The 105,768-nt window shown below is 32.8% G+C and carries 113 protein-coding genes; 48 read left to right on the top strand and 65 right to left on the bottom strand.

The window, feature by feature from the left end:
* Together ACJBCC_RS12325 and ACJBCC_RS12320 are read right to left on the bottom strand one after the other, a co-directional pair.
* Window positions 1–1,922 (bottom strand): PKD domain-containing protein (locus ACJBCC_RS12325; protein ID WP_407557321.1); only part of this gene is annotated, 1,922 nt, incomplete at its 3' end.
* Window positions 1,923–1,937: 15 nt separating this feature from the next.
* On the bottom strand, window positions 1,938–2,399 hold the full coding sequence (locus tag ACJBCC_RS12320) for a hypothetical protein (protein WP_299102563.1): 462 nt from the start codon (window positions 2,397–2,399) through the stop codon (window positions 1,938–1,940).
* Window positions 2,400–2,596: 197 nt separating this feature from the next.
* Between ACJBCC_RS12320 and folE the strand changes: the two genes are divergently transcribed.
* The 6 genes from folE to ACJBCC_RS12290 all read left to right on the top strand — a co-directional run bounded on the left by folE (window position 2,597) and on the right by ACJBCC_RS12290 (window position 7,278).
* Window positions 2,597–3,274 (top strand): GTP cyclohydrolase I FolE, encoded by a 678-nt coding sequence (gene folE, locus ACJBCC_RS12315; RefSeq protein ID WP_407557320.1) that lies wholly within the window; start codon window positions 2,597–2,599, stop codon window positions 3,272–3,274.
* 34 nt (window positions 3,275–3,308) lie between these two features.
* The gene (gene cysS, locus ACJBCC_RS12310) at window positions 3,309–4,790 is read left to right on the top strand and encodes a cysteine--tRNA ligase (protein WP_407557319.1); all 1,482 of its coding nucleotides are present in this window, start codon (window positions 3,309–3,311) and stop codon (window positions 4,788–4,790) included.
* Between the two features lie 2 nt (window positions 4,791–4,792).
* Window positions 4,793–5,026, top strand: a complete 234-nt coding sequence (gene yidD, locus ACJBCC_RS12305) for a membrane protein insertion efficiency factor YidD (protein ID WP_299102566.1) — start codon at window positions 4,793–4,795, stop codon at window positions 5,024–5,026.
* A 65-nt stretch (window positions 5,027–5,091) separates the two neighbouring features.
* Entirely contained in the window at window positions 5,092–5,916 is an 825-nt protein-coding gene (gene lgt / locus ACJBCC_RS12300; protein ID WP_299102567.1) for a prolipoprotein diacylglyceryl transferase, read from the top strand.
* On the top strand, window positions 5,916–6,422 hold the full coding sequence (locus ACJBCC_RS12295) for a DUF192 domain-containing protein (RefSeq protein ID WP_299102569.1): 507 nt from the start codon (window positions 5,916–5,918) through the stop codon (window positions 6,420–6,422). The genes lgt and ACJBCC_RS12295 overlap by 1 nt, the downstream gene beginning before the upstream one ends.
* The gene (locus tag ACJBCC_RS12290) at window positions 6,415–7,278 is read left to right on the top strand and encodes an alpha/beta fold hydrolase (RefSeq protein ID WP_407557318.1); all 864 of its coding nucleotides are present in this window, start codon (window positions 6,415–6,417) and stop codon (window positions 7,276–7,278) included. Before ACJBCC_RS12295 ends, ACJBCC_RS12290 begins: the two co-directional genes overlap by 8 nt.
* A gap of 56 nt (window positions 7,279–7,334) precedes the next feature.
* Here ACJBCC_RS12290 and secDF read toward each other — a convergent pair whose 3' ends face one another.
* From secDF to asnB, 7 genes are all read right to left on the bottom strand, one after another.
* Entirely contained in the window at window positions 7,335–10,391 is a 3,057-nt protein-coding gene (gene secDF, locus ACJBCC_RS12285) for a protein translocase subunit SecDF (protein WP_299102572.1), read from the bottom strand.
* Between the two features lie 174 nt (window positions 10,392–10,565).
* Window positions 10,566–11,177, bottom strand: a complete 612-nt coding sequence (locus ACJBCC_RS12280) for a hypothetical protein (RefSeq protein WP_299102573.1) — start codon at window positions 11,175–11,177, stop codon at window positions 10,566–10,568.
* Window positions 11,178–11,216: 39 nt separating this feature from the next.
* Entirely contained in the window at window positions 11,217–12,122 is a 906-nt protein-coding gene (locus ACJBCC_RS12275; RefSeq protein WP_299102574.1) for a SecDF P1 head subdomain-containing protein, read from the bottom strand.
* Between the two features lie 74 nt (window positions 12,123–12,196).
* On the bottom strand, window positions 12,197–13,123 hold the full coding sequence (mdh, locus tag ACJBCC_RS12270; protein WP_299102575.1) for a malate dehydrogenase: 927 nt from the start codon (window positions 13,121–13,123) through the stop codon (window positions 12,197–12,199).
* A 129-nt stretch (window positions 13,124–13,252) separates the two neighbouring features.
* Window positions 13,253–14,299 carry a DUF6588 family protein gene (locus ACJBCC_RS12265; RefSeq protein ID WP_299102577.1) on the bottom strand — a complete coding sequence of 349 codons (1,047 nt, stop codon included), beginning with the start codon at window positions 14,297–14,299 and terminating at the stop codon, window positions 13,253–13,255.
* Between the two features lie 190 nt (window positions 14,300–14,489).
* Window positions 14,490–16,439 (bottom strand): DNA topoisomerase (ATP-hydrolyzing) subunit B, encoded by a 1,950-nt coding sequence (gene gyrB, locus ACJBCC_RS12260; RefSeq protein WP_407557317.1) that lies wholly within the window; start codon window positions 16,437–16,439, stop codon window positions 14,490–14,492.
* Window positions 16,440–16,749: 310 nt separating this feature from the next.
* Window positions 16,750–18,414 carry an asparagine synthase B gene (gene asnB / locus ACJBCC_RS12255; protein ID WP_407557316.1) on the bottom strand — a complete coding sequence of 555 codons (1,665 nt, stop codon included), beginning with the start codon at window positions 18,412–18,414 and terminating at the stop codon, window positions 16,750–16,752.
* A gap of 172 nt (window positions 18,415–18,586) precedes the next feature.
* Between asnB and ACJBCC_RS12250 the strand changes: the two genes are divergently transcribed.
* Together ACJBCC_RS12250 and ACJBCC_RS12245 are read left to right on the top strand one after the other, a co-directional pair.
* Window positions 18,587–19,864: a YCF48-related protein gene (locus ACJBCC_RS12250; protein ID WP_407557315.1), complete on the top strand. Its 1,278-nt coding sequence runs from the start codon at window positions 18,587–18,589 to the stop codon at window positions 19,862–19,864.
* Between the two features lie 77 nt (window positions 19,865–19,941).
* On the top strand, window positions 19,942–20,487 hold the full coding sequence (locus tag ACJBCC_RS12245) for a DUF2911 domain-containing protein (protein ID WP_407557314.1): 546 nt from the start codon (window positions 19,942–19,944) through the stop codon (window positions 20,485–20,487).
* Between the two features lie 174 nt (window positions 20,488–20,661).
* On the opposite strand, the gene ACJBCC_RS12240 is transcribed toward ACJBCC_RS12245, so the two are convergent.
* Both ACJBCC_RS12240 and ACJBCC_RS12235 read right to left on the bottom strand, forming a co-directional pair.
* The gene (locus ACJBCC_RS12240; protein ID WP_299102587.1) at window positions 20,662–21,207 is read right to left on the bottom strand and encodes an HNH endonuclease; all 546 of its coding nucleotides are present in this window, start codon (window positions 21,205–21,207) and stop codon (window positions 20,662–20,664) included.
* Between the two features lie 55 nt (window positions 21,208–21,262).
* Entirely contained in the window at window positions 21,263–21,895 is a 633-nt protein-coding gene (locus ACJBCC_RS12235; RefSeq protein ID WP_299102589.1) for a 7-carboxy-7-deazaguanine synthase QueE, read from the bottom strand.
* A gap of 180 nt (window positions 21,896–22,075) precedes the next feature.
* On the opposite strand from ACJBCC_RS12235, the gene ACJBCC_RS12230 reads away from it, so the two are divergent.
* From ACJBCC_RS12230 to ACJBCC_RS12205, 6 genes are read left to right on the top strand one after another with little or no spacing between them, the layout of a single operon-like run.
* Entirely contained in the window at window positions 22,076–23,614 is a 1,539-nt protein-coding gene (locus ACJBCC_RS12230) for a helicase HerA-like domain-containing protein (RefSeq protein ID WP_407557313.1), read from the top strand.
* A gap of 14 nt (window positions 23,615–23,628) precedes the next feature.
* Complete coding sequence (locus ACJBCC_RS12225) at window positions 23,629–24,186, top strand: hypothetical protein (RefSeq protein WP_299102594.1); 558 nt, start codon at window positions 23,629–23,631, stop codon at window positions 24,184–24,186.
* A 34-nt stretch (window positions 24,187–24,220) separates the two neighbouring features.
* Window positions 24,221–24,586, top strand: coding sequence for a cupin domain-containing protein (locus ACJBCC_RS12220; protein WP_299102595.1), 366 nt, complete (start codon window positions 24,221–24,223; stop codon window positions 24,584–24,586).
* Window positions 24,587–24,590: 4 nt separating this feature from the next.
* Window positions 24,591–25,418, top strand: a complete 828-nt coding sequence (locus ACJBCC_RS12215; RefSeq protein ID WP_299102597.1) for an alpha/beta fold hydrolase — start codon at window positions 24,591–24,593, stop codon at window positions 25,416–25,418.
* A 21-nt stretch (window positions 25,419–25,439) separates the two neighbouring features.
* Window positions 25,440–26,207 carry a 23S rRNA pseudouridine(2604) synthase RluF gene (gene rluF / locus ACJBCC_RS12210; RefSeq protein WP_407557312.1) on the top strand — a complete coding sequence of 256 codons (768 nt, stop codon included), beginning with the start codon at window positions 25,440–25,442 and terminating at the stop codon, window positions 26,205–26,207.
* Window positions 26,207–26,629 carry a VOC family protein gene (locus ACJBCC_RS12205; protein ID WP_299102838.1) on the top strand — a complete coding sequence of 141 codons (423 nt, stop codon included), beginning with the start codon at window positions 26,207–26,209 and terminating at the stop codon, window positions 26,627–26,629. Before rluF ends, ACJBCC_RS12205 begins: the two co-directional genes overlap by 1 nt.
* Here the strand turns inward: ACJBCC_RS12205 and ACJBCC_RS12200 are convergent.
* The 5 genes from ACJBCC_RS12200 to ACJBCC_RS12180 form a co-directional block, all read right to left on the bottom strand.
* A complete protein-coding gene (locus ACJBCC_RS12200) occupies window positions 26,611–27,342 on the bottom strand; it encodes a TIGR02206 family membrane protein (RefSeq protein ID WP_299102601.1) in 732 nt (243 codons plus the stop codon). The genes ACJBCC_RS12205 and ACJBCC_RS12200 overlap by 19 nt on opposite strands.
* An 8-nt stretch (window positions 27,343–27,350) precedes the next feature.
* A complete protein-coding gene (locus tag ACJBCC_RS12195) occupies window positions 27,351–28,235 on the bottom strand; it encodes a bifunctional 5,10-methylenetetrahydrofolate dehydrogenase/5,10-methenyltetrahydrofolate cyclohydrolase (RefSeq protein WP_299102603.1) in 885 nt (294 codons plus the stop codon).
* Between the two features lie 114 nt (window positions 28,236–28,349).
* Window positions 28,350–28,721, bottom strand: coding sequence for a four helix bundle protein (locus ACJBCC_RS12190; protein WP_407557311.1), 372 nt, complete (start codon window positions 28,719–28,721; stop codon window positions 28,350–28,352).
* Window positions 28,722–28,794: 73 nt separating this feature from the next.
* Complete coding sequence (gene ffh, locus ACJBCC_RS12185) at window positions 28,795–30,126, bottom strand: signal recognition particle protein (protein ID WP_299102607.1); 1,332 nt, start codon at window positions 30,124–30,126, stop codon at window positions 28,795–28,797.
* A 257-nt stretch (window positions 30,127–30,383) separates the two neighbouring features.
* Window positions 30,384–33,005, bottom strand: a complete 2,622-nt coding sequence (locus tag ACJBCC_RS12180) for a hypothetical protein (protein ID WP_407557310.1) — start codon at window positions 33,003–33,005, stop codon at window positions 30,384–30,386.
* Between the two features lie 104 nt (window positions 33,006–33,109).
* Here ACJBCC_RS12180 and ACJBCC_RS12175 point away from each other — a divergent pair, with 104 nt between their 5' ends.
* From ACJBCC_RS12175 to ACJBCC_RS12155, 5 genes are all read left to right on the top strand, one after another.
* Window positions 33,110–33,625, top strand: a complete 516-nt coding sequence (locus ACJBCC_RS12175) for an RNA polymerase sigma factor (RefSeq protein ID WP_299102610.1) — start codon at window positions 33,110–33,112, stop codon at window positions 33,623–33,625.
* A gap of 124 nt (window positions 33,626–33,749) precedes the next feature.
* Window positions 33,750–34,646, top strand: a complete 897-nt coding sequence (locus ACJBCC_RS12170) for a FecR family protein (RefSeq protein ID WP_299102612.1) — start codon at window positions 33,750–33,752, stop codon at window positions 34,644–34,646.
* Entirely contained in the window at window positions 34,639–36,945 is a 2,307-nt protein-coding gene (locus ACJBCC_RS12165) for a TonB-dependent receptor domain-containing protein (RefSeq protein WP_299102614.1), read from the top strand. The genes ACJBCC_RS12170 and ACJBCC_RS12165 overlap by 8 nt, the downstream gene beginning before the upstream one ends.
* Window positions 36,946–36,979: 34 nt before the next feature.
* Entirely contained in the window at window positions 36,980–38,254 is a 1,275-nt protein-coding gene (locus tag ACJBCC_RS12160) for an acyloxyacyl hydrolase (protein ID WP_299102616.1), read from the top strand.
* A 3-nt stretch (window positions 38,255–38,257) separates the two neighbouring features.
* Window positions 38,258–38,800: a YfiT family bacillithiol transferase gene (locus ACJBCC_RS12155; RefSeq protein WP_299102617.1), complete on the top strand. Its 543-nt coding sequence runs from the start codon at window positions 38,258–38,260 to the stop codon at window positions 38,798–38,800.
* A 55-nt stretch (window positions 38,801–38,855) separates the two neighbouring features.
* Here the strand turns inward: ACJBCC_RS12155 and ACJBCC_RS12150 are convergent, their stop codons facing one another.
* The 3 genes from ACJBCC_RS12150 to argS all read right to left on the bottom strand — a co-directional run bounded on the left by ACJBCC_RS12150 (window position 38,856) and on the right by argS (window position 43,170).
* Entirely contained in the window at window positions 38,856–40,151 is a 1,296-nt protein-coding gene (locus ACJBCC_RS12150; protein WP_299102619.1) for a carboxypeptidase-like regulatory domain-containing protein, read from the bottom strand.
* Between the two features lie 94 nt (window positions 40,152–40,245).
* On the bottom strand, window positions 40,246–41,304 hold the full coding sequence (locus ACJBCC_RS12145) for a helix-turn-helix domain-containing protein (RefSeq protein WP_299102621.1): 1,059 nt from the start codon (window positions 41,302–41,304) through the stop codon (window positions 40,246–40,248).
* Window positions 41,305–41,394: 90 nt separating this feature from the next.
* Window positions 41,395–43,170 carry an arginine--tRNA ligase gene (gene argS, locus ACJBCC_RS12140; protein ID WP_407557309.1) on the bottom strand — a complete coding sequence of 592 codons (1,776 nt, stop codon included), beginning with the start codon at window positions 43,168–43,170 and terminating at the stop codon, window positions 41,395–41,397.
* Window positions 43,171–43,630: 460 nt separating this feature from the next.
* On the opposite strand from argS, the gene ACJBCC_RS12135 reads away from it, so the two are divergent.
* Both ACJBCC_RS12135 and ACJBCC_RS12130 read left to right on the top strand, forming a co-directional pair.
* The gene (locus ACJBCC_RS12135) at window positions 43,631–45,688 is read left to right on the top strand and encodes a tetratricopeptide repeat-containing sensor histidine kinase (protein ID WP_299102624.1); all 2,058 of its coding nucleotides are present in this window, start codon (window positions 43,631–43,633) and stop codon (window positions 45,686–45,688) included.
* Window positions 45,689–45,732: 44 nt separating this feature from the next.
* Window positions 45,733–46,359, top strand: a complete 627-nt coding sequence (locus tag ACJBCC_RS12130; RefSeq protein ID WP_299102626.1) for a chromophore lyase CpcT/CpeT — start codon at window positions 45,733–45,735, stop codon at window positions 46,357–46,359.
* 3 nt (window positions 46,360–46,362) lie between these two features.
* Here ACJBCC_RS12130 and ctlX read toward each other — a convergent pair whose 3' ends face one another.
* Together ctlX and ACJBCC_RS12120 are read right to left on the bottom strand one after the other, a co-directional pair.
* Window positions 46,363–47,295, bottom strand: a complete 933-nt coding sequence (gene ctlX, locus ACJBCC_RS12125; protein ID WP_407557308.1) for a citrulline utilization hydrolase CtlX — start codon at window positions 47,293–47,295, stop codon at window positions 46,363–46,365.
* Window positions 47,296–47,356: 61 nt separating this feature from the next.
* Window positions 47,357–47,725 carry a hypothetical protein gene (locus tag ACJBCC_RS12120; RefSeq protein WP_299102629.1) on the bottom strand — a complete coding sequence of 123 codons (369 nt, stop codon included), beginning with the start codon at window positions 47,723–47,725 and terminating at the stop codon, window positions 47,357–47,359.
* 39 nt (window positions 47,726–47,764) lie between these two features.
* Between ACJBCC_RS12120 and ACJBCC_RS12115 the strand changes: the two genes are divergently transcribed.
* Together ACJBCC_RS12115 and ACJBCC_RS12110 are read left to right on the top strand one after the other, a co-directional pair.
* Complete coding sequence (locus ACJBCC_RS12115; RefSeq protein WP_407557307.1) at window positions 47,765–49,522, top strand: M14 family metallopeptidase; 1,758 nt, start codon at window positions 47,765–47,767, stop codon at window positions 49,520–49,522.
* 24 nt (window positions 49,523–49,546) lie between these two features.
* Window positions 49,547–50,038, top strand: a complete 492-nt coding sequence (locus ACJBCC_RS12110) for a hypothetical protein (RefSeq protein ID WP_299102631.1) — start codon at window positions 49,547–49,549, stop codon at window positions 50,036–50,038.
* On the opposite strand, the gene ACJBCC_RS12105 is transcribed toward ACJBCC_RS12110, so the two are convergent.
* Complete coding sequence (locus ACJBCC_RS12105) at window positions 50,035–50,616, bottom strand: NUDIX hydrolase (RefSeq protein ID WP_407557322.1); 582 nt, start codon at window positions 50,614–50,616, stop codon at window positions 50,035–50,037. The two genes, ACJBCC_RS12110 and ACJBCC_RS12105, sit on opposite strands and share 4 nt — an antisense overlap.
* A 119-nt stretch (window positions 50,617–50,735) precedes the next feature.
* Here ACJBCC_RS12105 and pyrE point away from each other — a divergent pair, with 119 nt between their 5' ends.
* Window positions 50,736–51,380: an orotate phosphoribosyltransferase gene (pyrE, locus tag ACJBCC_RS12100; protein WP_407557306.1), complete on the top strand. Its 645-nt coding sequence runs from the start codon at window positions 50,736–50,738 to the stop codon at window positions 51,378–51,380.
* Between the two features lie 105 nt (window positions 51,381–51,485).
* Window positions 51,486–51,881, top strand: coding sequence for an SRPBCC family protein (locus tag ACJBCC_RS12095; RefSeq protein WP_299102634.1), 396 nt, complete (start codon window positions 51,486–51,488; stop codon window positions 51,879–51,881).
* On the opposite strand, the gene ACJBCC_RS12090 is transcribed toward ACJBCC_RS12095, so the two are convergent.
* Window positions 51,878–52,609 (bottom strand): biotin--[acetyl-CoA-carboxylase] ligase, encoded by a 732-nt coding sequence (locus ACJBCC_RS12090; RefSeq protein ID WP_407557305.1) that lies wholly within the window; start codon window positions 52,607–52,609, stop codon window positions 51,878–51,880. The genes ACJBCC_RS12095 and ACJBCC_RS12090 overlap by 4 nt on opposite strands.
* Window positions 52,610–52,703: 94 nt before the next feature.
* Between ACJBCC_RS12090 and rsfS the strand changes: the two genes are divergently transcribed.
* The 6 genes from rsfS to ACJBCC_RS12060 all read left to right on the top strand — a co-directional run bounded on the left by rsfS (window position 52,704) and on the right by ACJBCC_RS12060 (window position 57,489).
* Window positions 52,704–53,075, top strand: a complete 372-nt coding sequence (gene rsfS, locus ACJBCC_RS12085) for a ribosome silencing factor (protein WP_407557304.1) — start codon at window positions 52,704–52,706, stop codon at window positions 53,073–53,075.
* A gap of 17 nt (window positions 53,076–53,092) precedes the next feature.
* Window positions 53,093–55,030 (top strand): ATP-dependent zinc metalloprotease FtsH, encoded by a 1,938-nt coding sequence (gene ftsH / locus ACJBCC_RS12080; protein WP_407557303.1) that lies wholly within the window; start codon window positions 53,093–53,095, stop codon window positions 55,028–55,030.
* Between the two features lie 107 nt (window positions 55,031–55,137).
* Window positions 55,138–55,746 (top strand): LUD domain-containing protein, encoded by a 609-nt coding sequence (locus ACJBCC_RS12075; RefSeq protein WP_299102641.1) that lies wholly within the window; start codon window positions 55,138–55,140, stop codon window positions 55,744–55,746.
* The gene (locus ACJBCC_RS12070) at window positions 55,746–56,567 is read left to right on the top strand and encodes a phosphatidate cytidylyltransferase (RefSeq protein ID WP_299102643.1); all 822 of its coding nucleotides are present in this window, start codon (window positions 55,746–55,748) and stop codon (window positions 56,565–56,567) included. Before ACJBCC_RS12075 ends, ACJBCC_RS12070 begins: the two co-directional genes overlap by 1 nt.
* Window positions 56,557–57,210: a phosphatidylserine decarboxylase family protein gene (locus ACJBCC_RS12065; RefSeq protein ID WP_299102645.1), complete on the top strand. Its 654-nt coding sequence runs from the start codon at window positions 56,557–56,559 to the stop codon at window positions 57,208–57,210. Before ACJBCC_RS12070 ends, ACJBCC_RS12065 begins: the two co-directional genes overlap by 11 nt.
* Window positions 57,211–57,222: 12 nt before the next feature.
* Window positions 57,223–57,489, top strand: a complete 267-nt coding sequence (locus ACJBCC_RS12060; RefSeq protein ID WP_173281873.1) for an acyl-CoA-binding protein — start codon at window positions 57,223–57,225, stop codon at window positions 57,487–57,489.
* A 2-nt stretch (window positions 57,490–57,491) separates the two neighbouring features.
* Here the strand turns inward: ACJBCC_RS12060 and ACJBCC_RS12055 are convergent, their stop codons facing one another.
* The 36 genes from ACJBCC_RS12055 to rpsL all read right to left on the bottom strand — a co-directional run bounded on the left by ACJBCC_RS12055 (window position 57,492) and on the right by rpsL (window position 80,176).
* Window positions 57,492–58,403: a dimethylarginine dimethylaminohydrolase family protein gene (locus ACJBCC_RS12055; protein ID WP_299102647.1), complete on the bottom strand. Its 912-nt coding sequence runs from the start codon at window positions 58,401–58,403 to the stop codon at window positions 57,492–57,494.
* A gap of 62 nt (window positions 58,404–58,465) precedes the next feature.
* Complete coding sequence (locus tag ACJBCC_RS12050) at window positions 58,466–59,752, bottom strand: citrate synthase (RefSeq protein ID WP_299102648.1); 1,287 nt, start codon at window positions 59,750–59,752, stop codon at window positions 58,466–58,468.
* A 297-nt stretch (window positions 59,753–60,049) separates the two neighbouring features.
* The gene (gene eno, locus ACJBCC_RS12045) at window positions 60,050–61,342 is read right to left on the bottom strand and encodes a phosphopyruvate hydratase (RefSeq protein WP_299102649.1); all 1,293 of its coding nucleotides are present in this window, start codon (window positions 61,340–61,342) and stop codon (window positions 60,050–60,052) included.
* Window positions 61,343–61,495: 153 nt separating this feature from the next.
* On the bottom strand, window positions 61,496–62,599 hold the full coding sequence (carA, locus tag ACJBCC_RS12040; protein WP_299102650.1) for a glutamine-hydrolyzing carbamoyl-phosphate synthase small subunit: 1,104 nt from the start codon (window positions 62,597–62,599) through the stop codon (window positions 61,496–61,498).
* A gap of 264 nt (window positions 62,600–62,863) precedes the next feature.
* On the bottom strand, window positions 62,864–63,337 hold the full coding sequence (gene rplQ / locus ACJBCC_RS12035; RefSeq protein WP_299102651.1) for a 50S ribosomal protein L17: 474 nt from the start codon (window positions 63,335–63,337) through the stop codon (window positions 62,864–62,866).
* 70 nt (window positions 63,338–63,407) lie between these two features.
* Window positions 63,408–64,400 carry a DNA-directed RNA polymerase subunit alpha gene (locus ACJBCC_RS12030; protein WP_407557302.1) on the bottom strand — a complete coding sequence of 331 codons (993 nt, stop codon included), beginning with the start codon at window positions 64,398–64,400 and terminating at the stop codon, window positions 63,408–63,410.
* 94 nt (window positions 64,401–64,494) lie between these two features.
* Window positions 64,495–65,100, bottom strand: coding sequence for a 30S ribosomal protein S4 (gene rpsD / locus ACJBCC_RS12025; protein WP_299102653.1), 606 nt, complete (start codon window positions 65,098–65,100; stop codon window positions 64,495–64,497).
* Between the two features lie 217 nt (window positions 65,101–65,317).
* Complete coding sequence (rpsK, locus tag ACJBCC_RS12020) at window positions 65,318–65,701, bottom strand: 30S ribosomal protein S11 (protein WP_173281865.1); 384 nt, start codon at window positions 65,699–65,701, stop codon at window positions 65,318–65,320.
* 102 nt (window positions 65,702–65,803) lie between these two features.
* The gene (rpsM, locus tag ACJBCC_RS12015) at window positions 65,804–66,178 is read right to left on the bottom strand and encodes a 30S ribosomal protein S13 (RefSeq protein ID WP_173281864.1); all 375 of its coding nucleotides are present in this window, start codon (window positions 66,176–66,178) and stop codon (window positions 65,804–65,806) included.
* A 2-nt stretch (window positions 66,179–66,180) separates the two neighbouring features.
* On the bottom strand, window positions 66,181–66,297 hold the full coding sequence (ykgO, locus tag ACJBCC_RS12010; RefSeq protein ID WP_008269159.1) for a type B 50S ribosomal protein L36: 117 nt from the start codon (window positions 66,295–66,297) through the stop codon (window positions 66,181–66,183).
* Between the two features lie 4 nt (window positions 66,298–66,301).
* The gene (gene infA, locus ACJBCC_RS12005) at window positions 66,302–66,517 is read right to left on the bottom strand and encodes a translation initiation factor IF-1 (protein WP_007094967.1); all 216 of its coding nucleotides are present in this window, start codon (window positions 66,515–66,517) and stop codon (window positions 66,302–66,304) included.
* A gap of 11 nt (window positions 66,518–66,528) precedes the next feature.
* Complete coding sequence (gene secY, locus ACJBCC_RS12000) at window positions 66,529–67,893, bottom strand: preprotein translocase subunit SecY (protein WP_407557301.1); 1,365 nt, start codon at window positions 67,891–67,893, stop codon at window positions 66,529–66,531.
* A 9-nt stretch (window positions 67,894–67,902) separates the two neighbouring features.
* Window positions 67,903–68,355, bottom strand: a complete 453-nt coding sequence (gene rplO / locus ACJBCC_RS11995) for a 50S ribosomal protein L15 (RefSeq protein ID WP_299102655.1) — start codon at window positions 68,353–68,355, stop codon at window positions 67,903–67,905.
* Window positions 68,356–68,370: 15 nt separating this feature from the next.
* Entirely contained in the window at window positions 68,371–68,550 is a 180-nt protein-coding gene (gene rpmD / locus ACJBCC_RS11990) for a 50S ribosomal protein L30 (protein ID WP_008269164.1), read from the bottom strand.
* Between the two features lie 13 nt (window positions 68,551–68,563).
* Window positions 68,564–69,088 (bottom strand): 30S ribosomal protein S5, encoded by a 525-nt coding sequence (gene rpsE / locus ACJBCC_RS11985; RefSeq protein ID WP_173281861.1) that lies wholly within the window; start codon window positions 69,086–69,088, stop codon window positions 68,564–68,566.
* A gap of 6 nt (window positions 69,089–69,094) precedes the next feature.
* Entirely contained in the window at window positions 69,095–69,451 is a 357-nt protein-coding gene (gene rplR, locus ACJBCC_RS11980; RefSeq protein WP_299102656.1) for a 50S ribosomal protein L18, read from the bottom strand.
* Window positions 69,452–69,461: 10 nt separating this feature from the next.
* The gene (gene rplF, locus ACJBCC_RS11975; RefSeq protein ID WP_299102657.1) at window positions 69,462–70,004 is read right to left on the bottom strand and encodes a 50S ribosomal protein L6; all 543 of its coding nucleotides are present in this window, start codon (window positions 70,002–70,004) and stop codon (window positions 69,462–69,464) included.
* 12 nt (window positions 70,005–70,016) lie between these two features.
* Window positions 70,017–70,415, bottom strand: a complete 399-nt coding sequence (gene rpsH, locus ACJBCC_RS11970; protein ID WP_299102658.1) for a 30S ribosomal protein S8 — start codon at window positions 70,413–70,415, stop codon at window positions 70,017–70,019.
* Between the two features lie 62 nt (window positions 70,416–70,477).
* Complete coding sequence (gene rpsN, locus ACJBCC_RS11965; protein WP_115818545.1) at window positions 70,478–70,747, bottom strand: 30S ribosomal protein S14; 270 nt, start codon at window positions 70,745–70,747, stop codon at window positions 70,478–70,480.
* 2 nt (window positions 70,748–70,749) lie between these two features.
* Window positions 70,750–71,301 (bottom strand): 50S ribosomal protein L5, encoded by a 552-nt coding sequence (rplE, locus tag ACJBCC_RS11960; RefSeq protein WP_299102659.1) that lies wholly within the window; start codon window positions 71,299–71,301, stop codon window positions 70,750–70,752.
* A 2-nt stretch (window positions 71,302–71,303) separates the two neighbouring features.
* Window positions 71,304–71,615 (bottom strand): 50S ribosomal protein L24, encoded by a 312-nt coding sequence (gene rplX / locus ACJBCC_RS11955; protein WP_299102660.1) that lies wholly within the window; start codon window positions 71,613–71,615, stop codon window positions 71,304–71,306.
* Window positions 71,616–71,627: 12 nt separating this feature from the next.
* On the bottom strand, window positions 71,628–71,996 hold the full coding sequence (rplN, locus tag ACJBCC_RS11950; protein WP_185790319.1) for a 50S ribosomal protein L14: 369 nt from the start codon (window positions 71,994–71,996) through the stop codon (window positions 71,628–71,630).
* Between the two features lie 2 nt (window positions 71,997–71,998).
* Entirely contained in the window at window positions 71,999–72,256 is a 258-nt protein-coding gene (gene rpsQ, locus ACJBCC_RS11945; protein ID WP_092469501.1) for a 30S ribosomal protein S17, read from the bottom strand.
* A gap of 17 nt (window positions 72,257–72,273) precedes the next feature.
* Window positions 72,274–72,465, bottom strand: coding sequence for a 50S ribosomal protein L29 (gene rpmC / locus ACJBCC_RS11940; protein WP_173281853.1), 192 nt, complete (start codon window positions 72,463–72,465; stop codon window positions 72,274–72,276).
* 12 nt (window positions 72,466–72,477) lie between these two features.
* Window positions 72,478–72,897: a 50S ribosomal protein L16 gene (gene rplP / locus ACJBCC_RS11935; RefSeq protein ID WP_008269176.1), complete on the bottom strand. Its 420-nt coding sequence runs from the start codon at window positions 72,895–72,897 to the stop codon at window positions 72,478–72,480.
* Between the two features lie 20 nt (window positions 72,898–72,917).
* Entirely contained in the window at window positions 72,918–73,634 is a 717-nt protein-coding gene (gene rpsC / locus ACJBCC_RS11930; RefSeq protein ID WP_157364592.1) for a 30S ribosomal protein S3, read from the bottom strand.
* Between the two features lie 9 nt (window positions 73,635–73,643).
* A complete protein-coding gene (gene rplV / locus ACJBCC_RS11925) occupies window positions 73,644–74,051 on the bottom strand; it encodes a 50S ribosomal protein L22 (RefSeq protein WP_299102661.1) in 408 nt (135 codons plus the stop codon).
* A gap of 5 nt (window positions 74,052–74,056) precedes the next feature.
* On the bottom strand, window positions 74,057–74,335 hold the full coding sequence (gene rpsS, locus ACJBCC_RS11920; RefSeq protein ID WP_157364594.1) for a 30S ribosomal protein S19: 279 nt from the start codon (window positions 74,333–74,335) through the stop codon (window positions 74,057–74,059).
* Between the two features lie 10 nt (window positions 74,336–74,345).
* Window positions 74,346–75,173 (bottom strand): 50S ribosomal protein L2, encoded by an 828-nt coding sequence (gene rplB / locus ACJBCC_RS11915; protein WP_299102662.1) that lies wholly within the window; start codon window positions 75,171–75,173, stop codon window positions 74,346–74,348.
* Between the two features lie 12 nt (window positions 75,174–75,185).
* On the bottom strand, window positions 75,186–75,476 hold the full coding sequence (gene rplW / locus ACJBCC_RS11910) for a 50S ribosomal protein L23 (RefSeq protein ID WP_299102663.1): 291 nt from the start codon (window positions 75,474–75,476) through the stop codon (window positions 75,186–75,188).
* Window positions 75,477–75,481: 5 nt separating this feature from the next.
* Window positions 75,482–76,111 (bottom strand): 50S ribosomal protein L4, encoded by a 630-nt coding sequence (rplD, locus tag ACJBCC_RS11905; RefSeq protein ID WP_299102664.1) that lies wholly within the window; start codon window positions 76,109–76,111, stop codon window positions 75,482–75,484.
* The gene (gene rplC / locus ACJBCC_RS11900) at window positions 76,111–76,728 is read right to left on the bottom strand and encodes a 50S ribosomal protein L3 (protein ID WP_173281844.1); all 618 of its coding nucleotides are present in this window, start codon (window positions 76,726–76,728) and stop codon (window positions 76,111–76,113) included. Before rplC ends, rplD begins: the two co-directional genes overlap by 1 nt.
* 126 nt (window positions 76,729–76,854) lie before the next feature.
* On the bottom strand, window positions 76,855–77,160 hold the full coding sequence (gene rpsJ, locus ACJBCC_RS11895) for a 30S ribosomal protein S10 (RefSeq protein ID WP_007650482.1): 306 nt from the start codon (window positions 77,158–77,160) through the stop codon (window positions 76,855–76,857).
* A 12-nt stretch (window positions 77,161–77,172) separates the two neighbouring features.
* The gene (gene fusA / locus ACJBCC_RS11890) at window positions 77,173–79,299 is read right to left on the bottom strand and encodes an elongation factor G (RefSeq protein WP_299102665.1); all 2,127 of its coding nucleotides are present in this window, start codon (window positions 79,297–79,299) and stop codon (window positions 77,173–77,175) included.
* Window positions 79,300–79,302: 3 nt separating this feature from the next.
* Entirely contained in the window at window positions 79,303–79,779 is a 477-nt protein-coding gene (rpsG, locus tag ACJBCC_RS11885; protein WP_299102666.1) for a 30S ribosomal protein S7, read from the bottom strand.
* A gap of 22 nt (window positions 79,780–79,801) precedes the next feature.
* Window positions 79,802–80,176 carry a 30S ribosomal protein S12 gene (rpsL, locus tag ACJBCC_RS11880; protein WP_019386263.1) on the bottom strand — a complete coding sequence of 125 codons (375 nt, stop codon included), beginning with the start codon at window positions 80,174–80,176 and terminating at the stop codon, window positions 79,802–79,804.
* Window positions 80,177–80,425: 249 nt separating this feature from the next.
* Between rpsL and ACJBCC_RS11875 the strand changes: the two genes are divergently transcribed.
* From ACJBCC_RS11875 to ACJBCC_RS11860, 4 genes are all read left to right on the top strand, one after another.
* Complete coding sequence (locus ACJBCC_RS11875) at window positions 80,426–82,033, top strand: hypothetical protein (RefSeq protein WP_299102667.1); 1,608 nt, start codon at window positions 80,426–80,428, stop codon at window positions 82,031–82,033.
* Between the two features lie 57 nt (window positions 82,034–82,090).
* The gene (rlmB, locus tag ACJBCC_RS11870; RefSeq protein WP_407557300.1) at window positions 82,091–82,825 is read left to right on the top strand and encodes a 23S rRNA (guanosine(2251)-2'-O)-methyltransferase RlmB; all 735 of its coding nucleotides are present in this window, start codon (window positions 82,091–82,093) and stop codon (window positions 82,823–82,825) included.
* Window positions 82,826–83,020: 195 nt separating this feature from the next.
* Window positions 83,021–86,239, top strand: a complete 3,219-nt coding sequence (locus ACJBCC_RS11865; protein ID WP_407557299.1) for a SusC/RagA family TonB-linked outer membrane protein — start codon at window positions 83,021–83,023, stop codon at window positions 86,237–86,239.
* 5 nt (window positions 86,240–86,244) lie between these two features.
* Window positions 86,245–87,600: a SusD/RagB family nutrient-binding outer membrane lipoprotein gene (locus tag ACJBCC_RS11860; protein ID WP_407557298.1), complete on the top strand. Its 1,356-nt coding sequence runs from the start codon at window positions 86,245–86,247 to the stop codon at window positions 87,598–87,600.
* Window positions 87,601–87,709: 109 nt separating this feature from the next.
* Here the strand turns inward: ACJBCC_RS11860 and ACJBCC_RS11855 are convergent, their stop codons facing one another.
* Window positions 87,710–88,468 carry a rhomboid family intramembrane serine protease gene (locus tag ACJBCC_RS11855; protein ID WP_407557297.1) on the bottom strand — a complete coding sequence of 253 codons (759 nt, stop codon included), beginning with the start codon at window positions 88,466–88,468 and terminating at the stop codon, window positions 87,710–87,712.
* A 142-nt stretch (window positions 88,469–88,610) separates the two neighbouring features.
* Between ACJBCC_RS11855 and ACJBCC_RS11850 the strand changes: the two genes are divergently transcribed.
* On the top strand, window positions 88,611–89,888 hold the full coding sequence (locus ACJBCC_RS11850; protein WP_299102675.1) for a replication-associated recombination protein A: 1,278 nt from the start codon (window positions 88,611–88,613) through the stop codon (window positions 89,886–89,888).
* 3 nt (window positions 89,889–89,891) lie between these two features.
* On the opposite strand, the gene ACJBCC_RS11845 is transcribed toward ACJBCC_RS11850, so the two are convergent.
* The 4 genes from ACJBCC_RS11845 to radC form a co-directional block, all read right to left on the bottom strand.
* The gene (locus tag ACJBCC_RS11845; RefSeq protein WP_407557296.1) at window positions 89,892–90,710 is read right to left on the bottom strand and encodes a hypothetical protein; all 819 of its coding nucleotides are present in this window, start codon (window positions 90,708–90,710) and stop codon (window positions 89,892–89,894) included.
* Window positions 90,711–90,720: 10 nt separating this feature from the next.
* Complete coding sequence (locus tag ACJBCC_RS11840; protein WP_299102679.1) at window positions 90,721–91,407, bottom strand: YjjG family noncanonical pyrimidine nucleotidase; 687 nt, start codon at window positions 91,405–91,407, stop codon at window positions 90,721–90,723.
* Window positions 91,404–92,699 carry a polysaccharide deacetylase family protein gene (locus ACJBCC_RS11835; protein WP_407557295.1) on the bottom strand — a complete coding sequence of 432 codons (1,296 nt, stop codon included), beginning with the start codon at window positions 92,697–92,699 and terminating at the stop codon, window positions 91,404–91,406. Before ACJBCC_RS11835 ends, ACJBCC_RS11840 begins: the two co-directional genes overlap by 4 nt.
* Window positions 92,700–92,796: 97 nt before the next feature.
* Window positions 92,797–93,495: a DNA repair protein RadC gene (radC, locus tag ACJBCC_RS11830; RefSeq protein ID WP_299102682.1), complete on the bottom strand. Its 699-nt coding sequence runs from the start codon at window positions 93,493–93,495 to the stop codon at window positions 92,797–92,799.
* Between the two features lie 109 nt (window positions 93,496–93,604).
* Here radC and ACJBCC_RS11825 point away from each other — a divergent pair, with 109 nt between their 5' ends.
* From ACJBCC_RS11825 to ACJBCC_RS11810, 4 genes are read left to right on the top strand one after another with little or no spacing between them, the layout of a single operon-like run.
* Entirely contained in the window at window positions 93,605–94,198 is a 594-nt protein-coding gene (locus ACJBCC_RS11825) for an FMN-binding negative transcriptional regulator (RefSeq protein WP_407557294.1), read from the top strand.
* A complete protein-coding gene (locus ACJBCC_RS11820) occupies window positions 94,195–94,617 on the top strand; it encodes a hypothetical protein (RefSeq protein ID WP_407557293.1) in 423 nt (140 codons plus the stop codon). The genes ACJBCC_RS11825 and ACJBCC_RS11820 overlap by 4 nt, the downstream gene beginning before the upstream one ends.
* A gap of 45 nt (window positions 94,618–94,662) precedes the next feature.
* The gene (locus ACJBCC_RS11815) at window positions 94,663–95,550 is read left to right on the top strand and encodes a dienelactone hydrolase family protein (protein WP_407557292.1); all 888 of its coding nucleotides are present in this window, start codon (window positions 94,663–94,665) and stop codon (window positions 95,548–95,550) included.
* A 2-nt stretch (window positions 95,551–95,552) separates the two neighbouring features.
* Window positions 95,553–96,428 carry an alpha/beta hydrolase fold domain-containing protein gene (locus ACJBCC_RS11810; protein ID WP_407557291.1) on the top strand — a complete coding sequence of 292 codons (876 nt, stop codon included), beginning with the start codon at window positions 95,553–95,555 and terminating at the stop codon, window positions 96,426–96,428.
* Window positions 96,429–96,441: 13 nt separating this feature from the next.
* On the opposite strand, the gene ACJBCC_RS11805 is transcribed toward ACJBCC_RS11810, so the two are convergent.
* Window positions 96,442–97,080 carry a hypothetical protein gene (locus ACJBCC_RS11805; RefSeq protein ID WP_407557290.1) on the bottom strand — a complete coding sequence of 213 codons (639 nt, stop codon included), beginning with the start codon at window positions 97,078–97,080 and terminating at the stop codon, window positions 96,442–96,444.
* A 177-nt stretch (window positions 97,081–97,257) separates the two neighbouring features.
* Between ACJBCC_RS11805 and ACJBCC_RS11800 the strand changes: the two genes are divergently transcribed.
* The 8 genes from ACJBCC_RS11800 to ACJBCC_RS11765 all read left to right on the top strand — a co-directional run.
* Window positions 97,258–98,202, top strand: a complete 945-nt coding sequence (locus ACJBCC_RS11800; protein ID WP_407557289.1) for a tRNA dihydrouridine synthase — start codon at window positions 97,258–97,260, stop codon at window positions 98,200–98,202.
* Window positions 98,203–98,285: 83 nt separating this feature from the next.
* On the top strand, window positions 98,286–98,912 hold the full coding sequence (locus tag ACJBCC_RS11795) for a Crp/Fnr family transcriptional regulator (protein ID WP_407557288.1): 627 nt from the start codon (window positions 98,286–98,288) through the stop codon (window positions 98,910–98,912).
* A gap of 78 nt (window positions 98,913–98,990) precedes the next feature.
* Window positions 98,991–99,203, top strand: coding sequence for a DUF2892 domain-containing protein (locus tag ACJBCC_RS11790; protein ID WP_407557287.1), 213 nt, complete (start codon window positions 98,991–98,993; stop codon window positions 99,201–99,203).
* 148 nt (window positions 99,204–99,351) lie between these two features.
* Window positions 99,352–101,553 (top strand): B12-binding domain-containing radical SAM protein, encoded by a 2,202-nt coding sequence (locus ACJBCC_RS11785; protein WP_407557286.1) that lies wholly within the window; start codon window positions 99,352–99,354, stop codon window positions 101,551–101,553.
* A 90-nt stretch (window positions 101,554–101,643) separates the two neighbouring features.
* Window positions 101,644–103,485 (top strand): PLP-dependent transferase, encoded by a 1,842-nt coding sequence (locus ACJBCC_RS11780; protein WP_407557285.1) that lies wholly within the window; start codon window positions 101,644–101,646, stop codon window positions 103,483–103,485.
* A 31-nt stretch (window positions 103,486–103,516) separates the two neighbouring features.
* Window positions 103,517–103,810, top strand: a complete 294-nt coding sequence (locus ACJBCC_RS11775) for a YciI family protein (RefSeq protein ID WP_407557284.1) — start codon at window positions 103,517–103,519, stop codon at window positions 103,808–103,810.
* 23 nt (window positions 103,811–103,833) lie between these two features.
* A complete protein-coding gene (locus ACJBCC_RS11770; RefSeq protein WP_407557283.1) occupies window positions 103,834–104,133 on the top strand; it encodes an immunity 53 family protein in 300 nt (99 codons plus the stop codon).
* 114 nt (window positions 104,134–104,247) lie between these two features.
* A partial coding sequence (locus tag ACJBCC_RS11765; RefSeq protein WP_407557282.1) for a caspase family protein occupies window positions 104,248–105,768 on the top strand: 1,521 nt, incomplete at its 3' end.

Raw genomic sequence — 105,768 nt, 5'->3', positions numbered from 1 at the left:
AAATCAAATTCTTCAAAGCCATTATTACTCGAATCATCACATAACTCTAAGTCTGAAACTGGATTGATTGTGGGTTGTCCCGCAACATTTAAAGTAAAAGATAAAATTTCATAACAATCCGTATCTAAATATTCTACTCTTACAAGTATCGTTTCTAAATCTACACCTGAATAACTACTCGTATTAGTTATTGCAGAGGCATCTGCTTCCGCATCTGCGAATGAATTATGATATGTTACCACATAATCCGTTGAATTATCAGTATTTGCGAGAATCACAGAAGTATTCGACTCTAAATCAAATATGTAAGGAGGAATTCCTGTATCACACAAATATAAATTACTTGGTGCTTCAGTAACAATTTCTGGATAAACATCAAAACATACAACTTCCGTATACTCGCAACCAAAATCATCCATAACTCTGTAAGTATAACAATGTTGACCAGCTGTATCTGGCAGCACAGTTATATCATTACCTGATGTACTAGTAATTGTTGGGTCTGCATCCCAAGCTTCTGAAGTAATAACAGGTGTAAAAGAAAGTTCTGGTGGCTGCAAATTTGGATCGAAATTAATAACCCATGAAAAGATAGTACCATCATCTACGGTTAAATTATCAACTACTCTAATAGTCCAATCACCATTTAAGGGACTTCCTAATAAGCTTGAGAAATTATCAACAGGTAAATACGTACCAGGAGTCCATGATGCAGAAGGAGGATTCGATCCTGCTGTAATAGTAGGTCCTTGATTTAATAGAACTGATCCTGAAAGAGAAAAACAGTAATCTGCACCAATTCCTGGCACCTGATTATCTAAATTATTTGCTCCACCAAAATAGGTTCCACCTCCACCTCTATCATATAATTGGGCAACCTGACCTGATGGACTTATAATATCGATCTCTAAATCGTTAGACCATGAATGCTCCATGTTTATACAAATCTCAACAATCTGATTCACATCTGTTAAGGTTTGATTGGAATCATAACAATCTACAGTTATCGATGTTTCATAAGTAGCTCCTGATTGATCTGGTAAAACAGTAGTTCCACTGGCAGGAGGTGTACAATCATTTATAAATTCTACTGCATTAACCACACCCGAAATGGTAGTACTTTCTCCAAAACACAAACTTGGTGCATCAAACACAGTTCCTGCCGCTTCAGTGCCTGTAAAATCTGGTTCTGTAGCGACTTGTATAACTTGATTTATCAAATTCGTATTTGAACAACCTTCAGGAATTACAGTTGTATTAGTATCATTTATATTCAAATTAACAATATACACGCCTGGCGTGTCATAAGAAAATGTAGCTGTTTGACCGTCAACAGTATTTCCATCTCCTAGATCCCATTGGTACGAGGCACCTGTTCCATCTAACGAAAAATTTCCACTACCTGTTAATGTAATTTCTTCATTAGGACATACTCTAATATAACCATCACCATTTGGTGTTGGCGAATACGTATCAATTTGAGATGTAATAGTCTGACAAGGTGTTAAACATGAAATATTAGCTACCCATCCTGTGGTATTACCATTATCATTTGAAACAAATTCTATGGTAAGACAACCACTCGCATTTCCTGCTGTTGCAGTTACCAGTCCTGGACTATCAACTCCAGAAAACGAACCAAAAGCGGTTGCTGCATCAACTACATCACCATTATAAATGGTCATAACGTCTGCATTTAACTGCGTGCTAAATTCCGTAAAGTCTATCTGTACTTTCTGTTCTGCATTTTCAGGACAAATCGTTAAAACAAAACTTTCATCATTTCCATAAGGTCCAAATTCTCCACCTGAGTCGTAAAAAACGCCTCCACATTGACTGACCGTTGCTGTTTGCATTAATACATCTTGCCCTATAACTAAAGAAGAACATAATAATGCTAAAATTGTAATTATATATTTCATATTATATAGCTTCTTTTATTGATATTGAGATTTAACTACTATATAATAATCAGTATTATCTACTTGATATATAGCGGCTGAACGAGAATGAAATTGAAAATTATACTTTAAAGGATTAAAGTTTGATGGATTAAAGTCTGAATCCCTTTCTAAATCTTTATTAAAGCTATTAAAAACGGTAACTTCAGATAGTTTTGTACAATCTTTCTTTTTTCCATTATTAGAGATTCTTTCTATAACAACTCTATTTCTGAGAATATTTTTTATACTCATTAAACGGAATGGATTATTATACACATACTTTTCTGCAAATTCTCCATAAACCTCATCAATTTGAGAACGTTCATTAGCTGTAAGCGGTAATTTTACGTTATCTCTAAATTCTATAACTTTTAAGGGTTGTTGCTTTGAAGATTGTTGACCTAATACTATTAAGGGTAGTAATGTTAAGGCCATTATAACAAATAGTTTTTTCATTATTCAAATGGATTTTTTAAAGTTTCGAAAATTAAGAAAATTTTGATTAAACCATTGTTAATTTGACAAGGATATTGACATTTTAACGGTTTTAACTATATAACAGTTATATAAATATTTTCCCTACCCAATTCATCCTATTTTTATTGTTTATCTTTGCAACTTGCTTTTAAAAACTGAAACACAATTATTTTAAAATGAAAATCGATAGTGATTTTAACGATATAGATGCTTTAGGAGATGACCACATTGGCACCTCTAGCGATACACCTTTAAGAACAGATGCTTTTAAGCTTTCGAGCAGTGAAAAAATTGATCTTATTAAAGATGATGTAAAACATATTTTAGAAACCTTAGGATTAGATCTAAACGATGACAGTTTAAAAGGTACTCCAAACCGTGTTGCAAAAATGTTTGTAAATGAAATTTTTGGAGGTTTAGATCCTGATAAAAAACCAAGTGCCTCTACTTTTGATAATAAATATAAGTATGGCGAAATGTTAGTGGAAAAAAACATTACTGTATATTCTACATGCGAGCATCACTTATTACCAATTGTTGGAAGAGCACACATTGCATACATATCTAATGGTACTGTTGTTGGTCTTTCTAAAATGAATAGAATTGTTGATTATTATTCTAAACGACCACAGGTACAAGAACGTTTAACTATTCAAATAGTTAAAGAACTTCAACGCGTATTAAATACCGATGATGTGGCTTGTGTAATTGACGCTAAACACCTGTGCGTAAACTCTAGAGGTATCAGAGATATTGAAAGTAGCACAGTAACTTCAGAATTTGGAGGAAAATTTAAAGAAAAAGAAACTCGAAGAGAACTACTAGATTATATTAAATTGGATACTAAGTTTTAATTCAATTTATTGATTCATTTTTCAAAATAGCATCATGTCATTATATAATACTCAAGAATTAAAAATATACAATACGCTCTCTAGCGAAAAAGATGTTTTTCAACCTATTACTGAAGGCTATGTTGGTATGTACGTTTGCGGACCTACGGTTTACAGTAATGTGCATTTGGGAAATGTTAGAACATTTATGTCTTTTGATATGATTTTTCGCTACCTCAAGCATTTAGGCTATAAAGTAAGATATGTACGTAATATTACTGATGCTGGTCATTTAGAAAATGATGCTGATGCTGGTGAAGATAAAATCACTAAAAAAGCACGCTTAGAGGCTATAGAACCTATGGAAATTGTACAACGATATACTGTTGATTTTCATAATGTACTTAATACCTTTAACTTTTTACCACCTAGTATAGAACCAACAGCGACAGGTCATATTATTGAGCAAATAGATTTAATTCAGTCCATAATAGATAATGGTTTTGCTTACATAGTTAATGGCTCTGTATATTTTGATGTCCATAAATATAACGAAACTAATGAGTATGGTATTTTAAGTAAACGAAAGCTAGAAGACTTAATTCATAATACTAGAGCTTTAGATGGGCAAAGCGACAAGAAAAACCCACAAGATTTTGCACTTTGGAAAAAAGCTGAACCTACTCACATTATGCGTTGGCCTTCGCCTTGGAGTGATGGTTTTCCTGGTTGGCACTTAGAATGTACAGCAATGAGCACCAAATATTTGGGTGAGTTTTTTGATATTCATGGTGGCGGAATGGATTTAAAATTCCCGCATCACGAATGTGAAATTGCACAAAATCAAGCTGCAAAAGGACAAGCGCCTGTAAAATATTGGATGCATGCTAATATGCTAGAACTCAATGGCGCTCGTATGAGTAAATCTACAGGTAATTATATTAATCCGGCAGAATTGCTTTCTGGTAAAAATGACATTATGTCTAAAGCTTATAATCCTAGTGTTATTCGCTTTTTTATGATGCAAGCTTCTTACAGAAGTGTTTTAGACTTAACAGATGCTGGTTTAGCAGCTGCAGAAAAAGGATTTCATAGATTAATGGATGCGTATGGCCTCATTGAGAGCTTAAAAACAGATACAACATCGTCATTTAATGTAACAGAATGGAAACAGAAATGTTACAACGCAATGAATGATGATTTTAATACTCCTATTTTAATTGCCACACTTTTTGAAGCTGTAAAATTCATTAACCTAGTTAAAGACGGAACTGCATCAGTAACTCCAGAGGATTTAGCAAGCCTGAAAGAAACCATTGATACTTTTGTTTTTGATGTTTTGGGCTTAGTAAACATCTCTAATGAAAATACAGGTAGTGACAGATTAACTAGTGCTGTTGAAATTTTAATAAACCTTAGAAAAGAAGCACGATTAAATAAGGACTTTGCGTTATCAGATAAAATTAGAGATGAATTAGCAGAAGCTGGTATTCAACTTAACGATAGTAGAGAAGGGACTACATTTACGACTAACTAAGCGTGAAAAAAATATTAACATACCCTTTTTTATTACTGATTAAATTCTACCAAACATTTATTTCTCCCATAACACCTGCTACTTGTAGATATCAACCAACGTGTTCTCATTATGCCAAGGAGGCTTTAGAAGTGCACGGTTTTTTTAAAGGTGGTTGGCTTGCGATTAAACGAATTTTTAGTTGTCATCCCTTTGGAGGAAAAGGATATGACCCAGTTCCGCCAAAAGACCATTAATATTAAGTTAATCTCATTTTCTATCATCATCAAAATAGTATCTTTACCACATAAATTGAATATATATGTTTTTATTACAGATTGAATGGGATCCTATAAAATTTATTGATTTAGGATTTTTTAAACTTCATTTTTACAGCCTAATGTGGATTACGGCCTTTATTCTTGGCTTTCAAATCACTAAGCGCATTTATAAAAATGAAGGTGAGTCTGAGGAATCTTTAGATTCATTGTTTATTTATTCTGTTTTAGGGATTATGCTTGGTGCAAGATTGGGCCATGTTATATTCTACCAGTCAGAGCTTATTACCGAAGACTTTTTTAGCATCTTTTTACCATTTAAATTTAAAGGTGGTTTTGAGTTTACAGGTTTTCAAGGATTAGCTAGCCATGGTGCAGCAATAGCAATGATTATTTCTATGTACTTATATAACAAAAAAGTACTCCATAAATCTGTCCTTTGGATTTTAGATCGTGTGGTAATACCTGTTGCATTAGGCGCTGTATTTGTAAGAATAGGAAACTTTATTAATTCTGAGATTATTGGAAAAGAAACGGGAAGTGATTTTGGTGTTATTTTTAAACAATTGGGAGAAACAGCCCCAAGACATCCTGCTCAATTATATGAAGCATTCTGCTACATATTTGTGTTCTTAATTTTATTTTACTTCTATTGGAAAACAAAAAAGTCTGAACAACAAGGTTTTTTATTTGGTCTATTCTTAGTATTACTTTGGTCAGTGAGATTCTTTGTGGAATTTGTAAAAGAAGCTCAGAACTTAGAACGTGCTTCTTGGGCACTCAATACAGGCCAATTACTAAGTATTCCGTTTATTATAATAGGACTCTATTTTATGTTTGTTTACAAACCCAAAACAAAACTAAGCTAATGCGACTCCTTCCTTATTTTAAAGTTACCATGATATCATTTTTTCTAATAATTGCGTCTTCTTGTAAAGAAGAAAAATCTACAAAAACGGAAGATAAAGTTATTGTTAGCTTTAAAAAAGAAGGTCTCCTTTCACTCAAAAAAGCGAATTCTGATTCTATAATTAAAACTATAGATATTGAAATTGCTGACACCGATTACGAAACCCAAACAGGTTTAATGTATAGAACTAAACTTGACACTAATCAAGGTATGCTCTTTATTTTTCCTAATGTACAGATGCGCAGTTTCTACATGAAAAACACAAAAATACCACTAGACATTATTTACATAGATGAAGACTTATCTATTGTCAGTTTTCAAAAAAACGCAAAACCTTTTGACGAAACTTCACTTCCTTCTGAGGCACCTGCTAAATATGTATTAGAAATTAATGGTGGATTATCTGATGAATGGCAACTAAGTGTTGGCGATAAGATTAGTTTCACTCAAACAACAAATGATTAAAGGTGCAGATGTAAATATCAACACACCCTTAGGACACCAAATAGGGCTAACCGTATTTAAACCTAAATCTTCAAACCAAAAAAGTATAATTATCTCATCTGCAACAGGAGTTCTTCAATATTACTATAGTAAATTTTCTGTTTATTTTTCTGAATTAGGTTACACTGTTTACACGTTTGATTATTCCGGAATTGGAAAATCTAATAAGAACACATCACAATTAAAGTCAAATATAGTCGATTTAAAAACTTGGGGTGAAAACGATCAAGCTTCAGTTATTGATTATGCTATACTTCAAAATACTGATCATAAAATAATATTAATTACACACAGCATTGGTGGTCAAATTTTGGCTTTCAATAAAAATGTTTCAAAAATAGATACTATTATAACTGTAGCTTCACAAAGTGGCTACTGGAAACATTGGAAAGGTTTTGAACGCCTTAAAATGATTACGTTTTGGTATGTTTTAATTCCTGTATTGACGCCTTTGTTTGGTTATTTTCCAGCGAAAAAAATTGGGCTTTTTGAAAATTTACCAAAGTTCATGGCCTATCAATGGCAGCGTTGGGGCAAACACAAAGACTACATATTGAGTGAATTTAAATCTGATGAACTTCAATTCAAAAATTTTGATAGAAGCATGTTAGCCCTGAGCTTCCCAAATGATGAATTTGCAAGCAAATCTTCAGTAGATTGGTTAGCAAATCAATTTGTAAATGCTAAAGTGGATAGACAACATATAGCACCTAATGATTTAAATATTGACAATGTTGGTCATTTTGGATTCTTTAGAAAAAAGTTTCAAGATTCATTGTGGAACATGATTAATGATTGGATAATAAATAAAGTGTAGACAAGAAAAAAGCCTTTCTATTAAGAAAGGCTTTTTGGTATTCTATTTAAATCAGCTTAAGCGTCTTCTTCAACTTCTTTCACTTTTTTCTTAAGCGCTTCAGTAGCATTTCCTTTCTTAGCTGTATCATACATTATAGGTGTTGCTATAAATACAGAAGAATATGTACCTACAATTACACCAACAATTAATGCGAATAATAAATCTTTTAATGAATCTGCACCAAAAACAAACATCGCTAATAATACTACTAAAGTAGTTAATGATGTATTTAATGTTCTTGAGATTGTACTGTTAATTGATTTGTTTATAGTGGTATCAAAATTCCAACCTAAGTTTTCATTAAAGTACTCTCTAATTCTATCAAATACAACAACGGTATCATTAAGTGAGTAACCTATTACAGTTAAGATTGCTGCAATAAATGTTTGATCTATTTCCATACTGAATGGCATAAAACGCCATGTTAATGAATAGATACCTAATACAATTAACACATCATGGAAAACTGCAGCTACAGCACCAAGTGAGAATTGCCATTTCTTAAATCTTAATAAGATATATAAGAATACCACAACTAAAGATCCTAAGATTGCCCAGATAGATGATTTCTTGATATCATCTGCAATTGTTGGACTTACCTTACTAGATAACATCTTTCCAATTTTCTTGTCGCCAGAACCATCCAAGAATTCAGCATATGTCATTCCCTCAGGAAGATATTTTTGAAGTGATGTAAACAACATAGATTGAACTTTCTCATCTGCTTCAGTAGAACTATCTTCAACCATATATTTAGTCGAAATTTTTAATTGATTAGCTCCACCAATTGTTTTTACCTCAGCACTTTCAAATACCGCGTTAAGGTCGCTTTTAACTTCCTCTACACTCATATCTTGAGCAAAACGTACTTGGTAAGTTCGTCCTCCAACAAAATCAATACCTTGATCTAATCCTGTTGTAAATAATGAGCCTAAACTTGCTAAAATAAATACACCAGAAATGATGTAGGCGATCTTACGTTTTCTTAAGAAATCGATATTGATGTTCTTAAATAAGTTTTTAGTTAAACCTGTTGAGAAATCTAATCTACCACCTCTATTTACATACCAATCAACTAACAAACGTGTAATGAATATTGCTGTAAATAATGATGTTAAAATACCTATGATTAACGTTGTAGCGAAACCTTTTATTGGTCCTGTACCAAATACAAATAAAATTAATGCTGTTAATCCTGTAGTAATGTTTGCATCTAAGATTGAAGATAAAGCATTAGAAAAACCATCCTTAATAGATTCCTTTTGAGATTTACCTTTTGCAAGCTCTTCTCTAATACGTTCAAAAATAAGTACGTTAGCATCTACCGAAATACCAATTGTTAATACAATACCTGCAATACCTGGTAATGTTAACACAGCTCCTAAACTTGCTAAAACACCAAAGATTAATAAGATGTTAAACAATAAGGCGATATCTGCAAATCCACCAGCTTTTCCGTAGTAAAAAATCATCCAGATTAAAACAAATGCTAATGCTATAATAAATGATTTCATTCCACTATCAATAGCCTCTTGTCCTAAAGAAGGACCAACTTCATCAGCTTGCACAATCTCTGCAGATGCAGGTAATTTACCAGCTCTTAATACGTTTGCTAAATCTACCGCTTCCGCTAAAGTAAATGATCCAGAAATCTGAGATCTACCTCCAGAAATTCCTCCAGATTGTGTTACTCCTGGCGCAGAATAAACGATGTTATCTAAAACTATTGCGATGTTACCATCTGTTAAATTCGCTTCTTTGGTCATTTCTTCCCAAATTTTTGCACCTGTAGGATCCATTTGCATACTTACTGCTGGTCTATTTACTTGATCGTAATCTTGACCTGCATCAGTAATAACGGCACCACTTAACTTTGGCTCGTTATCTCTATTACCTTTTATAGCGTATAATTCTGAATACTCAGAATCTTCTGCTTGAATTCCCCAAGCGAACTTTACGTAACGCATTTCTGCCGGTAACAATGCTCTATTTTTAGCTGCATTTAAATTTGCTAATACTGTCTCTTTATCTTTCTTTAAGAAAATTCCGATTACAGATCCTCCTCTTCCGAACTCCTGAATACCAATTGGGTATATATCAGCTAAACTTGTAGCACTTGTAGAATCAGATTCTATTTGACCAGTTAAATCATCAATAGCATCTGAAGTTGCATCTTGCTCATCTTCTACTTCTGCAACTTCCTCTACAGTTTCTTTGGCTTTATTTTCCTCAACCATTTTCTGGTTAACTTCCATGATATATGGTAATACATCTTGTGCTTTGTAAGTATCCCAAAACTGTAATTGCGCTGTTTTAGTTACTAAATCCTTAACACGCTCTATATCCTTAGCTCCTGGTAATTCTAAAAGGATACGACCAGAGTTTCCTAAACGTTGAATGTTTGGAGACGTTACACCAAATTTATCAATACGTTTACGTAATACCTCAAAAGCAGATACAATAGACTCATCTATTTTAGTTTCAATAATACCTTTAACCTCATTATCTGACATATCAGAAGAAATAACTCCTAAATTAGATCGGTTAGCAAAAATATCTGGAGACGCTAATTTAGTATCTCCTTTTATTGCATCAAATGCTGTGAAAAATGACTGTAAATAAGAATCTTGTGAATCTTTTTGTAATTCCTCAGCATCATCTAAAGCTTTATTAAATAAAGGATCTTTACTATTATCAGATATTCCTTTTAAGATATCTCTTACTGAAATTTGTAGAATAACATTTATACCACCTTTAAGGTCTAAACCTAAATTCATGGCATTGTTCTCTACTTCCGTGTAGTCATATTGTGCTATTCCTAAATTATAGACATCAATAGACTCAAACTCGTCTCCTACTTTTATTTTCTCAGTTTTTAAAGAGTCTAAGTAATGTACTTCTTCTATACCTCTCTTAGTTTGGTAGTCCTCTACCGTGTCTGCGTATTTAGCTACTGCTGCTTGTTTTGCTTCATCTTCAATTTGATTCGCTTTAAACGTAAATGATAATTGATAAATACTTACCAAACCAAATAAAAGCGCAAATAGCTTAATTATTCCTTTGTTTTGCATTGTTGTTGATTTTAATATCGAATTGTATATTAGTATAAACTAGTTATCTAAAACTAGCGCGCAAATATAGCCTTTACACTATAATTCGACAATATTTTTTATGAATTAGATGTTTAGCTTTTTGATTGACAAAAGCTTATGTTTTGAAGTAGAATTTTTTCAGATTAAAATTCTTTAAACCATTGGTCCTGCTCTTACTTCAGGGATTTTGTAAGATGACGTATTTTTTAAAATTGCAGCTTTTTTATAAGTTGCAATAATAGAATTTACAATACAATTATTTGGTTCAGGATAAACCTGATTACCTAAGTTCTGTACTTTTAATGTATGAGATTGATCTGTTTTATGATTAAACTCAGCCACTTGTGTTCCTTCTAAATCCCAGGCAATTGGTGTTTGGGCCTTAATTTCAGAAACATTAATCTTATAATCATTTGCTTTCTGATTATCTGGAAACTCAGTGGATGACTGATCTGTTTTATTATTAAATATTTCAAAACCCTCTGCATTATACAGCGCATCTTGAATTTGCATTACATCTGCGGTACTGTAATAAGTAATTCTTAATAGACCAGAATTACTTTGACCGATTGTAATATCAGAAACACCAATACTTTTAAGCTTTTCTTGAATAGACAGAATAGCGTTTTCACTTTCCTCAATTGAAGTAGTTTCATTTGAAAACTGAATAACAATTTGCTGATTTGGTGCTTCGCCTTGCTCAAAAAACGTTCCTAAAAACGCTAAGAGTACAGCTAGTATTCCAAAATGCAATTTGGTTTTCATGGGACAAATATAAAAAAAATAAAGAAGGGACGTTTTTTATTATTTTTCAAGTTCTGTAACTTGTAAAAATTTCAGTTTTGGAATACGTTTATGAGAACTCAATATATACGATAGGTTTTGAGCTTCTTCTAAACTAAAATCTCCAGAAATTTGGCTGCGACCTCCTTTTATCGCTCCATTGCTAACCGTTGGTGCTGAGCGCACCACATCGTTAAGGCATATTGCTATACAAGTGCCAGTTCTGTAAGCATCATTTGTAACTTTCTCCCAACTATAAGCACCGTAATCATTCATATTAATACTTACTCCTGGCCTATTTAATTGATCAAAGTCTTGTATTACTTCTGTGATATGACCTTCGTTGACCAATGCTCTTCCTTTATCGTTAGTCTTAACACCATAAATATTTATATAGCCATTTACTGGCTCGTCATACAAAAACTTTAAATGCTTAAAATCTTCTTTAAAAAGTGTTTTAATATTTTCTTGATTTATAAATGTATTAAACGCTACAGTATCTGTAATCTTTACTGTAATAAGGCCTTTATCACTATAGGATTGCACCAATGTTTCTAGTATGCTCGATTTTTCATCATCTTGATTTAACTTGTCTGCATCAGATAAGAAAGTGAACACATCATAATGGGAATAACATGGCCAAAAATCTAATTTTCCTTCATTTAGAATAATATTATTTATGCGTTCTATTTTAAAATCTGATTTGAGTTTAATTAAAATTTCATCTTTAGAGTCCATAGTAACATCGACTCCTCCAGAAAACTTACTTAAACGTTTTTTAATCACTTCTAATGTTATTCTTTTAGCTTCGTTAGAAATATTCTCGGCATTGTCAAAACTATAACTAATCTCGTAAGCATACTTAGGTGTAAAATTAACACAAGAGTAAGCGAGGCAGATTACTAAAAAATAAAGTAGTTTTCTCATTTTATGAATTTACATAAAAATAAAAAAGACTGTATTTCTACAGTCTTTTTTATTTAAACAAAATATATTGAATCTTATAATTCTAAAAGTCCATTAGTTTTCTTAACACCTTCTGCACTTTCTGCCATGTGTGCCTTTTCTGCATCACTTAAAGGTACGTCAACAATCTTTTCAATTCCATTTCTACCTAAAATTACTGGTACACCAATACAAAGGTCGCTTAATCCATATTCACCATCTAATAATGTTGAACAAGGGAAAATTTTCTTCTGATCACAAGCAATGGCTTGCACTAAACCACTTACTGCTGCACCTGGAGCATACCAAGCAGAAGTACCTAATAATTTAGTTAATGTTGCACCACCTACTTTAGTATCTGCAGCTACTTGCTCTAAACGTTCTTCTGATAAAAACTCAGAAACTTTAATACTATTTCTAGTAGCATGAGATGTTAACGGCACCATACCTTTATCGCTATGTCCACCAATTACCATTCCGTCTACATCACTAATAGGCGCTTCTAACGCTTCAGCTAATCTGTACTTAAAACGTGCAGAATCTAATGCGCCACCCATTCCTATAATTCTATGCTTAGGCAAACCTGTAACTTTATGAGCCAAATATGTCATAGTGTCCATTGGGTTACTAACCACAATAAGAATAGTATTTGGAGAATGCTCTACTAAACTAGTAGAAACCGTTTTTACAATACCTGCGTTTATTCCAATTAATTCTTCACGAGTCATTCCTGGTTTACGAGGAATACCTGAAGTTATTACACAAATATCACTACCTGCTGTTTTAGTATAATCGTTTGTACTACCTGTTATTTTGGTATCAAAACCATTCAACGATGCACATTGCATAAGGTCCATTGCTTTTCCTTCTGCATAGCCTTCTTTAATATCTAAAATTACAACTTCTGAAGCAAAGTTTTTTATTGCAATATATTCTGCACAACTTGCACCTACTGCACCTGCGCCAACTACGGTTACTTTCATAATTATTTATGTTTATTTAATGTGAAACTATGTGTTATAAACGAACACAAATTTACGAATAAAAATACTTTAAAAGAAGAAAGCACAAGAGTAAATCTTGTGCTTTCTTTAATATTTAAAAAACTAAAATTATCTTACACTAAAGGCAATACCAACGGTTGCTGTATTATATTCTTGAAATGTATAATCGGCAAATATTTTAAATATACTTAGGTTAATTCTTGCTCCTAAAGTTGCTCGCATTCCACTTGTTTCAAAATCTAGATTTATTGGATCTGTTACACTCACATCTTCTGGAAGTCCTGCAGTATTTCCGTTTTCGTCCTCAATATCGTAAGTTAAAATATAATCACCTTTCATTTTAGTTGTTGTTTTTCCGCTATTATATCCTGCACTGCCATATATTGTTAGTAGCTTAAAATCTAATGATGCTAGAGCCTGAACTGTCCATGTATTCATCTTAAATTCTGCTTCCCCATCCATTACTTGAACATTATCTGAAGCATCTTCATCTGACATGGCGTAAGTAACACTCATGTTAGTAAAAGCGCCTAATATTGAAACGCTTAAAGGCGATTTATCTACTATCCCTAAATACTGTGTTAAATCGTGTTGCAAACCAAATCCTAATAATTTAGCCTCCACATCATCGTAACTTTGAGTTGGCACAAAACGTGCTTTTATATCAGTTTTAAAGGGTAAACCAAAACCAACTTGAACAGTTGGAGCTGGCACAGCATTAACAGGTAAGTCTTCTGTAATACCTCCTGGCATGGTAAAACTTACCACTTTGAATGTACCATCTCCATTAGGAATTTCAACATCTACCATTACTTCTGTGTCATCCTCACTCATTATGGTTTGTATCTCTGACTCATTATTTGGTAACGATAAATAAGAATAATCGCTAGGAATAAAAGCAAATGCCTTTGCCTCTTCTGGTACTAAAGAAGCATTAACGCCTATAGTTAAATCAAAGCCAAACTTTTTATGAACTTTAGCCGTTGTTGCCCATCCACCGTTCATACTATACATTAATCCTTCCATTGCTGGATTTAAATAGTTTTGCGAAAGTAAACTAGCATCATCCGCAGCTAACAATATTGTTTCTAAGTCTTGAGCCTTAGCGAATTGAAAACATGAGATTAAAACTATTGTAGCGATTATTTTTTTCATCTGTCAAGGATTTAATTTGCCGTAAACATATGAAATTAATTTTAAAAACATCGCTTTATCGGATATTTAAACACTTTAAACGGATTAATCATTTAGGTAAATTCAGTCTAATCAAAAAAAAAAACACCCTTTTACGGGTGCTTTATATATCTGAGAATGTCAGATTTCATATTAAATTTTAAAATTCTAATTACGCATCAATATTTGCATAAATAGCATTCTTTTCAATAAACTCTCTACGTGGTGGCACTTCGTCTCCCATTAACATTGAGAATACACGATCTGCCTCTACACCATTCTCAATTTGAATTTGACGCAACGTTCTAAACTCAGGATTCATAGTAGTGTCCCAAAGTTGCTCAGCATTCATTTCACCAAGACCTTTATAACGTTGTATTTTTGCTCCATCACCATATTGCTCCATTATATCTGCACGCTCTTCATCATTCCAAGCATATTGCTTTTTAGCTCCTTTTTTAACTAAATATAAAGGAGGTGTTGCAATATAGATATGACCATTTTCAATTAACTCTTTCATATATCTAAAGAAGAAGGTTAATATTAATGTTTCAATATGCGAACCATCGATATCGGCATCACACATAATCACAATTTTATGGTATCTTAATTTTGAAAGATTAAGTGCTTTACTATCTTCTTCTGTTCCGATAGTAACACCTAAAGCTGTAAATATATTTTTGATTTCTTCGTTTTCAAAAACCTTGTGCGTCATGGCTTTCTCTACATTAAGAATCTTACCTCTTAATGGCAAAATAGCTTGAAACGCTCTATCACGTCCTTGCTTTGCAGTTCCACCTGCCGAATCTCCCTCAACAAGATAAACTTCACATTTTGCAGGATCTTGCTCAGAACAATCTGATAATTTACCAGGTAAACCACCAATACTCATCACAGTTTTACGCTGAACCATTTCACGAGCTTTCTGTGCTGCATGACGTGCTTGCGCTGCAAGAATTACTTTTTGTACAATAGTTTTAGCATCATCTGGATGCTCTTCTAAGTAATCTGTTAGCATTTCTGATACGGACTGACTTACAGCAGCAGAAACTTCACGGTTACCTAATTTTGTTTTTGTTTGTCCTTCAAATTGTGGCTCTTGCACTTTTACAGATACAATAGCGGTTAATCCTTCACGGAAATCGTCTCCAGAAATATCAAACTTCAATTTATCTAACATTCCAGATTCGTCTGCATACTTTTTAAGCGTATGCGTTAAACCTCTTCGGAAACCAGAAAGGTGTGTTCCACCTTCATGTGTATTAATATTGTTTACGTACGAGTGTAAATTCTCTGCATAAGATGTATTATACACCATGGCAACCTCAACTGGTACACCATTTTTCTCACCTTCAAAAGAGATAACATCTTTCATTAAAGGCTCACGCGTTGCATCTAAGAATCTAATGAACTCGCTTAATCCTTCTTCAGAGTGAAATGTTTCGCCTTCAAATTCACCATCTTCTTTTTTATGACGCTTATCTACTAAATGAACTGTAATACCTTTATTTAAGTATGCTAATTCTCGTAAACGACTTGCTAGAGTATCATAGTTATATTCTAAGGTTTGCTTAAATATTGTTGGATCTGGTTTAAAAGTTACTGTAGTTCCTCTTTTATCAGTATCACCTACTGTTTTTACAGGATACATCGCTTTACCACGCTCATATTCTTGCTCGTAAATTTTACCTTCTCTAAAAACAGTTGCTTTTAGACTTTCTGATAATGCGTTAACACAACTTACACCAACACCGTGTAAACCACCCGATACTTTATAAGAATCTTTATCGAATTTACCACCTGCACCAATTTTAGTCATTACAACCTCTAATGCAGAAACACCTTCTTTTTTATGAAGGCCTACAGGAATACCACGACCATCATCTTCTGTCGTAATAGAGTTATCCTCATTAATAGTTACTGTAATATTATCACAGTGACCAGCTAAGGCTTCATCAATAGAGTTATCTACAACCTCGTACACTAAATGGTGTAAACCTCTAACGCCAACATCACCAATATACATGGATGGACGCATACGCACATGTTCCATACCTTCTAAGGCCTGAATACTATCTGCTGAATAATTATCCTTATTAAATTCTTCTCTCTTTTCGCTCATTATATTGAAATAATTTTAGTTCAAATTAAGGCATAAAAAAATGACACAAATGCATCATTTTTGAATACTAACAAATATAAGAAATTAAAAGACGTTTTAAAAGCTTTTTATGCATTGAAGGCAATAATTATTAACATTTGTTAATTAATTTAAAAGTACCTTAAAACGCTTAAAAAATAGCTTAAACTTAATTTTGAAGATTTCAGTTACGCTACAAAACTAGAGTAAAACATAAAATCTCGCAGAAGCGAGATTTTATAAGTTAAGTTTGTAATGATTTGGTTTATAAAAACCGTTTTAACGTCATTTTCTAGTATGCCTTATCGTGCACATTAGCAATTGCTCTTCCAGAGGGATCATTCATATTCTTAAACGCTTCATCCCATTCTAAAGCTGTTGCAGTACTACAAGCTACACTTGCTTCTTGTGGTACACTTAATGCTGCTGCATCACTTGGGAAGTGTCCTTCAAAAATACTTCTATAATAATACTCTTCTTTATTTAAAGGTGTGTTAATTGGGAAACGGAATGCTGCATTCTCTATTTGCTCATCAGTAACTTCTTTATCAACGAGTTCCTTTAATGTATCAATCCAGCTGTAACCTACACCATCACTAAACTGCTCTTTTTGTCTCCATGCTACGCTTTCTGGAATCATATCTTCAAAGGCTTTACGAACTACCCATTTCTCCATACGTTCGCCATTAATCATTTTATCTTTTGGGTTAATGCGCATAGCTACATCCATAAATTCTTTATCTAAGAATGGTACACGTCCTTCAATTCCCCAAGCGGCTAAACTTTTATTAGCTCTTAAACAATCGTACATATGAAGCTTATCTAATTTACGAACTGTTTCATCATGAAATTCTTCTGCACTTGGTGCTTTATGAAAGTACAAGTAGCCTCCAAAAATTTCATCGGCTCCCTCACCAGATAACACCATTTTTATGCCCATAGATTTAATCACTCTCGCCATTAAATACATTGGTGTTGAAGAACGAATCGTCGTAATATCGTAAGTTTCAATGTTATAAATTACATCTTTAATAGCATCTAAACCTTCTTGAATTGTAAATTTAATTTCATGATGAACAGTACCAATATGGTCAGCAACTTTTTTGGCAGCTGCTAAATCTGGAGATCCTTCTAAACCAACAGAAAAGGAATGCAATTGTGGCCACCATGCTTCTGTAGTATCATCAGATTCTACACGTTTTTGCGCATATTTTTTAGCAATGGCAGATGTTACTGAGGAATCTAATCCACCAGATAATAAAACACCATAAGGCACATCACTCATTAATTGTCTGTGCACTGCAGCTTCTAAAGCTTCTTTTACTTCCGCAATACTTGTTTCGTTATCTTTTACAGCCTCATACTCTGTCCAATCACGCTTATACCATTTTACAAATTCTCCATCTTTGCTAGACATATAATGTCCTGGAGGAAATAATTCTATTTTTGTACAGATACCTTCTAGGGCTTTTAATTCTGAAGCCACATAAAAAGTTCCATTTTTATCCCAACCGATATATAGCGGAATAATTCCCATATGATCTCTTGCTATGAAATATTCATCCTTTTCAGCATCGTAAATTGCAAAGCCAAAAATTCCGTTTAAATCATCTACAAAGTCTACACCTTTTTCTTGGTATAAGGCTAGAATAACCTCACAATCACTTTCAGTTTGAAAATCATATTTTCCTTCAAACTGTTTTCTTATAGCTCTGTGGTTATAGATTTCTCCATTTGCAGCTAATACTAATTTACTATCTGGACTAAACAGAGGTTGTTTCCCAGAAGCTGGATCTACAATCGCCAAACGCTCATGCGCCATAATTACTTTATCATCACTATATATTCCGCTCCAGTCTGGTCCTCTATGACGAATTGCTTTGGCCATTTCTAAAACCTGTGGTCTTAAACTATCTACTTCTTGCTTTATATCAAACGCGCATACTATTCCGCACATAACTTTTAATTTTTATTATTATTTATGATACAAATATGAAATTAAAGTTTTGATTTAAAAACACAAAAGAACATTTAACTTACAATTTGAAACTAAAAAAGGTGTTTTTATAATCAAAAATAATTACAAAGGCTAAAACAGATTCTTAACTTTGTAATTTGAAAGTTAAAATATGAGAACTATAAAGTTGTTACTACTTTTATTCGGAATGACTATCACAGCGCAGTCTTCTTGGCAAAGTGCTCCTAACATTATTTCAAACCCAAATGGCCAACGCTTTGATGATGTCTTTTTTTTAAACAGTAATTTAGGTTGGGCAGCAAATGGCTATTACGCTGCTGTCTACAAAACTACTGATGGAGGACTCACTTGGACAGAGCAACTCAATGAAGACGACCTTTCTGATAGTTACTATTTTAGAAATATTGAATTCTTAAATGAAGATATTGGCTTTATTGGCACGTTAAATGGCACTATTTTTAAAACTGTAGATGGTGGTACAAACTGGGCAGCAATTGAAAACATATCGCCAAATCCAAATGCTATTTGTGGATTGAACACTGTTGGCACTTCTACTGTTTATGGATGTGGCGCTTATTTTTCGCCAGCGCATATTATTAAATCTACCGATAGTGGAGACACTTGGACTTTTATAGACATGTCTAGTTATGCTGATGCTTTAGTAGAGATATCATTTATAGATGAGCATATTGGTTTTGTTAGTGGTAAGGATTCAAATGGTGCCATTATTTTAAAAACTACAGATGGTGGATTAACTTGGACTGAATTATATAATTCAAATATACCTGGTGAATATGTATGGAAGATCCAAACTCTAGACAATAACAGTAATTTTGTTTTTGGAGCAATACAGTCGGTTTCTCCTTTTAACGGTAAACTTATTAAATCTATTGATGGAGGCACAAATTGGTTAGAATACGAAGTTGCAGAAACAGATATACAAGCGGTTGGCTTTTTAACAGAAACACATGGTTGGCTTGGTGGACATACCACTGGTTTTTACGAGACCTTAGATGGAGGCGACACTTGGATTAATCTTGAAACAGGAAATAATTTAAATAGAATTTTCGTCATTGATGAAACTACTGCATTTGCTGCTGGAACTACTGTTTACAAATACACTAATGAAAGTTTAAGTGTCTCCGATTTAGAATCGGAAACCATAACTAAACACATTAACATTAGCATCATAAAAAACCCTACTAAAGATTATATAGAACTTACTATTGACTATAAAAGTGATGACAATATTTTAATAGAACTCTATGATATTAATGGCAAGTTTATTAAACAATTAAAGCGCGATGTTATCTTACAACCTATTATAAAAGATTACAAGTTTAATATTTCAGAATTAGCATCAGGAACCTATTTTATCAACTTGCATAATAACTCAGGTAGATCTTCAATTAAAATTGTTAAATCTTAAGTAGTAATTGTAATCAAGCCAATATTTTCACGACAACATAAATTATAATCTTAAAAATTAATTCATTATCACAAATTATGAAAAATTCAACATTTATTACAAGTATTGCCATTGCCTTAACGGTATTTCTATCTTTTCAATTAAATGCTCAAGACTTTAAAGGTCTAGACAAAAGCCCTATGGATGCTGCATCTTATCCTAGTTCGTATAAAGAATCTAGTAAATTAGTAAAAATCACTTACAGTCGTCCTCAATTAAATGACCGTGAGGTATATGATTTAGCAAAAGAAAACCAAGTATGGAGGACTGGAGCTAACGAAGCCGCTGAAATTACATTTTACACGGACACAAAACTTGGCGAAACAAATATAAAAGCTGGCACATATTCATTTTTTGTAATTCCTGAAGCATCAGAATGGACTGCTATAATTAGTACAGACCTTAATGTTTGGGGAAGCTACACTTATAATGAAGATAATGATGTTGCTCGTTTAACAATACCTGTAACTGAAGCTGAAGAATCTTTAGAAGCTTTTTCTATTGCTTTTGACAAAGGCGATAACGGAATAGAAATGCATTTAGGTTGGGGAACTGTTAGAGTTGCCGTTCCTTTTTCTATGTAAGTTGTTTGACACAATGCTAAACCTATAAAGTTCCGACTATATTTAATATGGTCGGAACTTTTTTATTGGTCTTTAACTCGGTCTTATTAAAATCGTTAAATTAAGCTTAACAACATGGACAATACTAATTTTTGCCAATCTTGAACTAAAAGGTCATCATTATCTAAACTACATTTATAATGATGGCACGTGTCCCCAATTTTCGCCAGTTTTAATCCTTTGAAGCTGCATTGTACTTACACCAAACCGCTTTGCAATTATTTTAAGCCTAGTTCTTCTTTCTGGATTATTAAGCATCTTTTTTATGCGTCTAACATCGTTTTCTGTTAGCTTGGCTGTCGTTAGTTTTTCTGGCTTTTTATAGGTAGGATTAGTGAACTGATGGATTTCTTTTTCGCGTTTTGTAACCCATTTAAGATTGTCTATGTGATTATTTAATTTATCATAATCTAAATGAATAACATAGATACCATCATTCTGCTCTAAAAAGTGTTGCGCAAGTATTTTATGCAAGTAATAGGTTTTGAATTTTCCTTTTTCATTTTTTTTCACTTTAAAATACAAATAACCATGCATATTATAAGGTTCAAAAAGAACTTTTTCTCCATTTCTAATTCGGGCTAATCGACCATAATTAGATAATTCGTATTTTTCATCAGGATGTACAACATCATCAAAAACAACGGTTTTCCATTGTTCTTTCCATAAATCTCTTATCATTTTATAAAAATTAAGGGTTTCTAAAAAAATAATAAAAACTAGTCTATTTTAGTTTCTAAGGTATATTCAAATATTTATGCGTTTGTAGGGAAACTTTCCATTTAGGGTTAGCCATAACATAATCAACAATTAGTGGCATCATTTTATCACGTTTACTCCATTCTGGCTGTAGGTATAAGATACAATCTCCACCAACTTTTGCTGCTTGTTCTTCGGCAAACTTAAAATCATCATTATTATATACAATACATTTTAGTTCATGTGCATTGTCATAAACCTCTTGCGTTGGTAATTTCATTTTCTTTGGCGAAAGACAAATCCAATCCCATTCACCAGTTAATTTATAGGCACCTGAAGTTTCAATATGCGTTTGCACACCTTTTTCTTTAAGTTGTTTGGTTAATGGTCCCATATCCCAAGTTAAAGGCTCTCCTCCCGTAACTATAATAGTGTCACTATACTTTACGGCATTTGCTACAATTTTCTCTGTTTCCGTTGGCGGATGCAATTCTGCCAACCAGCTTTCTTTTACATCACACCAATGGCAACCGACATCACAACCACCAATTCTAACAAAATATGCTGCTGTTCCTTTATGAAACCCTTCACCTTGTATGGTATAAAACTCTTCCATTAATGGCAGTAGCAATCCTTTATCTATTAACTCTTGTCTTTCTCTTCTTGTCATAAGGCTGCAAAGATAGTTATTTAGTTGTCGGTTTTAAGGCTTAGATTTCATCAAACTCAAGATTTGCATGATCTAACATCAATTATAGCACTAATTTGTCCTTTAAATACTGTGATTGCAAGGGCAAACTATTTCATACTTGATTAAAATTACATTATTTTTATCCAAATTTTATGACTAATGAAGAATTCTGAGACTTTCGTAAAAGAGATCACCGACGGAAACACGTACAAAGGCGACTATATTACTCTAGGTTCTGCTATGCTCAATGGCGAAACTATGACAAACACTTTTGTAAATGTTCCTTTAAAAACCATGAACAGACATGGATTAATTGCAGGAGCAACTGGTACCGGAAAAACGAAAACATTACAAGTTTTAGCCGAAAATCTTTCTGAAAAAGGTATCCCTGTTTTATTAATGGATATTAAAGGAGATTTAAGTGGCTTAGCGAAACCAAGTCCTGGCCATGAAAAAATCGATGAACGTCATGAAAAAATTGGACTTCCTTTTGAAGCTAAAGGTTTCCCAGTCGAGGTAATGACCTTATCTGAACAAGATGGTGTAAGATTAAGAGCTACCATTAGTGAGTTTGGTCCTGTATTAATTTCAAGAATTCTTGATGTTACAGAAACTCAAGCTGGCATTATTTCTGTTATCTTTAAATATTGTGATGACAATAAATTACCGTTATTAGATCTTAAAGATTTCAAGAAAATATTGCAATATGCAACAAGTGAAGGTAAAAAAGAATTTGAAGAATCTTATGGTCGTATTTCTACAGCTTCAACAGGAGCAATTCTCAGAAAACTTATAGAAATAGAACAACAAGGTGGCGATTTATTCTTTGGAGAAACCTCATTTGATACTCAAGATTTATTACGTATTGATGAAAACGGAAAAGGATACATTAACATTATTCGTTTAACAGATATACAGGATAAGCCTAAATTATTTTCAACATTTATGTTGAGTTTATTGGCCGAAATTTATTCTACATTTCCAGAACAAGGTGATAGCGGAAGACCAGAGCTCATAATGTTCATTGATGAAGCTCACTTAATTTTTAATGAAGCATCTAGCGCTTTACTAAATCAGATTGAAAGTATCGTAAAACTAATACGCAGTAAAGGCGTTGGTTTGTATTTTGTCACACAAAACCCGACTGATGTTCCTGAAGCTATTTTAGGCCAATTAGGACTTAAAGTACAGCATGCCTTAAGAGCATTTACAGCTAAAGATAGAAAAGCTATTAAATTAACAGCTCAAAATTATCCTGACACTGAATATTACGATACAGCAGAAGTTTTAACCTCACTTGGTATTGGAGAAGCTTTGGTTTCTGCATTAGACGAAAAAGGAAAACCTACACCTTTGGCTGCAACGATGATGCGTGCTCCTATGAGTAGAATGGATATTTTAACAGAATCTGAACTTGGTGGACTATTAGCTCAATCTAAATTGGCAAAAAAATATAACAAAGAAGTTGACAGAGAAAGCGCTTATGAAATGCTCAATGAAAAAATTGAGAAAGCAGAAGCTGAAGAAGTAAAACAAAAAGCTAAAGAAGAAAAAGAAGCTTTAAAACGTGCCGAAAGCAAAAGAAAAACAAGTACCTCTAGAAGAAAAAGCACTAGAATGAATCCTATTGTTAAAGTTTTAACAAGCGCAACTGTAATTAGAGGTGTTCTTGGTATATTAAGTAAAATGATTAAATAATCTCAAATCAAAAAATGAAAAACACCTTAGTTGTTGCCCTTATTAGCATTGTATTATTAGCAAGTTGCGCCAAAGATAAAGCTCCAGACCCTTTTTTAATTAAAAAAAATCGTATTGGACTATTAACTGATTCTACACAAGTAAAAGATATAGACGCTATTTTTAGCTCAGATTCCGTTGTGCGATTCATTGCAGGCGACGAGTTTATAGGCTCAGTAAACACTATTGAAGTTTTTGAAAAAGGCGGTAAAAAGTTACTTGACATATCGCCAAGAGAAAGCTTAGACTCAACTTCAGTAATTGCTAGTGTTCGCATTTTAGATCAACGTTACAAAACGGACAAAAACATTACTGCCTTAAGCACATTTAAAGATATTAAAGATGCCTACAAAATCTCTAAAGTAGATAACCTTATAAATGTAATCGTAGTCTCTGTGAATGAAATTAATGCATCTTTTACAATAGATAAGAAAGAATTACCAGCTAGTATGCGTTTTGATATGGAAATGAATATAGATCCAATTCAAATTCCAGAAAAAGCAAAGATTAAATATTTCATGTTACACTGGTAATACTAGTTACTAATTACCCTTTTTAAATAAAAATATGCAGGAAAAATATAAAATCCAAAATTCTCCATTTGTTGTACCAACAGAAGATGGAAAAATAATTAAGGAGCATTTTGGCAATGCTACAGATGGCAACTCTAATATTAGCATTGCACATATGGTAGCGCCTGCTGGTTGGTCTGAACCTTTTCAAACACCAGAATTTGATGAGTACACCTTTATTATTAAAGGCAAAAAACAATTCATAATTGATGATGAAATAATTGTTTTAGAGGCTGGCCAATCCATTAAAGTAAATAAAAATACAAGATTACAATACTCTAACCCATTTACCGAACCTTGCGAATATTTAGCTATTTGCTTACCTGCATTTTCTATAGAATCCGTAAACCGAGAAGAATAAGCGTATGAGTAGTTTTGTTATGAAATCTATTGGCAATGCCCTTAACGCTACAAGTTTAGTGTCGTCAAAATTAGCGTCTAAAAAAGCATTATCGCTATTCGCTTCTCCAAGAAAAGGACGATATAATAATGATCAAAAACGCGTTATAGATTCAGCTTTCTTTGAAGAAATAAGCTATAATAATTTAGAAATCGCTACGTATCGTTGGGTTGGCAAAGGCAAAACTGTTCTTTTAGCACATGGTTGGGAAAGCAATGCATCACGTTGGGACTATATTTTAAAAGATTTAAAAGATCAAGATTATAACATTGTTGCTTTAGATGCACCTGCTCATGGAAGGTCTGGCGGCAAACAATTTAACGCTGTGTTATATTCGGAATTTATAAGCGTAGTTGCCAAAAAATTTAAACCAGAAGTTTTAATTGGTCATTCTGTTGGTGGCATGGCAAGCGTATTTAGCACGTATCTTAATGAACTTCCATTTATAGAAAAAATGGTTTTATTAGGCGCTCCTGCTCACTTCACAGGTGTATTCAGCAGATATAAATCTATGATGGGATTTAATAATAGAATATCTAATGGATTAGACAAAATAGTTCTTGAACGTTTTGGTCAACCTGTCTCCTATTTTTCTACAGCAGATTTTTTAAAGTCTACTACTGCAAAAGGCTTAATTATCCATGATAAAAAAGACAGAATCATTCCTTTTGAAGATGGACAACTTTTGGCCAATCGTTATGACAATTCTGAATTTATCATAACCACTGGATATGGACATGGTTTAAAAGACACTTCTTTAACACCTAAGATTATTGGGTTTATTAATGACTAATCTTTATTGTATTTTTGCTGCATGTCAGAAGATTTAAAACGCCTTAACAAATACCTCAGCGAAGCAGGTTATTGCTCGCGTAGAGCCGCAGATCGCTTAATAGAAGCTGGTAGAGTAACCATAAACGATGTTATCCCAGAAATGGGAACTAAAGTAGCACCAGACGACGTTGTTAAAGTAGATGGAGAAATCATAGGCGAACGCAAACAAGACTTTGTTTATCTAGCATTCAACAAACCGGTTGGTATTGTTTGTACTACAGACACACGTGTAGAAAAAGATAATATTATTGATTATATAAATTACCCAAAACGTATATTCCCAATTGGTAGATTAGATAAACCAAGTGAGGGATTAATTCTTCTTACCGACGATGGCGATATTGTAAACAAGATTTTAAGGGCAAGTAATAATCACGAAAAAGAATATATTGTAACTGTAGACATTCCTATTTCTCAAACTTTTATTGAGCGAATGTCGGGTGGCATTTATCTTGAAGATTTGGGTAAACGCACCAAAAAATGTATCGTTAAAAAAATAGACAAGTTTACATTCTGTATTATTTTAACACAAGGATTAAACAGACAAATCCGTAGAATGTGCGAATATCTTAATTACGAAGTGCAGACGCTAAAGCGTGTTAGAATTATGAATATAAAGCTTGATTTACCCTTAGGTCAATATCGAGAATTAACAAAAGAAGAGTTTAAAACACTAAACAATCTCATTGCTGATTCAGTAAAAACTTATGAGGACAACCAAGAATCATATAGAAAATCTAGACGCTAATTATGGCTTTATCACCTTTTCATTTGGCAATTCCTGTTTCAAATTTATCTGAATGCCGAGACTTCTATACCAATATTTTAAATTTTGAAGAAGGCCGTAGTAGTGAGCATTGGGTAGATTATAATTTCTTTGGACATCAATTAGTCATTCATTACAAATCAAAACCAGAAGACGACGCACACACTAATTTGGTTGACGGTAAAGATGTACCTGTTCCGCATTTTGGTGTTGTTCTTGAATGGGATAAATTTCAAGAATTCGCAGAATTATTAAAACTGAAAGACATTACATTTTTAATAGAACCTTATATTAGATTCAAAGGTCAAGTTGGTGAGCAAGCCACTATGTTTTTTAAAGATCCATCAGGAAACGCTTTAGAGTTCAAAGCTTTTAAGAATACGGATCAGCTATTTGCTAAGTAGTTATTTTTTTTACCTGAAAGATAGAACGGTAAATATATTATTAAAAATAACGGAATAACAATTAATTGAACCACCAAAATGTAATAAGGCCATTCTCCGAAATAGTCTAATATTGATGCTGATTTTGGCTTCTCATTTAAGTAAAAATAATTAGCATCTAATATATAATTGACACCTACCATTATAACAACATAAATTTGTAGTGCCGAAAATGACTTAAATACACTTCTTAAATTAGGCCTCATGTTAAAAACGGATATGAAATAAAAGATAACGGAAAACAAACCTAAGTGTACAACCCAATATCTAAAATAATCAAAGCTAGGAAAACCTGTAGTAATATCTGGCGTAATAATGCCTTGTAAAGTTCCTCCAATTACCCAAAACACTAAAATTTCGAACATCCAAAATTTACGATATTTCGTAAAAACTGGAATTAAAAGCCCCATTAAACTGCAGAGATATAACGGTAAATCGGTTTTAAAGTTATAATTACCTGAGGCTATTCGATATAAGTGAAAACCAATAACTGTAATGGAAATAAACCAACCTAGATAATGAATGGTTTTTCCTTGCTCAGTTTTCGTTAATCGTTTTCTAGAATAATTAATAAGAAACATAGTAAATATAACACCAAAAAGAATAGGAGTTATATGCTGAAAACTACCTATTGTAACTTTTGATGGTACAATAAGTAGTTCTAATAAATTCATATAAAATATTATCTGTTATGCTTTCTATGTTGCTCTCTTGCTAATAATGTGTTTTTTAATAACATCGCAATAGTCATTGGCCCAACACCTCCTGGAACTGGTGTGATAAAACTAGCTTTTTTACTTACAGCATCAAAATCTACATCACCTGTAATGTAGTAACCTTTTTCAGAATCGTCTGGCACTCTTGTAATTCCTACATCAATAATAACAACATCATCTTTTACCATTTCAGCCTTTAAAAATTTAGGAATACCCAATGCCGAAATAATGATATCTGCTTGAGATGTTATCTGTGTTATATTCTTTGTATGACTGTGTGTTAGTGTTACTGTAGAATTTCCTGGAAAACCTTTTCTTCCCATTAAGATACTCATTGGACGACCAACAATATGAGAACGACCTATAACAACGGTGTGCTTCCCTTTAGTTTCAACTTCGTATCTATCTAATAATTCTAAAATACCGAATGGTGTTGCTGGTATAAAAGTTGACATGTCTAATGACATTTTACCAAAATTCATTGGATGAAATCCATCAACATCTTTATTTGGATCAACGGCCATTAATACTTTCTGCGTATTAATTTGAGGTGGTAATGGCAATTGAATTATAAAACCATCAATATCGTCATTATTGTTAAGCTCATCAATTTTATCGAGCAACTCAACTTCACTTGTGGTATTAGATAAACGGACCATTGTAGATTCAAATCCTACACGTTCACAGGCTCTCACCTTACTACCCACATAAGTTAAACTTGCACCATCATTACCAACAATCACTGCTGCTAAGTGTGGTACTTTTTCATCATTCGCTTTCATCTTATCGACTTCCGCTTTGATTTCGTTTTTAATGTCGTTACTTACTTTTTTTCCGTCTAGAATTGTCATCTCTATAAGTTTTCAGTCACAGTCACAGTATTCAGTAAAACAATCTTATTATATAAGTTTTCAGTCGCAGTGTTCAGAAATTACTCTTGCGGCTTTAACTAAACTATAAAAAAATCATTCTACTTTTACTCCGAATTTTCCTGGATTATTAATCATATAATTTATTAATTTACCAATTTCAATTCCTTGATTTGATAAATTTTCGTGTTGTTCAATCGAAATATATTTACAAGCCAAAGCAAAATCTAGCCATGGATTTGTTTCTGAATTTTCAGCATCAGAATCTGTTAGTTTGCTCACAAAATGCTTTGGGTACCTTCTTTTTCTGTATGCTTCTGCAATATTAGCATTAACAGAACGAGAACTGCGCCTAATTTGATCAGTTAAAGAATATCTCTCTTCTTTAGGAAATGATTTAGATATTTCAAAAATCAACATAGCTAAGTCAAATGCTTTTTGATATGCTAATAATTTCTTGAAATCCATATATATTTCTTTTCCTCAAATTTTAAATTCAAACACTTCTTAAGTAAAACTGAGACTGAGACTGTAAACTAAGTTACTTAGGCATATTCTTCATCATCTGCATCATGCGTTTTCCGCCTCCACCTTGCATCATCTTCATCATCTTACTCATTTGAGTAAACTGCTTTAAGAGTTGATTTACTTCTTGTACAGATGTACCTGAACCTTTACCAATTCTCTTTTTACGACTTGCGTTAATAACTGATGGATTTGAACGTTCTTCTGGTGTCATAGAGTGAATAATAGCTTCAATTCCTTTAAAGGCATCATCATCAATATCAATATCTTTCATCATTTTTCCTGCACCAGGAATCATACCTACTAAATCCTTCATGTTACCCATTTTCTTGATTTGTTGAATCTGTTTTAAGAAATCATCAAACCCAAACTGGTTTTTTGCTATTTTCTTTTGGATTTTTCTTGCCTCCTCTTCATCAAACTGCTCTTGTGCACGTTCAACTAAAGACACAACATCACCCATTCCTAAAATACGATCTGCCATACGAGAAGGATAGAAGACATCAATCGCCTCCATCTTTTCGCCTGTACCAATAAATTTAATTGGCTTGTTTACCACAGACTTAATAGAAATTGCTGCTCCACCTCTAGTATCACCATCTAATTTAGTTAAGATAACACCATCAAAATTTAAGATATCATTGAAGGCTTTTGCTGTATTTACAGCATCTTGACCTGTCATAGAATCTACCACAAACAATGTTTCTTGTGGCTTAATAGCTTTATGAATATTAGAGATTTCTGTCATCATGGCCTCATCTACTGCCAAACGACCAGCTGTATCAATAATCACTACATTATGACCATTAGCTTTTGCATGTGCAATACCAGCTTGCGAAATTGCAACAGGATCTGTATTTCCTCTATCACTAAAAACCTCAACACCTATTTGATCGCCTACAACATGTAATTGATCTATTGCTGCAGGACGATAAACATCACATGCCACTAATAAAGGTTTCTTAGTTTTTTTATTTTTTAAATAATTAGCCAATTTACCAGAAAAGGTTGTTTTACCAGAACCTTGTAAACCAGACATTAAAATAACACTAGGATTACCAGAAAGATTAATACCTTCTGCATCGCCTCCCATAAGTTCAGTTAACTCATCTTTAACGAGTTTTACCATTAATTGACCTGGTTGTAATGTTGTTAATACATTTTGACCAAGTGCTTTTTCTTTAACTCTAACGGTAAATTCTTTCGCAATTTTAAAGTTAACATCGGCATCTAAAAGCGCACGTCTAACTTCCTTGAGAGTCTCAGCAACATTAACTTCTGTTATGCTACCATGACCTTTTAATACGTGTAACGCTTTATCTAACTTATCACTTAAATTATTGAACATGTTTCTAGTATTCTATTTTCAGTCTGCAATGAAGCAGTCTGTAATTATTTAATAAGCTGCAAATTTAAGAATTTATGAGGGAATTACTAATGTGTTTGATGAATAAGTTTTTAGCCTTAATTGTAGCTTTCAATTGCTAAATATTCAGCCTAACGAAACGCTTCCTTCTTAGTAAAAAACGAAAAGAGCCACTCATAACGAGAGACTCTTTTCAATCAACTTAACTTACTAAAATTACTAACCTTTAGCACTTTTCTTTATTCACAGGTACTATCTAGAACTATTTCATTACTACTATCATTTATATTATGCAAAACCAACTGACTTGCAGTACATTCTACTACATACCAACTCCCATTTACAGCCTGAATATTTGGACCAGCTACATTTGAGAATTCAATAATCACGGTGTCATTTGGTTGTGATGTAGACCAATTAGCATCTATGGTATTTGAGGCATTATAGATGACAACGACTCCTGTACTTTCTTCAAAATGAAAATTATAATCGCTTAGATTATCACTTCCGTTGTAATTGGTAACATTCCAAATGCATTCTGTTAATATGCCATCTATATTGCCTTCTGTACAGCTTCCTATATTACAGCTAATGACGTTTAATTGAATTGGAAATATTTCTGTTTGATTATTAATTTCTACCCTAACAAATACCGTAGAATTAATATCAACCGTATTAAAACTTGATGGGTTGGCAATAGCATTGACTCCAATATCTGCATCTGACAATGTTACATAATACGTTACATTATCTGCACTTGGCGTACAGTTTGAAAAAGCAACAGGCAAATTAAACTCATATGGTCCATCGGTTCCATTATCACATACTTCAATCACGGCATCGAAACTTTCAAAACATTCAAAATAATTACAATCTTCAGTATTTAGATAAATTGTATAAACTTCAAAATTTCCACTTTCTGCCTCAATTCTTAAATAAACTTGAGACTCTAACGTAGCATATGCTTCTGTGTTAGCAATAGGATTAACATTGCTCTCTGCATCTGCTAATGTTACGTGGAATGAAGGTAAAAAGGATCCTGAACAATCTACTAAACCAATGGTGTTTGCGCTTAAATTATAAATAGGAATATTGTTCGGTTGTGTACATTCTACAATCTCAAAATCTCCAAAACAATTAAATAGAATTTCATCATTTTGTAGATCACAATCTTGCGACAAACTGATAAAGTTATTGTCATTAACAAGATACAGCATATCATCTACACACTCAACAATTTGCCATTGTCCGCTTAAGTTTTCAAATCCTTGATAAAGGTTTAGTTCCATATAAATATCGGAACCAACAGTAATCAATTCCCAAGTTCCTATTTGACTTTCTGGTATATCATTATTAGCATTGAAAACGCCTCCATTTTGCATAAAATAAAGATAAAAAGGTACTAATGAATCAAAAAGATTGGACTGCAACTCCCACGCACACTCTAATAAATTAATATATATTTCATCTTCAGAACAATCTAAATCGCCAATACAATCTTGCTCTAAAACAATAGTTTGATTCGCTCTACTAATCACTATGTCATCCTCATCGCACTCAGTTATTAACCAATCTCCTCCTAATACGTTTTGAAATGCTGTGAGCTCAGAAAAGGTTAAAACAATACCATTATCTGAAGATTCTAAACTCCAATTACCACCAATTGCAGAGGTTGCTATGCCTTCTGAAATTAATAATTCACCATTGTCGTTAAAAATTAATTGATGATTCTGAAAATTCCCAGTTCCATCCGAAAAATCCCAAGGACATTCTTGTAAAATATTACTAATATCTGAGATTGAACAATCCAAATCATCGTCACAATTCTGCTCTAAAAACATACCTGTGCCTTCAATAGAAAGGTATTCTAAACTAATATTATCGTCATCACATTCTACAACTAACCAATTTCCTAATTGTGCTTCATAATAATACAATGATTCAATATGTAACACCAATCCGTTGTCTGTAGTATTTAATTCCCAAGTTGTGATGTAAGGATCAGGAAAAATTCCGGATACAATAACATTACCATCATCACTAAAGGCAAAACTCAATGGGCCATCTAAATTCTCTAAATCATTATTGGTATACAAATAAACATCCCAAGGACATTCTATTAAACTAAACGCTAGTTCATCTTCTAAGCATTCATCATTTTCATTATCACAAAACTGCTCTGCATTTTCAATGGCTGCTGACAATTCTTCATTTGAATTTACCTCTATAATTTCGCCATTTGCGTAGATTATTGAAACAGGAAAATTTAAACTCACAATCAAAGCATTTTCATCGTCTTCTAATTCATCTAAGAAATCATATAAGGTTTCATCATTTTCAATAACGATGGTTTCAACTAAATTAAAGTCTGAATTAAAAACAGAAAACGAAACAGGATAAACAAAATCTGCGCACTCAATAATATCATCATCATCTTCATTTATACATTCATCAATAAATGCTTGTAACTGATCTGTATTTGCAATAACAACCTCTTCGTAATTATTATAAACAATGGTAATTGGGAATATAAAGTCTAATGCGTCTTCATCTACAGAAACATTATCAAGCAAATCTTCTAAATCTTCTAAATCTGCCTCTGTTTCAATAATGATTGTAATATCACTTACTACAATGGTAACTGGCAATTCTACAGAAAAACAACTTGAGTTATCTAAAAAATCATCAATAGCGCCATTATTTGTAACAACATTACTCATAAGATTAGCCAATGAAGAATTAGGAACAATAGTTTCTTGATCGTCTGGATTCTCAATATCATTAACTTCATCCTGACAAGATGTAAAAGCTAAAAGGGCAAAAAGGATAACCGAAAATAGATAATTGATTTTGGTTTTCATAGCAACGTAGATTTAACTATTTATTATATAACAGATTAAAAGATAAAAACCCTACTCTTAAATATTAAAAATTTATTTATAATTTGTAGCGCCTAATTAGACCTATGAGTAAACCTTTACACAACAACATTTGTGAATCTCAATTATTTGAACGCTTGTATAGAAAACATGCCAAAAACCTGCATGATTTTTTGTATTACAAGTTTGGCGAGCACTTAAATCCGCAAGATCAAGTTCAAGAGGCTTACATAAAATTATGGCAAAATTGTGGTAAAATAAAACCCGAAAAAGCAAAGAGTTATTTATTTACCACAGCAAATAATCTAATGCTTAATGTCATTGCGCATAAAAAAGTTGTTTTAAAATACACAAAGCAACCTCAAAAACATGCAACAAATGAGACACCCGAATTTATTTTACAAGAAAAGGAATACCAAATAAAATTACAAAAAGCTATAGGTAATTTAACCGAAGCACAACGCGTCGCTTTTTTAATGAATAGAGTTGAAGGCAAACGTTTTAAAGAAATTGCAGCACTATTAGATATCTCTGTAAAAGGTGTAGAGAAACGCATTTATGGCGCACTGAAGAAGCTGCGTGAGGAGATAGATGGGATTTAGTTGGTTGTTGGTTGTTGGTTGTTGGTTGTAAAAAACGTAAAGTCCTTAAATTTTAAAACTTTGAAACCTTTAATATCAGGTAGGGATTTTTAAACGTAAGCTGTTATATACCTGAATTACGATTATGAAACGAGAAGAACTCATAAAAAAATGGTTAGATAATAACCTAAATACTGAAGAGCAAAATGCTTTTGAGCAGCTAGAGGATTATTCAGAATTAACTAAATTAGATGCCACCTTAAAAGGTTTCAAGGCACCAGAATTTTCTGTAGATCAGAGTTACAAAAAGCTGTTACCTCAGCTTAAAACTAAGAATTCTAGCACTAGGCAATGGTTAAAACCTTTGCTAAGGTTAGCTGCCGTTTTGGCTATAGCTCTTAGTGTATATTTCTATACCTCAAATACAGATACACAAATTAACACCATCATTGCTGAGCAACAAACTATTGCATTACCAGATAATTCAACAGTAGAATTAAATGCTAATTCTTTATTATCTTTCAATGAAAACAAATGGGAAAATAACAGAGAGGTTAGACTACAAGGCGAAGCTTTTTTTAAGGTTGCTAAAGGTCAAAAATTTGATGTCATTACCTCAAAAGGAATTGTAAGTGTTTTAGGTACACAGTTTAATGTAAAACAACGCGAATCTTACTTTGAAGTTACGTGTTACGAAGGCTTAGTAAGTGTAACTCACAACAATAAAACTGTAAAATTAAATCCAGGACATACTTTTAAACTTATTGATGGGAAACTATTGGCTGACGAGAAAGAAAACGCTGTGCAACCCAATTGGTTGCATGGCGAAAGCAGCTTTAAAAATGTAGCTCTTAAACACGTCATTACTGAGTTTGAAAATCATTACGACTTTAAGTTCAATACAGATAAAATTGATACCTCGCGTTTATTCACAGGAAGTTTTACTCATAATAATTTAGATTTAGCCCTGAAATCTGTTACAATACCATTAAATTTAAACTATAGCAAATCAGGAAAATCTATTTTATTAAAGCGTGAATAAAAAATTACTCTGTTTAATTTTCTTCATATTATCTTTTACCTTCTGCAACCTTTCTTATAGTCAGGATCAGGAAAAACAACCGCTTGCTCAAATTATTACAGCGCTTGAAGAAAAATACAATGTAAAATTTTCTTTCGAAACCAAAACCATTGAAAATATAACTGTAGCGCCTTTATATCCTGAGCTATCTCTAGAACAGGTTATACATCAGTTAAAATTAAGAACACCACTTAATTTTGAAATATTAAGTGAACGGTTTATTGCCATTACACCATTAAAATCAACAGAGTCACTATCTAGCATACAAAAACTAGAGGAAGTTGTCGTCACAAATTACTTAACTAGAGGTATTTCTAAAACCAATAATGGAACCATTGAAGCTAATAGTAAAGCCTTTGATATTTTACCTGGATTAATAGAACCAGATGTTTTACAAATTGTTCAAAATCTGCCAGGTATTATTAGTGTGGATGAACGTATTTCTAACATTAATGTTAGAGGTGGAACTAACGACCAAAATTTAATTTTGTACGAAGGTATAAGAATGTACCAATCTGGACATTTTTTCGGATTAATCTCTGCATTCAACCCTTATTTATCTGAAGACATTACCATATCAAAAAATGGCACAAGCGCCAAATTTGGTAATGCGGTATCGAGTACAATTGCTATAAAAAATGACGATGAGATCGATGGAAACAGTTCTGGAGGTTTAGGTGGAAATATGTTAAGTGTAGATGGTTTTGCTAAAATCTCCCTTAGCCATAAAACAGAATTACAGTTAGCTGCCAGACGTTCCTTTACAGATTTGGCCGTATCAAAAACGTACGATTCCTACTTTGATCGCATCTTTAGAGATTCTGAATTAAACACCACAAATAATACACTATTAGCACTAGATGAACGCTTTTTGTTTTATGACTTTAATGCCAAGTTTTTATACAATATTGATCCAACCTCAAAACTAAGAATCAATTTCTTAAACATGTATAATAATTTAGACTATGATCAGGTTTACATTGCTTCAGACAACAGTATCCAAGAATCTAAAAGTATTCTGAATCAAGTTAGTTATGGTGCAAGTGCAAATTATTCTAAACAATTACAAAAAGGATTTAATTTATCTGCTCAAATCTATTATTCCAATTATGACTTAGATGCAAAAAACACTAATGTAACCAGCAACCAAAGTTTAGAACAAGAAAATATAGTTGAAGATTACGGTTTAAGAATTGACCTATTAAATGCCCTAAATTCAAATTTAAACATCAATCTTGGCTATCAATTTAATGAGGTTGGTGTTACTAATTTTGAGGACGTTACCAACCCTAATTTTGTAAGTCTTAAGAAAGAAATAATTAGAACACACGCCATTTTTGGAGAAGTAGAAAGATACTCTAAATCTAGAGACACACATTTAAGATTAGGCGCGAGAATTAGTTACTTTGGCAAACTACAAGAATTGATAATTGAACCTCGTTTTGCTTTTAATCAAAAAATATCAGATTATTTTAGATTAGAAATATTGGGAGAACTAAAAAGTCAGTCAATTACCCAAATTACAGATTTACAACAAGATTTTTTAGGTATCGAAAAACGAAGATGGCAGCTCGCCAATAATAGCAATATACCTTTAATTAAAAGCCAACAAATTTCCTCAGGTCTAAGTTATAACCAAAATAAATTGCTTATTTCATTAGAGGCATACTACAAAAACGTTGCTAGTATTACAGCGCAAAGTCAAGCGTTTCAAAATCAGTTTCAATTTATTAATGACATAGGCTCGTACACTATAAAAGGCATCGATTTTTTAATAAATAAACGGTTTAATAATTTAAGTACGTGGTTAAGTTACTCGTATAGTAAGAATGATTATCATTTTGAAAATTTAAATAATGGCAATGCATTTCCCAACACCTTAGATTTGAAGCATGTCGCTAATGCATCATTTACATACAGCAAAAACAATTTTAAAGTAGGTTTTGGTATAAATTGGCATTCTGGCAGACCATTTACGTCGCCTTCTAGCTCTCAGGATAATGGAAATTCTGTTATTGAATATAATGCACCAAATAGTGAACGATTACCAGCTTATATAAGAACTGATATCTCAGCAATTTATAACTTTAAGTTTTCAAAAGGTGTAAAGGCAGAAGTTGGCGCTTCTATTTGGAATATCTTTAACCAAACCAATATAATTAATAGATATTTTAGTCTTAACGCTGACGATTCCATCACTGAAATCAATAATCGTTCTTTAAAATTAACTCCAAATATTAGTTTTAGAGTCAAATTTTAATTGTTTATTGTACTACCAATCATCATAACAATTAATGCAAACTAAAATCTATTTAAGGTATTTTATAGGAATAGCTTTTGTTATTTTTTTTCAAAATTGTATTTGTCAATCAACTCCAGCTTCAAATAACTCTTTTCTTTTTTTTAGTCCAGAAATATTAGTCGGAAAGACTTTAGAAGCTAACACGCATTTCCCAAAAACCAAACTTCAAAAAAACATATTTCTAAGCCTTGGACACTATAATTTTAATAAAAATAAAGAATGGGCTGCACGACTAAATTACCCAAAAACCGGAATTTCATTTGGCTACACTGATTTTGGGAATTCTGAAAAAGTTGGACACGCTTACAGCATATTACCGTTTATAGAATTTTCAGTTTTAAAAAAACGCATTAGAGGCTTAAACCTCCTCGTTAGTTTTGGAGGCTCATACATGGATACACAATATGATGAAATCACAAATGAATTCAATAGGGCTATTACAACTAAAATAAATTGGTCCTTTAGATCTTTTTTATACTACGATATTTTCAAAACAAATAAAATAGATTGGCGTTTAGGGTTAGGCCTAATACATCATTCTAATGGACATACCAGTTTACCCAACCAAGGGTTAAACTCTTTGGCCGCAAGTATTTCTGCAAAAATTGATTACAAACAACATGAAATTTCAACTCTAGACAAGCCAAAATTCAAATCTAAATCTCAAACCTATTTAGCATTTAGATTTGGTTTAGGACAAAATGTATTATCTAAGGAAATGAACACCAGAAAAGAAGTTTATTCCGTAACCGCTTCTGCGGGCACAATTCTTAATAACACTTTTAAATTTGGTGGTGGTTTTTATTATAGATTTTACGAACACTATTACGATTATATTATTAACAAAGAGGCACTGATTGAAGAGCAATTTCCGCATTACACTAAAAACCCGTTTGGCTATGCTACAAACTTTGGGTTATTTGCAACCTCAGAGTTATTAATAGATCACATTGGTCTTGAGTTTGAGCTCGGTCTTAATATCTATAAACCATTCTATAAAATTGATTGGCAGCTTAACCAAGGTTATTCCTATGAAAACGGAAACGGAGAAACCATAGAAGTCTTAGGAGAATTAGATTGGTATTATGAAATAAAACGAACCATTTCATCTAGAATGGGATTAAAATACTATTTGTGGACTACTAATAATAGACCAAAACACAATATCTTTATTGCTGCACATATTAATGCCAATCTTGGTCAAGCAGATTTTACTGAACTCAGTTGTGGCTATGTGTATCGTTTTGATTTAAAAGAAAAAAAATAAAATATGACGGAAAAAGAATTACACCAGTTAAAGTATCCTATTGGCGAATTTAGTAAGCCAGATGTAATTACTTTTAAGGAAATAGAACATTGGATTGCTTCAATTGAAACCTTACCAAAGTCAATAATTTCTATAACGGAAGACCTCAGCGAAGCTGAACTAAATTATATATATAGACCAGGTGGTTGGAACATAAAACAAGTGGTGCATCACTGCGCAGATAGCCACATTAATAGTTTACTTAGATTTAAGCTGACACTGACAGAGGACTCTCCTACGATAAGACCTTATTTTGAAGATCGTTTTGCAGAATTAATCGATTACAATGAGCCTATTGATTCATCCATTTCGATACTAATTGGTGTTCACAAAAAACTAGGTATTCTGTTAAAAAATCTAAGCAAGGAAGAGCTAAAGCTTGAGTTTATTCATCCAGAACATGGCAAACGCTTTTCATTAGCGGAAACCATAGGAATATATGCTTGGCATAGTAATCATCATTTAGCACACATTAAACAGGCACTAAAGTTTAAAGATCAATTTTAATTAAAAAACCCTGAATTTTATTCAGGGTTTTTTAATGTCTTAACTTATAAGTAGCTTATGGTCTACCATTAATTATTTTTCCTTTTTCACGTTGTTCTTGCTTTTCAATATTCTTCTTAATTTTATTGATAGCAGATTCTATGGACTTATCTGGTTCTATTAAATTAAATTCTCCCCAAAAATTAGGATCTGTAAATCCTGAAATAGCATCTGTAATTATTACCGAAGGTCTTAATCTATCTTTGCTTTTAATTTTTCTATCGGTAGTGTTAACTTCCCAATCGGTTACAGCCATTTCACTAGACAAGGTATAAACCTTATTAAAAATTTCACGTTTTTTATTTACTTTAAATTTTAAACTTAGGTTAGAGTAGCTATAATACCATTTGTTTCCTTTTGCCTTATAATCTACTTTATAAACGGCCTCTAAAGGATAAACGACTATGTCACTTGGTTTCTTTTTAACCAATAGGTTTTTACTTTTATTCATATCACTCACATCTAATGAATAATTGGCACTAACAAGCGCTAAAGTTTCTACGTCAATGAAAAGTTTACCAAGGTAATTTATCTCTAAATCATCACTATTAGGTTTAAAGTCTATTACATATACGTTTCTGTTATTAATTGTTGACGGTTCATTAAATGCAAAATCATAAGATCTTATGCTCTCTTCTGTAAAAATATATTCAGGATATTTCATTATATCTAAATATACTGTAGAAAATGGTCCACCTTGTAATTTAACCGAAACCGTATCTAATCGCTTATAATCAGTACTTTTCCTAGCCTTACCAAGTTGAATAGCATCACGACTTTTAGATTCATTTGGTTGTTTTAATATATTAACAACAGCTTCAGTAAGTGATACATTTCTACTTCTACGCTTAATAGTTTCGCGGTAAAAGGCTGTCATGTAAACAGACTCATTTTCAAAATTATTGTTATTATCGTTAAACACTTTTTTAATTAAACTCTTAGCATCTTTAAAAGCCGAAATACTAACCGCTGATAATTTAGTAACAGCCGAATAAAGTTTTACTGTTTTATTTTTTGATAATTCAGATAACGGAATTACATAAGTATTATAACCGAGAAGTGAAATCATCACTTTAGAGTCTGAATAATCTACAGGAACTTTTAATGTAAATTCGCCATCAGAATTTGAAATAGTACTAATATTTGTGCCATTTATATTTAAGCTTGCCGCTTCTAATACTTTATTGGTTTTACCGTCCACAATCTTCCCATTAAATTCTTTAAAATCCGTTTGTGCATTTAAAGAAAAGGTTAAAAATAAAATTGAAAAGAGAGAAGTGACATAAATTTTCAGAGATTGAGATTTTTCCATAACATTAGTTTTTAGTTAGATAATTTGTTCTTACTAAAATACAACAAATCATATTTTTTGATTAAAAATGCCCTTGCAAAGCCGTAAACAATTATTATTCTTCACTTTTTAATTTTCTAAAAGCAGATGGTGTATGTGCCGTAAACTTAGTGAATGCCTTATAAAACGTCACTTTATTATTAAAACCACTTTCTAAGGCTATGGCTTCAATTTTATAATGCTTGTATTTAGCATCGTGCAGGTATTGTTTCGCAATTTCTATTCTATGCTTATTTACGTAGTCATTAAAATTCTCAGAAATGAGTTCAGAAAATGTTTGAGATACATGATGTTGTTTTTCATTTAATAATAAACTTAAACCCGAAATATTAAAACTACCATCTAAAAATACGTTGTCATTTTTAAACGCTAATTCTATTTTAGATTGAATTCTCTTCATGTCATTCTCACTAAGATTAGATCCGAAATATTTCTTTTTAATCTGAAGTAAAAAATCCGGATTATTAACTAAAAAGTAACCAACTCCAAAAATTAAAAAGGTTAGAATAACATAAAACCAAGCAAAGTCTCTCCAATTATTGGCGTAATGCGTTAAGTAGGCAATTAACAATGAAGAACATACATAAGCGACTACAAGGAATACAGCATATTGCAGTCGTTTTGCAGATAATTTAATGCTATTACGGAAAAGAAAAATTGAACATCCAATTGCATAAACCAGCATTTGAAACGCTAAAAGATAGTTCCAAATCATTGTACGAGAATAGAAATGCTCTCTTACATATTTTATACGTGTATCACCATCCATTAGCAAAACATCGCCATAACCAATCCAATATACCAAAATTGGCAATAAATGTAAGGCATCTGTTGGTCTTAGTTTTTGCTTATTTAAAATAAGGCACTGCAAGTGAATGAAGACTAATGGACCGAATAGAAAAGCGACTTCAAAATAAAACCAATCTATTAAATCCGTATACAGCATTCCTAACCTGCTAGAACCGTATAAAAAAATTAGAATATGAAAGCCAACTAAAGCTATCAGCAAGGACAAGGTATTGTTTCTAAGCTGTCTATTTTTAAAAAAGACACCTCCTGCAACAAAAAATGCGGCAAAAACTTGAGTTAGTAATATGTAACGAACAATTTCCAAAAAGCAACCTAAATTGAGAAACTACAATTTAAGGCTTATTTTTCGCTATCGGAAAAATGCATACTAAAAAACCAAAATGAAACTACAAAATTACATACGCTCAGGAACCTGAATTCCTAACACTTGAAATGCATTTTTTATAGTTTGACTTACTAATTTAGACAATTCAACTCTAAAGCTTTTTTCTATTTCGGTATCTGCTCCTAGAATAGATACATTTTGATAGAATGAGTTAAATTCCTTAACCAAATCGTAAGTGTAATTTGCAATTAAAGCAGGACTGTGCTGTTCTGCTGCATTTTGTATAATTTCTGGAAATAACTCCAACTGCTTAATAAGTTGCTTTTCTTTATCATGTAGCATTACATCTTTAGTATCAAACTGATAACTATTAGAATCAGCTTTTCTTAAAATAGACTGAATTCTTGCATAGGTATATTGAATAAATGGTCCAGTATTCCCCTGAAAATCTATAGATTCTTTTGGGTCGAATAAAATTCGTTTTTTAGGATCTACTTTCAAGATGTAGTATTTTAAGGCTCCTAAGCCTATAGTTTTATAAAGCTCTTGTTTTTCCGCCTCATCATAATCATCAAGCTTACCTAAATCCTTAGAAATATCTTCAGCTGTATCTGCCATTTCTTTAATTAAATCATCAGCATCTACAACGGTTCCTTCTCTACTCTTCATTTTTCCGCTTGGTAGATCCACCATTCCATAACTTAAATGGAATAAATTTTTAGCCCAATCAAATCCTAATTTCTTTAAGATTAAGAATAAGACTTTAAAATGGTAATCTTGTTCGTTACCTACAGTGTAAACCATTCCGCCAACATCTGGATAATCTTTAATTCGCTGAATTGCCGTACCAATATCTTGGGTCATGTAAACCGCTGTTCCATCGCTACGCAATACGATTTTTTCGTCCAGTCCATCTTCGGTTAAATCGCACCAAACAGAACCATCTTCTTTCTTAAAAAAAACACCTGTTTTTAAACCTTCTGCAACAAATTCCTTTCCTAGTAAGTAGGTATCGCTTTCATAATAATAGGTATCAAAATCAACACCAATATTTTTGTAAGTAACTTCAAAACCGTCATAAACCCATTGGTTCATTTTTTTCCAAAGTGCCACTACGTCGTTATCACCTGCTTCCCAATTTCTAAGCATCTCTTGTGCTTCTAGTAAAATAGGTGCATTCTTTTTAGCTTCTTCTTCAGTTTGTCCGCTTGCTATTAAATCTGCAATTTCAGCCTTATATTCCTGATCAAACTTTACATAATAATTACCAACTAGTTTATCGCCTTTAAATTCTTGAGTCGGTGTTTCATTATTTCCAAACTTCTGATACGCCAACATACTCTTACAAATATGAATTCCTCTATCATTAATAATCTGCGTTTTGTAGACTTTCTTACCTGAGGCTTTCAATATTTCCGCAACACTATAACCTAAAAGCACATTTCTTACGTGCCCTAAATGCAAAGGTTTATTAGTGTTAGGCGAAGAATATTCTACCATAACCGCTTTATCATCCTTTTGATCTACATAACCATAATTGGTTTTATCTTTTATAGACTGAAAGAATTCTAGGTAATAAGAATCACTTATCTCAATATTTAAAAACCCTTTTACAACATTAAATCCTTTTACCAATTCTACTTGGTCTAATAAATACTGACCAACTTGCTCACCTATCACAGCAGGATTTCCTTTTACAACACGCAGCATAGGGAAAACGACTACCGTAATATCTCCAGCAAACTCTTTGCGAGTGGCTTGAAATTCTACTGATTCTAATTCCGATTGAAATAAAGCTTTTATCCCAGCTTTTACGTGTAATTCTAAAGTCTCTTGAAGAGTCATAATTCTGTTCTATTTTGGCATTTGAAAACGTGTGCAAAGATAGCAGTTTTATTGAGTTTTACGCAGTTGCATATACATAAATATTACTCAATTAAATTTTTTGCAACAATACAAAAATATACACAAACAACTGATTATCAAACAATTAAACAATTCATGTATTTCGTCGATGAAACAGTATTACTCCTATGATTTTTACCGTTAATCGAAATGCGGTTTTTAGATAAAAATTTTTCGAACCGTTTATCTAATTTATTCGTATTAAAACTTAATTATTAGCATATTTGTATCGATAATAGCATTTTTGAATTGCTATTAATCTAATGTCCCAAACATTAATGAAGCTTGATAATGAAACTTTAACCAAGTTGTTATTGTTTAGTGTTAACTTACTTTTTCTATCCCTCTCTAAAAGTTTTTCTCACCAAAACAGCACAATTCGTTTTAACGCTATTATAAGATGAAACAGTTATTTACTTTAGCTGTTTGTCTGATCTCGTTTGTCGTTTTTTCTCAAAATGAAAAAATAGAAGAACTAACGGTTCAAATAGCATACATGAACGCAGACTCTACAAAAGTAGACAAATCTCTTGTGCTTATAAGTGAACTATATGCTATAGACAAGTTTGACAATGCGTTGTTATTTGTTAATCAAACTTCAAAATTATCTAAAGAACTCAACTATATTAAAGGTCTTGCTGAGAGTACGTATTACAGAGCATTAATTTATACCGAACGTAATGACTACTTTAATGCCATAGATAACTTTAATAAATCTAGAGAATTATATCTTCAAATTAATGATTCCTTAGGTGTTGCCAAAGTAAGTAATAGTATTGGACTTATAGAAATTGAACGCGGTAACTATGCTGTTGGTTTACAAAATTCTTTATCTGCTATTTCTATATTTGAAAAGCAAAATTTATCCACAGAATTAAGCGCTGCTTATAACAATTTAGCGGAAGCTTATTTTAAAACCAACCAAGTTGATAAAGCAATTGAATTTAATTTTAAAGCTTTAGAGGTAAGAAAAAAAATTAAGGACAAAGACGGTATTAAAAACTCTACTAAGAATATTGCTGAATTATACTCAATACTTAAAGAACATAGAAAAGCGATTGAATATTACGAAAAAGCTTTAGATATTTTAAATCCTAAAACAGACCAAGATTTAAGAGGCGAAATTTTACCTAAACTTGGAAGTGAATATGTACGTTTTAAGGAATTTGAAAAAGCATCTGAATATTTAGTTGAAGGCTTAAAATACAACCGAAAACAAGATAATAAAGAAGGGCTTTTAAGAGCTTTAAATGCTGTTGGAAATTTAAACCTTCAGAATAAAAAGGTTAAACTAGCTGAAAAACAACTTAATGAAGCTTACGCTATTGCTCAAAAAACAAATAACAAGAAAGAGCTTTTAGAGAATTACAGACTTCATGTCGCTTTAGATTCCACTCAAGGTCAGTTTCAAAATGCATTCTTTTGGCAGAATAAATTCTATCAATTAAAAGACTCACTTGCCAAAATAGACCAACCTGTTTTCCCAACAACGGTAGATCCTTTAGATTTAAATCCAGAGCAAAATACTCAGAACTCCGTAACAAATCCTGAGAAAGAAGTTGAACCACAAATTACAGATAAAAAAACTTGGAGTAATAACTCAGGGCTTTTTTATGGTCTAATAACTTTACTCGCCATATTAGCTGCTCTTGTTGTGTACAGTTTATTAAAAACAAAATCACATAAAGAGGCTTTAGAAAAGCAAAAGGATAAATTAGCGCAAGAACAAGAAAGAACAGATGCTATTTTAGAGCAAACTCACCATTTAGAAGAAGTAAACCAAGTAAAGGACAAGCTTTTTTCTATTGTATCTCATGATTTAAAAGATTCTATCTCATCAATTAAAGCATTTTTAGATTTGTTGAAAGAAGACAGTATAACTAAAGATGAGTTCTATGAGTTAATCCCTGAATTGAGTGAAAACGCTAACAACGCAAATTCACTTTTATACAATTTATTAAACTGGTCTAAATCGCAACTACAAAATTTAGAGCCAAAACCTGAGTTATTTAATATTCAAGATGTTTTTCATACTAAGATAGCATTAGTAGAACAGAAAGTTGAAGACAAACGCATAGTACTTATTGATGAATCTCAAAAAGGATCTGTCTACGCAGATCGTAGCATGGTGGAAATAGTAATTCAGAATTTAATTACTAATGCTGTTAAATTTAGTAGAGTTGGCGATGTCATAACGATTTCTAATCAGCAGAAAAATGGAAAAACTACAATCTGTGTTGAAGATACAGGTGTTGGTATTGCTAAAGAAAATTTAGATAAGCTTTTTGCATCTCATAAAAACTTTACTACTGCTGGTACTAAAAACGAAAAAGGGACTGGTTTAGGCTTAACCATTGCTAAGGATTTAGTAGAACTAAATAATGGTAAAATTTGGGTAGAAAGCACAGAAAACGTTGGTAGTAAATTCTTTATAGAATTACCAAGTGTAATTAAATAGTTGCAATCCTTTTTTGTTATATTTAGCTTCAAATCAAATTATAAATGAAGCGCATTATTCCTATTTTAATACTTTTAATCTCTGTATTAAATTGTAAAAACAACATAGAACCTGAGATAAAAGAAGACGCAGAGCTGAAAGAGTTATTTACTTTAATGCAAGGTTCCTTTAATTCTGCTATACAAGCTGAAGTAGATTCTACTTACTACAATATTACATTACACATGTACCCTATTTGGGAGGATAAAGGGAATTTTTTATATGTAGAGCAAGCTCTTACTAGTACACCAAACAAACCGTATCGCCAAAGAATTTATGAAATCACAAAAACTACTGACAGTTTGTTTAGTTCTGTTATTTATAAATTAGATACAGATTCGCTTTGGGTTGGTCAATGGAAAAACCCAAAAGCATTCGACTCTATTTCCATAAATGACATTGCTCTAAAAGATGGTTGTGAAGTTATCCTTAAACGTTATGGTCCAAAACAATTCAGAGGAAAAACAGCTGATAACACTTGTATAAGTACTATGCGTGGTTCCTCCTATGCTCGTAGCGAAGTAGAAATCTTAGAAGATAAAGTTATTTCTTGGGACCGCGGATTTGATGCCGATGGAAACTATGTTTGGGGAGCCGAAAACGGCGGCTATATTTTTAATAAAATTGATTAAAGCTTAAGCCTTTGGCAAAAACACCTCAGCCATCATACAGCGAGCACTTCCGCCGCCACAGGTTTCTATAGTATCTAAAGAACTCGATAAAATTGGGCAATATTTCTCTATTGCCTTAATTTGATTAGCTGTTAAACTCTTGTGAGCTGCTTCACTCATTACCAAATATAACTGGTTATTCTTACCGCGTAACTGTAACATATTACCTGCAAATTGATGCATCTGTTCTTCTGTGATAGAAATAATTTCTTTTCCATCTTGTTTTAAATGTTTTACAACATTTTTACGTTCTTTTTTATCATCAATTGTATCTAAACATATTACAGCAAAATTCTCTGCTAAACACATCATTACATTGGTATGATAAATTGCTAAACGCTCATCATTAACTGTTTGATTCGCCGTAAATACAACGGGAGAAAACTCAAAGTCTTCGCAAAACTCTATAAATAATTCTTCATCTGCTCTTGGCGATAATGCACAATAGGCTTTTCTATTTACCCTGTCTAATGCAATACTTCCTGTACCTTCTAAAAATACACCTTCGAGTTCTGCAGAGGTATAATCAACAATGTTTTCTATTTTAAATCCGTCTTCTTCTAACCTAATAAACACCTCATCTCGTCGTTCTTTACGTCTATTCTCAGCGAACATAGGATATTTGGCAACATCACCATTACTATGAAAACTAACCCAATTGTTCGGGAATATAGAATCTGGTGTGTCTAACAAGATATCGTCATTTTCTACAACTACATTTATACCTGCAGAACGTAACTTTTCTACAAAAACATCAAATTCATTTTGTGCTTTTAGATTGATCTCAGAATTCTTTAAATCTAAGTCTTCTTGAAAATAATTATTTACAGCAGTCTGCTCGTTCATCCTGAAGTTTACCGGACGAATCATTAGAATTGTATTTGTAGTTTGTTGCATATTATTATAGTTAAGGGATTTTGCAAAGTTATGTTTTTTTAATCCGAAATTAACTATAAAATCAGTCTTGATTTTCTAACCATATTAGAGCCTCTTCTCTTGTTCTAAAAGTGCTAATATTCCAATCATTACTGTCATTAAAAGCTATTAAAAACTCCGTAGATTTTTTACCAACATAACCTTTAACAACTACTGCCATGGCTTGTATTTCTTTTAAATTAGCAATTTTTTTTTGAGCCTCAAAGGTATATGTGTAGGCGTGAACTTTGTTAATTAATAAAGAGAATGGCGCTTCTAAATGAGTTAATAAAAAGCTATGATACTCTTCAATCATTTCCATATCCATTAACATACCACTGTTAATAATCACTTCTGCCAAATTAGACTTGAGTATCGTGATTTGGCCAAAGCTTAATTGATGTGTTTTCATATCGATAAATATAATTAAATTTATAAAAAAATTACTATGATGAAAAAACTCTGTATTCTATTTTTAATTTTTTGTTCTTGTGGAGATACAACCGAAAATGAAAGTGCTAAACCTGCAAATGTTCAAATAGATTTCACTACCGTTTTTGAGAAAAGCAAAGGACTAGAAACAGCTACATATTCAGAGACGATTAAATTTTACGAGGATTTAGCCAAGCAGTATTCTGAAGTTACTATCCAAACCATAGGAGAAACAGATTCTGGAGAACCATTACATGTAGTAACTTTAAATTATAATACTTCTGAGGGTAATTTTGAAACCCTAAGAAAAAGTAATAGAATTCTATTAATTAATAATGGTATTCATCCTGGAGAGTCTGACGGAATCGATGCCACAATGTTGTTATTTAGAGATATTGTTCAAGGTAAAATTGAAGCCCCACAACATACCATATTAGTAACTATACCAATTTATAATATTGGTGGAAGTTTAAATAGAAACTCAACATCTAGAACTAATCAAAATGGTCCTATAGAATATGGTTTTAGAGGTAATGCTAGAAATTACGATTTAAACCGAGATTTCATAAAAGCTGACACTAAAAACGCAAAAACATTTCCTCAGATTTTTCATAAAATCCAGCCAGATGTTTTTATTGATAACCACGTAAGCAATGGCGCAGATTATCAATATACGTTAACCCATTTATTTACGCAGCATAATAAATTAGGTGGTCAGTTAGGCGAGTTTATAAATACGGAAATGATGCCCAAATTAGAACAAAAGCTTCAGGCTAAATCTTGGGACATTACACCGTACGTCAATGTTTTTAACCGAACACCAGATTCAGGATTTACGCAGTTTTTAGATTCTCCGAGATATTCAACTGGCTACACAACACTTTTTAACACTTTAGGAATGATGGTAGAAACTCACATGCTTAAACCCTATAAACAACGTGTTGAAGGTACATACGAATTAATGAAAAGCATGTTAGAAATTACGGAAGAAGAAGGCGAAAAAATCGCTCAATTGAGGAAAGCACAGAACAAATTATGGACCGCAGGAAAAACTTATCCTTTATCATGGGAAATTGATACTTCAAAATCCTCAACGCTTAAATTTAAAGGTTATGAAGGCGAATTGATCTCAAGCGAATTAACAGGAGCCAAACGATTAAAATATAATAGATCAAAACCGTTTACAAAAGATGTCGATTACCAAAACTATTTTAAATCAATTAATGACATCACCATACCAAGCGCTTATATCATTCCTAGAGGTTGGTATAATGTTCTGGACCTATTAAAATTGAATGAAGTTAAATTCACGCAATTTGAAAAAGACACTATAATAATGGTAGAGTCTTATAAAATTGGGGCTTTTGAAACCAGGAAATCGCCTTACGAGGGTCATTACCCTCACTACAATACCACTGTAAATGTTTCTGACCAAAACGTACAATTTAGAAAAGGAGATTATCTAATATCTACCAACCAAAAAGCACTACGTTATTTATTAGAAACATTAGAACCTTCTGCAACAGATTCATTTTTTAACTGGAATTTTTTTGATACCATTTTACAACAAAAAGAAGGATTCTCACCTTATGTGTGGGAAGATAGAGCTGAACAACTTTTAAAAAACAATCCTAAACTCCAAATAGAATATAACGTAAAAATTAGTTATGATGAAGATTTTGCAAACAGTTGGTATGCGCAATTAGATTGGCTACATAAGCAAAGTAAGCATTATGAAAAAGCACATTTACAATATCCTGTTTATCGTATTAAATAACAATAAGATTTAGATGAGACTAAAATGATTCAAGCGAAACACTGTGATTTGTGTAAATTTCCTAATAGAGATTTAAAAATTGGCTTAACCTGTAGTCTAACCAACACAAAACCAATCTTTAAATCAAAATGTACAGATTTTGAATTTGATAACTCTATCAAACAAGATTTTACTGATCTTTTAGATGAAATAGAAAACATTTTAGACAGTAAAACATATGTTTATTTAAACTTTATTCTATTAAGTACACTGGGTTTATTAATAATTTTAGGCGCCTATTTTGAATTAAGGGACAGTTCTGTTGTAGAATTTAGTTACTTAGGCTATAAATATTTTAGTATTAGTTACTCCTTCTATTTTCTAGGAACTACAGCTATATCTTTGGCATTTTGGAAACTGAGTAAATACAAAAGAACATTGAAAGCACTCAAAGCTGAAAAACGTTATTACAATAACACGCTTAAAGCTTACAATCTCAGTATTGATCAACTATTAAAAAACGAAAAGCGATCTTAAACCAGAATCTTTATGTTAGCGTAACTATTTTCTAAAGCCTTTTTAGAAGCCTTTTCATCTAACCATTCCACTTTGGTAATCCCTTCCTTTATTTGTGGATAAAGTTTCCCCTCAAATTCGGTTTTCATTTCAAACCAGTAGGTCACTTTTATTTTATGCTTTCCGTTACGCTTAAAAATATGATATGTTGTTGGTAAAGGTTTTGTAATTTCTAAGCCTTTTACACCTGTTTCTTCTTCAACCTCTCTAATCGCAGTTTCCTCAATAGTTTCTTTATGTTCTATTTTTCCTTTTGGCAAATCCCACTTATCATTTCTGTAGATAAAAAGAATTTCATTATTTGTATTATAAACTTTGCCGCCTCCTGCAACCACATTAGGCAAAAGTTTAAGAAATTTTTTGAGTAGCTTGTCTGGGTTTTTATGAATTAAATGTACAGCTTGGAAATCTGTCTTGTTCAAGGTTTTTATAACCTTTCCAATATTTACAGATTTTAAAAGATAAGATTTAAAATCCGTTTCTTTTTGTATTTCAGAAGTTAAAATAATAGGCTTATCACCTACATAAATAGTGTACATTGCTAGGTTTGTTTTACTATGGTAATGTAAATTTATTATTTTTTCTGAGAAACCATTTGAAATGAAATTTATTTTCATTTAAAAATTTTATAACCTTTATAATTCATTATTTTTGTATCATGATTTTTAACAAAGATACCGCTAAAAAAACAGCTGAAGTTTTATTGCAAATTAACGCTATAAAATTACAACCCAATGATCCTTTTACTTGGGCCTCTGGCTGGAAATCACCAATCTATTGCGACAATAGAATTGTATTATCATTTCCTCAAATAAGAAATTTTATTAGAGAGTCAATTGCCAAAAATATTGAAGAACTCTACGGAAAACCAGACGTTATTGCTGGTGTAGCAACAGGCGCAATAGGTATTGGAGCCTTAGTCGCAGAGTATCTTAATTTACCCTTTGTTTATGTAAGACCAGAAGCAAAAAAACATGGTCGTCAAAACCAAATAGAAGGCTATATAGAAAAAGGGCAAACTGTAGTTGTGGTAGAAGATTTAATTAGTACAGGTATGAGTAGCCTTAATGCCGTAAAAGCATTAAATGAAGCTGAAGTAAATGTAAAAGGTATGGTTGCTATATTCTCTTATGGGTTTGATATTGCTACAAAGAATTTTGAAGAAGCCAATGTTGAATTACATACCCTCGGTAATTATGAGAATCTATTAGAACAAGCCTTAGACACCTTTTACATTACTAAAGAACAACAAGACATTTTAGCACAATGGAATGCTGACCCAAGTAAATGGAACGCTAAATGATATATTATTATTAAATCGTTTAGTTGAACCGTGTTTTAGAATATGGTTTTATAATTTGAAATACTTCAACTGTACAACTAATAAAAACGAATAAACATTTTTAAAATGAAATTAGAATCACCAAAAGTTACCCTAGATAAATCAGCAGAAGAAACATTTACTTTCCTATCTGACGTTAAAAATTTTGAAAGCTTAATGCCAGAAAACATCAGCAAATTTGAAGTTTTAGAAAACGACAAATTTCTTTTTGCTTTAAAGGGAATGCCAGAAATAGTATTAAAAAAGAAAGAAGCGGTACCTAACAATAAAATTGTTTTAGGTGCAGCAGGCGGAAAATTAGATTTTGCATTAATAGCAGATATTATAGAAGTAGAAGCTAACAAAACAGATGTTAAGTTAAATTTTGAAGGCGAATTTAATGCAATGATGGCAATGATGATAAAAGGCCCAATTGGAAAATTTATTGAAACTTTAGTTACTAATATGAAAACGGCTATTTAATACAGCAGTTTTATTTCTTTTAAGTCAAAGGTTTTTATAATATCATCTTCAGTCCATACTTTTAAGTGACCATCATTGGTAATCCCTTTTAAAATTCCAGAAAATTTTTCATTATTTGGTGTTTGGAAGGTCGATGGTTTGTTTCTTCTGAAAAGTAAATCTTCGTATTCTAATTTGATTTTATCAAAATTCTTTGACTCTAAAATCTCAAAATAATATTTGAGTTGTTTTATTACTTCAGATAATATTTCATCTTTACTATAGACAACACCTGTTATTTGGCACATGGATGATGCCTTTGGTAGATTAGTAAAAACTTTTTGGTTGACGTTAAGCCCAAATCCTATAATTGAACCTTGTAAATTGTTGTTTTTTATGACATTTTCAATTAAAACGCCACAAAGTTTAGTATCTGCTGACAAAATGTCGTTAGGCCATTTTACACTTAATTTCGGAATTTTATAAGTTAATAATGCCTTATAAATTGAAATTGAAACAGCCATGCTAATATAAAATTGATCTTGTACTCTATAACTTGTAAGACGCTTAAACACACTAGCAGTAAGATTCTTACCACTTTGCGTCTGCCAAACTGAGCCCATTTGACCTCTACCATTTGTCTGTGATTCAGTAACCACAACTGTAAAATCCTTAGGTATAGCAACTGATGCCAAGCCCTTTAAATAGGAATTTGTGGAGTCAATGGCATTAAGTTTGATTATGTACATTGAAAATGCAATTTTATTTTATGGTTTTCTTATGACAAATAGCGCTCGCAAGAACTAAAAAAATAATAACTTTGCACAAAATTAACACAATTTAATGACGAAAGATAAAATCCCTGTAGATCAACTCATCACAACGATTATTGGCGGTATAGAAGAGGTTAAAGGAAAAGAGATTACTTTATTAGATTTAACAGAAATTGAAAATACAGTTTGTGATTACTTTATAATCTGCGAAGGAACTTCTAATACACAAGTAAATGCCATCGTTAATTCCATTCAAAAACAAGTTAGTAAAACACTAAAAGACAAGCCGTGGCACATAGAGGGTACAGAAAACTCTGAGTGGATTTTAATGGATTATGTTAATGTAGTAGTACATGTTTTTCAAAAACAGATTAGAGAATACTACGACATTGAAAGTCTTTGGGGAGACGCTAAAACTACGCAAATAGAAACAAGTTACTAAAACGATACACGCTACTAATGGCTAAAGACAATAAAAATACAAGCAAAAAACCTAAAATAAGTCCTTATTGGATTTACGGAATAGTAATCGCTATATTCTTAGGAATTCAATTATTTGGAGGAAGTGCTTTTCAAAATACTAAAGAAATAAAAACTTCGGAATTTATAAACTATCTAGAAGATGGTGATGTAAAAGAAGTTATTGTTGTAAGTAATACAAAAACGGCTAAAGTTTACCTTACAAAAGCGGCTTTAGAAAAAGAAGTTCATAAAAAATCGAAATCAAAAAGCTTTCCTCCAACAGGAAATGAAGCAAATTATACCTTAAAGTTTGGTGATCTTCAAAATTTCGAGAACAGAATTGATACTATTATAACTGAAAAAGGATTATCAACAACACGTGATGCTGATATAGAAAACAATGCTTGGGGAGACATTTTAATATCTCTTTTACCATTTGTTTTAATTATTGGTGTTTGGATTTTTATAATGCGACGTATGTCCTCTGGAGGAGGTGGTGGAGCTGGTGGCCAAATATTCAACATTGGTAAATCTAAAGCAAAACTTTTTGACGAAAAAACTGATACTAAAACATCATTTAAAGATGTTGCTGGTTTAGAAGGCGCAAAAGAAGAAGTTCAGGAAATTGTTGATTTCTTAAAATTCCCTGAAAAATATACAGCTTTAGGTGGTAAAATTCCTAAAGGTGCTTTATTAGTAGGACCTCCAGGAACTGGTAAAACCTTATTAGCTAAAGCCGTTGCTGGTGAAGCTAAGGTACCTTTCTTCTCATTATCGGGTTCTGATTTTGTGGAAATGTTTGTGGGTGTCGGAGCATCTAGAGTAAGAGATTTATTTAAGCAAGCGAAAGAGAAATCGCCTTCAATTATTTTTATTGATGAGATCGATGCTATTGGTCGAGCGAGAGGAAAAAACAATATGTCTGGTTCTAATGATGAACGCGAAAACACTTTAAACCAACTCTTAACTGAAATGGATGGTTTTGGGACTAATACAAATGTAATTGTATTAGCCGCAACCAACAGAGCTGATGTTTTAGATAGTGCATTAATGAGAGCAGGTCGTTTTGATAGACAGATATATGTAGACCTTCCAGATGTAAGAGAGCGTAAAGAAATTTTTGAAGTTCATTTACGTCCACTTAAAAAGGAAGAAACATTAGATATAGATTTCTTATCTAAACAAACTCCTGGTTTCTCTGGTGCAGATATTGCTAACGTTTGTAACGAAGCAGCATTAATTGCAGCTAGAAAGGGTAAAAAAGCAGTAAATAAGCAAGATTTTTTAGATGCTGTAGATAGAATAATTGGTGGATTAGAAAAGAAAAACAAAATCATTACACCATCTGAGAAAAGAGCCGTTGCTTTCCATGAAGCTGGTCATGCAACTGTAAGCTGGATGTTAGAGCATGCAGCGCCTTTAGTAAAAGTAACTATTGTACCAAGAGGACGATCACTAGGTGCAGCTTGGTATTTACCTGAAGAACGCTTAATAGTTAGACCGGAACAAATGCTAGACGAAATGTGTGCTGCTTTGGGAGGACGTGCTGCAGAAAAGGTGATTTTTGATAAAATATCTACAGGAGCATTAAGCGATTTAGAAAAGGTAACAAAACAAGCTAGAGCTATGGTCACTGTTTATGGCTTAAGTGATAAAGTAGGTAACCTTACCTATTACGATTCTTCAGGACAATCTGAATATGGATTTTCTAAGCCATATAGTGAAAAAACAGCTGAGCTTATTGATAAAGAAATTTCTAATATTATAGAAGAGCAATATCAAAGAGCTATTAACTTATTAGAAAACAATAAAGACAAACTAACTGAACTAGCAGAAGTGCTGTTAGATAAAGAAGTAATATTTAAAGACAATCTTGAAAAAATATTCGGTAAGCGTGCATTTGAAAATGCCGTTATTACAGAAGAAGAGGAATAGTCTACTTTTAACACAGTCACATAAAAAACTTAAATTAACCTAATGTTAATTTAAGTTTTTTTATATTTGAAATTAACAGAATTACTAGTAATAATCGCAACTATTGAATGAGCTTATTTCGTAAACTCTTCGGAAAAAAGTCGGAACAGACTGAAGAAGACATACCTAATCAAGAGCGAGGCAAATATATGCCTGAAGTGAAGCTACCTGCAGATGAACGTTTTACCATAAACTTCAAGGCAAATGGTGGTAAATTTCTGTATTGCGAAAATCTAGAAGAAGTTAAGGATTGTTTTAATTCTATATTAGACGAAAACAATTGGCATAACGATATGGTCTTCTTAATAGATCAGCGATTAACAGAACTGTTTAAAGATTTTAATTTAAACAGCACAAAAAAGCTTTCTGAAAGCGCTTATTTTTTATCCACTTGTGAATATCTCATTTCAGACGATGGTTCGTTATTAATATCTTCAAATCAAATTGCTGAAAAGAAACTTGTTGAATTACCAGATCACTTTATCATCTATGCTACAACAAGTCAGTTTGTTGAAACCATAGGAGAAGGATTAAAAGGAATTAAAGCTAAAAGCAAAGCAACAATACCAACAAACATTACCACTATAAAGCACTTTAAAACTGCTGATGATAAAGATTTTCTAACGTATGGAAGTAGTTCTAAGAACTTGTATTTACTTCTATTAGAAGATTTATAATGAAAGAGCTATTAATTAGAGCACTTTCTGGTGCTATATATGTTTTACTACTCATAGGATCTCTATTTGTAAAAGAAACTTCAGTTATTCTGATTGGTGTTTTTGGTTTTTTAAGTTTAGCAGAGTTTAGTAAACTGATAAAGCTCAAGTCAGTTATTCAGTATGTTATCTTCTTTATTTTGTATTTCAGCTATTGGTATTTCTGTATTCACAACTCTAATAAAACAGAAAGTAAAGAAGTTATTCAAATCATATTAGTGATTACCATTTTTGTTAATCTGATATTAATAAAAGACTTATTTGCATCTAAAAAAATCCCACTGTTTGAGTCCAAAAGATATATCGTGACTACCTTTTATTTAACTAGCGGTTTTTTATTTATGCTTCTTATCGCTAATTTTAATAATGAGTTTACTCCACTTTTATTATTAGGTTCATTTATTCTTATTTGGGTTAATGATAGCGCAGCCTATATCGTTGGTAAAAACTTTGGAAAGCAAAAACTGTTTCCTAGTATCTCTCCTAAAAAAACGGTAGAAGGCTTTTTGGGTGGTTTGTTCTTTGCCTGTATTTCAAGTTATTTCATTGCCAAGTTCACAGAAACACTCAACTTTAATATCTGGCTTATTTTGGCGATTATAGTGAGTGTCTTAGGCACTATTGGTGATCTTATAGAATCAAAATTTAAACGTCAAGCAGGCGTTAAAGATAGTGGAGTTATAATGCCTGGTCATGGAGGATTATTAGATCGGTTAGATAGTATTATATTTGCTGCACCATTTATTTATTTATTTCTAAGAATTTCAAGTCATGTTTCATAAAGAAGGTCATAAAATTATATTCATAACATTGGTTATGGTAGTCGGTTCATTTTTTTTAATTGATGAATTCATTACTAACGAGTGGTTAAGAAAAGGTTTAATGCTAGCTATTCTAGTGTTTTTTGTTCTTATACTACAATTTTTTAGAAACCCTAAACGAAATACTCATATAAATAGTAAACAAGCTTTATCTCCAGTTGATGGTAAAGTTGTTGTTATTGAAGAGGTTGAAGAAAATGAGGTTTTTAAAGACAAACGTATTCAGGTATCAGTATTTATGTCTCCAATAAATGTGCATGTTACACGTTATCCTATTGCAGGTAAAGTTACTTTCAGTAAATATCATCCAGGTAAATTTTTAGTGGCTTGGCATCCAAAAGCGAGTGAAGAAAATGAGCGTACTACAGTGGTTGTAGAAAATGAAAGTTTTGGTAAAGTATTACACAGGCAAATCGCCGGTGCTTTAGCGAAACGAATTGTTAACTACGCGAAGGTAGATACAATTGTAGACCAAGGTACAGATTCAGGTTTTATTAAGTTTGGCTCTCGAGTAGATTTATTCTTACCTTTAGATGCAGATATCAAGGTGGAACTTAATCAGAAAGTTCGTGGAGGGGAAAGTGTGATTGCAGAAATGAAATAATTTCTAAAGAATATGGTTTCTAAAGAATTAGACATAGAATTTAACACTGCTGTGGATCGTGTAAATGATCATACAGAACCTTTTCCTGCTGATTTTCTATTACGTCTATATGCCTACTATAAAAAAGCGACTAACAATTACACACGTCCTAGTAGCCGTAAACCTATTATAAATGCATTTAAGACCAATGCTTTGTTCCAAGTTAAAGATATTACAGAGGATGAAGCTAAACAAGAATATATTAATCTTGTAAATAATTATTTTCTTTACAGAAAATAAGATTACATTCTAATTAACGGCATTGTAGAACAGCGAAGTAAACCTTCTTGCTTTGCTATTTCAGCATAAGGAACTTCCTCCACTGTAAACCCTTGTGCTCTTAACCACCCATTTAATCTTGTAAAGTTCTTTTCAGAAATTATAACATCTTCAGAAATAGAAAACACATTACTATTCATATTATACATTTCTTCTTTTGTTATTTCGAAGACATTGTTTTTTCCAAAGAAATCTAAAAGCCATTCATATTCCTTTTCAACTAAGAAACCATTTTTATGAAGTATAGCTTTATCTGCTCCTATGGGTTGAAAGCAACAGTCTAAATGTAGCGCATTTTCTTTAGGATCTGTATTAGATTTCCTTAGTTCAAACGATTTTACGGTTTTATGCGGAAACAATTCTTGTATCGCTATTACAGCATCCATATTTGTCCTGGCAGTAATATATTCCGGATAATCATCTCCAGAATATGTTCCTATGAAAATATAATCATTCCAAGGCATTACATCACCTCCTTCAACATGACACTCTTCTGGTAATACTATGATATTGTCATCATCAATATGATCTAATACATGCTGAATTGCCTCGTACTCTCGCTCACGATCTGGTAAAATGTTAGCTTTGATTAATTTATCTTCAATAACAAAAGCAATATCTCTAGAAAATATCTGGTTATAATCTTTTATAACTTTTGGTCTGTAAACGTCAACATTATACTTTTTAAACACTTTAGCTACAGCCTCCATTTCCTTTACCATATCACTTTCTAAAGGATAAGTACCAGCTTTTATATGCTGAATAGATTTAGGGTCGTAAGCGTCCTCTATTGATGGAATTGGACCTACACTTTCTGCTGTACCAAGAATAACAGCTCTGAGGCGTGATGTTTCGTTTTGGATGTTCAATATCATAGGTCTAAAAATAAAAAAGCTTCATAATAAATATGAAGCTTTTATGATATATTTTTTATTAATTATCTCTTTTCAATCTCCTTAAACGGTCTAAACGTTTCTCCTATATAAAGTTGTCTAGGACGTCCTATAGGCTCCTTACGCATACGCATTTCTTTCCACTGCGCTATCCAACCTGGTAAACGACCTAAGGCAAACATTACAGTAAACATTTCTACAGGTATTCCCATTGCTCTATAAATAATACCAGAATAGAAATCTACATTTGGATATAATTTTCTATCTACAAAATAAGGATCTTCTAAAGCTTCTTTCTCTAAACCTTTTGCGATATCTAATATTGGATCTTCAACACCTAAATCTGATAATACTTCATCAGCAGCTACCTTAATTATCTTTGCTCTTGGGTCAAAGTTTTTATATACTCTGTGACCAAAGCCCATTAAACGGAAAGGATCACTTTTGTCCTTAGCTTTAGCCATGTATTTTTTAGTATCTCCTCCATCTTCCTTAATGGCTTCAAGCATTTCTAAAACAGCCTGATTTGCTCCACCATGCAATGGTCCCCAAAGTGCAGATATACCAGATGCTAATGACACAAATAATCCTGCATGAGAAGAACCGGTAATTCTTACTGTAGATGTTGAACAATTTTGCTCATGATCTGCATGTAAGATTAAAAGTTTATCTAAAGCATTAACAAGAATTGGATTCTGCTCGTATTCACTGTTTGGACTTTTGAACATCATCTTTAAAATATTCTCAACATAGCCTAAATTGTCATCTCCATACTCTAAAGGTAAACCTTGCTTTTTACGCATAGTCCAAGCTACAATAACCGGAAATTTCCCTAGAATAGTAACGATTGAATTATACATCGCTTGCTCAGAAGCTACGTCTACAGACGTTGGGTAAAATGCCGTTAAAGCACTAGTTAAAGAAGATAAAACACCCATTGGATGAGCAGACTTTGGAAAAGCATCTAAAATCTTTTTAAGGTCGTCATCTACAACAGAGTGAGATTTTATATCACTATGAAATTTGTCAAGTTCATCTTGATTTGGCAGCTCTCCAAATATTAATAAATATACTACCTCAAGAAAATCCGCTTTTTCTGCTAACTCTTCAATTGAGTAACCTCTATATCTTAATATTCCTTTTTCTCCGTCTAAAAATGTGATAGCACTCTCGCAACTACCAGTATTTTTATAACCAGGATCTAAAGTAATAGCTCCACCTGTTGCACTTCTTAAACTTTTAACATCAATAGCAACCTCGTTCTCGGTTCCAACTATTAAAGGGAAATCGTATTTCTCACCATTAATTTCTAATGTAGCTTTATCTGACATATCTTCTTTTCGGATTTTTATATATTATTAGAGTCGTAAATTTACGAAAACTCAAACGATTTCGAAAGTAGAATTAGAACCGTTTTAACATTTCAAAAATGTTTTGCGAATAGTTTAATTTTTTGATTGAAATTGAGAATAAATATTGAATTTTAGTGTTCATTTTTTATTTGAGTCCTCTGCATATGCCTTTAACTGAATTTAGATTGATACTTATATCGTTACCCTCTTAACCAAAAAAAACTGCAAAATAAGATTTGCAGGATTTTTAAATTTAAAATTGAGTATTAAAAATGCTTACTTCAATTTAAAAGCATTAGCTCCAGGGAAATAAGCAACATCTCCTAATTCTTCTTCAATACGTAATAACTGGTTGTATTTAGCCATACGATCACTACGAGACGCTGAACCTGTTTTAATTTGTCCACAGTTTAATGCAACAGCTAAATCTGCAATTGTATTATCTTCCGTTTCACCTGATCGATGAGACATTACAGAAGTATAACCTGAATTATGTGCCATATTTACTGCAGCTATAGTTTCTGTTAAAGTACCGATTTGGTTAACTTTAATTAATATTGAATTTGCAATTCCATTTTCAATACCACGAGATAAACGCTCTACATTAGTTACATATAAATCATCACCTACTAATTGAACTTTATCTCCAATTTGTTCGGTAAGATCTTTCCAACCATCCCAATCATTCTCATCCATACCATCTTCTATAGAAATAATAGGATATTTAGCTGCTAAGTCTGCTAAATACTTAGCTTGCTCTTTACTTGTTCGAACTTCACCTTTATCACCTTCAAAAAGTGTGTAATCATATTTACCATCTTTATAAAATTCTGCTGCAGCACAATCTAAAGCGATCATTATATCTTCTCCAAATTTATAACCTGCTTTTTCAACAGCATTTTTAATAGTATCTAGAGCATCTTCTGTACCACCTGGTAAGTTTGGTGCAAAACCACCCTCATCACCTACCGCAGTACTTAAATCTCTATCGTGTAATACTTTTTTAAGATTATGGAAAATCTCAGTTCCCATTTGCATTGCATGTGTAAAGTTCTTAGCTTTTACAGGCATCACCATAAATTCTTGAAACGCAATAGGTGCATCACTATGAGAACCACCATTAATAATATTCATCATTGGTAATGGCAACGTATTTGCAGAAACACCTCCAACATATCTGTACAATGGCATTCCTAATTCGTTAGCTGCTGCCTTAGCAACTGCTAAAGAAACACCTAAAATTGCATTAGCTCCCAATTTAGATTTGTTAGGTGTACCGTCTAAATCTATCATCATTTGATCAATTGCATTTTGTTCAAATACGGAAACACCTAATAACTCTTGAGCAATTGTAGCGTTAACATTTTCTACAGCCTTTAAAACGCCTTTTCCCATGTAAGTGTCTCCACCATCTCTTAACTCAACCGCTTCATGCTCTCCTGTAGATGCTCCAGAAGGAACTGCTGCCCTTCCCATTACTCCATTTTCTGTAGTTACATCAACTTCTACAGTTGGATTACCTCTAGAGTCTAATATTTGTCTTGCGTGTACATTGATTATAATGCTCATTTTTCTATTATTTTTAATGTTGATTTCTTATCAAATTTACGAAATAATATAGCTTAAAACATAACAAAAATCATATTTCCATTTAATGTTTACTATAATGTTTTCGAAACTAAAAAAACGCAAAAAAAAATGGTTTTTTTTGCGTTTTTAATACTAGTTGTTCTTAATATTCTCAATAAATTGATCAAAGAGATACAATGAATCGTTAGGTCCAGGACTCGCCTCTGGATGATATTGTACCGAAAAACAGTTTTTGTCTTTAACTTTAATACCAGCAACAGTATTATCATTTAAATGAACATGAGTTATTTCTACGTTATCATTAGCTTCTGTTTCGTCTCTATTAATAGCAAAACCATGATTTTGAGATGTTATCTCTCCTTTACCCGTCATTAAGTTCTTCACAGGGTGATTAATACCTCTATGACCGTTATGCATCTTGTAAGTAGATATTCCGTTAGCCAAGGCTATGACTTGGTGCCCTAAACAAATGCCAAATAAAGGTTTGTTTTTTGCTATTATTTCTTTAGCCACTTCTTGAGCAGCCACTAATGGTTCTGGATCTCCAGGTCCATTAGATAAAAAATAACCATCCGGATTAAAAGCTTCTAACTCTTCAAACGTTGCGTTGTACGGAAATACCTTTACATAAGCGTCTCTACTCGTTAAATTTCTAAGAATGTTTTTCTTAATTCCTATATCTAAAGCAGCAATTTTATATTTAGCATTTTCATCTCCTACAAAGTAAGGTTCTTTAGTTGATACCTTAGATGCTAACTCTAAACCTTTCATAGAAGGTAAATCCGCTAGCTGTTTTTTTAAACCTTCTATGTTATCAACTTCAGTTGTAATAACGGCATTCATTGCACCATTATCTCTAATGTAACTCACCAACGCTCTCGTGTCAACATCTGCAATTGCTAAGGTATTATGTTTTTCAAAAAAATCTTGCAAAGATGCATCAGCTGCTGGTCTAGAATAATTGAAACTGAAATTTTTACAAATTAAACCTGCTATTTTAATATCTTCAGATTCTACTTCATCTGCTTTTGTACCATAGTTTCCTATATGAGCATTAGTGGTTACCATAAGCTGACCGTAATATGAAGGGTCTGTGAAAATTTCTTGATAACCAGTTGTACCAGTGTTAAAACACACTTCACCAAAAGCAGAACCTTCTTTACCAATAGATTTACCATGAAAAATTGTTCCGTCTGCTAAAAGAATAAGGGCTTTTTTTCTTTGTTTATATTTCATTGTTGTTGTGTTGAATCGTTTATTGCTATTAACTCAAAATTATATTTTATTCCTATTGGCTGACTGGCAACCTTCTTTTGCGTTAGCGATTGAACGGTTTGTTTGAGCTCCTCGCAGAGAGCGAGTAGTGAAAGCGCGACCGAATAAGTTTTCTTTTAAACTTGTTGGGTAACGCCCAAATCGTGACAATGCTTTGCAAAAATCCAAAAAAAAAGGATAAACTGAAACAGTCTATCCTTTATATTTATTAATGCTTATTAACATTTATTCTTCTTCGTTTGAAGCGTTAGTCTCCACTGGTGGAGTTGTAGTAGCTTTGCTACCACCTCTTCTACTTCTACGAGTCGTTTTCTTAGGTGCTTTACCAGCATTATAGATTTCGTTGTAATCAACTAATTCTATCATTGCCATATCAGCGTTATCACCTAATCTGTTTCCTAATTTAATGATACGTGTATATCCACCTGGACGATCACCAATTTTTGCTGCTACATCTCTGAATAATTCAGAAACTGCCTCTTTTTGTCTAAGTTTTGACATTACAATACGTCTGTTGTGTGTAGTATCTGTCTTAGATTTTGTTATCATTGGCTCTACAAACTGCTTTAAAGCTTTTGCTTTAGCTACCGTTGTATTAATACGCTTGTGCTCAATTAATGAACAAGCCATATTAGCTAACATTGCTTTTCTGTGTGCTGTTTGTCTACCTAAGTGGTTGAATTTTTTTCCGTGTCTCATGACCTTTGTTTTATCATCTTGCTACTATACTCTTTAGCGAGGAGCAAAATATGATTAGTATTAATTAATATTAGTCTTTGTCTAATTTATATTTGGTTAAATCCATTCCGAAATTTAATCCTTTTACATTTACTAGTTCTTCTAGCTCTGTTAAAGACTTCTTACCGAAGTTTCTGAATTTCATTAAATCATTTTTATTGAATGACACTAAGTCTCCTAAAGTATCAACTTCTGCTGCTTTTAAACAGTTAAGTGCACGTACAGAAAGATCCATATCAACTAATTTAGTTTTCAATAGTTGTCTCATGTGAAGTGACTCTTCATCATAAGTTTCGGTCTGTGCGATTTCATCAGCCTCTAAAGTGATACGCTCATCAGAGAATAACATGAAGTGGTGAATTAATATCTTAGCTGCTTCTGTTAAAGCATCTTTTGGGTTAATTGAACCGTCAGTTTGAATTTCGAAAACTAATTTTTCGTAATCCGTTTTTTGCTCTACACGGTAATTTTCAATTGCATACTTTACATTCTTAATTGGTGTGAAGATTGAATCTGTAAAGATAGTTCCGATTGGTGCTGAAGCTTTCTTATTTTCTTCTGCGGGTACGTAACCTCTTCCTTTTTCAATAGTCAATTCCATATTAATGTTTACTTTAGGATCTAAGTTACAGATTACTAAATCTGTATTTAATACTTGGAAACCTGAAATAAACTTCTGGAAATCACCAGCTGTAATTTGATTTTGTCCTGAGATAGAAATAGTAACTGTTTCGTTATCTATTTCATCGATTTGACGCTTAAAGTTAACTTGCTTTAAGTTCAAAATCATTTCAGTTACATCTTCAACTACACCAGAAATTGTAGAAAATTCATGATCTACACCTTCTATTCTTAGTGAAGTGATTGCAAAACCTTCTAAAGAAGATAATAATACTCTTCTAAGAGCATTACCTACTGTTAATCCGTATCCTGGTTCTAATGGTCTGAATTCGAATTTACCTTCGAAGTCAGTAGAATCAATCATGATTACTTTGTCTGGTTTTTGAAAATTTAATATTGCCATAGTTTTCTTCGTTTTAATTGTGACTTGGTTGCGCGATTTATAAGTTTGAAGAAGTCAAATAAATCCTTTGGCCAAATACCAATATGATTAATTATTATTTAGAGTAAAGTTCAACGATAAATTGTTCGTTGATTTGTTCTGGGATTTGGATTCTAGCTGGTACAGTAACATATGTTCCTTCCATTGATCCTGTATTCCAAGTAATCCACTCAAAAACATTGCTAGAATTAGCTAATGAATTTTGAATAGCTTCTAAAGATTTTGATTTCTCTCTAACACCTACTACATCTCCAGCTTTTAGTTGGTAAGAAGGAATGTTTACCTTTTCACCGTTTACTGTGATATGTCTGTGCGAAACTAATTGTCTTGCACCACTTCTTGTTGGAGAGATACCCATTCTGTAAACAACATTATCTAAACGAGACTCACATAATTGAAGTAAAACTTCACCAGTAATACCTTTAGATGCCGTTGCTCTTTTGAACATGTTTCTGAATTGCTTTTCTAATATACCGTAAGTATATTTAGCTTTTTGCTTCTCCATTAATTGGATTGCATATTCAGATTTCTTTCCACGACGACGGTTATTTCCGTGTTGCCCTGGAGGGTAATTTCTTTTTTCGAAGGCTTTGTCATCTCCGAAGATCGCTTGTCCGAATTTACGGGCGATTTTAGTTTTAGGACCAGTATATCTTGCCATTTTAAATTTGTTTTGAGAGTGATTTTAGAATTAAGGTCTTAATCTTATCCTTCTATAACCGTTAACCTCTCGATTGATACTTGTATTAATTTTTTCAGTTTGCAAATTTATGCAAAATAAACTAATATCAATACATTTTCATGAATGATATTAGTTTACATATAATTTTTGAGAATAATTCTAACCCAAAAAGGTTAGAAACTGAAATTAATTCAGATTAAACTCTACGTCTTTTTGGAGGACGACAACCGTTATGTGGCATTGGAGTAACATCAATAATTTCTGATACTTCAATTCCTGCATTGTGTATAGATCTAATAGCAGATTCTCTACCATTTCCAGGACCTTTAACATATGCCTTTACTTTCTTTAATCCAGCTTCTTTAGCTACACCTGCAGCATCTTCTGCAGCTAATTGTGCAGCGTAAGGCGTGTTCTTTTTAGAACCTCTAAACCCCATTTTACCTGCTGATGACCAAGAAATAACGTCACCTTTTTTATTTGTTAAAGAAATAATGATGTTATTAAATGAAGCTGTTATGTGTGCTTCACCAATTGCATCAACTATAACTTTACGTTTTTTAGTACTTGCCTTTGCCATGTTTACTTTTAGTTTTTAGTATTAGTTTATAGTCGCTAGAATCCTAAACCGTTAAATTTCAAACAGATTCTTTCCAACGTCTAATAGACTAAAGACCATTTATTATTTAGTTACTTTCTTTTTGTTAGCAACCGTTTTTCTTCTACCTTTTCTTGTACGAGAGTTATTCTTAGTACGTTGTCCTCTTAAAGGAAGACCAACTCTATGACGAATACCTCTGTAACATCCAATATCCATTAATCGCTTAATGTTCATTTGAGTTTCAGAACGTAATTCACCTTCGATTTTAAAAGTTCCAACTGCGTCACGGATTGCTCCTATTTCGTCGTCAGACCAATCTTGTACTTTTGTGCTTTCGTCAACTTTAGCAGCAGCTAAAATTTCCTTTGCTCTACTTCTACCTACTCCGTAGATATAAGTTAAAGAGATCACTCCTCTTTTCTGTTTTGGTATGTCTACACCTGCAATTCTTGCCATAATTACCCTTGTCTTTGTTTGAATCTAGGATTCTTTTTGTTAATGACGTAAAGTCTACCTTTTCTGCGCACTAATTTACAGTCTGCGCTTCTTTTCTTTACTGATGCTCTAACTTTCATCGTATTAGTATCTATAAGTTATACGAGCCTTCGTTAAATCGTAAGGACTCATTTCTAATTTCACTTTATCACCTGGTAATAACTTAATATAATGCATACGCATTTTACCAGAGATATGTGCAGTCACTATATGACCATTTTCTAATTCTACACGAAACATAGCATTAGATAATGCTTCTATAATTGTTCCGTCTTGTTCTATTGCCGCTTGTTTTGCCATAATATTATATCTTATTGCGCAACCGCTTTTCTATTCTTACCCGTTTTCATTAAACCATCATAATGCTTATTTAATAAATAAGAATTAATCTGTTGCATGGTATCTATTGCTACACCAACCATAATTAATAATGATGTACCACCGAAAAACAATGCCCAACCTGCCTGAACTTTCAATAAATTCATTACAAATGCAGGGAAAATAGCTACCAAGGCTAAAAATATAGAACCTGGTAACGTAATCTGAGACATAATTTTATCTAAATACTCAGATGTTTCTGATCCTGGACGAATACCTGGTATAAAACCTCCGCTTCGTTTTAAATCATCAGCCATTTTATTTGTTGGTACCGTAATAGCGGTATAAAAGTATGTAAAAATGATTATTAAAATAGCAAACATTAGGTTATACCAAAACCCGAACATATCAGCAAAATTAGTTTGCATCCATAAACCAGCTGAAGTATCTTTTAACCAAGATGAGCTACCTATTAATCCTGGCACAAACATAATTGCTTGAGCAAATATAATCGGCATTACACCAGAAGCATTTAACTTCAATGGTAAAAACTGACGCGATCCAAATGCATTCTTTTCGTATCCACCAGATGCTGTTCTTCTTGCATATTGAACTGCAATTTTTCTAACCGCCATAACTAAGAATACTGAAGCTAATATGATTAAGAACCAAATTACCATTTCTATTAATATCATCATAAATCCTCCATTTCCACCTTCTAATCTAGAAGCTGCATTTTGAATAAATGACGCTGGTAATGTTGCTATAATACCTACCATAATTAATAATGAAATACCATTTCCTATTCCTTTATCAGTAATTTTTTCACCTAACCACATTGCGAATACACAACCTGTAACCAAAATAATAACTGAAGAAACATAAAATATACTTTCACTAAATCCTGGTACAAGCATAGCTCCCATTGAAGAAGAACCAGATAAGCCAGGAATACTAGCTAAATAACCTGGAGCCTGAACTAAACAGATTACTATTGTTAACCAACGTGTAATTTGTGTAATTTTCTTCTGGCCACTTGCCCCTTCTTTCTGAAGTTTTTGTAGATAAGGAATCGCAATACCCATTAACTGAACTACAATAGATGCAGAAATATAAGGCATAATACCTAAAGCAAATACAGATGCATTAGCAAATGCTCCACCTGTAAACGCATTTAGTAAGCCTAAAAGACCACCTGTTGTTCCATCTTGTAAACCACCTAGCGCATCTATATTGATACCAGGTAATACAACCTGAGCACCAAAACGATATACCAACAACAAACCTAAGGTTAAGATAATCCTATCCTTAAGTTCTGTGATTTTCCAAACGTTTTTTAATGTTTCTATTATTTTCATCCTATAATCTTATAAAGTTACAGCTTCACCACCAGCAGCTTCAATAGCAGCTTTTGCCGTAGCAGTAAATTTATGAGCAGTTACCTTTAATTTTGTCTTCAATTCTCCTCTACCTAAGATTTTTACTAGCTCATTTTTACCAGCTAATCCCATAGATACTAAAGATTCAAAATCAACACTATCTTTAACTTTCTTTTCGTCTACTAACTTTTGTAATGTATCTAAATTTACACCTTGATATTCTACTCTGTTAATATTTGTAAAACCAAATTTAGGCACACGTCTTTGTAATGGCATTTGACCACCTTCAAATCCTAATTTCTTAGAATAACCTGAACGAGACTTTGCTCCTTTGTGACCACGTGTTGCAGTACCACCTTTACCAGAACCTTGTCCACGTCCAATACGCTTCCCTTGATTTTTTACTGAACCTTCTGCAGGTTTTAAATTACTTAAATCCATTGTTAAGTTATATTATTAAGCTTCCTCTACAGAAACTAAGTGTTCAACTTTCTTCACCATACCAAGGATGTTTGGTGTGGCATCGTGCTCTACTACTTGTCCAATCTTTTTTAAACCTAAAGCTAACAACGTCAACTTTTGTCTTTTAGTACGATTGATTGCACTTTTTACTTTCTTTACTTTAATCTTTGCCATCTTATCCTATCGATTATCCGTTAAATACTTTTTCAAGTGAAATTCCGCGTTCTTTAGCTACAGACTTTGCATCTCTTAATTGTAATAAAGCATCAAAAGTAGCTTTTACAACATTATGAGGATTTGAAGATCCTTGAGACTTAGATAATACATCATGTACACCAACTGCTTCAAGAACAACTCTTACCGCACCACCTGCAATTACACCTGTACCAGGAGCAGCAGGAATGATGTTAACTCTTGCACCACCAAATTTACCTTTTTGCTCATGTGGTAATGTACCTTTGATGATAGGAATTCTTACTAAGTTTTTCTTAGCATCTTCAACTGCCTTTGCAATTGCTGTTGCCACATCCTTAGATTTACCTAATCCATGTCCTACAACATTTGTTTCGTCACCTACAACAACAATTGCAGAAAAACCAAATGCTCTACCACCTTTTGTTACTTTAGTTACACGTTGTACACCTACTAAGCGGTCTTTTAATTCTAATCCGCCTGGTTTTACAAGCTCTGCGTTTTTATATTTTTGATACATAATGTCTTAAAATTTAAGTCCTGCTTCTCTAGCACCTTCTGCTAATGATTTTACTCTTCCATGATATAAATAACCACCTCTATCAAAAGAAATAGTTTCAACACCAGCCTTCATAGCTTTTTCTGCAACAGACTTTCCTACTAAAGTAGCAATTTCTGATTTGTTTCCTTTAGACTTAGCTATATCTTTATCTCTTGAAGATGCAGCAGCTAAAGTGTTACCAGATACATCATCTACGACTTGAGCATAAATCTCTTTATTACTTCTAAAAACAGCTAATCTTGGTTTTGTTTCAGTACCAGATACTACCTTACGGATTCTGTTTTTAATTCTTAATCTTCTTTCGTTCTTTGTCAATGCCATAACTTAATTATTACGCTGATTTACCTGCTTTTCTTCTAATTTCTTCACCAACAAACTTGATACCTTTTCCTTTGTAAGGTTCTGGTTTTCTGAAGCCACGAATTTTAGCAGCAACTTGACCAACTAATTGTTTGTCAAAAGACGTTAATTTTACTATTGGATTTTTACCTTTTTCTGAAATTGTTTCAACTTTTACTTCTGGAGCAATATCTAAAACAATATTATGAGAAAATCCTACAGCTAAATCTAATTTTTGTCCTTGATTTGAAGCTCTATAACCTACACCAACTAACTCTAGTTCTTTGGTCCAACCTTTAGAAACACCTTCTATCATGTTAGCAATTAATGCTCTATAAAGACCATGTTTTGCTCTTAAATCTTTCTTATCAGAAGCACGCTCTAATGTAATAGTACCGTCTTCTTGTTTTATAGTAATATCTGAATACTCTTGAGATAATTCACCTAATTTACCTTTTGCAGTAATTACGTTATCTTTAATTTCAAGTGTTACACCTTCAGGAACTGTTATTGGGTTTTTACCTATTCTTGACATAATATCCTGTTTTTAGTATACGTAACATAAAACTTCACCACCAACATTTTCTCTTTGCGCTTGTTTACCTGTCATAACTCCATGAGAAGTAGAAACAATTGCAATACCTAATCCGTTAAGGATTCTTGGCATTTCGTTAGAAGAAGCATATTTACGTAAACCTGGTTTACTGATTCTTTGAATTTTTTTGATGACAGACTCTTTTGTCTCTTTACTGTACTTCAAAGCAATTTTGATAGTACCTTGTACTGTTGAGTCGTCAAACTTATAACTTAAGATAAATCCTTGATCGAATAAAATCTTAGTTATTTCTTTCTTTAAATTAGATGCAGGTATCTCAACCACTCTGTGGTTTGCTTTCACTGCATTTCTAACTCGCGTTAAATAATCCGCTATTGGATCTGTATACATATGTATTAATTTGCGGTAGCGGTTTTCGACATTATTGTCAAACCTGAAACCAATTTATAATTTTACCAACTTGCCTTTTTAACACCAGGAATTAATCCTTGGTTAGCCATCTCTCTAAACATTACACGAGAAATTCCGAATTGTCTCATATAACCTTTTGGTCTTCCTGTAAGTTTACAACGGTTGTGCTGACGTATTGGAGAAGCATTTTTTGGTAATTTCTGTAATGCTTCATAATCTCCAGCTTCTTTTAAAGCTTTACGTTTTTCTGCATATTTAGCTACCGTTTTAGAACGCTTAACCTCACGGGCTTTCATTGATTCTTTAGCCATAATTAATTCTTTTTAAAAGGTAATCCTAGTTCTGTTAATAAAGACTTCGCTTCCTTGTCTGTCTCTGCAGTGGTTACGAATGTTATATCCATTCCTGAAATTTTGTTAATTTTATCAATGTCAATTTCTGGAAAAATAATTTGTTCTACAACACCTAAGTTATAATTTCCACGTCCATCAAAGCCAGTTGCTTTAATACCGTTAAAATCTCTAACTCGTGGTAAAGCTGAAGTTACTAAACGATCTAAGAACTCATACATTTGCTCACCTCTTAAAGTTACCTTAGCACCAATTGGCATACCTTTACGTAACTTAAATGAAGCAACATCTTTCTTAGACATTGTATGTATAGCTTTCTGTCCAGATATTTTTGTAAGTTCTTCTACTGCGTGATCGATTAATTTCTTATCCGCAACAGCAGCACCAACACCTTTAGATATTACTATCTTAGTAAGTTTAGGTACTTGCATTACATTTTTATATCCAAATTCTTCGGTAAGAGCAGCAACAACTTTGTCCTTATACTCTTGTTTTAATCTTGCAACGTAAGCCATAATTAAATTACTTCATTAGATTTTTTAGAAAATCTCACTTTATTATCACCATCCATTTTAAATCCAACTCTAGTTGTTTCTCCTTTTGAAGTTAACAATGATAAGTTAGAAATATGTATAGATGCTTCCTTCTCTACAATTCCACCTTGAGGATTTTGTGCACTTGGTTTAGTATGTTTCTTTACCATGTTCACGCCTTCTACGATGGCTTTGTTTTTCTCTATTAATACTTTAAGTACTTTACCTTCTGAACCTTTGTGGTCTCCAGCAACAACTTTTACAGTATCTCCTGATTTTATTTTAAGCTTTGTCATTTTATTTATCAATTAAAGCACTTCTGGTGCCAATGATACAATTTTCATGAATTGTTTATCACGAAGTTCTCTAGCTACAGGACCAAAAACACGAGTTCCTCTCATTTCCCCTTGAGGATTTAAAAGTACACATGCATTGTCATCAAATCTAATATAAGATCCGTCAGGACGTCTTACTTCCTTAGCCGTACGCACAACAACTGCTGTAGAAACAGCACCTTTCTTGATACTTCCATTTGGTGTTGCATCTTTGACAGATACTACAATTTTATCTCCAACAGAAGCGTACCTTCTTTTAGTTCCTCCTAATACACGGATAGTTAAAACCTCCTTTGCACCAGTGTTATCAGCTACTTTTAATCTTGATTCTTGTTGTACCATAATTACTTCGCTCTTTCAATTATTTCTACTAATCTCCAACACTTAGACTTACTTAAAGGTCGTGTTTCCATGATCTTTACAGTATCGCCTTCGTTGCAGTCGTTTGTCTCATCGTGTGCGACATATTTCTTAGTCTTTAACACGAATTTTCCATACATAGGGTGTTTTACTTTCTTAACCTCTGCAACTACAATAGATTTCTCCATTTTGTTACTTGTTACGATCCCTATACGTTCTTTTCTTAAGTTTCTTTTTTCCATCTTTCAGCAGAATACAATTATTGTACGTCTCTTTTAGTTAATTCGGTTGCCACTCTAGCTACTGCACGACGAGCGACACGTAACTGAATTGGGTTGTCTAAAGGAGAAATAGTATGAGCCATTTTTAGGTCTGTATAACTCTTTTTAGTCTCACTAAGTTTCTCTTGTAACTCAGCTGTTGAAAGCTGTTTAATTTCTGATTGCTTCATAATATCTTTTTATTAAGCTTCGTAATCTCTAGCTATGATAAACTTAGTTTTTACCGGAAGTTTCTGTGCTGCTAAACGTAATGCTTCTTGAGCTACGTCTAATGGCACACCACTTATTTCAAATAACATACGTCCTGGTTTCACAACTGCTGCCCAATACTCAACACCACCTTTACCTTTACCCATACGTACTTCAAGAGGTTTCTTTGTAATAGGCTTGTCTGGAAATATTTTAATCCATAACGATCCTTCTCTCTTCATGTAACGAGTTGCTGCAATACGTGCTGCTTCTATTTGACGTGCAGTAATAAAAGTCGACTCTAGTGACTTAATACCGAAAGTACCATTTGATAACAAATGACCTCTTCCCGCATTTCCTTTCATACGTCCTTTTTGCTGCTTACGAAATTTTGTTCTTTTAGGCTGTAACATTTTTTCTTTTCTTTAAAAAATTACTTTCTACGACGAGATTGGTTCTTGTTTCCACCACGTCCACCTTTACCTTTTTGCTTAGATAAGCCAACTAATGGAGAAAGTTCTCTTTTACCATATACTTCGCCTTTCATTATCCAAACTTTGATGCCCAATCTACCATAAGTAGTATGTGCTTCTACAAGAGCATAATCAATATCAGCTCTAAATGTAGATAAAGGAATACGTCCTTCTTTATAGTGTTCAGAACGTGCCATTTCAGCACCATTCAAACGACCACTAATCTGAATTTTAATTCCTTCTGCATTCATTCGCATGGCAGCTGCGATAGCCATCTTTATAGCACGTCTGTACGAAATTCTACTTTCAATTTGACGAGCTACACTTGCTGCTACTAAGTATGCATCTAGTTCAGGTCTTTTAATCTCAAAGATGTTCAATTGAACTTCTTTACCAGTAATTTTCTTAAGCTCTTCTTTTAACTTATCTACCTCTTGTCCACCTTTTCCGATAATAATACCAGGTCTAGCAGTAGTGATAGTAACGGTTACAAGTTTAAGCGTACGCTCAATAATTACTCTACTTACACTAGCTTTAGATAAACGCGCGTGAACGTATTTTCTAATCTTATCGTCTTCGGCAAGTTTATCACCATAATCGTTTCCTCCGTACCAGTTAGATTCCCATCCTCTGATAATTCCTAAGCGATTTCCGATTGGATTTGTCTTTTGTCCCATATCTCTATCTTAGCTTTGTGTTTTATTTATTGCATCTACTACCACAGTTACGTGGTTAGATCTCTTTCTAATTCTATGTGCTCTACCTTGTGGTGCTGGTCTTAAGCGCTTAAGCATTGCTCCACCATCAACTCTAATCTCTTTGATATAAAGTTTAGCTTCTTCAACATCAGCATCTTCGTTTTTAGCTTGCCAGTTAGCAATTGCAGACATAACAAGTTTCTCTAAACGACGAGACGCTTCTTTTTGGCTAAATCTAAGAATCTGAAGAGCTTTCTCTGCCTTTTCACCTCTTACTAAATCCGCAACTAAACGCATTTTTCTAGGTGACGTAGGACAGTTATTTAGCTTAGCAAAAGCAACCTGCTTTTTTTCAGCCTTAATAGCTTCCGCCATTTGTTTTTTACGACTTCCCATGATTCTTATTTTTTACCTTTATTCTTAGCACCTGCATGACCTCTAAAAGATCTTGTTGGTGAAAATTCTCCTAATTTGTGACCTACCATATTTTCAGTAACATATACTGGAACAAACTGACGACCATTATGAACTGCTATAGTCTGACCAACGAAATCTGGAGAAATCATTGATGCTCTTGACCAAGTCTTAATTACTGTCTTTTTGTTTGAAGCTACATTATCTGCAACTTTCTTTTCCAATTTATAGTGGATATAAGGTCCTTTTTTTAATGAACGTGCCATACTATCTTAATTATTTCTTTCTACGTTCTACAATATACTTATTACTCGACTTCGTCTTAGAACGTGTTCTAAATCCTTTAGCAGGAACACCGTTTCTATTTCTTGGATGTCCACCTGAAGATTTACCTTCACCACCACCCATTGGGTGATCTACTGGATTCATCACTACTGGTCTTACTCTTGGACGTCTACCTAACCATCTACTTCTACCTGCTTTACCAGATACTAATAATTGGTGGTCAGAGTTCGAAACAACTCCTATTGTAGCCATACAAGTGATTAAGATCATTCTAGTTTCACCAGACGGTAATTTAACTGTAGCAAACTTATCACCTCTTGCCATTAACTGAGCAAAAGCACCTGCACTACGAGCCATAACAGCTCCTTGTCCAGGACGTAACTCTATACAAGAAATAATTGTACCTAAAGGTATTTCACTTAAAGGCATTGCGTTTCCAATTTCTGGAGCGATACCTTTTTCACCAGACACTATATTTTGTCCTACTTGCAAACCATTTTGAGCGATAACATAACGTTTCTCACCATCTTGGTAATTAAGTAAAGCAATAAATGCTGTTCTGTTTGGATCGTATTCAATTGACTTAACTTCTGCAGGAATTCCTACTTTGTTACGTTTGAAATCGATAATACGATAACGTTTCTTGTGACCTCCACCTAATTGGCGCATGGTCATCTTTCCTTGACTGTTTCTACCACCAGATCTTTTTTTCGGAGCAAGCAAGCTTTTCTCCGGCTTATCAGTAGTTATGGCGTCAAATCCATTTACTACTCTAAATCGCTGAGCTGATGTGATCGGTTTTAATTTTCTTACTGACATTAATGTCTAAAATTACATGTTAGTGTATAAATCTATTACTTCACCTTCCGCCAGTTGTACAATTGCTTTTTTAACAGCATTTGTTTTACCATGTTGAATACCAGTCTTTGTATGACGTGTTCTTCTCTCTGGACGGACATTTATTGTACGAACCTTTTCAACAGAAACTCCATAAGCAGCCTCAACCGCCTTTTTGATTTCTACCTTGTTCGCCTTTGTCTTCACTTCAAATGCATAAGCATTTAACAACTCACTTTGCATGGTTGCTTTTTCTGTGATTATAGGTTTTATTAAGATACTCATCTGTTCTATTTACTTAAATTCGATTCAATTCCTTCTAATGCACTTTCAATAAGAATAACTTTATTAGCATTCATTATTTTATAAGTACTTAATTCTGAAGCAGTTACCACTTCTGAACCTTTAAAATTACGTGATGACAAATATACATTATTATTTGAGCCACCCAACACAATAAGAGATTTTTTGTTTTCAACCTCTAATGCCTTCAAAACATTGATAAAGTTTTTAGTTTTTGGAGCTTCAAAATTGAAGTCTTCCATAACTAAAATTGACTTATCATTTGCTTTAATACTTAATGCAGATTTACGTGCTAATCGCTTTAAATTTTTATTTAATTTAAAACCATAGTTTCTTGGTCTAGGACCAAACATACGTCCACCACCTTTAAATACACCAGATTTAATAGAACCTGCACGTGCTGTACCAGTTCCTTTTTGTTTTTTAATCTTACGTGTACTACCAGCAATCTCTGCTCTTTCTTTTGCCTTATGCGTTCCCTGTCTTTGATTTGCTAAGTATTGCTTAACATCTAAATAGACAGCATGATTATTAGGCTCTATAGCGAATACGTCTTTAGAAAGCTCTGCTTTCCTTCCCGTATCTTTTCCGTTTATATCTAAAACTGCTACCTTCATTACTTCTCAATGATTACATAAGAATTCTTGTGACCAGGAACACATCCTTTTACAACAAGTAAGTTCTTTTCAGCAACTACTTTATAAACTCTTAAATTTTGAACTTTTACTGTTTCACCACCCATTCTTCCGGCCATCTTCATTCCTTTGAATACTCTCGCAGGATAAGAAGCTGCACCAATAGAACCAGGAGCTCTTAAACGATTATGTTGACCATGCGTTGCTTGACCTACACCACCAAATCCGTGACGTTTAACAACACCTTGAAAACCTTTACCTTTAGAAGTACCTGCGATATCCACAAATTCTCCTTCAGTAAATTGCTCCACAGTGATTGCATCACCTAACTTGTACTCCTCACCAAAACCTTTGAATTCAACAACTTTGCGTTTTACAGAAGTACCCGCTTTTTTAGCATGACCTAAGTCTGCTTTAGTAGCGCTTTTTTCTGTCGCGTCATCGAAACCTAATTGAAGGGCTGAATAACCATCCACTTCTTCAGTTCTGACTTGGGTAACGATACATGGTCCAGCTTCGATTACTGTACATGGAATATTCTTTCCATTTTCATCGAAAATGCTGGTCATACCGATTTTTTTTCCAATTAACCCAGACATATTTATTATTTATTAATTATTACTATTTGTTATTCAAAACTCAAGGCTGAAAAATACGTTTCAGCCTTGAATTGTATTTTTTACCGTTTTTCCTTCGCTCGCAGCTTAGGACATGTTACTGTGTAATTACACTTTAATCTCAACTTCTACTCCACTTGGTAATTCAAGTTTCATTAAAGCATCAATTGTTTTAGAAGATGAAGAGTAAATATCTAATAATCTCTTATAAGAGCTTAATTGAAATTGTTCTCTAGACTTCTTATTTACGTGTGGTGAACGTAATACAGTGAAAATTTTCTTGTGTGTTGGTAATGGGATTGGACCTGTTACTACTGCACCTGTACTCTTAACTGTTTTTACAATCTTATCAGCAGACTTATCAACTAAATTATGATCGTAAGACTTTAATTTTATTCTAATTTTTTGACTCATTTTCTTTTAGTTTTAAGCTTCTACGCCTTTAGCTGCTTTAATTACTTCTTCAGATATATTTGAAGGTGTTTGAGCATAGTGTGAAAATTCCATTGTTGATGTTGCACGACCAGAAGATAATGTTCTTAAAGTTGTTACATATCCAAACATTTCTGATAATGGTACAGTTGCTTTTACAGTTTTAGCACCATTTCTATCACCCATATCACTTACTTGACCTCTTCTTCTATTTAAATCACCAACTATATCACCCATGTTTTCTTCAGGTGTTATAACCTCAAGTTTCATGATAGGCTCCATAATCACGGCTTTAGCAGCTTTAGCTACATTCTTAAACCCTAATTTAGCAGCTAATTCGAAAGATAATTGATCTGAATCGACATCGTGATAAGATCCATCTTTTAATGTAATCTTCATTGCATCAACTTCGAAACCAGCTAACGGTCCATTTACCATCGCCATTTTGAATCCTTTTTCAATTGAAGGGATAAATTCCTTAGGAACGTTACCACCTTTAATTACAGACTCAAACTGAAGTCCTACTTGACCTTCGTCTGCAGGCTCAATTGTAAATACGATATCTGCGAATTTACCACGTCCACCAGATTGCTTTTTATAAACCTCTCTGTGATCTGCAGCAGCAGTAATAGCTTCTTTATATTCAACTTGTGGTTGACCTTGGTTAACCTCAACTTTAAATTCACGCTTTAAACGATCTACAATTACATCTAAGTGTAACTCTCCCATACCAGAAATAATAGTCTGACCAGAAGCTTCATCTGAACGTACTGTAAATGTAGGATCCTCCTCAGCTAATTTAGCCAAGCCCATTCCTAACTTATCAACATCTGCCTTAGTCTTAGGCTCTACCGCAATACCAATTACTGGATCAGGGAAGTCCATTGATTCTAAAACAATTGGATGTTTCTCAGCCGTTAAAGTATCTCCTGTTTTAATAGATTTAAATCCAACAGCAGCTCCAATATCACCAGCCTCAATAAAATCAATTGCATTTTGTTTATTAGCATGCATTTGGTAAATACGTGAAATACGTTCTTTTTTACCAGAACGATTGTTCAACACATAAGAACCAGCATCTAAACGACCAGAATATGCTCTAAAGAATGCTAAACGTCCTACGAAAGGATCTGTAGCAATTTTAAATGCTAAAGCAGCGAATGGCTCCTTTACGTCTGGTTTACGAATTTCTTCTTCTTCAGTATCTGGATTTACACCCACAATACCTTCTTTATCTGTAGGAGAAGGCAAATAACGACATACAGCATCTAATAAAAATTGTACACCTTTATTTTTAAATGCAGAACCACAAATCATTGGAATAATAGCCATATCCATCACAGCAGCTCTAAGTGCAGCATGCACTTCATCTTCTGTAATAGAATCTTCATCTTCCATGAACTTCTCTAATAAGTTCTCATCGTAGCTTGCTACTTCTTCAATTAATAAAGCTCTATATTTTTTAGCTTCAGCTTTAAGCTCTTCTGGTATTTCAATAACATCAAAAGTAGACCCTTGAGTTTCGTCATGCCATACAATAGCTCTGTTCTTAACTAAATCTATGATACCTTTAAAGTCCATCTCATCACCAATGTTTAAAACAATTGGCACTGCGTTAGACTTCAACATATCTTTTACCTGCTGACAAACACCTAAAAAGTTAGATCCTTGACGGTCCATTTTATTAACGAAACCAATACGAGGTACTTTATAATTATCAGCTAATCTCCAGTTAGTTTCAGATTGTGGCTCAACACCATCAACTGCACTAAACAAGAAAACTAACCCATCTAATACACGCAATGAACGATTTACCTCTACAGTAAAATCTACGTGACCAGGAGTATCAATAATATTAAAATGGTATCCTTTTGTCTCAGGTGTTGGTTCACCATTTTCAATAGGGAATTTCCATTCACAAGTTGTAGCAGCAGAAGTAATTGTAATACCTCTTTCTTGCTCTTGCTCCATCCAGTCCATAGTAGCAGCACCATCATGTACTTCACCAATTTTATGTGAAACACCTGTATAGTAAAGAATACGTTCTGTAGTAGTAGTTTTTCCAGCATCAATATGTGCTGCAATACCTATATTTCTAGTAAATTTTAAATCTCTTGCCATTTCTTAAAATCTAAAGTGAGAGAATGCTTTGTTAGCTTCTGCCATCTTGTGAGTATCCATTCTTTTCTTAACAGCAGCACCTTCTTCTTTAGCAGCAGCTAATACTTCTGATGCTAAACGTTGTGCCATAGATTTTTCGTTTCTTTTACGTGAAAAGCTAATTAACCATTTCATCGCAGTTGAAACCTTACGGTCTGGACGAATTTGCATTGGAATCTGAAATGTAGCACCACCAACACGACGACTACGTACTTCTACGTGAGGCATTACGTTAGATAAAGCTTCCTTCCAAATTTCTAAAGCTGTTTTTTCGTCATCATTTTTTTTCTCTTCAACAATATCAATTGCATCATAGAATACTTTAAAAGCCACAGACTTCTTACCGTCCCACATCATCATGTTAACAAAACGTGTTACTAACTGATCATTAAATTTAGGATCTGGTAAAAGCGGTCTCTTTTTTGCTGCTCTTTTTCTCATGTCTTCTTCTTAAAGTTTTAAATTACTTCTTAGGGCGTTTTGCACCATACTTAGATCTACGTTGTGTTCTTCCTGATACACCTGCTGTATCTAAAGCACCACGAACAATGTGATATCTAACTCCTGGCAAATCTTTTACCCTTCCACCTCTAACCAATACTATCGAGTGCTCTTGTAAATTGTGACCTTCTCCACCGATGTATGCATTTACTTCGTTTCCGTTTGTTAAACGAACCCTTGCCACCTTACGCATTGCTGAGTTAGGTTTTTTAGGTGTCGTTGTATAAACACGAGTACATACACCACGTCTCTGAGGACACGAATCTAAAGCAGCCGATTTACTCTTCTTGGTTATTTTGGCTCTTCCTTTTCGTACTAATTGTGAAATTGTTGGCATATATTTCTATATAAAATTTTATTAACCCTCACTTTTGAGGGCTGCAAAGGTAGGAATTAATATCTATTTTTCAAACAGTTGCGAATTAATTTTTAAAAGAATTATAAACTTTACGTTTCTACGTATATTTTATATTCTATTTTTACGTTACTATGTGTGTTATTATATTTAGTATTGATGACCTTTTACAAACGATTTTTTTTAATAATTTTTCTCGTGATTTTTTCAAATCACTGTGCTGGTCAATCAATGAAATTGATAATTTTAGGAGAGAATAACGAAAAAACAAAGGTAATTGACTCTTTGGGTTACAGAAAAAACTTCAAAAATTACACTAATTTAAATCTTGAAGTAAAAAAAATTCAACACGATTTAACGCAACATGGATTTATTGATTCATCTATTGATGCTATAACAAAGAAGAATGACTCTGTTTATCAGGCCACATTATACTTGGGTAATAAGATTAAGAACATAAGAATACGTATTCACCCCAACCTAACAAAACAACTCCCTAATTTGAGCAACAGTAAAGAGCATGTTGATCTCAGCATACTTAATCTTCAAACTTACCTTAAGAACTTAAATTCTCTTATTGCGGAAGAAGGCGATCCTTTTGCAACAGTACAATTGATTAATATCACTAAATTTAATTTACAATTAATAACAGCTGACCTCAAGATTGTATCAAATAAAAAACGACGTATAGATAAAATTGTCATTAAAGGCTACGATAATTTCCCAAAGTCATATGTGAAACATTTTCTAAAATTAAAAACGGAAAAATTATTCAACCTCAATACCATTAAAAACAAAATTGAACTTTTAAACGACTTAAGATTCGCATCAAAAATTAAAGATCCTGAAGTCTTATTTACTAAAGATTCCACTACCTTATATATATATGTAGAAAAAACTAAAACAAATAACTTTGATGGATTTTTAGGATTTGGTACAAATGAAGACACCAACAGGTTAGAATTTGACGGCTATTTAGATCTTAGATTAGTAAATAATCTCAACTACGGCGAAACTTTAAACCTACTTTACAAAAGTGACGAAATAGATCAGCAGACATTTAAGGTAGATGCTGACCTTCCTTATATATTTTCTACGCCTATTGGTCTTCAGGTTGGGCTCAATATTTTCAGGAAGGATTCAACTTTTTTAAACGCCAATCAATACGCTAAAATAAATTACAAAATTAACAGTCAACACAGTATAGGTATAGGAATCACATCTACAAACTCCACCAATCTTCAAGATGATGACACTAATACACTCAATGACTACACCTCCAATTATTACACATTACAATACAACTATATAAAACCTCAAACGAGTGACCCTCTATTCCCAATTAAATTTTGGTTTAATTTTTCTTCTGGCTTTGGAGATAGAAAAACTGATTTAAATACTGAAAAACAAACTGCATTCAATTTAGAAACCTACAAGATTTTCAATCTTAACAGAACTAATAGCATTTATGCAAAAATTAGTGGCGCAACCTTAACCTCTAATAACTATCTTGATAACGAATTATTCCGTTTTGGTGGCATTAATTCAATTAGAGGTTTTGAAGAAAATAGTTTGGTTGCAAATTTATATGGTGTGCTGAGCACGGAATACAGGTACCGATTAAGCTCTAATATCTATGTTAATTCTGTGTTTGATGCCGCCTATTTTGAAAACAAGATTAGTAACACAAAAGAGAAACTGTTTGGGTTTGGACTCGGATTTGGATTGTTGACCAATACAGGATTATTTCGTTTTAATTATTCTAGCGGTAAAACAGAAAATAGAGCATTTAAATTATCGGACTCTAAAGTTCATGTGAGTTTAACTGCAACTTTTTAATTCTGTTTCAATACATTTGCACCTTATACCCATTTAATTTTAGGATATTTTATATACATGAAAGACGAAACCACAATTTTTGGTATTAGAGCGATTATTGAAGCCATAAAATCAGGAAAAACCATTGACAAAGTTTTTATGCAAAAGGGTTTGCAAGGAGAACTTTTTAAAGAGTTAGAAAATATAATACGTGCTGAGGGTATCAACTCATCTTATGTGCCTGTAGAAAAAATAAATCGTTTAACTCGCGGTAATCACCAAGGTGCTGTTGCTCAAATATCACCAATCGCATTTCATGATATTGACGAAATGGTGATGGAGGTTTTAGAATCTAATAAAACACCTTTGTTTTTATTATTAGATCAGCTTAGTGATGTTAGAAACTTTGGTGCCATTGTTAGAACTGCCGAATGCACAGGTGTAGACGGAATAATTATACAGAAAAAAGGGGGAGCTCCAATAAATGGAGACACCATAAAAACGAGTGCTGGCGCTATTTTTAAAATTCCTATTTGCAAAGTTGACCATATAAAAGATGCTGTATTTCACATGCAATCGTCTGGAATAAAAGTTATAGCTGCAACTGAGAAAGCAAAAAATTATTTGTATGATGTATCCTTCAAAGAACCATGCGCAATTATAATGGGATCTGAAGGCAGAGGAATAAATCCCTCTGTTTTAAAAGTGGTTAACGAGCAAGCTAAACTTCCTATTTTAGGTGATATTGAATCCCTAAATGTATCTGTAGCTTGCGGTGCTTTTTTATATGAAGCAGTTAGACAGAGACAATGAAAATCGCAATTAACATAAATTAACAGAGCGTTAAAAACGCTATAGAGAATCAATAAATTTAAATCATTTATTGATTTTTTTTTAGAATATTCCTAAAATAATCAACAAATAGCTATGAATAATGTTAAAAAAAGCAAAAAAAACTATTGTGTAAACAATATATTTTTCCCATTTTTGTTAAAATTTTAACAATTTATGAGATCACAACTAAAAACAATTTTAACGCTTTTCATGGCGTTTGTGGTGCAACTCACGTTTGCACAAGAAAAAACAGTTTCTGGTACTGTAACAGAAGATTCGGGAATGCCACTTTCTGGAGCTAGTGTTATAGTCAAAGGAACTTCAACCGGAGTCGTAACAGACTTTGATGGTAAGTATTCTATTGATGTAGATTCTGGTAGTACATTAATTTTTAGCTACATAGGTTTCGTTACCAAAGAAATGGTGGTAGGCGATTCTAATGTAATAGATGTACAACTTATTGAAGATGCTTCTGAACTTTCAGAAGTTGTAATTGTAGCGCAAGGAATTCAAGCTAAACCAAGAGAATTAGCTTACTCAGTTCAATCTGTTGGTTCAGATGCGATTAACAAATCAAAAGAAACAAATTTAGTTTCAGGGTTAAACGCAAAAGCAGCTGGTGTCCAGGTTACCACATCTTCTGGATCAGTGGGAGCATCTGCTAACATTAGAATTAGAGGTAATACTTCTATTACAAGATCTAATTCACCTCTATTTATTGTAGATGGAGTTCCAATTGACAACTCTTCATTTACAGAAGATGCTACTCAATCTAACAATAACTCTAGTACAGGTGGTTCAGATTTTTCTAATAGAGCCATAGACATCAACTCTGCTGATATAGAGTCAGTTAACATACTAAAAGGTGTTGCAGCTCAAACATTATACGGATTGCGTGCTGCAAATGGAGTCGTTATCATCACAACGAAAAAAGGAAAATCAGGAAAAACAAAAGTTACTTTATCCAATTCTATAGGGTTTTCACAATACAATCAAGGTCCAGATTTACAACGTAAATATGCGCAAGGTGGTGTTGTTGGTGGTGTTCAGATCTGGAGAGGTCCTGAAACCTTTGAAGGAGATTCTTGGGGACCAAATATTTCTACTTTAGAATATGATGGTGATTCAGCTTACCCATTTGATAGAGGTGGAAGATTAGTAGCTGCTGGTTCAGGAAACGGAATCGCTGCAAGATCTTATGATCATTACGATTTTTTCAAAACTGGAGAAATATATGACACAAATCTTTCTGCTAGTGGTGGAAATGAAAAAGTGAGATATCGTGCTTCTATTGGAAAATTAACTCAAAAAGGTATTTCACCAAATGAAGATTTCAACAGAAAAACATTTAGAGTTGACGTAGATGCGCAAATGTCTGAAAAATTAAAGCTTGAAGCTTCTGCTCAATATACTAATTCAGGTGGAAACAGAGTACAAAGAGGATCTAACATCTCAGGTATTATGTTAGGTTTATTAAGAACTGCACCAACTTTTGATAATGGAAATGGTCTTACTGGCCAAGAAGCAGCTGATAGCGCTTCTTCTTACTTTTATGATATTGAAGGATCAGAATTACCTGGTCACAGAAGTTATAGAGATGGAATCTATAACAACCCTTATTTTACAGTCGCTAGAAACATTAACCAAGATGACGTTAACCGTATCATTGGAAGAATGGGTCTATCGTATGACTTAAATGATTGGATTAACATTAAAGGTGCTGCATCTGTTGACCGTTATACCGATGTTAGAAAAATTGGTTTTGATGTTTTAGATGCAAGTTACGGTAATGGTAGAATGATTAACGATAACATTTCTAACCAAGATGTAAACTGGAACATGCTTGTAAGTGGTAGAAAGGACTTAAGTGATAAGATGAATTTAACATTTAACCTTGGGTATGACGGTTACTATACTAAATCTAATCGTAGAAGTGTAATTGGTGATGGAATGACTATTCCTGGTTATTTTAACTTAATTAATGTTGAAACAACACAGGCACAAGAAAGCACATCTGCCAAAAAATTAATTGGTACTTTCGCTACTACTACAATTGGTTACGATGACATTTTATTCATTACACCATCGTTTAGAAATGACTGGTCTTCAACTTTACCTGAAGGTAATAACACTTTCCAATCTTATTCTATTGGTGCTAGTTTTATCTTTAATGAATTACTTTTTGAAAATAGTGATGCTGTGGATTACAGTAAATTAAGGTTATCGTACGGTAAAACTGGTAACGATGCACCAATTTACGCTACAACAACAAACTTTTCTGGGTATTCTGCTTCAGGAGATGGATTCATTCAAAGTGTAGCGTTTCCAGCATATGATCAAGTTTCGTTTGAAAGATCTTCAAGAGCTGGTAATCCTGATTTAACACCAGAAATTACTACTGAATTTGAAATTGGATTAGAATTTAAAATGTTTTCAAACCGTTTAAATTTTGATATAGCATACTATAATAAAGAAACTAAAGATCAAATCATACCTGTTGATGTTGCTCCTTCTTCTGGATTTATTGATCGTTTTGACAATGTTGGATTAATATCGAATACGGGTGTTGAAATTTCTTTAGGAGGTACACCAGTACAAACAGATGATTTTTCTTGGGACATAAGCATGAACTGGACAACATATGAAAACGTAGTTGAAGAACTTACTGAAGGTGTAGAATTTATTACATTAAATGGATTTACAAGTACATCTTCTGTTGCAATTGTTGGTGAATCTTATGGTTCTATTTACGGTTCTAGATTTTTAAGAAACGATTCTGGTGAAGTATTGATTGACGATAATGGTTACCCATTACAAGATCCTACAGATGGTGTTGTTGGTGATCCTATCCCAGACTGGGTAGCTGGTATTAGTAATACTTTCACTTATAAAGACTTAAGCTTATCAGTACTTTTTGATATTAGACAAGGTGGTGATGTTTGGTGTGGTACATGTGGTATACTAGATTACTTTGGTACATCTGCTGCTACTTTAGTAAGAGAGGAATCATTAGTATTTAATGGTGTTGTACAGTCAACTGGACAACAAAATGCGCAATCAGTTCCTTATTATGATAACACGGTAAGTGAAAATAATAATGTTTGGAGACGTTACGGATTTGGTGGTTTATCAGAATCTAATGTATACGATGCTTCTTGGGTACGTTTAAGAGAAATCACTTTAGCTTACCAAGTGCCTAGTAAATATTTAGAAGGTATGTTTATTGATGGAATTAGTATTGCAGCCTATGGTAGAAACTTATGGTTAAATACTGATTATCCAGGAATTGATCCAGAAACAAATTTAACTGGAGATAGTAATGGTCTAGGTTTGGATTATTTTAACCAACCTAATACTAAGAGTTATGGATTTGATATAAAATTTAATTTTTAATAAAGATGAAAAAGATAAAAATAATATTAATTGGGATTCTTTCTATGGGATTAATCTCATGTGAAATAACAGACACAAATGTGGATCCTGATAATCCGTCTGCAGACGTAGTAAATGCAGGTGCGATTTATCCAGGAATGATAACTCAAACTCACAGAAACATTGTTGCTTTAAACGGTAGAATTGCAGGAATTGTAATGCAACAGTTTGATGGTTTAGATGCACAGCAGATTGCATACGGACAATATAACATTGGAGAAAGTGATATTGACAACAGTTGGGGCTTTGGTCTCTATGGTGGAGGTTCAATGACAGATTGTTTTGTAATTACTCAAAATAATACTGGTGAAGTAAGTGCTTTAGCAAAGTTATATATGGCAGCGAATTTAGGAATGACAACAAGTACTTGGGGAGATATCCCTTACAGTGATGCATTTTTAGGTGATGAAGGAAATGTTACGCCATCATATGACTCCCAAAGCAGTATATATGCTGATATTCAAACATTATTAACTGAATCGATTAATGAAGGTGTTGCTAGTGGTGTTGGTGAATTTTTCGGAGCTGGTGGAAGCGCAGATTGGGAAGGAACTGCTCACGCCTTAAAAGCTAGATATTATTTGCATTTAACTTCAGTTGATCCAACTGCTGCTCAAAATGCTTTAAGTGAAGCACAAATGGCATTTACTAGTACAGCAGATCAACCTGATTTTGTTTACAGTTTACCTGCTCAAAATGCTAACCCACTATATTTATTTGATAACGACAGACCTAGTACAATGGGATTCGGTGCAACTTTAAATACAATGATGACAAGTGATCCTAGATTAGCTTTATATACTACAGACGGAGAAACTTTTGCATCAGATGATTTATTCTGGGGAAAGGCAACATCGCCAACGCCTTTAATTTCTTATTGGGAAGTTAAGTTCATTGAAGCTGAAGCTATTGTAAGAACTAGTGGTGCAGATCTTGATGCCTTAACAGCATTGCAAGAAGCTGTTAGATCTAACATGTTATATGTAGGTGTATCTACAACTGATGCAGATCTTTATGTAAATACATTAACTTTAACTGGTACTTCTGAAGATAAAATTGAAACTATCATAACTGAAAAGTATAAGTCTTTATACGGAAATGGACCATTAGAAGCATGGGCTGATTATAGAAGAACAGGTTATCCTGATTTAACTCCTAATCCAGATGCTGTTCCTAGTTTTAATCCATCAGGAGTAATTCCAAGAAGATTCTTATATCCTATTACGGAAAGAACAACTAATAGTGCAAACTATGATGCTGCAATTTCATCTCAAGGCGGTCATTTGCTAGATGATGATATGTGGGTTTTTCCATCTAACTAAACTAAGTAGTATCTATTATTTAGAGGTTAGTCTAAAAAAAGGAGGTTATCGTAAGATAATCTCCTTTTGTTTTTTTTATATCTTAGGTTAAACTTTTTTAATCCTTCCGTCATTCATTATCATCCTTTTTAAAAATATATCTAATTTTTAATTCTTTCGTGCCCTCAGAATTATCTTCAATTTCAAGATCATTTTCAATTTCCGGCTTCAATTCAATAAAATTACCATTCTCATCAAAGTGTTTCATAAATGGATCATCATCTTCATTATAATGAGGTTCTTCCCATTTGTAACGTTCTGGCTTTGCTATTTGTTTTCTAAAAATTAAGGCAAATAATAAACCCGTTATTAACCCAGACAAATGGCCTTCCCAAGACATGCCTGCTTTTATCGGGAACACATACCAAATCATACTTCCGTATAAAAATATAACCAATAAGGATAATGCAATTAATCTGTAATGCTTGGCAAAAATGCCTTTAAAAAATATAAAACTAACCAAAACATAAACTAAACCACTTGCTCCGATATGGTTACCGTGATTAGCAATTAACCAAGTTAATGCTCCTGATAAGAGAATGCCGAAGCCAATGACTTTCCATGCTATTTTATTATAAAAATAAAATAACGACAAACTAAGTACAAAAAGTGGCACTGAGTTATTATAAATATGGTTAATATCACCATGCAAAAATGGGCTTGTTACTATACCAAATAAACCTTCAAGCTCTTGTGGTCTAATACCAAAATTATTTATGCTTCCATCAATTCTAACCTGATACCAAAATACTAGCCAAACAGCAAATAGTATTATCAACGGGTAAACAATGATGCTATTAGAATATTTAAAGTGTTGGTTGTTGCTCATGTTAAATTTCTATTTCAATTTTATATCCAAAATGGAAATGTCTGCAAAATTGGCAGAGCAAAAAGATAAAACCATTTGCTTATAATGTGGAATTAACGAATTAATTGAATTCATAACAAAAGCATTTTGTAATTTTGAAACCATGAATACACCTTTAGCAGAACGTCTTAGACCAAACACATTAGATGACTACCTAAGTCAACAGCATTTAGTTGGCAAAGATGGTATGTTATACCAGCAAATTAAAAGTGGCGTTATTCCATCTATGATATTTTGGGGACCTCCTGGAATTGGAAAAACTACATTGGCTAATATAATTGCCAATGAATCTGAACGTCCATTTTTTAAACTAAGCGCCATTAATTCTGGAGTAAAAGATATTCGGGAGGTTATTGACAAAGCGAAGAAAAGCGGTGGCTTGTTCACAGCTAAAAATCCTATTTTATTTATTGATGAAATTCATAGGTTTAGTAAATCTCAACAAGATTCACTTTTAGAGGCTGTAGAAAAAGGATGGGTTACACTTATTGGCGCAACTACTGAAAACCCAAGTTTTGAGGTTATCTCTGCACTTCTATCAAGATGTCAAGTTTATACGTTGAATGCTTTTAGCAAAGCAGATTTAGAAGCTCTTTTACAACGTGCTTTAAAGCAAGACACAAAACTTTCTAAATTAAACATTGAATTAAAAGAAACAGAAGCCTTATTGAGGATCTCTGGTGGTGATGCCCGAAAGTTATTGAACATTTTTGAGTTATTAATTGCTTCATTTGAAGACAATAATATTATTATCACTAATGAACTAGTGACCAAACAAGTGCAGAACAAAGCTGCACGATATGACAAAACTGGTGAACAACATTACGACATTATTTCTGCATTTATTAAATCTATTCGTGGTAGTGATCCTAATGCTGCAGTTTATTATTTAGCAAGAATGATTGAAGGCGGAGAAGATGTTAAGTTTATAGCGCGACGATTGCTAATTCTCGCTAGTGAAGATATTGGTAACGCCAACCCAACTGCGCTAGTAATTGCTAATAATACATTTCAAGCTGTTTCTGTAATAGGTCATCCTGAATCTCGTATTATATTAAGTCAGTGTGCAACATATTTAGCGAGTTCTGCTAAAAGTAATGCTGCTTATGAAGCCATTAATAGAGCTCAACAATTAGTGAAAGAAACTGGCGATTTATCGGTGCCGTTAGCCATGAGAAATGCGCCAACAAAACTAATGAAAGAATTGGGATATGGCGATGATTACAAGTACTCTCACAGTTACGAGAACAATTTTGCTGCTCAAGAATTTTTACCTAGTGAAATTGCAAACACCCAATTGTATAGTCCAGGAAATAATGCACGTGAGCAAGCACAGCGAAATTATTTAAAACAACTGTGGAAAGAAAAATATGGTTACTAAGTTTTAGAATTTAATATTGATAGACTCTTGCTCTTTTAGCTCACCATTATTTTCAGAATAGTACCAAAATCCATCTTGCTTAAATACAATTGCACTTTTTCCTTTTACTAGATAGACATTCTCTGCAGCTGTATTAAATAGAATCATCACTACTCTGGGCTCAGAGTTTACCAATTGAAACCCATTAGAAATCTCCTGTGCATAGTATTTTTCATTTTTAAAAGTAGTTGATATATTTGAAACCACTGCCTTCTCTTCCTTTTTATTTTCAGGTTTGAAGGTGCCTTCTAAAGTAGGTTCTTTTTTTTCTAATTCAAGATCTTTCGTCTTAGCAACCACTACTTTAGTTTCTGTCATCACAACTTCCGCTTCTTTATCTTTCTCATCTCCTGAATACTTATATTCTATATTTTGAAATGTTTCAAAAGCATCTCTTAATGCCTCAACGTAGGCTTTATCATATGTTTTTAAGCGCGATTCACCAACTTTTGAAGTCATTACCACAGCATCATAACAATCCTTGAGTGTCATTTCTAACTTTGTTTTAAACATTCCACTCTTAGTATTAGACAATTCTACTTTTAGTCCATTACATAATTCACTTTTTAAATTCTCCGGAATTTCATCAGTAAAATAAACTTGATATCCATGCTTATTAAATAAAAATTTAGTCAATGAATTTAATTGATACTGATCATCTGACTTTGAAAATTCATATTTTTTTGGAACAATGATATACTTGTAATTATTGATGTCTTTTTGAGCTATTCCATATACACTGATGAGAATAAACGATAGCGTAAAAATTAGTTTCTTGAACATAGTATGTCTTTTATAAATGATTTATTAATGCTTTTAATTCTGTAACGCTTTTAAAGTTCCCTGAGTTACTAAGGTTTTTATAATCAAAATGTATGGTATCCATTCCTATATTATGTGCACCTTCAATATCGGCTTCCAGACTATCACCAATCATTATACTTTCTGATGGTTTCGCTTGAGCTAACTCTAATGCAAAATTAAAAATTTTTGGATTAGGTTTTTTTACACCTACCATTTCAGAATCAGTAATGGTTTTAAAGTATTGTTTTATATTTGAGGTTGCCATTTTCTTTTCTTGAGCTTCATGGAATCCATTGGTAATAATATGGAGTACATACTTTTCCTTTAAATAATTTAGAGTCTCAAAAGTGCCTTCAAATAGATGATTAAACGAAGACAAGTGATCAATATAGGCATCAGACAAGAGATTGATTAAATCATCTTCAACAGACATATTAACACCATCAAAAGCTTCTTTCAACCTTCCATATCGCAATGCTGACTTGGTTACTTTTTCTTCTCGATAAAGTTTCCAAAATTTCAAATTTATAGGTTCATAGACTGATAAAAAATCTTTGGTATCAATTTCAATTTTATTCAGTTTAAAAATTTTATCAAAAGTTAAACCAGAATTTTTATCAAAATCCCAAAGTGTATGATCTAAATCAAAAAAGACATGTTTTATTCTATTTTTCATTCGGCTGAATCTAATACTAAATTGAATAATGACCTAAAACCTTTCCAACGTTCTAAATCGCTAAAAGCATAGTTGTGAAATATGGGAACAAAAGTACCATTTACTGCTTTTATTTCGTTTATAATTTTTTGTAAATGTTCCGTTTTATCTAATTTTGAATTGTACTTCAATAAGCTAAAATCTAAACATTGGTAAGGGTTAATTCTCAATGGTGTTTGCACTTCGTAATCTAAATCGTAAAATTGAAAAGGTGTACATGTACCTGCCCTAAAACCCAAAGTGTTAATATAGCCCATGGTAAAATCTTCGTTAATTTCTAACTCTACCAAGTTACGGTACGATGTAGGTAAATTTAATTTAGAAAACGAGTGACGTACGGCCTTCAAACCGTTATGGGTTATGGCTTCCATTTTAAGTTTTTCTTTTTTCATAACTTCTACATCATCAAGAGCAAAATAAGATGCCTTTATCCCAACATCACAGTAATCTGCAACCGATTTTATTAATGAAACAAATTGCTTTTTGTTAGTATTTATATTTTTGTCATATGTAGAATATTCGCCTATTAAAAATAGAACAATGAATTTAAATTTATATTGCTTTTGTTTTCTAATGATCCACTTAAAGGTATCGTAAGGATCGCGTTTAAAACCCATTAAAACGGAATATCTAAGATACAATTGTTTTAATTTAAAACGTCTTAAATCGTTTAAAGTACCTCCAATGGTACGCAACAATCCTTTGTTTTTAAAATAATATGCCACTGGCACATCAATTACTGGTTTTACTTGGTATGTACGATTTGGAAACTTATAATCTGGAAATCGTTCCTTCAAAACATCCTTTAATTTATATGCCCAAATATCAATGACCGGTTGATGCAGAAAATTAGATTTATAAGCTACACTTTCCGTAGCTAAAAACCGACCGTAATCATCTTTTACATGTGGTAAATATTCTTCGTATCTACTTAATAAATAAAACGAAGCCGCAAAAATATCAAATGGTAAATCACTACGCTCTCCAGTGGCAAAAAAACCTTTTGTATTGCCCCATTGTTGTGAGTTAACTTCAATATCAGACAAGCCAGTCTCAAACAATAATTCATTGCTCCTAATAAACAACTCATTACTTAGTGGTTGTTTTGCATAAGACATTTTAAGACTGTCATGTGCTATAAAATCTTCTACTTTAGATGTAAACCGCACTTCAATTCCTAAGATACGTTTACAAATATGCTTAAACGTATAGGTAACTCTCGGTGTAATTTTATGTGTATAAACTAATAGCATATGGCTTTGCGAATTCCAAAAAGATAAAAATAACAAATTCCAAAGTTGAAATAACTAATTTGGTTGGTTATGTTTTCGTTTAATAAAAACAGACGTTCTAAAGAATACTTTCATCTGCAAAACTATAGTAGGCGCTCTCAGTAATAATTAAATGATCTAATACAGAAATATCTAAACTTTGTGATGCCAATTTTAGTTTGCTGGTAATATCCTTATCTGCTTTACTTGGTATCAGCGTCCCAGAGGGATGGTTATGTGCAAGGATTAGTGCCACTGCTCCTACTTCGAGTGCATTTTTAAGTACTAACCTTACATCTACTAAAGTACCTGTAATACCTCCTTTACTTAGTTGATTTTTTTTAATGACTTTATTAGAGTTATTGAGATATAGAATCCAGAATTCTTCATGTGGTAATTCGCCAATAATGGGTTGCATAACATTAAATACCGAACGGCTTGAGGTAATTTTATCTAATTGAAGTGCCTCTTCTAACCGTCTTCGCTTTCCTAATTCTAAAGCTGCAGCAATAGTTATGGCTTTAGCTTCGCCAATACCCTTAAACTCCATTAACTGAGCGAGTGATAATTTCCCTAAAGCATTTAGATTATTATCTACGCTAGCAAATATCCGTTTACAAAGAGCCACAGCACTTTCATCTCTATTACCAGACCCAATTAAAATAGCAATCAACTCTGCATCACTTAGAGTTGCTTTTCCTTTGTCTCTTAGCTTTTCCCTTGGCTGATCATCTAGCGACCAATTTTTAATTGAAAATGAATTTGGATTCCCTGCCATGCTTTAAAGATAAAAAATTGTAAATTTCAAGTATCATTATTTTCAATAATATTACAAACATTATAATGACATAAATCAATATCTTGAAACAATATCAGGATAATAGCAAATGAACTATCCACCAAAACACCATCAAGACGACAACCGTGATCATTTAATAGAGGTTATAAAAAACTATCCTTTAGCCACTGTTATTTCAGTTAAGGAAAACCAACCGTTTATAACACATTTACCTTTAATTTATGATAATGAAACACTCATTGGCCATATAGATATTTATAATCCTCATGCACAATTATTGAGAGATAATAAAGACGTTACTATTATTTTTGGAGGTCCAGAATGTTATATCTCTCCTAGTATTTTTTCTACTACTCAATTACCGACATGGAACTATATTAAAGTACATATAAAAGGAAAAGTTGAAGCTATAGAAGACAAAATGGCTTTAAAAAAATCGTTAATCACAATGACAGAATTTTTAGAAGCGCCCGAACACAACTATGTTTTAGAATCTGAAAATCCTAGATTAGACAAAAATTTAAAATACATAGAAATGTTTAAAATTTCCATTACCGATTGGGAAGGAAAATTCAAACTTTCTCAAGATAAAAAACCAAAAGACAAAGAAACGGCCAAAGCAGAATTAATTAAAGCAAACCAAGAGAGTATTAAACAATTTCTAGATCGTGTTTTTAAATGAAGATCATTCTAATAATACATTTAGTTGCTACGGTATTCATGACTGGGTTATGCTGGTTTGTACAAATTGTACACTACCCACTTTTTAGAGCTATTGAAAGAAACGAATTCCCTAGTTATGAACGTAAAAATGTTATTACAGGCTTTATTACAGTTCCTGTTATGGTTATTGAGTTAATTACAGGTCTCATTCTATTATATCATTTTCGAGATAGCTTACACTTATTAAATATGGTATTATTAACCTTTATTTGGTTAAGCACTTTCATTTTTCAAGTTCCTATCCATTTAAAATTAATGCAAGAAGGTTCCCCTGAATTAATCACGAAAGTGATTAGAACAAATTGGATAAGAACATTAAATTGGACAGCAAGAACACTTTTGCTTGGGTATCTAATTTGGACATTAATCGTTTTTTGACAGGCCAATAAAAAATCTTATCTTAAAAGAAAAAAAAATAACATTATGAAAGACTTAAAAAAAGAAGATATAAAGCAAGAAGTTTTTGATCTATACGATGATTACGCACACAATAAATTGAACAGAAGGCAATTTGTAGAAAAGCTATCGTTATACGCTGTCGGTGGAGTTACGCTTTCTTCGCTAATGAATTTTATGTCTCCAGACTATATAAATACGCTATTAGTAAAACCAGATGATCCTACCTTAGAATCTGATTTTATTAACTACGATTCTCCTAAAGGAGGAGGAACTATTAAAGGACTACTATCTCAACCAAAGGATAACAAAACAAAATTACCAGGTGTTATTGTTGTACATGAAAACAGAGGTTTAAACCCATATATTGAAGATGTTGGCAGACGTACCGCAAAAGAAGGTTTTATTTCATTAGCACCAGATGCCTTATCTCCACTTGGTGGATATCCTGGAAATGATGATGATGGTAGAGCGATGCAAAAAAAGAGAAACCAGCAAGAAATGCTTGAAGATTTTATCGCAGCATATAACTACTTAAAAAACCACGAAAACTGTGATGGTAACGTTGGTGTAGTTGGGTTTTGTTTTGGTGGTTGGATTTCTAATATGATGGCTGTCCGTATACCAGATTTAGCAGCGGCAGTCCCTTATTATGGTAGACAGCCCGAAGCAGAGGACGCTGCAAAAGTCACAGCTCCACTTTTACTTCAATATGGCGAATTAGACACTAGAGTAAATGCTGGTTGGCCAGCTTACGAAGCCATTTTAAAAGAAAACAAAATTGAACACACAGCTTATATTTACCCTAATGTTAATCATGGCTTTCATAATAACACAACACCAAGGTATGATAAGGAAGCGGCAACATTATCTTGGCAAAGAACCATTGCATTTTTTAAAAAACATTTAAAATAAACATGAAGTTCCATGCATTGATTACCAGTTTTATTTTAGCATTTTGCTGTATAATTTCTGCGCAAGAAAAAGAATATAAACCAGTAAAATTCCCTAAAGGTTACACCTCTCAACTTGATGTAGTTTACAAAACCGTTAATGAATGGGAAGGTCGCATAGACTTGTACACTGAGCAAAATGCAAAAGAGCCAACACCAATTTTACTAAATATTCATGGTGGTGGTTGGAATCATGGCGAAAAAGAATCTCAATCTGGTTTTGGTTCCTTTTTTAAAAATGGATATGCCGTCGCTAATGCAGAATATCGATTAGTAGATGTTGCTCCTGCACCTGCAGCGATTGAGGACGTGAGATGTGCATTAATCTATATCTACAATAATGCGAAAGAATTAAATATAGACACTAATAAAATAGTCATAATGGGTGGATCTGCTGGAGGACACTTGGCACTTATGGCAGGACTACTTGGCAACAATTCAATCTACGATGAAGATTGCACATACAAAGGCGAAATAAAGATAGCAGCTATTATAAACAAATATGGTGTTACCGATTTAGTACCACTTGCAAAATGGAAGTCTGCCAAACGATGGTTGGGAAAGAACTATCTCGATGCAGAGTTCACACAATCCGTGTCTCCATTGTATTATGTTACCGAAGACAGTCCTCCAATATTTATTGTGCATGGCGATGCAGATCCCATTGTTCCTTATTCACAATCCGTGAAACTTTATGAAGCTTTAGTTAACAACAACGTCGTTACAGAATTTTTATCCATTCCGAATGGTAAACATGGTAAATTTAAAAACGAAGATAAAAAACTATTTAGAACAAAAATGTGGCAATTTCTTAAAGAACTCAACTTATCCAATTTCTAAGTCAAACCCATATTTATTGAACCACATAAGACACCAAACGTCTTTTTATTTTTGGTATTTCTTCACTCATCAGAGAAGATGTATCATAAATTAAACCGATACCATCGACATAAAAAAAGTGATCTAAAGCATTAGCTTGTTCGCCATTTGATTGTATGGCATAGCGTTGAGAATATGTACTTTCAAACGTACCTGCTTCTACTGTAATTTCGTTATCTACAGCAACTAATTGATCGTAAATTGTCGCAAAACCGAGTTCTGCGCTTGTTCTGGCAGAGAAATCATTATTGGCATATTTAACTTTTCCGGTTTCCCAAATCAGATAACCTACAGAATCTCTTAATAATTCAAAATGTTCACCATTAGGATTACAAAATGCTACGCCGTTTTCATTGCCTGTAGTTAATTGTCTAAATTTATAATACGTATTTCCGTTAACTAACTCTGTACCTACTATACTCACAGAATCTATGACGTTTATCTCATCATATTCTTGGGTGCTATTATTATACTTGTAGTTTTTATAGACCCATTGATTACCAACGGTAAGTGCGTAAAAATTAGAATCAGGATTTTGGAAATTCTCATCAGTATCAGTAGCACAAGACGATACTAAAAAGGCGAAAACAAAGGCATAAACAATTCGTTTCATAACTTTAGTGATTGATTATTGGTTGAAACGTAGAACTGCTTTATGCGCGATTGGTTAAGGATTGTTACTTTTACCAACGTAAAAAAATTAAATTTATTATTACGGCATCAAGATTTGACTTTCTGAAATAATTCAACGACATTCGTTTCTTAACTTCCATAAAAATCAGCACCTAAAATGTCAATTACACTTTTATCATCGCCATTACAAGGGTTTACTGATTTTAGATTTAGAAATGCATTTAACCATTATTTTGGTGGTATTGACACTTTCTATGCACCATACATACGATTCAATAAAAAGCTAATAATAAAAAACTCTTATCAACGCGATTTAAAACTAGAGCACAATACCGAACTTGAGGTTATTCCTCAAATTATGACGAACAGTGCAGATGAGTTTCTGTTTGTCGTAGACTATATTCAAGAATTGGGTTATAAAGAATTGAATTGGAATTTAGGTTGTCCTTACCCAATGGTCACTAACCGAGGAATGGGTTCCGGTTTAATTTGTGATCCCGAAAAAATCAATCACATTCTAGATCGTGTACATTCTGAAACTGATATTTTAGTATCTATGAAAATGCGCATGGGTTATGAAAATCCTGAAGAAATCTTACACGCCTTTCCTATTCTAGATGCTTATCCCTTAAAAAACATTGCCATACATGCTCGTATTGGTAAACAACTATACAAAGGCGGTGTTAATTTAGAGGCATTTCAAAAATGTATAGAGAGCACCAAACACAAATTGTATTATAATGGCGATATTACTTCTGTGGCTAAACTTAAAGCGATGCAAACTAGATTTCCTAGTATAGATCATTTTATGATTGGTAGAGGACTCATAGCAGATCCGTTTTTACCAAGTATGATTAAAAATGATACCACAGAATACCCTAAAAACCGATGGGAAATCTTTAAAGAATTTCATGACACCATTTACCATCAATACGATGAAGCCTTATCAGGACCAACACCAATAAAAATGAAAATGCAAGGCTTCTGGGAATACTTTGCGCAGTCGTTTTCTAATCCACAAAAGACGTTTAAGAAAATTAAAAAAGCGAATAATCCAAGAGCTTACCAACAAGCTGTTGCTGAGATTTTAAAGAATGGATAAGCGTATAGTCTTTAAAAATTTAGCTATATTTCTTCCGTATATTAATTATAAAACGGTCGCATTCGAATTCAAATAATAAAAAAATGGAATTTGATAAAAACATCTTATCCTTTTTAAAGCCTAAATTAATAGAGGAATTAAAAAATAAATCTTTACTAAAAGAATTTTCAAAAGGCACTGAAATTTTAAGAGAAGCACAATATGTAAAAGTTATTCCTATTGTGCTCAATGGTCTTGTTAAAGTATACTCTAGATTTGACGAAAAAGAGTTACTACTCTACTACATAGAACCTGCTCAAAGTTGTGTAATGACCTTCTATGCCGCTTTAAAAAATACGCCAAGCAAAGTATTTGCTACAACTGAAGAAGATTCAAAAATATTACTTGTTCCTGTTGACCACCTACCTTTATGGCTAAAAAAGTACCCAGATTTTAATGAGCTCTTTTTCAATCAATTTAATTTAAGATATTCTGAATTATTAGATACCATTGGTCATTTATTACTAGACAAAATGGACAAAAGACTTTATGACCACATTAAAAAGAAAACGGAATTAACGAATAGTAATTCTATAAAAATGAGTCATAGTCAAATTGCAAATGAGTTAGGCACAGCTAGGGAAGTTATAACAAGAGTTTTAAAAAAGCTTGAAACGGAAGAAAAAGTGGTTCAAAATTCAGGAGAAATAAAAATTATAAACGCGTGGTGACTACAGTCACTGCACAGCTTAAAAATACCCATTATTTTTGTCTCGCAATGATGCAACAAATTTTAAAATTTACATAAGATGAAAAAAAACATGGGTAACACAGATAAAACAATTAGAATAATAGTTGCTATAGTTATTGGTGTATTATTCTTTACTAATATCATTTCGGGTACTTTAGGGATTGTTCTTCTCACTGCAGCAGTCATTTTTGTTATAACGAGCTTAGTAAATTTCTGTCCATTATACACCATATTTGGTGTACGCACGTGTCCTATTGACAAAAAAGACTAAAAACATTACTATAACTTTAATTAGTTAGCATAAAACGGAATTAAGACATCGAGAATCAGTATTAACTTTTACAGTTCTCTATGCTATTATTTCAATATACTGAACATTTTTAGGTCTATATTTGTAGTATCAGATTTATATTCAAATATTGAAAGACCTTTTACTCATAACACCCCCATTTACACAACTCAACACGCCATATCCTGGCACAGCGTATCTAAAAGGGTTTTTAAACACAAAAGGAATTGAGTCTTTTCAAATGGATTTGGGTATAGAGGTTATTTTAGAATTATTTTCTAAATCTACGTTTCAGGACTTATTTAATCTTGCTCTTGAGAATGACCGTATTCAATCTGAAAACTGTCAACGTATTTATGCACTGAAGGAACTTTATTTAAAGTCTTTAGATGACATTATTTTATTTCTTCAAGGGAAAAACCAAACCTTTGCTAGGCAAATTTGTAGTGATGGATTTTTACCACAAGCCTCTCGTTTTGAACAATTAGACGACATGGATTTTGCTTTTGGCTCTATGGGAATGCAAGATAAAGCCAAGCATTTAGCTACCTTGTATATTGAAGATTTGTCCGATTTTATTGTAGAATGTATTGATCCAGATTTTGGTTTTAGTCGTTACGCAGAACGTTTAGGCCAAAGCGCCAATTCTTTCAATGCGCTTTATACGCACTTGCAAGATGATGCCACATATATTGATCAAGTTACTTTAAAAATTTTAAATGATCAGATTAAAGAAACTCAACCAAAACTAATCTGTTTTTCGGTGCCTTTTCCTGGTAATTTATATAGTGCTTTTCGTTGCGCACAGTTCATAAAAACAAATTATCCTGACATTAAAATTGCAATGGGTGGTGGTTTCCCTAATACCGAATTACGTTCTGTCAATGATGTTAGAGTTTTTGAGTTTTTTGATTTTATTACCTTAGATGATGGCGAATTACCAATTGAATTTCTTTATAAAAATGTTTGTCAGTCAGAGTCAAAGCTAAGCATCTCAGTACAAGAATTTAAACGCACCTATTTACTATTAGATGGCGTTGTTACTTACAAAAATAACAGCACAGCACCAGATTATAAACAAGCCGAAGTTGGTACACCAGATTATTCAGATTTGTTGTTAGACCAATATATTTCTGTCATAGAAATTGCCAACCCAATGCACAGCTTATGGAGTGATGGCAGATGGAACAAACTTACCATGGCTCATGGTTGTTATTGGGGAAAATGTACGTTTTGCGATATTTCTTTAGATTATATTAAAATTTACGAACCCGTTGCTGCTAGTCTTTTAGTTGACCGAATGGAAACGCTAATTGCACAAACAGGAGAAACCGGATTTCATTTTGTAGATGAAGCTGCTCCTCCTTCTTTAATGAAAGCTTTAGCGCTCGAAATTACAAAACGAGACCTGAGCGTTACCTGGTGGACAAATATTAGGTTTGAAAAAAACTTTACACAAGACCTCTGTCTTTTACTAAAAGCCTCTGGCTGCATTGCTGTTTCTGGTGGTTTAGAAGTAGCTTCTGATCGCTTATTAAAATTAATAGACAAAGGTGTAACTGTTGCACAAGTAGCTCAAGTTACGCGCAATTTTACGGAAGCCAATATTATGGTACATTCGTATTTAATGTATGGGTATCCCACACAAACTATGCAAGAAACAGTAGATAGTTTAGAAATGGTTCGCCAACTTTTTGAAATCGGAATTTTGCAATCTGGTTTTTGGCACCAATTTGCCTTAACAGCGCATAGTCCTATAGGTTTGCATCCTGAAGATTATGGGATTACTCCAAATTATAAAACCATAAGTTTTGCTAACAATGATGTGGACTTTTCAGATTCTACAGGTATAGATCATTCGCAATTTAGTTATGGTTTAAAGAAATCACTGTTTAATTTCATGCATGGTATTGGCTTTGATTTACCATTACATGATTGGTTTGATTTCACAGTACCTGAAACTACAATTTCTCCAGATTTCATCTATAACTGTTTAGCAGAAGAAGTAGAACCTATTATTAAGCCAAGTGCTAAAGTCACGTGGTTAGGTGGTTTACCTTTAATTTCTGAATTTTCTAAATCAAAAAAAGGAAAAATCATAAACTATTTAGAAGTTACGTTTCATGATGCTATAGAAAGCTATCAAATTACTCTCGAAAAACAAAAAGGACTTTGGCTTTTAGATACTTTAGCAGGCCTTACACCGCAACAGCAACCTCAAACATTTAAACAGTTAAAAACCAATTTTGAAAACCAATTTGAAAATTTTGAATTGTTTTGGTATTCTAAACCTATGGATATACTGCGTGGTTTTGGACTTTTGGTATTATAAATATTAATCTTAGTCTAAACAAACACCATGTAAGGCTTTCATCAAAAACCCAACTAACGTATCTTTGCATCCCATTAATTAGTGGAAATTATGAAAGCACCAAAGCTATTAGATTACATAAAAGCCGTATTAAAAAATATGCCAAACGATTGGTTAAATTTAACTACGCATCGTTTAGATATTTACAATGAAAGTTTAGCTAAAACTCAATTTTTAGATGAGTTTGAAGCATTATACACTAACAATAATTCTGAAAAATCAGCACTCTACGATTTACCAACAGCATACGATTATATTAGATTAGGTCATCCATTATCTTCTGTATTAGAATGGACAATCGCAAAACAATATAGCTTAGAATCAGAAAGTGTTATTAGTTTTTCATCACAAACAGTTCCTGTTTTATCTGTATTAAGAGCTAATCTATTCACGAATAAAAACACTCAAATTATTTATACCAATGCATTGCCAACATCTTTTAATGCAGACCTCATAAAACGTATTTACGGTTATAATTTTGAACTTGTAAAAGTGGAACGATTAGAAGATGTTTCAGACTACGATGGAAGCACTATTTTTATTTCGGAACACAACGAAATTGATGCCTTTAAACTTAATCCTAATGTCGATTTCTATGTAAATCTTTATCAAGAATTAGGTAGCATTTTAATTGTTAATGGAGAGAAAAACAATAATTACATTTCAGATATTCAGCATGTAAGACGTCGAGAAACCATTGCTATGACGCCTTCTGATTCTCTGTTGGCTTTAAAAGCGCTTACTGAGCAAACGTCTTTCAAAGTAAAACAAACTAATCCTGCAGACAAGGCAAGTGTTTTAAGCGAGATCAACACCATTACAAATTCGGCAACACAAGCTGTTGTTGGTTCTAGTGGTTTATCTATTCAGTATGCTATAATGATGGGTTTAATTCATACGGCATTAGAGAATCACAAAGGCAAAGCGATTAAATTTATTGTACCAACTAATTGTTATGGTGGTACTAATGACCAAGCCAGACGAGTTGCAGCATGTTTAGACCATGTAGATGTTGTAGATTTAGAAGTTGATGGCGATAATGATATGGTTAAAAGTATTGATGCCGTTTTAGCTAAAGTAGCAGCAGAAGACGCTATTCCATACATCATTGCAGAAATCCCAACCAATCCACGTGTTGAAGTTCCGGATTTGGAAGCTCTTAAAAACGTGCTAAGTAAAGTACGTAAAACAGCAAATGGAGAAACAGCCATAGATCCCGTTTTTATATTAGACCAAACATTTTGTCCTAATTTTCACTTTTTAGGTGAAAACGATACGCTTTCTGTGGTAAGAACAATTTCTTATGTGAGTGGTTCTAAATTTCCGAGTGGTGGAAAATGTACGGCTGGTTATTGTGTTGCTAACAAAAAAGCCGAAGACCTAATGGCCAACATAGGTTTACATTTAGACCTTTGCGATAATGAAGCCACTGCACTACAGTATGAGTTATTAGCAAAGCAAATGCCATCGATGAATCAAAGAATTGCAGATGCTTACACCAATACAAGAGCATTTGTTAATTTTATACATGCCAACTTACCAGATGCCAAAATCAATTTTGTATCAGAAGAATTAGCTTCACAAGGATTTACGCCATCTGTGTTTTCACTAGACTTGCCAACTAAAGGCGATACTCCAGAAGAAAAGGAAACATACAAAAGAGCACTGAATCATAAATTAATTGATTTAATGATTACTAAAATTCCTGACGAGAGTAAATATTGTGTGAGTTACGGCCAACTAAAAGGTGTGTATTGGACGATACCTGCAACCTCAACACAAGGCACAACTAAAGAAGGAGACAAAGATTATATTGCCAGAGTAGCACTTTCTCCTGATATGGATTTAGAACTTCATAAAAGTGTGTTTTTAGAATTTGTACAAGGGATTTAAATTTATAATATATTAAACCTGAAACTAACGCATGTTTATCATTAATATAACTTACAAAACCGAATTGACCGTAATTGATCAATTTATAGATGCACATATAAAGTTTTTGAACAAACATTACGAATTAGGACACTTTATAGCTTCTGGTCGCAAAGAACCGAGAACAGGAGGTATTATATTATCTCCTATGACAAGTACATCTAAATTGGAGAACATAATCTCAGAAGATCCATTTAAAATTAATGAATTAGCAGATTATGAACTCATAGAATTTATACCAAGTAAAACATCGGAAACACTTAATTTTTTGAAGCAAGATTGTTAACCTTATTTAAAGCTTAATACAGAATGGAAATTTTAGAATGGATACAAGATTGGTTTCAATCTAATTGTGATGGAGACTGGGAGCATGGAGATGCAATTCAGATTATCACCTTAGACAATCCAGGTTGGGATGTTGAAATAGATATCTCAAAAACTTCAATTGCAAATCTTGAAATAAAATGGGTTCTTAATGAAAATGGTAAACAAGATTGGTATGGTGTTAAAATTCAGAACCAACGTTTTAGAGCTGCAGGTGATGCGAGTAAATTAATTTATCTACTCAATTTATTTAGAGAAATGATTGAGAAGATTGAGAATGAGTAATACTCATGAATAGCACTTAACACACTCTTTTCTAGATAAAAACACATTTTACTGATTGATTATTTAAAAAAATTACTATTCTTATAGATAATATTTATTTACAGTAAAATCGAAATGAAAGGCAAAAACTTTATTCTAACTATAGCAATAGATAATTATTCAGACTCCAAGTTTAACAACTTAAATAATGCAAAATTAGATACAGATAATATTCAAAATATATTATTAGATAACTATGGGTTCGACTTAATCGAGGATTCAATAAGTGACGAATGTGCGACAAGAGAACGAATTATAAATACGTTGGCTTCATTATCTAATTCTCTATTGCCGAACGATAATATAATCATCTACTTTGCTGGTCATGGTATAATTAATAAGAAAAGTCGGTTAGGCTATTGGGTTCCATATGATGCAAAATACAGCTCTATCGCAACCTGCATTAACAATTCAACTGTAATTGATTCAATCAAGGCAATTGACTGTAAACATCTGTTATTAATATCTGATTCGTGTTTTTCAGGATCTTTCATAACGAGTCATCGATCGGTTGAATTTCCAATGTCTTTTAAAAAGCTGAATGAAAAATCGTCAAGATGGATTTTAACATCAGGAAGAGTTGAAAGTGTGTCTGATGGAGAACCTTTAAAAGGAAGCCCTTTCGCTATTTCATTTTATGAATATCTTAATAACAATAGAGAACCTTTTTTTTCTTTATTAGATATAGCAAATTATATAACAAAAGAAACAAGTTCAAGAACCAATCAACAACCAGTTTGTTCTCCTCTATCATTCTATAATCATGAAGGTGGACAGTTAGTTTTTAAATATGACCCTAATAAAGGAAAAAGTAGAATAGGATGGGAAGCAAAATTTGAGGAATTCTGTAATTCTAAGGAAACAATCAAGGAATGGCCACATATTTCGCAATATAATCCAAAAACAAAATCATTAGGTAGGTGGTGCTCTGACCAACGCAATTTTAAAAGAACAAAAAAACTTAGTGTTGAACGTGAAAAAAGACTCATTGATGCAGGATTTGTTTTTAACCCGTACATTAAAAAATTCTACTCTGGTTTTGGAAAATTTATGGCATTCATGCATGAAACTGGATATAATTATGTCCCATCACACTTAAGAAAACAATATAACGTCGAGTTAGCATGGTTGAGATTACAACGAAATAGTTTCAGAAAAAATCCTGAGAATTACCCTAAATACAGATATGATTTATTAGTTAAAAATGGAATTGCTCTACATACCAATTCAAATGATGATATCTGGGATGAATTTTGCATTGAGTTGATAAAATTTTATTCAAAAAACGAAAAGTTTATCACAATCCCATCACAAGTATCAAAAGACGAGAAAATTAGTTGGTTAGGAAATAAACTAAATGACTACATGTATTACTGGAAAAAAGATAAACTAACTGATGAAAAAGTAGCCATTCTTTCAATGTACGTTGATAAGGATTACCAAAAAAATACGCACAAAAGAAATTTCTATAAAAAAGTTATGGAATTCAAAGAGTTCCAAAATGGAAATAAAAATAGAATACCTAAACAACGCGGAAATAATAGAGCTTTAGGAGTTTGGCTGGCTCAAATAAAATGCGCGCTTAATGAAGGAACC

The sequence above is a fragment of the Winogradskyella sp. 4-2091 genome, from assembly GCF_045765065.1.
Classification (GTDB): Bacteria; Bacteroidota; Bacteroidia; order Flavobacteriales; family Flavobacteriaceae; genus Winogradskyella.
This window is presented reverse-complemented; position numbering and strand designations above follow the sequence as displayed.

Coding starts and splice junctions, on each gene's coding strand:
- ACJBCC_RS12320 (WP_299102563.1), bottom strand. CDS start 2,399: ATGAAAAAACTATTTGTTATAATGGCCTTAACATTACTACCCTTAATA.
- folE (WP_407557320.1), top strand. CDS start 2,597: ATGAAAATCGATAGTGATTTTAACGATATAGATGCTTTAGGAGATGAC.
- cysS (WP_407557319.1), top strand. CDS start 3,309: ATGTCATTATATAATACTCAAGAATTAAAAATATACAATACGCTCTCT.
- lgt (WP_299102567.1), top strand. CDS start 5,092: ATGTTTTTATTACAGATTGAATGGGATCCTATAAAATTTATTGATTTA.
- ACJBCC_RS12295 (WP_299102569.1), top strand. CDS start 5,916: ATGCGACTCCTTCCTTATTTTAAAGTTACCATGATATCATTTTTTCTA.
- ACJBCC_RS12290 (WP_407557318.1), top strand. CDS start 6,415: ATGATTAAAGGTGCAGATGTAAATATCAACACACCCTTAGGACACCAA.
- secDF (WP_299102572.1), bottom strand. CDS start 10,391: ATGCAAAACAAAGGAATAATTAAGCTATTTGCGCTTTTATTTGGTTTG.
- ACJBCC_RS12280 (WP_299102573.1), bottom strand. CDS start 11,177: ATGAAAACCAAATTGCATTTTGGAATACTAGCTGTACTCTTAGCGTTT.
- ACJBCC_RS12275 (WP_299102574.1), bottom strand. CDS start 12,122: ATGAGAAAACTACTTTATTTTTTAGTAATCTGCCTCGCTTACTCTTGT.
- mdh (WP_299102575.1), bottom strand. CDS start 13,123: ATGAAAGTAACCGTAGTTGGCGCAGGTGCAGTAGGTGCAAGTTGTGCA.
- ACJBCC_RS12265 (WP_299102577.1), bottom strand. CDS start 14,299: ATGAAAAAAATAATCGCTACAATAGTTTTAATCTCATGTTTTCAATTC.
- gyrB (WP_407557317.1), bottom strand. CDS start 16,439: ATGAGCGAAAAGAGAGAAGAATTTAATAAGGATAATTATTCAGCAGAT.
- asnB (WP_407557316.1), bottom strand. CDS start 18,414: ATGTGCGGAATAGTATGCGCGTTTGATATAAAGCAAGAAGTAGATAGT.
- ACJBCC_RS12250 (WP_407557315.1), top strand. CDS start 18,587: ATGAGAACTATAAAGTTGTTACTACTTTTATTCGGAATGACTATCACA.
- ACJBCC_RS12245 (WP_407557314.1), top strand. CDS start 19,942: ATGAAAAATTCAACATTTATTACAAGTATTGCCATTGCCTTAACGGTA.
- ACJBCC_RS12240 (WP_299102587.1), bottom strand. CDS start 21,207: ATGATAAGAGATTTATGGAAAGAACAATGGAAAACCGTTGTTTTTGAT.
- ACJBCC_RS12235 (WP_299102589.1), bottom strand. CDS start 21,895: ATGACAAGAAGAGAAAGACAAGAGTTAATAGATAAAGGATTGCTACTG.
- ACJBCC_RS12230 (WP_407557313.1), top strand. CDS start 22,076: ATGAAGAATTCTGAGACTTTCGTAAAAGAGATCACCGACGGAAACACG.
- ACJBCC_RS12225 (WP_299102594.1), top strand. CDS start 23,629: ATGAAAAACACCTTAGTTGTTGCCCTTATTAGCATTGTATTATTAGCA.
- ACJBCC_RS12220 (WP_299102595.1), top strand. CDS start 24,221: ATGCAGGAAAAATATAAAATCCAAAATTCTCCATTTGTTGTACCAACA.
- ACJBCC_RS12215 (WP_299102597.1), top strand. CDS start 24,591: ATGAGTAGTTTTGTTATGAAATCTATTGGCAATGCCCTTAACGCTACA.
- rluF (WP_407557312.1), top strand. CDS start 25,440: ATGTCAGAAGATTTAAAACGCCTTAACAAATACCTCAGCGAAGCAGGT.
- ACJBCC_RS12200 (WP_299102601.1), bottom strand. CDS start 27,342: ATGAATTTATTAGAACTACTTATTGTACCATCAAAAGTTACAATAGGT.
- ACJBCC_RS12195 (WP_299102603.1), bottom strand. CDS start 28,235: ATGACAATTCTAGACGGAAAAAAAGTAAGTAACGACATTAAAAACGAA.
- ACJBCC_RS12190 (WP_407557311.1), bottom strand. CDS start 28,721: ATGGATTTCAAGAAATTATTAGCATATCAAAAAGCATTTGACTTAGCT.
- ffh (WP_299102607.1), bottom strand. CDS start 30,126: ATGTTCAATAATTTAAGTGATAAGTTAGATAAAGCGTTACACGTATTA.
- ACJBCC_RS12180 (WP_407557310.1), bottom strand. CDS start 33,005: ATGAAAACCAAAATCAATTATCTATTTTCGGTTATCCTTTTTGCCCTT.
- ACJBCC_RS12175 (WP_299102610.1), top strand. CDS start 33,110: ATGAGTAAACCTTTACACAACAACATTTGTGAATCTCAATTATTTGAA.
- ACJBCC_RS12170 (WP_299102612.1), top strand. CDS start 33,750: ATGAAACGAGAAGAACTCATAAAAAAATGGTTAGATAATAACCTAAAT.
- ACJBCC_RS12160 (WP_299102616.1), top strand. CDS start 36,980: ATGCAAACTAAAATCTATTTAAGGTATTTTATAGGAATAGCTTTTGTT.
- ACJBCC_RS12155 (WP_299102617.1), top strand. CDS start 38,258: ATGACGGAAAAAGAATTACACCAGTTAAAGTATCCTATTGGCGAATTT.
- ACJBCC_RS12150 (WP_299102619.1), bottom strand. CDS start 40,151: ATGGAAAAATCTCAATCTCTGAAAATTTATGTCACTTCTCTCTTTTCA.
- argS (WP_407557309.1), bottom strand. CDS start 43,170: ATGACTCTTCAAGAGACTTTAGAATTACACGTAAAAGCTGGGATAAAA.
- ACJBCC_RS12135 (WP_299102624.1), top strand. CDS start 43,631: ATGAAACAGTTATTTACTTTAGCTGTTTGTCTGATCTCGTTTGTCGTT.
- ACJBCC_RS12130 (WP_299102626.1), top strand. CDS start 45,733: ATGAAGCGCATTATTCCTATTTTAATACTTTTAATCTCTGTATTAAAT.
- ctlX (WP_407557308.1), bottom strand. CDS start 47,295: ATGCAACAAACTACAAATACAATTCTAATGATTCGTCCGGTAAACTTC.
- ACJBCC_RS12120 (WP_299102629.1), bottom strand. CDS start 47,725: ATGAAAACACATCAATTAAGCTTTGGCCAAATCACGATACTCAAGTCT.
- ACJBCC_RS12115 (WP_407557307.1), top strand. CDS start 47,765: ATGAAAAAACTCTGTATTCTATTTTTAATTTTTTGTTCTTGTGGAGAT.
- ACJBCC_RS12110 (WP_299102631.1), top strand. CDS start 49,547: ATGATTCAAGCGAAACACTGTGATTTGTGTAAATTTCCTAATAGAGAT.
- ACJBCC_RS12105 (WP_407557322.1), bottom strand. CDS start 50,616: ATGTACACTATTTATGTAGGTGATAAGCCTATTATTTTAACTTCTGAA.
- pyrE (WP_407557306.1), top strand. CDS start 50,736: ATGATTTTTAACAAAGATACCGCTAAAAAAACAGCTGAAGTTTTATTG.
- ACJBCC_RS12095 (WP_299102634.1), top strand. CDS start 51,486: ATGAAATTAGAATCACCAAAAGTTACCCTAGATAAATCAGCAGAAGAA.
- ACJBCC_RS12090 (WP_407557305.1), bottom strand. CDS start 52,609: ATGTACATAATCAAACTTAATGCCATTGACTCCACAAATTCCTATTTA.
- rsfS (WP_407557304.1), top strand. CDS start 52,704: ATGACGAAAGATAAAATCCCTGTAGATCAACTCATCACAACGATTATT.
- ftsH (WP_407557303.1), top strand. CDS start 53,093: ATGGCTAAAGACAATAAAAATACAAGCAAAAAACCTAAAATAAGTCCT.
- ACJBCC_RS12075 (WP_299102641.1), top strand. CDS start 55,138: ATGAGCTTATTTCGTAAACTCTTCGGAAAAAAGTCGGAACAGACTGAA.
- ACJBCC_RS12070 (WP_299102643.1), top strand. CDS start 55,746: ATGAAAGAGCTATTAATTAGAGCACTTTCTGGTGCTATATATGTTTTA.
- ACJBCC_RS12065 (WP_299102645.1), top strand. CDS start 56,557: ATGTTTCATAAAGAAGGTCATAAAATTATATTCATAACATTGGTTATG.
- ACJBCC_RS12060 (WP_173281873.1), top strand. CDS start 57,223: ATGGTTTCTAAAGAATTAGACATAGAATTTAACACTGCTGTGGATCGT.
- ACJBCC_RS12055 (WP_299102647.1), bottom strand. CDS start 58,403: ATGATATTGAACATCCAAAACGAAACATCACGCCTCAGAGCTGTTATT.
- ACJBCC_RS12050 (WP_299102648.1), bottom strand. CDS start 59,752: ATGTCAGATAAAGCTACATTAGAAATTAATGGTGAGAAATACGATTTC.
- eno (WP_299102649.1), bottom strand. CDS start 61,342: ATGAGCATTATAATCAATGTACACGCAAGACAAATATTAGACTCTAGA.
- carA (WP_299102650.1), bottom strand. CDS start 62,599: ATGAAATATAAACAAAGAAAAAAAGCCCTTATTCTTTTAGCAGACGGA.
- rplQ (WP_299102651.1), bottom strand. CDS start 63,337: ATGAGACACGGAAAAAAATTCAACCACTTAGGTAGACAAACAGCACAC.
- ACJBCC_RS12030 (WP_407557302.1), bottom strand. CDS start 64,400: ATGGCAATATTAAATTTTCAAAAACCAGACAAAGTAATCATGATTGAT.
- rpsD (WP_299102653.1), bottom strand. CDS start 65,100: ATGGCAAGATATACTGGTCCTAAAACTAAAATCGCCCGTAAATTCGGA.
- rpsK (WP_173281865.1), bottom strand. CDS start 65,701: ATGGCAAAGGCAAGTACTAAAAAACGTAAAGTTATAGTTGATGCAATT.
- rpsM (WP_173281864.1), bottom strand. CDS start 66,178: ATGGCAAGAATTGCAGGTGTAGACATACCAAAACAGAAAAGAGGAGTG.
- ykgO (WP_008269159.1), bottom strand. CDS start 66,297: ATGAAAGTTAGAGCATCAGTAAAGAAAAGAAGCGCAGACTGTAAATTA.
- infA (WP_007094967.1), bottom strand. CDS start 66,517: ATGGCAAAACAAGCGGCAATAGAACAAGACGGAACAATTATAGAAGCA.
- secY (WP_407557301.1), bottom strand. CDS start 67,893: ATGAAAATAATAGAAACATTAAAAAACGTTTGGAAAATCACAGAACTT.
- rplO (WP_299102655.1), bottom strand. CDS start 68,355: ATGGATTTAAGTAATTTAAAACCTGCAGAAGGTTCAGTAAAAAATCAA.
- rpmD (WP_008269164.1), bottom strand. CDS start 68,550: ATGGCAAAGATTAAAGTAAAGAAAGTAAAAAGTGCAATCAATCGTACT.
- rpsE (WP_173281861.1), bottom strand. CDS start 69,088: ATGTATCAAAAATATAAAAACGCAGAGCTTGTAAAACCAGGCGGATTA.
- rplR (WP_299102656.1), bottom strand. CDS start 69,451: ATGGCATTGACAAAGAACGAAAGAAGATTAAGAATTAAAAACAGAATC.
- rplF (WP_299102657.1), bottom strand. CDS start 70,004: ATGTCAAGAATAGGTAAAAACCCAATAACAGTTCCTGAAGGTGTAACA.
- rpsH (WP_299102658.1), bottom strand. CDS start 70,415: ATGTATACAGATCCAATAGCGGATTATTTAACGCGAGTTAGAAATGCA.
- rpsN (WP_115818545.1), bottom strand. CDS start 70,747: ATGGCTAAAGAATCAATGAAAGCCCGTGAGGTTAAGCGTTCTAAAACG.
- rplE (WP_299102659.1), bottom strand. CDS start 71,301: ATGGCTTACGTTGCAAGATTAAAACAAGAGTATAAGGACAAAGTTGTT.
- rplX (WP_299102660.1), bottom strand. CDS start 71,615: ATGACAAAGCTTAAAATAAAATCAGGAGATACTGTAAAAGTTGTTGCT.
- rplN (WP_185790319.1), bottom strand. CDS start 71,996: ATGGTACAACAAGAATCAAGATTAAAAGTAGCTGATAACACTGGTGCA.
- rpsQ (WP_092469501.1), bottom strand. CDS start 72,256: ATGGAAAAAAGAAACTTAAGAAAAGAACGTATAGGGATCGTAACAAGT.
- rpmC (WP_173281853.1), bottom strand. CDS start 72,465: ATGAAGCAATCAGAAATTAAACAGCTTTCAACAGCTGAGTTACAAGAG.
- rplP (WP_008269176.1), bottom strand. CDS start 72,897: ATGTTACAGCCTAAAAGAACAAAATTTCGTAAGCAGCAAAAAGGACGT.
- rpsC (WP_157364592.1), bottom strand. CDS start 73,634: ATGGGACAAAAGACAAATCCAATCGGAAATCGCTTAGGAATTATCAGA.
- rplV (WP_299102661.1), bottom strand. CDS start 74,051: ATGGGAAGTCGTAAAAAACAAATGGCGGAAGCTATTAAGGCTGAAAAA.
- rpsS (WP_157364594.1), bottom strand. CDS start 74,335: ATGGCACGTTCATTAAAAAAAGGACCTTATATCCACTATAAATTGGAA.
- rplB (WP_299102662.1), bottom strand. CDS start 75,173: ATGTCAGTAAGAAAATTAAAACCGATCACATCAGCTCAGCGATTTAGA.
- rplW (WP_299102663.1), bottom strand. CDS start 75,476: ATGAGTATCTTAATAAAACCTATAATCACAGAAAAAGCAACCATGCAA.
- rplD (WP_299102664.1), bottom strand. CDS start 76,111: ATGAAGGTAGCAGTTTTAGATATAAACGGAAAAGATACGGGAAGGAAA.
- rplC (WP_173281844.1), bottom strand. CDS start 76,728: ATGTCTGGGTTAATTGGAAAAAAAATCGGTATGACCAGCATTTTCGAT.
- rpsJ (WP_007650482.1), bottom strand. CDS start 77,160: ATGAGTCAAAAAATTAGAATAAAATTAAAGTCTTACGATCATAATTTA.
- fusA (WP_299102665.1), bottom strand. CDS start 79,299: ATGGCAAGAGATTTAAAATTTACTAGAAATATAGGTATTGCAGCACAT.
- rpsG (WP_299102666.1), bottom strand. CDS start 79,779: ATGAGAAAAAGAGCAGCAAAAAAGAGACCGCTTTTACCAGATCCTAAA.
- rpsL (WP_019386263.1), bottom strand. CDS start 80,176: ATGCCAACAATTTCACAATTAGTACGAAAAGGAAGAGCCAAAATAACC.
- ACJBCC_RS11875 (WP_299102667.1), top strand. CDS start 80,426: ATGAAATTGATAATTTTAGGAGAGAATAACGAAAAAACAAAGGTAATT.
- rlmB (WP_407557300.1), top strand. CDS start 82,091: ATGAAAGACGAAACCACAATTTTTGGTATTAGAGCGATTATTGAAGCC.
- ACJBCC_RS11865 (WP_407557299.1), top strand. CDS start 83,021: ATGAGATCACAACTAAAAACAATTTTAACGCTTTTCATGGCGTTTGTG.
- ACJBCC_RS11860 (WP_407557298.1), top strand. CDS start 86,245: ATGAAAAAGATAAAAATAATATTAATTGGGATTCTTTCTATGGGATTA.
- ACJBCC_RS11855 (WP_407557297.1), bottom strand. CDS start 88,468: ATGAGCAACAACCAACACTTTAAATATTCTAATAGCATCATTGTTTAC.
- ACJBCC_RS11850 (WP_299102675.1), top strand. CDS start 88,611: ATGAATACACCTTTAGCAGAACGTCTTAGACCAAACACATTAGATGAC.
- ACJBCC_RS11845 (WP_407557296.1), bottom strand. CDS start 90,710: ATGTTCAAGAAACTAATTTTTACGCTATCGTTTATTCTCATCAGTGTA.
- ACJBCC_RS11840 (WP_299102679.1), bottom strand. CDS start 91,407: ATGAAAAATAGAATAAAACATGTCTTTTTTGATTTAGATCATACACTT.
- ACJBCC_RS11835 (WP_407557295.1), bottom strand. CDS start 92,699: ATGCTATTAGTTTATACACATAAAATTACACCGAGAGTTACCTATACG.
- radC (WP_299102682.1), bottom strand. CDS start 93,495: ATGGCAGGGAATCCAAATTCATTTTCAATTAAAAATTGGTCGCTAGAT.
- ACJBCC_RS11825 (WP_407557294.1), top strand. CDS start 93,605: ATGAACTATCCACCAAAACACCATCAAGACGACAACCGTGATCATTTA.
- ACJBCC_RS11820 (WP_407557293.1), top strand. CDS start 94,195: ATGAAGATCATTCTAATAATACATTTAGTTGCTACGGTATTCATGACT.
- ACJBCC_RS11815 (WP_407557292.1), top strand. CDS start 94,663: ATGAAAGACTTAAAAAAAGAAGATATAAAGCAAGAAGTTTTTGATCTA.
- ACJBCC_RS11810 (WP_407557291.1), top strand. CDS start 95,553: ATGAAGTTCCATGCATTGATTACCAGTTTTATTTTAGCATTTTGCTGT.
- ACJBCC_RS11805 (WP_407557290.1), bottom strand. CDS start 97,080: ATGAAACGAATTGTTTATGCCTTTGTTTTCGCCTTTTTAGTATCGTCT.
- ACJBCC_RS11800 (WP_407557289.1), top strand. CDS start 97,258: ATGTCAATTACACTTTTATCATCGCCATTACAAGGGTTTACTGATTTT.
- ACJBCC_RS11795 (WP_407557288.1), top strand. CDS start 98,286: ATGGAATTTGATAAAAACATCTTATCCTTTTTAAAGCCTAAATTAATA.
- ACJBCC_RS11790 (WP_407557287.1), top strand. CDS start 98,991: ATGAAAAAAAACATGGGTAACACAGATAAAACAATTAGAATAATAGTT.
- ACJBCC_RS11780 (WP_407557285.1), top strand. CDS start 101,644: ATGAAAGCACCAAAGCTATTAGATTACATAAAAGCCGTATTAAAAAAT.
- ACJBCC_RS11775 (WP_407557284.1), top strand. CDS start 103,517: ATGTTTATCATTAATATAACTTACAAAACCGAATTGACCGTAATTGAT.
- ACJBCC_RS11770 (WP_407557283.1), top strand. CDS start 103,834: ATGGAAATTTTAGAATGGATACAAGATTGGTTTCAATCTAATTGTGAT.